The organism is Caulobacter sp. BE264 (genome assembly GCF_031457805.1).
Classification (GTDB): domain Bacteria; phylum Pseudomonadota; class Alphaproteobacteria; order Caulobacterales; family Caulobacteraceae; genus Caulobacter.
Genome location: NZ_JAVDXI010000001.1, coordinates 446396 through 558073 on the forward strand (window position 1 = coordinate 446396; position 111678 = coordinate 558073).

110 protein-coding genes, 1 tRNA gene and 1 pseudogene (2 of these 112 only partly in view) are annotated in these 111678 nt (G+C 66.4%); 66 read left to right on the plus strand and 46 right to left on the minus strand.

The window, feature by feature from the left end:
• The 3 genes in view from J2X45_RS02190 to J2X45_RS02200 are tightly spaced (at most 12 nt apart) and all read left to right on the plus strand, a layout consistent with a single transcriptional unit that may run on beyond the window.
• A protein-coding gene (locus J2X45_RS02190; protein WP_310210687.1) for a zinc-binding alcohol dehydrogenase family protein crosses the window boundary here: on the plus strand, window positions 1-316 show its 3' end. It extends 647 nt beyond the left edge of the window; 316 of the gene's 963 nt are visible here — the last part of the coding sequence; its start codon lies beyond the left edge, outside the window; its stop codon occupies window positions 314-316.
• 8 nt (window positions 317-324) lie between these two features.
• Window positions 325-1260, plus strand: coding sequence for a nitronate monooxygenase family protein (locus J2X45_RS02195; protein WP_310210693.1), 936 nt, complete (start codon window positions 325-327; stop codon window positions 1258-1260).
• A gap of 12 nt (window positions 1261-1272) precedes the next feature.
• Window positions 1273-2040: an SDR family oxidoreductase gene (locus tag J2X45_RS02200; RefSeq protein ID WP_310210696.1), complete on the plus strand. Its 768-nt coding sequence runs from the start codon at window positions 1273-1275 to the stop codon at window positions 2038-2040.
• Between the two features lie 39 nt (window positions 2041-2079).
• Here J2X45_RS02200 and J2X45_RS02205 read toward each other — a convergent pair whose 3' ends face one another.
• Together J2X45_RS02205 and J2X45_RS02210 are read right to left on the minus strand one after the other, a co-directional pair.
• Window positions 2080-2919, minus strand: coding sequence for an arginyltransferase (locus J2X45_RS02205; RefSeq protein ID WP_310210699.1), 840 nt, complete (start codon window positions 2917-2919; stop codon window positions 2080-2082).
• Between the two features lie 99 nt (window positions 2920-3018).
• Complete coding sequence (locus tag J2X45_RS02210) at window positions 3019-3915, minus strand: flagellar motor protein MotB (RefSeq protein WP_310210702.1); 897 nt, start codon at window positions 3913-3915, stop codon at window positions 3019-3021.
• A gap of 90 nt (window positions 3916-4005) precedes the next feature.
• Between J2X45_RS02210 and J2X45_RS02215 the strand changes: the two are divergent.
• Window positions 4006-4890, plus strand: a pseudogene (locus J2X45_RS02215) (NAD(P)-dependent oxidoreductase); the annotation flags it as partial.
• Here the strand turns inward: J2X45_RS02215 and bioD are convergent.
• On the minus strand, window positions 4887-5543 hold the full coding sequence (gene bioD / locus J2X45_RS02220) for a dethiobiotin synthase (protein ID WP_310210705.1): 657 nt from the start codon (window positions 5541-5543) through the stop codon (window positions 4887-4889). The pseudogene J2X45_RS02215 and the gene bioD sit on opposite strands and share 4 nt — an antisense overlap.
• Window positions 5540-6694 carry an 8-amino-7-oxononanoate synthase gene (gene bioF, locus J2X45_RS02225; protein WP_310210708.1) on the minus strand — a complete coding sequence of 385 codons (1155 nt, stop codon included), beginning with the start codon at window positions 6692-6694 and terminating at the stop codon, window positions 5540-5542. Before bioF ends, bioD begins: the two co-directional genes overlap by 4 nt.
• 70 nt (window positions 6695-6764) lie before the next feature.
• Here bioF and J2X45_RS02230 point away from each other — a divergent pair, with 70 nt between their 5' ends.
• Both J2X45_RS02230 and J2X45_RS02235 read left to right on the plus strand, forming a co-directional pair.
• Window positions 6765-8027, plus strand: coding sequence for an adenosylmethionine--8-amino-7-oxononanoate transaminase (locus tag J2X45_RS02230; protein ID WP_310210711.1), 1263 nt, complete (start codon window positions 6765-6767; stop codon window positions 8025-8027).
• Window positions 8024-8965: an EamA family transporter gene (locus tag J2X45_RS02235; RefSeq protein WP_310210714.1), complete on the plus strand. Its 942-nt coding sequence runs from the start codon at window positions 8024-8026 to the stop codon at window positions 8963-8965. Before J2X45_RS02230 ends, J2X45_RS02235 begins: the two co-directional genes overlap by 4 nt.
• Window positions 8966-9076: 111 nt before the next feature.
• Here J2X45_RS02235 and sodC read toward each other — a convergent pair whose 3' ends face one another.
• The gene (gene sodC / locus J2X45_RS02240) at window positions 9077-9601 is read right to left on the minus strand and encodes a superoxide dismutase[Cu-Zn] (RefSeq protein ID WP_310210717.1); all 525 of its coding nucleotides are present in this window, start codon (window positions 9599-9601) and stop codon (window positions 9077-9079) included.
• A 124-nt stretch (window positions 9602-9725) separates the two neighbouring features.
• On the opposite strand from sodC, the gene gyrA reads away from it, so the two are divergent.
• From gyrA to J2X45_RS02265, 5 genes are all read left to right on the plus strand, one after another.
• Window positions 9726-12482, plus strand: coding sequence for a DNA gyrase subunit A (gyrA, locus tag J2X45_RS02245; RefSeq protein ID WP_310210721.1), 2757 nt, complete (start codon window positions 9726-9728; stop codon window positions 12480-12482).
• A gap of 26 nt (window positions 12483-12508) precedes the next feature.
• Window positions 12509-13000: a pantetheine-phosphate adenylyltransferase gene (coaD, locus tag J2X45_RS02250; protein WP_096051070.1), complete on the plus strand. Its 492-nt coding sequence runs from the start codon at window positions 12509-12511 to the stop codon at window positions 12998-13000.
• 142 nt (window positions 13001-13142) lie between these two features.
• Window positions 13143-13976 carry a peptidylprolyl isomerase gene (locus J2X45_RS02255; RefSeq protein WP_310210728.1) on the plus strand — a complete coding sequence of 278 codons (834 nt, stop codon included), beginning with the start codon at window positions 13143-13145 and terminating at the stop codon, window positions 13974-13976.
• Complete coding sequence (locus J2X45_RS02260; protein ID WP_310210731.1) at window positions 13973-14821, plus strand: peptidylprolyl isomerase; 849 nt, start codon at window positions 13973-13975, stop codon at window positions 14819-14821. The genes J2X45_RS02255 and J2X45_RS02260 overlap by 4 nt, the downstream gene beginning before the upstream one ends.
• Window positions 14822-14912: 91 nt before the next feature.
• Complete coding sequence (locus J2X45_RS02265; RefSeq protein WP_268067454.1) at window positions 14913-15380, plus strand: peptidylprolyl isomerase; 468 nt, start codon at window positions 14913-14915, stop codon at window positions 15378-15380.
• Window positions 15381-15431: 51 nt separating this feature from the next.
• On the opposite strand, the gene J2X45_RS02270 is transcribed toward J2X45_RS02265, so the two are convergent.
• Window positions 15432-16409, minus strand: coding sequence for an endonuclease/exonuclease/phosphatase family protein (locus J2X45_RS02270; RefSeq protein ID WP_310210739.1), 978 nt, complete (start codon window positions 16407-16409; stop codon window positions 15432-15434).
• Between the two features lie 41 nt (window positions 16410-16450).
• Window positions 16451-17068: a hypothetical protein gene (locus J2X45_RS02275; protein WP_310210742.1), complete on the minus strand. Its 618-nt coding sequence runs from the start codon at window positions 17066-17068 to the stop codon at window positions 16451-16453.
• Between the two features lie 125 nt (window positions 17069-17193).
• Between J2X45_RS02275 and queA the strand changes: the two genes are divergently transcribed.
• Together queA and tgt are read left to right on the plus strand one after the other, a co-directional pair.
• Entirely contained in the window at window positions 17194-18294 is a 1101-nt protein-coding gene (gene queA, locus J2X45_RS02280) for a tRNA preQ1(34) S-adenosylmethionine ribosyltransferase-isomerase QueA (protein WP_310210745.1), read from the plus strand.
• Window positions 18294-19415: a tRNA guanosine(34) transglycosylase Tgt gene (gene tgt, locus J2X45_RS02285; protein WP_310210748.1), complete on the plus strand. Its 1122-nt coding sequence runs from the start codon at window positions 18294-18296 to the stop codon at window positions 19413-19415. Before queA ends, tgt begins: the two co-directional genes overlap by 1 nt.
• Here the strand turns inward: tgt and J2X45_RS02290 are convergent.
• Complete coding sequence (locus tag J2X45_RS02290) at window positions 19406-20095, minus strand: hypothetical protein (protein WP_310210751.1); 690 nt, start codon at window positions 20093-20095, stop codon at window positions 19406-19408. The genes tgt and J2X45_RS02290 overlap by 10 nt on opposite strands.
• Before the next feature lie 127 nt (window positions 20096-20222).
• On the opposite strand from J2X45_RS02290, the gene J2X45_RS02295 reads away from it, so the two are divergent.
• The 5 genes from J2X45_RS02295 to J2X45_RS02315 all read left to right on the plus strand — a co-directional run bounded on the left by J2X45_RS02295 (window position 20223) and on the right by J2X45_RS02315 (window position 23777).
• Window positions 20223-20297 (plus strand) — tRNA-Lys (locus J2X45_RS02295).
• A 242-nt stretch (window positions 20298-20539) separates the two neighbouring features.
• The gene (gene cysT, locus J2X45_RS02300; RefSeq protein ID WP_310210752.1) at window positions 20540-21421 is read left to right on the plus strand and encodes a sulfate ABC transporter permease subunit CysT; all 882 of its coding nucleotides are present in this window, start codon (window positions 20540-20542) and stop codon (window positions 21419-21421) included.
• Window positions 21421-22278: a sulfate ABC transporter permease subunit CysW gene (gene cysW, locus J2X45_RS02305; RefSeq protein WP_310210755.1), complete on the plus strand. Its 858-nt coding sequence runs from the start codon at window positions 21421-21423 to the stop codon at window positions 22276-22278. Before cysT ends, cysW begins: the two co-directional genes overlap by 1 nt.
• 16 nt (window positions 22279-22294) lie before the next feature.
• Window positions 22295-23314 (plus strand): sulfate/molybdate ABC transporter ATP-binding protein, encoded by a 1020-nt coding sequence (locus tag J2X45_RS02310; RefSeq protein WP_310210758.1) that lies wholly within the window; start codon window positions 22295-22297, stop codon window positions 23312-23314.
• Between the two features lie 106 nt (window positions 23315-23420).
• The gene (locus tag J2X45_RS02315; RefSeq protein WP_310210761.1) at window positions 23421-23777 is read left to right on the plus strand and encodes a PilZ domain-containing protein; all 357 of its coding nucleotides are present in this window, start codon (window positions 23421-23423) and stop codon (window positions 23775-23777) included.
• 12 nt (window positions 23778-23789) lie between these two features.
• Here the strand turns inward: J2X45_RS02315 and J2X45_RS02320 are convergent, their stop codons facing one another.
• From J2X45_RS02320 to J2X45_RS02330, 3 genes are read right to left on the minus strand one after another with little or no spacing between them, the layout of a single operon-like run.
• Window positions 23790-24770 (minus strand): transglutaminase family protein, encoded by a 981-nt coding sequence (locus tag J2X45_RS02320; RefSeq protein WP_310210763.1) that lies wholly within the window; start codon window positions 24768-24770, stop codon window positions 23790-23792.
• 11 nt (window positions 24771-24781) lie between these two features.
• Window positions 24782-25729, minus strand: a complete 948-nt coding sequence (locus tag J2X45_RS02325) for an alpha-E domain-containing protein (protein ID WP_310210766.1) — start codon at window positions 25727-25729, stop codon at window positions 24782-24784.
• Window positions 25726-27246 carry a circularly permuted type 2 ATP-grasp protein gene (locus J2X45_RS02330; protein WP_310210769.1) on the minus strand — a complete coding sequence of 507 codons (1521 nt, stop codon included), beginning with the start codon at window positions 27244-27246 and terminating at the stop codon, window positions 25726-25728. Before J2X45_RS02330 ends, J2X45_RS02325 begins: the two co-directional genes overlap by 4 nt.
• 254 nt (window positions 27247-27500) lie before the next feature.
• Between J2X45_RS02330 and J2X45_RS02335 the strand changes: the two genes are divergently transcribed.
• The 7 genes from J2X45_RS02335 (at window position 27501) to J2X45_RS02365 (ending at window position 39111) form a co-directional block, all read left to right on the plus strand.
• On the plus strand, window positions 27501-29285 hold the full coding sequence (locus J2X45_RS02335; protein WP_310210772.1) for an autotransporter assembly complex family protein: 1785 nt from the start codon (window positions 27501-27503) through the stop codon (window positions 29283-29285).
• Window positions 29286-29377: 92 nt separating this feature from the next.
• Window positions 29378-33466 (plus strand): translocation/assembly module TamB domain-containing protein, encoded by a 4089-nt coding sequence (locus J2X45_RS02340; protein ID WP_310212072.1) that lies wholly within the window; start codon window positions 29378-29380, stop codon window positions 33464-33466.
• A gap of 101 nt (window positions 33467-33567) precedes the next feature.
• Entirely contained in the window at window positions 33568-34812 is a 1245-nt protein-coding gene (locus J2X45_RS02345) for a hydrolase (protein ID WP_310210775.1), read from the plus strand.
• Window positions 34813-35817 carry an arginine N-succinyltransferase gene (locus tag J2X45_RS02350; protein ID WP_310210778.1) on the plus strand — a complete coding sequence of 335 codons (1005 nt, stop codon included), beginning with the start codon at window positions 34813-34815 and terminating at the stop codon, window positions 35815-35817.
• On the plus strand, window positions 35814-37271 hold the full coding sequence (gene astD, locus J2X45_RS02355; protein WP_310210781.1) for a succinylglutamate-semialdehyde dehydrogenase: 1458 nt from the start codon (window positions 35814-35816) through the stop codon (window positions 37269-37271). The genes J2X45_RS02350 and astD overlap by 4 nt, the downstream gene beginning before the upstream one ends.
• Window positions 37268-38608 (plus strand): N-succinylarginine dihydrolase, encoded by a 1341-nt coding sequence (astB, locus tag J2X45_RS02360; protein WP_310210783.1) that lies wholly within the window; start codon window positions 37268-37270, stop codon window positions 38606-38608. Before astD ends, astB begins: the two co-directional genes overlap by 4 nt.
• A complete protein-coding gene (locus J2X45_RS02365) occupies window positions 38605-39111 on the plus strand; it encodes a GNAT family N-acetyltransferase (protein WP_310210786.1) in 507 nt (168 codons plus the stop codon). The genes astB and J2X45_RS02365 overlap by 4 nt, the downstream gene beginning before the upstream one ends.
• On the opposite strand, the gene J2X45_RS02370 is transcribed toward J2X45_RS02365, so the two are convergent.
• Window positions 39108-40079 carry a LytTR family DNA-binding domain-containing protein gene (locus tag J2X45_RS02370; protein ID WP_310210789.1) on the minus strand — a complete coding sequence of 324 codons (972 nt, stop codon included), beginning with the start codon at window positions 40077-40079 and terminating at the stop codon, window positions 39108-39110. The two genes, J2X45_RS02365 and J2X45_RS02370, sit on opposite strands and share 4 nt — an antisense overlap.
• Here J2X45_RS02370 and J2X45_RS02375 point away from each other — a divergent pair.
• Window positions 40047-41267 carry an acyltransferase family protein gene (locus J2X45_RS02375; protein ID WP_310210792.1) on the plus strand — a complete coding sequence of 407 codons (1221 nt, stop codon included), beginning with the start codon at window positions 40047-40049 and terminating at the stop codon, window positions 41265-41267. The genes J2X45_RS02370 and J2X45_RS02375 overlap by 33 nt on opposite strands.
• Here J2X45_RS02375 and phhA read toward each other — a convergent pair.
• Window positions 41222-42106, minus strand: coding sequence for a phenylalanine 4-monooxygenase (gene phhA / locus J2X45_RS02380; protein WP_310210795.1), 885 nt, complete (start codon window positions 42104-42106; stop codon window positions 41222-41224). The two genes, J2X45_RS02375 and phhA, sit on opposite strands and share 46 nt — an antisense overlap.
• 135 nt (window positions 42107-42241) lie before the next feature.
• The gene (gene hspQ, locus J2X45_RS02385; RefSeq protein ID WP_010919487.1) at window positions 42242-42571 is read right to left on the minus strand and encodes a heat shock protein HspQ; all 330 of its coding nucleotides are present in this window, start codon (window positions 42569-42571) and stop codon (window positions 42242-42244) included.
• A gap of 161 nt (window positions 42572-42732) precedes the next feature.
• Here hspQ and J2X45_RS02390 point away from each other — a divergent pair, with 161 nt between their 5' ends.
• From J2X45_RS02390 to J2X45_RS02425, 8 genes are all read left to right on the plus strand, one after another.
• Window positions 42733-43839: a Ppx/GppA phosphatase family protein gene (locus J2X45_RS02390; protein WP_310210799.1), complete on the plus strand. Its 1107-nt coding sequence runs from the start codon at window positions 42733-42735 to the stop codon at window positions 43837-43839.
• A complete protein-coding gene (locus J2X45_RS02395) occupies window positions 43836-44546 on the plus strand; it encodes an RlmE family RNA methyltransferase (RefSeq protein ID WP_310210802.1) in 711 nt (236 codons plus the stop codon). The genes J2X45_RS02390 and J2X45_RS02395 overlap by 4 nt, the downstream gene beginning before the upstream one ends.
• Entirely contained in the window at window positions 44543-45586 is a 1044-nt protein-coding gene (locus tag J2X45_RS02400) for an NAD-binding protein (RefSeq protein ID WP_310210805.1), read from the plus strand. Before J2X45_RS02395 ends, J2X45_RS02400 begins: the two co-directional genes overlap by 4 nt.
• 92 nt (window positions 45587-45678) lie before the next feature.
• Window positions 45679-47142, plus strand: a complete 1464-nt coding sequence (guaB, locus tag J2X45_RS02405; protein ID WP_310210808.1) for an IMP dehydrogenase — start codon at window positions 45679-45681, stop codon at window positions 47140-47142.
• Between the two features lie 3 nt (window positions 47143-47145).
• Window positions 47146-47541, plus strand: coding sequence for an MAPEG family protein (locus J2X45_RS02410; protein WP_310210811.1), 396 nt, complete (start codon window positions 47146-47148; stop codon window positions 47539-47541).
• Window positions 47541-48818: an RsmB/NOP family class I SAM-dependent RNA methyltransferase gene (locus tag J2X45_RS02415; protein WP_310210814.1), complete on the plus strand. Its 1278-nt coding sequence runs from the start codon at window positions 47541-47543 to the stop codon at window positions 48816-48818. Before J2X45_RS02410 ends, J2X45_RS02415 begins: the two co-directional genes overlap by 1 nt.
• Before the next feature lie 31 nt (window positions 48819-48849).
• The gene (gene guaA / locus J2X45_RS02420) at window positions 48850-50409 is read left to right on the plus strand and encodes a glutamine-hydrolyzing GMP synthase (RefSeq protein ID WP_310210817.1); all 1560 of its coding nucleotides are present in this window, start codon (window positions 48850-48852) and stop codon (window positions 50407-50409) included.
• Between the two features lie 96 nt (window positions 50410-50505).
• Window positions 50506-51291: a DUF1080 domain-containing protein gene (locus tag J2X45_RS02425; RefSeq protein WP_310210820.1), complete on the plus strand. Its 786-nt coding sequence runs from the start codon at window positions 50506-50508 to the stop codon at window positions 51289-51291.
• Window positions 51292-51390: 99 nt separating this feature from the next.
• Here J2X45_RS02425 and J2X45_RS02430 read toward each other — a convergent pair whose 3' ends face one another.
• On the minus strand, window positions 51391-52398 hold the full coding sequence (locus tag J2X45_RS02430) for a LacI family DNA-binding transcriptional regulator (RefSeq protein ID WP_310210823.1): 1008 nt from the start codon (window positions 52396-52398) through the stop codon (window positions 51391-51393).
• Window positions 52399-52574: 176 nt separating this feature from the next.
• Here J2X45_RS02430 and J2X45_RS02435 point away from each other — a divergent pair, with 176 nt between their 5' ends.
• From J2X45_RS02435 to J2X45_RS02455, 5 genes are read left to right on the plus strand one after another with little or no spacing between them, the layout of a single operon-like run.
• Window positions 52575-53813 (plus strand): MFS transporter, encoded by a 1239-nt coding sequence (locus J2X45_RS02435; protein ID WP_310210825.1) that lies wholly within the window; start codon window positions 52575-52577, stop codon window positions 53811-53813.
• Entirely contained in the window at window positions 53814-54800 is a 987-nt protein-coding gene (locus J2X45_RS02440; RefSeq protein WP_310210827.1) for a sugar phosphate isomerase/epimerase, read from the plus strand.
• The gene (locus J2X45_RS02445) at window positions 54800-55930 is read left to right on the plus strand and encodes a Gfo/Idh/MocA family oxidoreductase (protein ID WP_310210830.1); all 1131 of its coding nucleotides are present in this window, start codon (window positions 54800-54802) and stop codon (window positions 55928-55930) included. Before J2X45_RS02440 ends, J2X45_RS02445 begins: the two co-directional genes overlap by 1 nt.
• The gene (locus J2X45_RS02450; protein ID WP_310210833.1) at window positions 55930-56985 is read left to right on the plus strand and encodes a sugar phosphate isomerase/epimerase; all 1056 of its coding nucleotides are present in this window, start codon (window positions 55930-55932) and stop codon (window positions 56983-56985) included. The genes J2X45_RS02445 and J2X45_RS02450 overlap by 1 nt, the downstream gene beginning before the upstream one ends.
• Before the next feature lie 27 nt (window positions 56986-57012).
• Complete coding sequence (locus tag J2X45_RS02455; protein WP_310210836.1) at window positions 57013-57375, plus strand: c-type cytochrome; 363 nt, start codon at window positions 57013-57015, stop codon at window positions 57373-57375.
• 3 nt (window positions 57376-57378) lie between these two features.
• Here the strand turns inward: J2X45_RS02455 and J2X45_RS02460 are convergent, their stop codons facing one another.
• Window positions 57379-58269 carry a DUF1080 domain-containing protein gene (locus tag J2X45_RS02460; RefSeq protein WP_310210839.1) on the minus strand — a complete coding sequence of 297 codons (891 nt, stop codon included), beginning with the start codon at window positions 58267-58269 and terminating at the stop codon, window positions 57379-57381.
• 103 nt (window positions 58270-58372) lie between these two features.
• Here J2X45_RS02460 and J2X45_RS02465 point away from each other — a divergent pair, with 103 nt between their 5' ends.
• Together J2X45_RS02465 and lacC are read left to right on the plus strand one after the other, a co-directional pair.
• Complete coding sequence (locus J2X45_RS02465) at window positions 58373-60112, plus strand: GMC family oxidoreductase (protein WP_310210841.1); 1740 nt, start codon at window positions 58373-58375, stop codon at window positions 60110-60112.
• Window positions 60112-60660: a lactose 3-dehydrogenase subunit gamma LacC gene (gene lacC / locus J2X45_RS02470; RefSeq protein WP_310210845.1), complete on the plus strand. Its 549-nt coding sequence runs from the start codon at window positions 60112-60114 to the stop codon at window positions 60658-60660. The genes J2X45_RS02465 and lacC overlap by 1 nt, the downstream gene beginning before the upstream one ends.
• A gap of 12 nt (window positions 60661-60672) precedes the next feature.
• Here lacC and J2X45_RS02475 read toward each other — a convergent pair whose 3' ends face one another.
• Genes J2X45_RS02475 through J2X45_RS02490 form a run of 4 tightly spaced genes read right to left on the minus strand, consistent with a single transcriptional unit; the run spans window position 60673 to window position 66637 of the window.
• Entirely contained in the window at window positions 60673-61812 is a 1140-nt protein-coding gene (locus tag J2X45_RS02475) for a hybrid sensor histidine kinase/response regulator (protein ID WP_310210849.1), read from the minus strand.
• Entirely contained in the window at window positions 61809-62384 is a 576-nt protein-coding gene (locus J2X45_RS02480) for a chemotaxis protein CheB (RefSeq protein WP_310210851.1), read from the minus strand. The genes J2X45_RS02475 and J2X45_RS02480 overlap by 4 nt, the downstream gene beginning before the upstream one ends.
• On the minus strand, window positions 62381-63205 hold the full coding sequence (locus tag J2X45_RS02485) for a protein-glutamate O-methyltransferase CheR (protein WP_310210854.1): 825 nt from the start codon (window positions 63203-63205) through the stop codon (window positions 62381-62383). The genes J2X45_RS02480 and J2X45_RS02485 overlap by 4 nt, the downstream gene beginning before the upstream one ends.
• A gap of 3 nt (window positions 63206-63208) precedes the next feature.
• Window positions 63209-66637, minus strand: a complete 3429-nt coding sequence (locus J2X45_RS02490) for a response regulator (RefSeq protein WP_404979991.1) — start codon at window positions 66635-66637, stop codon at window positions 63209-63211.
• A 314-nt stretch (window positions 66638-66951) separates the two neighbouring features.
• Here J2X45_RS02490 and J2X45_RS02495 point away from each other — a divergent pair, with 314 nt between their 5' ends.
• On the plus strand, window positions 66952-67404 hold the full coding sequence (locus J2X45_RS02495) for a DUF2147 domain-containing protein (RefSeq protein WP_310210861.1): 453 nt from the start codon (window positions 66952-66954) through the stop codon (window positions 67402-67404).
• 39 nt (window positions 67405-67443) lie between these two features.
• On the opposite strand, the gene J2X45_RS02500 is transcribed toward J2X45_RS02495, so the two are convergent.
• From J2X45_RS02500 to J2X45_RS02515, 4 genes are all read right to left on the minus strand, one after another.
• The gene (locus J2X45_RS02500) at window positions 67444-67773 is read right to left on the minus strand and encodes a hypothetical protein (RefSeq protein ID WP_310210864.1); all 330 of its coding nucleotides are present in this window, start codon (window positions 67771-67773) and stop codon (window positions 67444-67446) included.
• 2 nt (window positions 67774-67775) lie between these two features.
• Window positions 67776-69305, minus strand: coding sequence for a GMC family oxidoreductase (locus J2X45_RS02505; protein ID WP_310210867.1), 1530 nt, complete (start codon window positions 69303-69305; stop codon window positions 67776-67778).
• Between the two features lie 68 nt (window positions 69306-69373).
• Window positions 69374-70849, minus strand: coding sequence for a M56 family metallopeptidase (locus J2X45_RS02510; protein WP_310210870.1), 1476 nt, complete (start codon window positions 70847-70849; stop codon window positions 69374-69376).
• Entirely contained in the window at window positions 70839-71177 is a 339-nt protein-coding gene (locus J2X45_RS02515; RefSeq protein ID WP_310210873.1) for a BlaI/MecI/CopY family transcriptional regulator, read from the minus strand. Before J2X45_RS02515 ends, J2X45_RS02510 begins: the two co-directional genes overlap by 11 nt.
• Before the next feature lie 170 nt (window positions 71178-71347).
• Here J2X45_RS02515 and J2X45_RS02520 point away from each other — a divergent pair, with 170 nt between their 5' ends.
• The 14 genes from J2X45_RS02520 to der all read left to right on the plus strand — a co-directional run bounded on the left by J2X45_RS02520 (window position 71348) and on the right by der (window position 81235).
• Window positions 71348-71926 (plus strand): 2'-5' RNA ligase family protein, encoded by a 579-nt coding sequence (locus J2X45_RS02520; RefSeq protein ID WP_310210876.1) that lies wholly within the window; start codon window positions 71348-71350, stop codon window positions 71924-71926.
• A gap of 77 nt (window positions 71927-72003) precedes the next feature.
• Entirely contained in the window at window positions 72004-72351 is a 348-nt protein-coding gene (locus J2X45_RS02525) for an ArsC family reductase (protein WP_310210879.1), read from the plus strand.
• 106 nt (window positions 72352-72457) lie between these two features.
• The gene (locus J2X45_RS02530) at window positions 72458-73144 is read left to right on the plus strand and encodes an HAD family hydrolase (protein ID WP_310210883.1); all 687 of its coding nucleotides are present in this window, start codon (window positions 72458-72460) and stop codon (window positions 73142-73144) included.
• Window positions 73145-73179: 35 nt separating this feature from the next.
• Window positions 73180-73368: a hypothetical protein gene (locus J2X45_RS02535; protein WP_310210886.1), complete on the plus strand. Its 189-nt coding sequence runs from the start codon at window positions 73180-73182 to the stop codon at window positions 73366-73368.
• Between the two features lie 12 nt (window positions 73369-73380).
• Window positions 73381-73791, plus strand: a complete 411-nt coding sequence (locus tag J2X45_RS02540) for a hypothetical protein (protein WP_310210890.1) — start codon at window positions 73381-73383, stop codon at window positions 73789-73791.
• Complete coding sequence (locus tag J2X45_RS02545) at window positions 73791-74306, plus strand: RNA polymerase sigma factor (protein ID WP_310210893.1); 516 nt, start codon at window positions 73791-73793, stop codon at window positions 74304-74306. The genes J2X45_RS02540 and J2X45_RS02545 overlap by 1 nt, the downstream gene beginning before the upstream one ends.
• On the plus strand, window positions 74303-74611 hold the full coding sequence (locus J2X45_RS02550) for a hypothetical protein (protein ID WP_310210898.1): 309 nt from the start codon (window positions 74303-74305) through the stop codon (window positions 74609-74611). The genes J2X45_RS02545 and J2X45_RS02550 overlap by 4 nt, the downstream gene beginning before the upstream one ends.
• 103 nt (window positions 74612-74714) lie before the next feature.
• The gene (locus J2X45_RS02555) at window positions 74715-75107 is read left to right on the plus strand and encodes a DUF6249 domain-containing protein (RefSeq protein WP_310210902.1); all 393 of its coding nucleotides are present in this window, start codon (window positions 74715-74717) and stop codon (window positions 75105-75107) included.
• 22 nt (window positions 75108-75129) lie between these two features.
• A complete protein-coding gene (locus tag J2X45_RS02560) occupies window positions 75130-75714 on the plus strand; it encodes an RNA polymerase sigma factor (protein ID WP_310210905.1) in 585 nt (194 codons plus the stop codon).
• Window positions 75707-76087: a hypothetical protein gene (locus tag J2X45_RS02565; protein ID WP_310210908.1), complete on the plus strand. Its 381-nt coding sequence runs from the start codon at window positions 75707-75709 to the stop codon at window positions 76085-76087. The genes J2X45_RS02560 and J2X45_RS02565 overlap by 8 nt, the downstream gene beginning before the upstream one ends.
• Window positions 76088-76180: 93 nt before the next feature.
• Window positions 76181-77008: a 3-methyl-2-oxobutanoate hydroxymethyltransferase gene (panB, locus tag J2X45_RS02570; protein ID WP_310212074.1), complete on the plus strand. Its 828-nt coding sequence runs from the start codon at window positions 76181-76183 to the stop codon at window positions 77006-77008.
• A 152-nt stretch (window positions 77009-77160) separates the two neighbouring features.
• Window positions 77161-77913: a tetratricopeptide repeat protein gene (locus tag J2X45_RS02575; RefSeq protein ID WP_310210911.1), complete on the plus strand. Its 753-nt coding sequence runs from the start codon at window positions 77161-77163 to the stop codon at window positions 77911-77913.
• Window positions 77910-79340 carry a PQQ-binding-like beta-propeller repeat protein gene (locus J2X45_RS02580; RefSeq protein WP_310210914.1) on the plus strand — a complete coding sequence of 477 codons (1431 nt, stop codon included), beginning with the start codon at window positions 77910-77912 and terminating at the stop codon, window positions 79338-79340. Before J2X45_RS02575 ends, J2X45_RS02580 begins: the two co-directional genes overlap by 4 nt.
• A gap of 125 nt (window positions 79341-79465) precedes the next feature.
• Window positions 79466-81235 carry a ribosome biogenesis GTPase Der gene (gene der / locus J2X45_RS02585; protein WP_310210917.1) on the plus strand — a complete coding sequence of 590 codons (1770 nt, stop codon included), beginning with the start codon at window positions 79466-79468 and terminating at the stop codon, window positions 81233-81235.
• A 79-nt stretch (window positions 81236-81314) separates the two neighbouring features.
• Here the strand turns inward: der and J2X45_RS02590 are convergent, their stop codons facing one another.
• The 9 genes from J2X45_RS02590 to J2X45_RS02630 all read right to left on the minus strand — a co-directional run bounded on the left by J2X45_RS02590 (window position 81315) and on the right by J2X45_RS02630 (window position 90773).
• Window positions 81315-82820, minus strand: a complete 1506-nt coding sequence (locus J2X45_RS02590) for a methyl-accepting chemotaxis protein (RefSeq protein WP_310210920.1) — start codon at window positions 82818-82820, stop codon at window positions 81315-81317.
• Window positions 82821-83003: 183 nt separating this feature from the next.
• Entirely contained in the window at window positions 83004-83759 is a 756-nt protein-coding gene (locus J2X45_RS02595; protein ID WP_310210923.1) for an SDR family NAD(P)-dependent oxidoreductase, read from the minus strand.
• Window positions 83760-83807: 48 nt separating this feature from the next.
• Window positions 83808-84794 carry a bile acid:sodium symporter family protein gene (locus tag J2X45_RS02600; RefSeq protein WP_310210926.1) on the minus strand — a complete coding sequence of 329 codons (987 nt, stop codon included), beginning with the start codon at window positions 84792-84794 and terminating at the stop codon, window positions 83808-83810.
• Window positions 84795-84840: 46 nt separating this feature from the next.
• The gene (gene purF / locus J2X45_RS02605; protein WP_310210931.1) at window positions 84841-86343 is read right to left on the minus strand and encodes an amidophosphoribosyltransferase; all 1503 of its coding nucleotides are present in this window, start codon (window positions 86341-86343) and stop codon (window positions 84841-84843) included.
• Window positions 86340-86957, minus strand: coding sequence for a CvpA family protein (locus J2X45_RS02610; protein WP_310210934.1), 618 nt, complete (start codon window positions 86955-86957; stop codon window positions 86340-86342). Before J2X45_RS02610 ends, purF begins: the two co-directional genes overlap by 4 nt.
• Complete coding sequence (gene radA, locus J2X45_RS02615; RefSeq protein ID WP_310210937.1) at window positions 86954-88336, minus strand: DNA repair protein RadA; 1383 nt, start codon at window positions 88334-88336, stop codon at window positions 86954-86956. Before radA ends, J2X45_RS02610 begins: the two co-directional genes overlap by 4 nt.
• Before the next feature lie 70 nt (window positions 88337-88406).
• The gene (gene alr, locus J2X45_RS02620) at window positions 88407-89501 is read right to left on the minus strand and encodes an alanine racemase (protein WP_310210941.1); all 1095 of its coding nucleotides are present in this window, start codon (window positions 89499-89501) and stop codon (window positions 88407-88409) included.
• Window positions 89502-89540: 39 nt separating this feature from the next.
• A complete protein-coding gene (locus J2X45_RS02625; protein WP_310210944.1) occupies window positions 89541-90227 on the minus strand; it encodes a MarC family protein in 687 nt (228 codons plus the stop codon).
• 60 nt (window positions 90228-90287) lie between these two features.
• Window positions 90288-90773, minus strand: coding sequence for a PaaI family thioesterase (locus tag J2X45_RS02630; RefSeq protein ID WP_310210947.1), 486 nt, complete (start codon window positions 90771-90773; stop codon window positions 90288-90290).
• A 97-nt stretch (window positions 90774-90870) separates the two neighbouring features.
• On the opposite strand from J2X45_RS02630, the gene J2X45_RS02635 reads away from it, so the two are divergent.
• Entirely contained in the window at window positions 90871-91470 is a 600-nt protein-coding gene (locus tag J2X45_RS02635; RefSeq protein WP_310210950.1) for a helix-turn-helix domain-containing protein, read from the plus strand.
• Between the two features lie 7 nt (window positions 91471-91477).
• Here J2X45_RS02635 and J2X45_RS02640 read toward each other — a convergent pair whose 3' ends face one another.
• From J2X45_RS02640 to rpsF, 5 genes are all read right to left on the minus strand, one after another.
• On the minus strand, window positions 91478-93001 hold the full coding sequence (locus tag J2X45_RS02640) for a replicative DNA helicase (RefSeq protein WP_310210953.1): 1524 nt from the start codon (window positions 92999-93001) through the stop codon (window positions 91478-91480).
• Window positions 93002-93208: 207 nt separating this feature from the next.
• Complete coding sequence (locus tag J2X45_RS02645) at window positions 93209-95638, minus strand: TonB-dependent receptor (protein ID WP_310210955.1); 2430 nt, start codon at window positions 95636-95638, stop codon at window positions 93209-93211.
• Window positions 95639-95842: 204 nt separating this feature from the next.
• Window positions 95843-96424 carry a 50S ribosomal protein L9 gene (rplI, locus tag J2X45_RS02650; RefSeq protein WP_310210958.1) on the minus strand — a complete coding sequence of 194 codons (582 nt, stop codon included), beginning with the start codon at window positions 96422-96424 and terminating at the stop codon, window positions 95843-95845.
• Between the two features lie 13 nt (window positions 96425-96437).
• A complete protein-coding gene (gene rpsR, locus J2X45_RS02655; protein WP_004615089.1) occupies window positions 96438-96716 on the minus strand; it encodes a 30S ribosomal protein S18 in 279 nt (92 codons plus the stop codon).
• A gap of 14 nt (window positions 96717-96730) precedes the next feature.
• Window positions 96731-97111: a 30S ribosomal protein S6 gene (rpsF, locus tag J2X45_RS02660; protein WP_010919541.1), complete on the minus strand. Its 381-nt coding sequence runs from the start codon at window positions 97109-97111 to the stop codon at window positions 96731-96733.
• Between the two features lie 268 nt (window positions 97112-97379).
• Here rpsF and J2X45_RS02665 point away from each other — a divergent pair, with 268 nt between their 5' ends.
• Window positions 97380-98039, plus strand: coding sequence for a hypothetical protein (locus J2X45_RS02665; protein WP_310210962.1), 660 nt, complete (start codon window positions 97380-97382; stop codon window positions 98037-98039).
• On the opposite strand, the gene J2X45_RS02670 is transcribed toward J2X45_RS02665, so the two are convergent.
• From J2X45_RS02670 to J2X45_RS02680, 3 genes are all read right to left on the minus strand, one after another.
• Window positions 98014-98823, minus strand: a complete 810-nt coding sequence (locus tag J2X45_RS02670; protein ID WP_310210965.1) for a sterol desaturase family protein — start codon at window positions 98821-98823, stop codon at window positions 98014-98016. The two genes, J2X45_RS02665 and J2X45_RS02670, sit on opposite strands and share 26 nt — an antisense overlap.
• 72 nt (window positions 98824-98895) lie before the next feature.
• Window positions 98896-100008 carry an AraC family transcriptional regulator gene (locus tag J2X45_RS02675; RefSeq protein ID WP_310210969.1) on the minus strand — a complete coding sequence of 371 codons (1113 nt, stop codon included), beginning with the start codon at window positions 100006-100008 and terminating at the stop codon, window positions 98896-98898.
• 68 nt (window positions 100009-100076) lie between these two features.
• Window positions 100077-100619 carry a peroxiredoxin gene (locus J2X45_RS02680; RefSeq protein WP_310210972.1) on the minus strand — a complete coding sequence of 181 codons (543 nt, stop codon included), beginning with the start codon at window positions 100617-100619 and terminating at the stop codon, window positions 100077-100079.
• A gap of 169 nt (window positions 100620-100788) precedes the next feature.
• Here J2X45_RS02680 and fabD point away from each other — a divergent pair, with 169 nt between their 5' ends.
• From fabD to gmk, 8 genes are all read left to right on the plus strand, one after another.
• Window positions 100789-101733, plus strand: a complete 945-nt coding sequence (fabD, locus tag J2X45_RS02685; RefSeq protein WP_310210976.1) for an ACP S-malonyltransferase — start codon at window positions 100789-100791, stop codon at window positions 101731-101733.
• Window positions 101734-101751: 18 nt separating this feature from the next.
• Window positions 101752-102492, plus strand: a complete 741-nt coding sequence (gene fabG / locus J2X45_RS02690) for a 3-oxoacyl-[acyl-carrier-protein] reductase (protein ID WP_310210979.1) — start codon at window positions 101752-101754, stop codon at window positions 102490-102492.
• A 20-nt stretch (window positions 102493-102512) separates the two neighbouring features.
• Window positions 102513-103442: a class I SAM-dependent methyltransferase gene (locus tag J2X45_RS02695; RefSeq protein WP_310210982.1), complete on the plus strand. Its 930-nt coding sequence runs from the start codon at window positions 102513-102515 to the stop codon at window positions 103440-103442.
• Between the two features lie 163 nt (window positions 103443-103605).
• Complete coding sequence (locus tag J2X45_RS02700) at window positions 103606-103842, plus strand: acyl carrier protein (protein WP_004615098.1); 237 nt, start codon at window positions 103606-103608, stop codon at window positions 103840-103842.
• Window positions 103843-104008: 166 nt separating this feature from the next.
• A complete protein-coding gene (fabF, locus tag J2X45_RS02705; protein ID WP_310210985.1) occupies window positions 104009-105289 on the plus strand; it encodes a beta-ketoacyl-ACP synthase II in 1281 nt (426 codons plus the stop codon).
• Window positions 105286-106386: an endolytic transglycosylase MltG gene (gene mltG, locus J2X45_RS02710; protein ID WP_310210989.1), complete on the plus strand. Its 1101-nt coding sequence runs from the start codon at window positions 105286-105288 to the stop codon at window positions 106384-106386. Before fabF ends, mltG begins: the two co-directional genes overlap by 4 nt.
• Window positions 106387-106389: 3 nt before the next feature.
• Entirely contained in the window at window positions 106390-107271 is an 882-nt protein-coding gene (locus J2X45_RS02715; RefSeq protein ID WP_310210992.1) for a YicC/YloC family endoribonuclease, read from the plus strand.
• On the plus strand, window positions 107264-107905 hold the full coding sequence (gene gmk / locus J2X45_RS02720) for a guanylate kinase (protein WP_310210996.1): 642 nt from the start codon (window positions 107264-107266) through the stop codon (window positions 107903-107905). The genes J2X45_RS02715 and gmk overlap by 8 nt, the downstream gene beginning before the upstream one ends.
• 40 nt (window positions 107906-107945) lie before the next feature.
• On the opposite strand, the gene J2X45_RS02725 is transcribed toward gmk, so the two are convergent.
• The 5 genes from J2X45_RS02725 to pdxA form a co-directional block, all read right to left on the minus strand.
• Window positions 107946-108203 carry a GlsB/YeaQ/YmgE family stress response membrane protein gene (locus tag J2X45_RS02725; protein WP_310210999.1) on the minus strand — a complete coding sequence of 86 codons (258 nt, stop codon included), beginning with the start codon at window positions 108201-108203 and terminating at the stop codon, window positions 107946-107948.
• A 282-nt stretch (window positions 108204-108485) separates the two neighbouring features.
• Entirely contained in the window at window positions 108486-110138 is a 1653-nt protein-coding gene (locus J2X45_RS02730; protein ID WP_310211002.1) for an HWE histidine kinase domain-containing protein, read from the minus strand.
• A gap of 97 nt (window positions 110139-110235) precedes the next feature.
• Window positions 110236-110355 (minus strand): hypothetical protein, encoded by a 120-nt coding sequence (locus J2X45_RS02735; protein WP_310211005.1) that lies wholly within the window; start codon window positions 110353-110355, stop codon window positions 110236-110238.
• Between the two features lie 63 nt (window positions 110356-110418).
• Window positions 110419-111249 (minus strand): 16S rRNA (adenine(1518)-N(6)/adenine(1519)-N(6))-dimethyltransferase RsmA, encoded by an 831-nt coding sequence (gene rsmA, locus J2X45_RS02740; protein WP_310211008.1) that lies wholly within the window; start codon window positions 111247-111249, stop codon window positions 110419-110421.
• A 42-nt stretch (window positions 111250-111291) separates the two neighbouring features.
• Window positions 111292-111678 carry the end of a 4-hydroxythreonine-4-phosphate dehydrogenase PdxA gene (gene pdxA, locus J2X45_RS02745; protein ID WP_310211010.1) on the minus strand. 615 nt of this gene lie beyond the right edge of the window, so 387 of the gene's 1002 nt are visible here — the last part of the coding sequence; the start codon falls outside the window, past its right edge; the stop codon is at window positions 111292-111294.

Consider the following 111678-nt stretch of genomic DNA (forward strand, 5'->3'; position numbering starts at 1 on the left):
CGCGACGCTGCCAGGCAGCTTGGCGGCGCTCGGTTATCGCGGCCGCGTCTCGCTCGTTGGCAACGCCGGCCGTGAGCCGATGAAGGTCGATGTCGGCTCGCTGATGGGCGGCAATCGCAGCCTGACGGGCGTGTTCCTGGGCGCGGAGATCATGACCGACCGCGTCCACGACATGATCCAGGACCTGATCGAGAAGGCTGCGAAGGGCGAGCTTGAAGTGGTCATCGACCGCACGTTCCCGCTCTCCGAAGCCGCCGCCGCCCACGCCTATATCGAGAGCCGCCAAGCCGTCGGCCGCGTGCTGCTCATTCCCTGAGGCTGAACATGACCAACCGCGTGCTCGCCCATACCGGGGCGAAGTATCCGATCATCCAGGCCCCGATGGGGTGGATTGCTCGCTACCAACTGGCCAGCGCGGTCTCCCGCGCCGGCGGCCTTGGGATCATCGAGACCTCGTCCGGCGAGACCGAGAACTGCAAGGCCGAGATCACCAAGATGGCCCAGAGCGGCCTGCCGTTCGGGGTGAACCTGCCGATCATGTTCCTGCGCGACGACGCCATGCTGCGGTTCGTCTGCGACAGCGGGGTCAAGTTCGTCACGACCTCGGCCGGCAGCCCCGCCAAGTTCATCGGCCCGCTGAAGGACGCCGGCATCGTCGTCTATCACGCCGTGCCGACCGTCGACGCGGCGGTGAAGTGCGTGGAGGCCGGCGTCGATGGCCTCGTGGTCGAGGGCGCCGAGGGCGGCGGCTTCAAGAACCCCGAGGAAGTCTCGACCCTGGTCCTGCTACAGGCCATCCGCGAGAAGGTCGACGTTCCGCTGGTCGCCGCCGGCGGCATCTGCGACGGGCGCGGCATGGCCGCCGCTTTCGCCCTGGGGGCCGAGGCGGTGCAGATGGGCACCCGCTTCGTCAGCTCGGCCGAGAGCCCCGTGCACGCCAACTACAAGGCGGCGATCACGGGAGCCAAGGAGACCGGCACCTGGGTGCTGAACAAGAAGGCCAGCCCCTGCATCCGGGCCATCAAGTCTGACCTGACCAAGGAAATCTACGACGCGGGCGTCATGCCGCCCGACGTGCTGAAGAACATTCTCGGCGTCTATTTCGGTGGCGACATGGAGGCCGCGCCGGCCCTGGCCGGCCAGACTGTCGGTCTCATCAACGAGGTGAAGTCCGCCCAGGACATCATCGACGAGACGGTCGCCCAGTTTCACCAGATCACCGGGCGTCTCGGCGCCTTGGCCGCCAGCGGCGGCTTCTAGAGGACTAACACTATGCACAACCTGTTTTCGCTCGAGGGCCGGGTGGCCCTGGTCACCGGCGGCTCGCGTGGCATCGGCGCGATGATCGTCAAGGGTTTCCTGACCCATGGCGCCAAGCGCGTCTACATCACCGCCCGCAAGGCCGCCGCCTGCGACGCCGCCGCCGAAGAGCTGAGCCAGTACGGCGAATGCGTCTCGCTGCCAGGCGACATCTCGACCATGGAAGGGATCCAGGGCCTGGCCGCCCGGATCAAGGAACGCGAGCCCAAGCTCGACATCCTGGTCAACAACGCCGGCGCCGCTTGGGGCGCGGGCTTCGACGAGTTCCCTGAGAGCGGCTGGGACAAGACCGTCGACCTGAACATGAAGACGCCTTTCTTCCTGACCCAGGCTCTGATCGGCCAGCTGCGCGCCGCCGCCAAGGATCACGTCGCCAAGGTGATCAATATCGCCTCAATCGACGGCCAGTCGGTGACCAAGGACGAGACCTATCCCTATGGCGCCTCCAAGGCCGGGCTGCTGCACATGACCAAGCGCATGGCCCTGCGCCTGGCGCCCGAGAACATCGCCGTCAGCTGCATCGCGCCGGGCGCCTTCGCTTCGGACATGAACAAGGTGGCGCGCGACCATGCCGATGCGGTCGCCAAGATGATCCCGGCCGGCCGCATCGGCGAAGCTGAGGACATGGCGGGCGCGGCGATCTATCTGGCCTCGCGCGCGGGCGACTATGTCGTGGGCGGCGCAGTGACCGTCGACGGCGGAGTCAGCTTCGCGCGGTAACAGACTGTGCGCTCCTCGTTCGTCGCGGACGAGGAGCGTCTAGTCCAAAGCTTCGAGGTTTGCAGGCTCGGCGTCGCTGAGCGGAAGGTCGCAGGCGTCCTTGAGCGCGCCTGAACCGCGTGGCGGCCGTGCGCCACGCTCGCGAGCCGACATCAGAGACCAGCCGCCGGGCTTGAGGATTTCGAGGGGCGAGAACCGCGCTTTGTAGGCCATCTTCTCGCTGCCGGGGACCCAGTAGCCAAGATAGACATAGGGCAGGCCGTTCTGCCGCGCCTGGATGATGTGGTCCAGGATAATGAACGAGCCGAGGCTGCGGCGCGGCTGATCAGGTTCGTAGAAGCTGTAGACCAGCGACAAGCCGTCGGCGAGCACGTCGACTAGCACGCAGGCGACTAGGTCTCCCGGGCCACGGTCCAGCGACCTGCGGCGGTACTCGATCAAGTGCGTGCGGACCGCCGTGTCCTCGACCATGGCGACATAGTCGGGCCAGGTCATCTCGGCCATGCCGCCGTCGGCGTGGCGGGCCAGCAGATAGCGGCGCAGCAGTTCGAACTGCTCCAGCGTGGCCTCCGCCTCGACCAGATGGCGTTCCAGATCTTCGTTACGGCTGAGGATCTTCCGTTCGGAACGCGAGAGGACGTACTCCGCCGCTGGCGCGCGGGCGGATTGGCACGCCCGACATGTCTCGCAGGCGGGCCGGTAGGCGATGTTCTGGGAGCGACGGAAGCCGACCTGGGTCAGGCTGTCGTTGACGACGGGACCGTCGGACAGCGGGAGGTGGGCGAAGACCTTTCGCTCCTCGCGACCGGGCAGGTACGGGCAAGGCGTGGGCGCCGTCAGAAAGAACCGAAGCTGTCGCGTCGGAAAATGCTGCGTCACGTTTCGCCAGTCCCCTTCAGAGTATTGCTATCCTGAACGGGATTAGGCGGCATACCGTTTCGTTGCGCAAGCTTCACGGAAGCGGCGCGCGGCGAACGGTCACAGCCCGTCAGGCAGCACAGGTTTCTCTCGCAGCAGAACGATCGAAATCCGGCGGTTCCCCGCCAGGGTCGGGTCGTCGGCATAGAGCGGTTCGGAGTTGGCCTTGCCCGACACCTGATAGATGCGGTCGTCGTCGACACCGGCGCTGCGCAGGACCTGGCGCGACGCGTCGGCGCGCTGGGCTGACAGAGCCCAGTCGCCGTCCTGCTTCTTGCCAAAGGCGTTGGCGCTGGTGTGACCCGAAATGGTCACCCGGTTTGGCAGTTGCGTGATGACCTTGGCGACGGCGCGAAGCAGGACCCGGGCGCGGTCATTGGGCTCGCGCGAGTTTTCCTTGAACATCGAGCGACCTTCCTGGTCGACCAGCTGGATACGCAGGCCCTCTGGCGTCTGATCAATCAGGATCTGCTTCGAAAGCTCGGCCAGCTCGGGCATGTCCTGCAGCGACTGCCGCAGAGACTGTGCGGCGGAGGCGAAGCTGTCCTGCTCCTTCTTGGCCAGAGCGTCACGTAGCGCCTGTTCGCTGGCCGACTCCAGATTGGCCGTTTCGCTGCTCTGGGCTTCCTTGGTGACGTCCTGGGCCTCGGGCGCCATTTGCTGGACGACCGACAGCTTGCCGTCGGCCTTGGCGCCGTCGTCGCCTAGCGAGGTGCCGCCCAGGATGCCGCCGGAGCCGCTGGTCGTGGATGAGATCGAGGCCGGCGCGAAATAGTCGGCGATACCTTGCTTCTGCTCGGGGCTGGTCGTGTTGAGCAGCCACATCAGCAGGAAGAACGCCATCATCGCCGTCACGAAGTCGGCATAGGCCACCTTCCAGGCGCCGCCATGGTGACCATGGCCGCCGCCCTTCTTGACCTTCTTGATGATGATCGGCTGTTCGCTGTTGACCGCCATCGTGCTTAAGCCTGCTTAACCTTAAGTCCGCAACCTGCCCAAAGGTCGTTAAGATGGGGTTGCCGGAATGACCGTCGCGCGCGTAATCCGGGCCTTCTTTCCTGGAGCAGCGGCATGAAGACGGCGTTTATCGGCCTGGGCGTGATGGGCTTTCCGATGGCGGGTCACCTGAAGGCCGCCGGCCACGAGGTCGCCGTCTATAATCGCTCGCCGGAAAAGGCCCGCCGCTGGGCCGAAAAGCACGGCGGACCGGCGTTGGCGACGATCGCCGAAGCTGTCGCCGGCGCCGAAGTCGTGCTGCTGTGCGTCGGCAACGACAACGACGTCCGCGACGTCGTGGCGCAGGTTCTGCCGGCGATGGCCGACGGCGGGGTCATCGTCGACCACACGACCACGTCCGCTAAGGTGGCCCAGGAGATGGCCGCGCTGGCGGGCAAGAGCGGCCGGTCGTTCGTTGACGCGCCCGTCTCCGGTGGGCAAGCCGGTGCGGAGAATGGGCAGCTGACCATCATGGCCGGCGGTGACCAGGCCGCTTATGACCAAGTGCTGCCGGTGATCGAGGTCTATGCCAAGGCCGTGCGGCGCATGGGCGAGGCCGGCGCGGGCCAGCTGACCAAGATGTGCAATCAGATCGCCATCGCCGGTGTCGTCCAGGGCGTCGCCGAGGCGCTGCACTTCGCCAAGCGCGCGGGCCTGCCGACCGACGACGTGTTGGCCGCGATCTCGAAGGGGGCGGCTCAATCGTGGCAGATGGAAAACCGCTGGCCGACCATGGCGCAGGGGAAGTTCGATTTCGGGTTCGCCGTCGACTGGATGCGCAAGGATCTTGGCATCGCCCTGGACGAGGCGCGGGCCAATGGCGCCAAGCTCCCGGCTACGGCCCTGATCGATCAGTTCTACGCCGAGGTTCAGGCCATGGGCGGGAGTCGCTGGGACACCTCCAGCCTGGTCGCTCGACTCGAGAAGGACGTCTAGACGAGCGCGTCGACCAGCGCGCTCGCGGTCCAGCACGACGCGCGCGGCGCGCTCAGGAGCGGCGCGCGGTGTTCGAAGGCGCGTAGCAGGGCCATGCTCTGATCCAGCCCTGGGGCGTCCAGGCTTTCGCTTACCACAACCGCCGCCACGACCAGATTGCGAGCCCGAACAACCTCGAGCGCGGTGAGGAGGTGGCTAGCTGTCCCTAGGTAGCTGCCCGCCACCAGCAGGACCGGCAGACCCAGGGCGCTCATCAGGTCCAGATTGGTCGCTGTGTCCGTCATCGGCGACATCACGCCGCCCGCGCCCTCGATCAGGGCGAGGTCGACGTCGCGTCTGGACAGCCAGTCGCGGCAGTCGCTGACGAGGTCGTCCATTTTGAGGGTGTCGCCCTCCAGCCGTGCGGCGATGTTCGGCGCCAGGGGCGCTCGATAGCGACGCGGCGAGACCTCACGCCAGGCTTCCGGGCGACCCAGAGCGCGGGCTAGCCGGGCTGGGTCACTCTGGTCAGGCGCCTCTGGATCAAAGCCGCTGACCACGGGCTTGAAGGCGTCGACTCGCATACCCCGTGCGCGGGCTGCCTCTAGGAGAGCGCACGCGACGTGGGTCTTGCCGAGGTCGGTGCCCGTGCCGGCGACAAACAGCGCTTTCACGACGCGATCTCCCGCAATTTGGCGATGGCGTCGGCCAGACGGATGATGTCTTCATCCCTGTGAGCGGCGCTGAACGCGATGCGCAGGCGCGCCGTGCCGTCCGGGACGGTGGGCGGCCGGATCGCCACGACCAGGAAGCCCTGCTCTTGCAGGTCGGCGGAGGCGGCGAGGGCGCGGTCCGCCGATCCCAGTACGACCGGGACGATCGGGCTACAGGCCTCTGGCAGCCCTAGTCGGCGTGTAAACAGTCGCGCCTTGGCCAGGGGAACTTCAGTGATCGCCGGATCGGCCTCGATCAGGTCCAGCGCCGCGAGCGCCGCTGCGGCCGAGCCCGGGGGCAGGCCGGTGGCGTAGACCAGGGTGCGCGCGCGGGTCTTTAGGAGGTCGATCACCGCCTGGGAGCCGCACAGATAGCCGCCGTAGGATCCCAGCGCCTTCGACAACGTGCCCATCTGCAGCGGAATCTTGGCGTCCGGAAAGAGCGCGCCCGAGCCGCGTCCGTCGGCCAGCACGCCCACGCCGTGCGCGTCGTCGCTGAGCAGCCAGGCGTCGTGGCGCTGGCAGAGATCCGACAGAACGTCCAGCGGCGCGATGTCGCCGTCCATCGAGAAGACGCCGTCCGTGGCCACCAGCGCGTGGCGGGCCCCGGCGCGTTCGGCCTTGAGCAGGCGGTCGAGGTCCGCCGGATCGTTGTGCGCGAACTTGATGACCTTGGCGCCGGACAACTGCGCGCCCGCCCAGATGCAGGCGTGAGCTAGAGCGTCGACGAGCACGACATCGCCCGGACCGACGAGGGTCGGAATGACGCCGGTATTGGCGAGGTATCCAGAGCCGAAGACGCAAGCCGCTTCGGTCCGCTTCAGGCGCGCCAGCCGCTTCTCAAGGTCGGACAGCAGGGGGTGATCGCCGGTGACGAGGCGCGAGGCCGCCGCGCCGGCGCCGTAGTTCAGCGCCGCCTCGGCCGCCGCGGCGCGAACTGACGGGTGTTGAGAAAGGTTCAGATAGTCGTTGCAGGAAAACGAGATCAGTCGCTTGCCGTCGCGCTCGACCACCGCGCCGTCGTGGCGGCGGGTCGGGGACAGGCGTCGCCTGAGGCTCTTCGCGTCGAGAGCCGCCAGCTTCTGGCTGGCGAAGGCGTCGAGGCTGCGCATGTCATTTCCCTTTCCGACGATCGAGCGGGGGGATAGGCAAGGCGCCCCGAGTCCGCAAACGGAAAGCGACATGTCCGATCCCCGCTGGCTGACCGAAGGCGCGCCGCATGTCTGGCGGCCCTATTGCCAGATGAAGACCGCCGGGCCGCCGCTTCCGGTCGTCGCCACGCGCGGTTCGCGGCTGATCCTGGACAACGGTCAAGAGCTGGTCGACGGTCTGGCCTCGTGGTGGACGGCCTGTCACGGCTACAACCACCCGCACATCGCCGATGCGCTGCGCAAGCAGATCGAGGCGATGCCGCATGTGATGTTCGGCGGCTTGGCGCATGAGCCGGCCTATCGCTTGGCCAAGCGGTTGGCCGGCCTGCTTCCAGGCGACCTTGACCATGTGTTCTTCGCCGAAAGCGGCTCGGTCGCGGTCGAGATCGCGATGAAGATGGCGCTTCAGTACCAGCTGAATCGCGGCGTCAACGGGCGGACCCGGTTCCTGGCGTTCCGTGGCGGTTATCACGGGGACACGCTGGCCACGATGACGGTCTGTGACCCGGAGGAGGGGATGCACAGCCTGTTCGCGGGCGTGATGCCGGCTCAGGTGATCGCTGATCTTCCGTGCGACGCTGGGTCCGAGGCGGCGCTCGACACGCTGCTGGCGACGCGCGGACGCGAGATCGCCGCCATGCTGGTCGAGCCTCTGATCCAGGGCGCAGGCGGGATGCTGCCGCACCCGCCGGAGGTGCTGCGAACCCTTCGCCGGCTGGCCGACAAGCATGACGTGCTGCTGATCTTCGACGAGATCTTCACGGGCTTTGGCCGGACGGGATCCTTGTTCGCCATGCAGGCGGCGGGCGTCGAGCCGGACATCGTCACCCTGTCGAAGGCCTTGACCGGCGGAACCTTGCCGCTGTCGGCGGCGGTCGCCCGCCGTCATGTGTTTGAGGCCTTCTGGTCGGATGATCCGGGCGCGGCCCTGATGCACGGCCCCACCTATATGGCCAACCCGCTGGCCTGCGCCGCCGCCAACGCCTCGCTGGACCTCTTCGAGGACGGCGCCTGGGTTCGCGACGTAGCGCGCGTGTCGGCCGCGTTGGCCGACGGGCTGGAGCCCTGCCACGCCGGGCGCGGCGTGGTCGATGTCCGGACGTTGGGCGCGATTGGCGTCGTCGAGTTCGAGGGCGCGGTCGCGGTGTCCGATCTCTGCGCGCGTTTCGCCGAACACGGCGCGTGGATCCGCCCGATGGGCAAGGTGGTCTATCTCACGCCCGCCTTCACCACGCCGGACGCGGATTTGGCGCTGCTGACACGCGCGGTGCGACGGGTTGTCGGGGTCGATTGACCGCGCTGCCCGGGTCTGATCCAAGCGGGGCCATGTCCGGCAAGTCATCCCCGCTCTCGGTCCTGGAATATCTGGCGATCTTCGCGATCATCATGACCTGGGGGATCAACAACGCCGCCGCGAAGGTCGCCACCGCCTATCTCCCGCCGATGATGGTCGGTGGTTTGCGGTTCCTGGCGGCGCTGGTGTTTCTTTTCCCGTTTATTCGTCCGCCGTTCCCCGAGCCCAAGAAGCTGGCCGCGATCGTGCTGCTGACGGGCCCGATCCATTTTGGTCTGGTTTATGTGGGTTTCGGCATGGGCCAGTCGCTGAGCCCGCTGGTGGTGGCCAGCCAGCTCTGGATCCCGTTCACCGCCCTGGTCGCATGGAAGCTGTTAGGCGAGACCATGCGCTTGCCGGCGGTGCTGGGCCTCGTCGTCGCCTTTGTCGGCGTCGCGTGGATGACGCTCGATCCCCATACGTCGGGCGATCTGCCCGCGATCGTGTTGATCGTGCTGGCCAGCGCGTGCTGGGCGGTGGCCACGATCCTGGTGCGCATGACGCCGGGCGCCAAGCCTTTGAAGGTCCAGGCGATCACCGCGCTCTTCGCCGCGCCGAGCTTGATGGCCATGTCCTTTACGTTTGAGACGCGGGTGGTCGAGCGTGTGATGACCGCGCCCACCCTTGCTTGGGCGTGCGTGATCTTCGCTGGGGTCGTCTCAACGATCGGGGCCAGCGCGCTGCTGTTCTGGCTGGTGCAACGGCGAGAGGCGGGACGGGTGACGCCGTACTTCCTGCTGACGCCCCTGGTGTCCTGCACGATCGGGGTGCTGTTCCTCGGCGACAGGCTGACGCCGCAGCTGCTGATCGGCGGCGCGGCCACGATGGTGGGTGTCGCGCTCGTAGCGCTAACGGAGAAACGGGCGCGGGCCGAAGAGACTTTGGCGGAAACCGCCTAGAGCGTGATAGCCGAGAGTGTGAGCGGTTTCGGCGGCAATCACGCTCTAAATGTTTGAAGTAGACCCTTTCCGATGGCGGGGCGCCCGCCATCGGAAAGGGTCACGTCATGGCTACTTGATCACGCCGCAGGCCACGCGTGCGCCGGCGCCGCCAATCGGCTGGGTCTTGTGGTCGTCGGCGTTGGCGTGGACGACGATGGATGAGCCGTCAGCGTCCAGCAGGGCGGGACGGCCGCCGGCGCCCTTCAGCGACACCAGGGTCGAATAGATTTCAGCCGTCGCCGAGCCGTCCGCGCCGGCGAAGATATTGGGCAGGTCGCCGCTGTCATTGGCTTCTGGGTTCAGGAGGCCATGCACAGTTGTCGCGGCGGTGTGGACGTGCGCGCCCGCCGACTTGAAGTCCGGCGTTCCGCAGTCGCCCTTTTCATGGAAATGCGCCGCGTGCCAGCCGGGCGTCAGGCCCTTCAGTTCGAGTTTCAGGAGTACGCCATGCGGCGCTTCGGTGAGCGTGACTGAGCCTGCGTCCTTGCCGTCGCCTGCCTTGACGAGCGCGGTCGCGGTGGTCTGCGCCAGGGCCGGCGAGGCGGCGAGAATGGCGGCGAGGCCGAGCGCGGCGGCGGCGGGGAGGCGGGTCATGCGTTTTTCCTTCGGATTCAAGCGAAACGATGGGGAGAAGCCCCCCGAAAGGTGGCGTCATCCCTGTCCGAATGCTAACAGTTTTAGACAGTTCCGTGTTCGATTCTGACGGCGAAAAATCCCCTTGAACGACGATCACAACACCATCCCCGCTGGCGGTTCGCGCGGGGATATCGCCCCGATCAATATCGAGGACGAACTCCGCCGCTCGTACCTGGATTACGCGATGAGCGTGATCGTCAGCCGCGCCCTGCCGGACGCACGCGACGGTCTCAAGCCCGTTCACCGCCGCGTGTTGTTCTCGATGCACGAACAGGGGCAGACGCCGGAGCGGCCCTACGTCAAATCCGCCCGCGTGGTCGGTGACGTCATGGGTAAATATCACCCGCACGGCGACGCCTCGATCTATTTCACCTTGGTCCGCATGACCCAATCGTTCTCGATGGGTCTGGTTCTGATCGACGGCCAGGGGAACTTCGGCTCGGTCGACGGCGATATGCCGGCGGCCATGCGCTACACCGAGTGCCGTATGGCGCCGCCGGCCATGGCGTTGCTGGCCGACCTGGACAAGGACACCGTCGACTTCGTCGACAACTATGATGGCAAGGAGCAGGAGCCCACTGTCCTGCCGTCGCGCATCCCGAACCTGCTGGTCAACGGCGCCGGCGGCATCGCCGTCGGCATGGCGACCAACATTCCGCCGCACAATCTGGGCGAGGTCATCGACGCCTGTCTGCTGCTGATCGATCAGCCCGACGTGACGACCGATCAGCTGCTGGATCTGGTGCCGGGCCCCGACTTCCCGACCGGCGGTGAAATCATCGGCCGCGCTGGCCCGCGCCAGGCGCTGCTGACGGGGCGCGGCTCTGTGATCATGCGCGGCGTCGCCAGCGTGGAAGAGCTGCGCGCGGGCCGCGAGGCCATCATCATCACCGAGATCCCGTATCAGGTGAACAAGGCCAACCTGGTCGAGCACATCGCCGAACTGGTCCGCGAGAAGAAGATCGAGGGCGTCGCCGACATCCGCGACGAGAGCAACCGCGACGGCATGCGCATCGTGGTCGAGCTCAAGCGCGACGCTTCGGGCGAGGTGATCCTCAACCAGCTCTACCGCTTCACCGCGTTGCAAAGCTCGTTCGGCGTCAACATGCTGGCGCTCAATCGCGGTCGTCCCGAGCAGATGGGCCTGCACCAGCTGATCCAGCTGTTTGTCGAGTTCCGTGAGGAAGTTGTCGTCCGCCGGACGAAGTTTGAGCTGGGCAAGGCGCGCGATCGCGGCCACGTGCTGGTCGGCCTCACGATCGCCGTCGCCAATATCGACGAATTCATCCACATCATCCGCTCTTCGAAGGACCCGACCGAGGCCCGCGAGCGTCTCGTGGCCAAGTCCTGGCCGGCCGGCGATATGCTGCCGCTGGTGGAGCTGATCGCTGACCCGCGCACCATCCAGGAAGACGGCGGCTTCATCCGCCTCACTGACGAGCAGGCTCGCGCCATCCTGGCCCTGACTCTGTCGCGTCTGACGGGCCTGGGTCGCGACGAGATCGGCAACGAAGCCGCCGCTCTGGCCGACGCCATCCGGGGTTACCTCGATCTGCTCTCCGACCGAGCCAACATCATGGCCGTGGTCCGGGAGGAGTTGGTCGAGGTCCGTGAAAAGTTCGCCATTCCTCGCCGTTGCCAGATCGTCGACGGCGACGCCGACATGGAAGACGAGGATCTGATCGTCCGCGAGGACATGGTCATCACCGTGACCATGGGCGGCTATGTGAAGCGCACCCCGCTGGCCAACTACCGCACCCAGCACCGGGGCGGCAAAGGCAAGTCGGGTATGGCGACCAAGAACGAGGACGCCGTCACCCGCGTGTTCTCGGCCTCGACCCACGCGCCGCTGCTGTTCTTCACCTCGGGCGGCAAGGTCTACAAGATGAAGGTGTGGCGCCTGCCGCTGGGCGTCGCCAACTCGCGCGGCAAGGCGTTCGTCAACCTGCTGCCGATCGAACCGGGCGAGACGATCACGTCGATCCTGGCCCTGCCGGAGGACGAGGCCACCTGGGGCGGCCTGGACGTGATGTTCGCCACCCGCTCGGGCAGCGTTCGCCGCAATAAGCTCAGCGACTTCGTGGACGTGCGCCGTAACGGCAAGATCGCGATGAAGCTCGATGAGGGCGACGGCATTGTCGGCGTGGCGGTCTGCAACGCCGACCAGGACGTGCTGCTGACCACGGCGGCCGGTCGCTGCATCCGCTTCTCGGTCGACGAGGTGCGCGTGTTCGCCAGCCGTGATTCCACCGGCGTTCGTGGCGTGAAGCTGCTGGACGGCGACCAGGTCATCTCGATGGCTGTCCTGCGCAGCGTGGACGCCACGCCGGCCGAGCGCGCCGCCTATCTGAAGTACCAGCGCGCCTTGCTGCGCGCCCAAGGCGAAGAAGGCGACGAGGCTCCCGCCGCCGCGGACGACGGCGAAGAGGACGGTGAGACCACCGAGCTTTCGCAGGAGCGGATCATCGAGCTCGGTGCGGCGGAGGAAATCCTGCTGACCGTCTCGTCGGAAGGCTTCGGCAAGCGCACCAGCGCCTATGATTTCCGCCGCACGGGTCGCGGCGGCCAGGGTCTCGCCGCTCAGGATCTGAGCAAGCGCGGCGGCCGTCTGGTGGGCTCGTTCCCGGTGGATGAGAGCGATCAGATCCTCTTAGTCACCGACCAGGGGCAACTGATCCGGGTGCCGGTCTCGCAAATTCGTGTTGCAGCGCGGAATACTCAGGGCGTAACCATCTTCCGCACCGCGCAGGACGAGCACGTCGTCAGCGTCGAGCGCCTCGCCGATTCCGGCGGGGACGATGGTCAGGGCGAGGACAGCGGGGCGGACGAGACCCCGTAACCCTCGGAACCAGAATAGGGGGTTGCATGCGGGTCGGGCTTTATCCGGGAACCTTTGATCCGGTCACCAACGGTCACCTCGATATCATCGGGCGGGCCGTGAAGCTGGTCGACAAGCTGGTGATCGGGGTCGCGATCAATATCGGTAAAGGGCCGCTGTTCTCGCTTGAGGAGCGCGTCGAGATCCTGGAACGCGAGACCGCCCACCTGAAGAAGATCGCCGAGATCGAGGTGCGCCCCTTCAACAGTCTGCTGATGCATTTCGCCCGCGAGGTGAACGCCCAGATGATCGTGCGCGGCCTGCGGGCCGTGGCCGACTTCGAGTACGAGTTCCAGATGACGGCGATGAACCAGCAGCTGGACCGCGAGATCGAGACGGTCTTCCTGATGGCCGATCCGCGCCACCAGGCGATCGCCTCGCGCCTTGTGAAGGAGATCGCGACCCTGGGCGGCGATATCGGCAAGTTCGTGCCGCCGGGCGTGGCGCAGCAGCTGCTCGCCAAGGTCGGCAAGGCCTAGCTATTTCGCTGTTCGATAGGACGGCGAGGTCCCGGACTTCGCCGTTATCCGGCCGAATTCCTGCGCTTCAACTGCCGCCGCACTTGTCGGAAGGGCCGCGCCGTTCTACGCCCGGCTCCGACTGTTCTGTTCGGGGTACTCCATGAAGCTCGCCATGACCGCCGCCGCGCTGGCGCTGGCCGCCACCACGGTTTCCTTTGGCGCGGCTTCGGCCCAGGCCGCGTCCGACTGGCGCACGCCGGATCCCAACAACGTACTGGTGGTCGAGACCAACAAGGGCCGGATCATCGCCGAGCTCTATCCCGATGTGGCCCCGAACCACGTCGAACGTGTTCGCGCCCTGGCCAAGACCGGCTTCTATGATGGCCTGACCTTCTTCCGCGTCATCGCCGACTTCATGGCCCAGACCGGCGATCCGAAGAACACCGGCGAGGGCGGCTCGGACCTGCCTGACCTGACTGCCGAGTTCAATTTCCGTCGCGGGGCGGACATGCCGTTGGGCGCGGGCTTCAAGCTCGGCAGCACCGAGTCCGGTTGGGTCGGCGCTCTGCCCGTCACCAGCCAGCCGACAGCCCTGGCCGTGATGACGGCTGATCGCAAGGTGTCGACCTGGGGCAACTTCTGCCCTGGCGTCGTGGGCATGGCGCGGGCGGGGGATCCCAACAGCGCCAACAGCCAGTTCTACTTCATGCGCGCGGCGAACGCGGGCCTCGACAAGACCTACACCGCCTTTGGGCGCGTGCTGCAGGGCGTGGATGTGGTCAAGGCTATCAAGACCGGCGAGCCGGTTCCGGACCCGCAGGACAAGATGCTGAGCGTGAAGGTCCTGGCCGACATGCCTGCTGACAAGCGTCCCAGCATCCAGGTGATGGATACGCGCGGGGCAGCGTTCAAAGCTCTGGTCGCCAAGCGGCAGGCCGAGCTGGGCGCAAGCTTCACGAACTGCGACGTCGACGTCCCGGCCCAGGTGAAATGATGATCCTCTCGCGCGCGCTCCTGGTGGGGCTCTGCCTGGCGGCTTCGGCTTCCGTCGTTCACGCAGCGCCCAAGGCGCTGAAGATCACCGAGGCCGACTGGCGGACGCCGGCGCCCGAGACGGTCATGGTCATCGACACCAACAAGGGGAGGGTGCTGGTCGAGCTGGTCCCCGAGGTGGCGCCCAACCACGTGGCGCGCCTGCAGGATCTGACCCGGGCGGGCCTGTATGATGGCCGCACGTTCTTTCGGGTCATTGACCGCTTCATGGCCCAGACCGGCGACCCGACGAACACGGGGGAGGGCGGTTCTGATCGTCCGAACCTGAAGGCGGAGTTCACGTTCCGACGCGCCGCCGACACCGGCTTTGTGTCGATGGCCGCCCCGGCCGGGCTGGAGGTCGGCTACGTTAAGTCGCTGCCGGTCGTGAGCCAGAACTGGAGCTGGAGCGAGGTGACCAGCGACAAGAAAGTGGCCGCCTGGGCGACCTACTGTCCTGGCGTGATCGGCATGGCGCGAAGTGAGGACAACAACTCGGCCAACAGCCAGTTCTTCCTGATGCGCCAGCCCTATCCGTCGCTCGACAAGCGCTATACCGCCTTTGGCCGCGTGATCAGCGGGCTGGAGTCGGTCCGCGCGATCAAGACGGGGGAGCCGGTCCCCGCGCCCCAGGACCTGATGCAGAAGGTCCGCCTTCTTTCGGATATCCCCGAGAGCGAGCGGCCCAAGGTGCGGGTCATCGACCCCAAGGGACCGTGGTTCGCCGCCGAGACCAAGCGCCTACGCACCTTGAACGGCGCGGACTTTTCGGTCTGCGATATCGATCTGCCGGTCGAGATCCGCTGAGGTCAAACCGATTTCCGGCCGCAACTTGGTTCACAGGCGGCCGTGAACCGCGCTAGAAGCGCGGATAACACTCGCCATCCAAGGGAAGACCATGTCGGCCGACCTCGAAAACACCCTCATCCTGACGCTCGAGAGCGGTCCGGTCACGATCAAGCTGCGTCCGGACCTGGCGCCGGGCCACGTGGCCCGCATCAAGGAACTGGTGCGCGAAGGCTTCTACGACGGCGTCGTCTTCCACCGCGTGATCCCGGGCTTCATGGCCCAGGGCGGCGATCCGTCGGGCACTGGCCGCGGCGGTTCGGACAAGCCGGACCTGAAGGCTGAGTTCAACGACGAGCCGCACGTTCGTGGCGTCTGCTCGATGGCCCGCACCCCGAACCCGGACTCGGCCAACAGCCAGTTCTTCATCGTGTTCGACGACGCCACGTTCCTCGACAAGCAATACACCGTCTGGGGTCAGGTGACCGAGGGCATGGAACATGTCGACGCCCTGCCCAAGGGCGAGCCGCCGCGCGCGCCGGGCAAGATCGTCAGCGCCAAGATCGCCGCTGACGCCTGAGGCGCGAGCCAAGATCGTAAGACGGCCCTGGATCTTGTCCGGGGCCGTTTTTTATTGGCGGCGAAACGTCACGACGATCGGTCGATGGTCCGAGCCCAGCGCGGGGCCGCGTTCGACCCTGACAGCGCGCCATTGCTCTCCGGCGTAGACATGGTCGATCGGCAGGAAGGGCGCGGGCGCGGCCATGACCCGCGAGAACTTGCCCGCCGGCCAGGACGCCATCGCGCGTGTCCAACGCCGCAGGCCCAAGGCCTTATCCTGTCGCTTTAGCGTGAAGGACCAGGGCGTCGAATTGAAGTCGCCGGCCAGGATCATGCTCTTCCGATCAAAGTCCGACGCCAGCTTAACCACCTTGCGGCTTTGGGCCTGCTGAGGGCCGGCCGGCACGGGCCAAGTGTAGTGCACGCCCATGACCGTGAAGGGCCCCTTCGCATCGGCCAGCGTCGCCCAAGCCGCAGATAGGTAAGGGCCTTCGTAGGCCGCTCCCCCTCTGGCGATCATCTTTTTCCGGGAAAAGATCCACGCGTCACAGCGCGCACCCCGTTCGCACGAGGTGAACGGGTAGCTCGCGCGCAACGCTTTGACGATCAGTCGCGAGTCGCCGCCGCCCTCTTCCAGGATGACGACATCAGCGTCTTGCGCGGCTATCCAGGCCAGACTCTTCTCTGGCGTCTGGTTGCTGTGCCAGACGTTGAACTGGATGACCTTCAAGTCGCTGCTTGCGACCGTCGCGGGCTTGAAGCGCGCGGCGGCCCACAACTCGGGGCCCATCAGGATGGCGCAGGCCAGAAGGCCAACTCCACCCAGCGAGATCATCACCCATCGCTCGGCGCCACGGGCGGCGACGCCACCCAAGGCGATCGCGCCAACGGCCATCGCAAGCCAGAGCGGCGCAGCGTGCGTAAAGGCGTCAAGTCGATCGCTGAACGCGCCACCGAGGCAAGCCAGGGACATACCCGCGCCGACCAGGCCGAGCATCAGCGCGGTGCCGCGGAAAAGCAGGCTCAGGAGTTGAACGAGCAGACGCATGTACGGGCCATAGCACGCCCAAGCGACGGCGGAAGAGCGATCTAGTCCCCGGCGAAATATGTGAAGCGGATGTTGCGCAGCCGCGCGGCGCCCAGCTGCAGATCGCCTCGCAGCACGATCAAGTCCTCGTCCGTGGGATCGCTGGCTTTCGCCCGCTTCAAGGCCTCGAGGTCAAACGCGCCGGAGAACACCACATCGCCGAGACGCTTGTCCTTGGCGCGGAAGACGACCGCTTCGCCGTCGACGCGGTAGACCTCTGGCAGAAGGCGAAAACTCACCGTGTGATAGGTCTGGCCAAGTTCATTCTCGGCGGTAGGACTGGTGACGTCCTCAAACTCCAGGAAAATCGGCGCGTAGGTGGTGGGGCGCTTGCCCTGTTCCCAGGCCGTGAAATCCTCGAGCGTGCCGATATTGAGGGATGAAAGCTCCCAGGGGCCTGACTTTATCGGCGGGTCGCTGAAGTAGTAGCCGAACGCATCCAGCGTGGCGTCGTGTTGGAAGTTCGCAGCGCTGGCGTTGGGCGTCGCGGTGCTTGGCTTTGTCGAGGTGGCGGCGCTCGACTGGGCGGGAGCCTCAGGCGATGTCGGGCTCTGCGTCCGGTCGCCGCAAGCCCCCAGGATCAACAGCGGCGCAAGCGCCGGAATGAGTAGACGTTTCATGTCGTTTTCCCCCCAACAGCGCGTCCGTCGGAACCATGCGTCAAGGGTGTTCGCCTTGTCCACTTGCCTCGCGCGACGGGCTAAGTCTTGACCTTCGGCGGCGGTCGTGTGCTTGAAGCCGGCCCATGCGCCTTTCCGACTTCGATTTTGACCTTCCCGAGGACCGTATCGCCCTGCGACCTGCGGAGCCTCGCCACGCCGCGCGTTTCCTGGTGGTGCGCCCCGGCCAGCCTCTGGCCGATCATGTCGTCAGCGATCTTCCCGATTTTCTGCGGCCTGGGGACGCCCTGGTCTTCAACGACACGCGCGTGATCCCCGCCCGTTTGGCGGGCCTTCGCGAGGGACGCACCACGGGCGGGGCGGATGGAACGCCCGTCGCGGTCGAGGCGACTCTGCATCGTCGTCTGACGCCCAACCGCTGGAGCGCCTTCATGCGTCCCGGCAAGCGCCTGAAGGTGGGCGACCGGGTCGCTTTTGGAGCGCGCGAGGACCGGGCGTGTGATCTCGACCGGCTGGACGCGGTGATCGCCGAAAAGCACGAGGGTGGCGAAGTCGTGCTGGCGTTTGATCTCTCAGGCCCCGACCTCGATGTCGGTATCGCGAGGCATGGCGACATGCCGTTGCCGCCGTACATCGCCGCCAAGCGCGGCGAGGACGAGCGGGATCGCGCCGACTATCAGACTGTCTATGCGCGCGAGGACGGTTCGGTCGCAGCCCCGACGGCCGGGCTACACTTCACGCCCGAGCTGCTTGACCGTCTGAAGGCCAAGGGCGTCTCTCTGCATTTCGTTACGTTGCACGTGGGGGCGGGCACGTTCCTGCCGGTCAAGACCGACGACGTTTCCGATCACAAGATGCACGCCGAGTACGGACAGGTGACCGAAGCGATCGCCGACGCCCTCAACGCCGTGCGCGCGGCTGGGGGGCGCATCGTTTGCGTCGGCACCACCTCGTTGCGGCTGCTGGAGAGCGCGACGGGCGAGGACGGCGTCATTCGTCCCTTCGCCGACGAAACCGCGATCTTCATCACGCCTGGCTACCGGTTCCGCGCCGTCGACGTGCTGATGACGAACTTCCACCTGCCCAAGTCGACCCTGTTCATGTTGGTCAGCGCCTTCGCGGGTACGCCGACCATGCGTGCGGCCTACGAGCACGCGATCCAGACGGGCTACCGCTTCTATTCCTACGGCGACAGCAGTCTGCTGTTCAAAGACGAGACCTGCTGATGGCCGCGTTCCCCTTCGAGATTAAAGCCACCGACGGCAAGGCGCGGACGGGCGTTCTGAAGACCCCGCGCGGCGACATCCGCACGCCGGCCTTCATGCCCGTCGGCACCGCCGCAACGGTGAAGGCGATGACGGTCGACCAGGTCAAGGACACGGGCGCCGACATCATCCTCGGCAACACCTATCACCTGATGCTTCGCCCCTCGGCCGAGCGGGTGAAGCGTCTGGGCGGCCTTCACAAGTTCATGCGCTGGGACAAGCCGATCCTGACCGACAGCGGCGGCTTCCAGGTGATGAGCCTCTCAGGGATCAGCAAGCTGACTGAAGAGGCCGTGACCTTCTCCAGCCACGTCGACGGCTCCAAGCATGTGCTGACGCCCGAGCGCTCGATCGAGATCCAGGCCGACCTGCTGGGCAGCGACATCGTCATGCAACTGGACGAATGCGTGGCCTGGCCGGCCGAGGAGGCGAGGGCGCGCAAGGGCATGGAGCTTTCGGCGCGATGGGCCAGGCGCTCAAAGGACGCCTTCGGAGCCCGCGACACCCAAGCCCTTTTCGGCATCCAGCAGGGCTCGACCTTCGAGAATCTACGTCGTGAATCGTCCGAACGCCTGCGCGAGATCGGCTTTGACGGCTATGCGATCGGAGGTTTGGCGGTCGGCGAGGGACACCAGGCGATGTGCGAGGTCCTGGACTACGCGCCAGGCTTTCTGCCGGAAGACCGGCCGCGCTACCTGATGGGCGTCGGCAAGCCGATTGATCTGGTCGAGGCCGTGGCCCGAGGCGTCGACATGTTCGACTGCGTCCTGCCGACTCGCTCCGGTCGCCACGGCCAGGCCTGGACCTGGGATGGCCCCATCAACCTGAAGAACGCCAAATACGCCGAGGACGAGACACCGCTGGACCCGGGCAGCGATTGCCCAGCCAGCCGCGACTATTCAAAGGCCTATCTGCGCCACCTCTTCAAGGCCGAGGAGATCCTCGGTCAGGTGCTGCTGTCGTGGCACAATATCGCGTTCTTCCAGGCGCTGACCGCCGCCATGCGCGCGGCCATCGCGGAAGGGCGCTTCGACCAGTTCCGGCGCGATTTCGCCGCCCGACATCTCGCGGGTCAGCCGTAAGGGCCGTTAGGGACTCGCGGAGCCTCGTCCTTGACGATCGGGAAGCGCGGGCGCCGGGGACCGTAGGGATCCGGTGGCGGCGGCATTCCAGGGTCCAGCACGGGCGGCGCGGCGATCGGCTTATGTCGTGGCGTCGCCGGCGGATTGCAGCCGCGGGCCTCGCCCAAGCCCTTGAGATAGGCGCGACGCACATTCCCTGAGGCGATCGCGCTCTGGACGAGCCGATCGTGCCGTTCGGCGCCGGTCAGCTTCCGCACCCAGCCGCGCATGGGAATCAGGTCCTGGGCGGTGCTCGCGATCGCGCCCAGCGCCGCCTCGCCGGCGGCCTTGCGGCTGCGGTCCATCAGGTCTTCGTTCTCTTGAGGCGGGTTACGGTCGATATCCTCACCCAAGGCCGCGTCCAGAGGTTCGACAAGCGAGATCAACGTCCTGCAGTCCGCGCGGCCGGGGCGCTGATAGGGGTCGTCCATCGCCTCGAGCAGAACGCGAGGGATCTTGGTGCGAACGATGTTCACGTCGCGTAGCGGCGCGCTGACCGCGCCGCTGATTCCCTCCTTGTTGGCTTCGGACGTCGACTTGATGCGTCCGTCCTCGCTCGGAGGAGGCTGCTGCTGCCGCGCGGAGGCGTTCGCCGCCAGAGCCAGGCCGCAAAACACCGCTAAAAAGAAGGTTCGACGCATGGGTCACCGTAACGCGTACACAGCTTTACCGTCATCCCACGCAAAAACGGCGAAACCGTGCTTGCGACGCACGCGACCCCCGACTATGGTCCGCGCCGCTTCCCCCGGTCCCCGCCGGATCGTGAGCGGGCCGGTAGCTCAGTGGTAGAGCATTCGACTTTTAATCGAATGGTCCTGGGTTCGAATCCCAGCCGGCCTACCATTTCACGCTGCTACGAGTGGCGGTTCCTCGCATCGATGACAGGATTGCGCGAGCGCCACGACGCTGCGGTCTTGACGCGTAGTTTTTCTACCACCGTTGCGCGGCTTTTCTCGTTTGCCCCATCGACAAGGTAGAGATTTAAGCGGCTCACTTTCCGCGATGTCGGCGGCACTGTTGGTGCCCGGCGTTGCGCCTTCGCGGCGCCCCCTCGGCGAACCTGGACCCTGGACGACGATCAGACGATGACCGCCGACACCGCCGACACCGCCGAGCAGCGGCCGCCAGCGAAGGGCACGCGAAAGCCGCTCTTCCGCAAACGATCTGCAATCCCTGGCTTTGGCTTAACGATGGGCGTGACCTTGACGGTCTTGTCCCTGATCGTCCTGATCCCGTTGAGCGCGGTGGTTCTGAAAGCGGCCCAGCAATCGCCCGCCGAGTTCTGGGCCGTCGCGACCTCTGAACGGTCCATCGCCGCCTACAAGCTCAGCTTCGGCGCTGCGTTCGTCGCTGCGGCGATCAACGGCGTGTTCGGCGTTCTCACGGCCTGGGTGCTGGTGCGTTATGAGTTTCCGTTCAAGACGCTGGTGAACGCTCTGGTGGACCTGCCGTTCGCGTTGCCGACCGCTGTCGCCGGTATCGCCTTGGCGACGCTCTATGCGCCGACCGGATGGGTCGGGCAATTCCTGACGCCGCTCGGGATCAAGGCGGCTTACAATCCGGTCGGCGTCGTGATCGCCCTGACCTTTATCGGTCTGCCTTTCGTTGTGCGCACGATCGAGCCCGTTCTGCGCGACGCCGCCGCCGATGTGGAGGAGGCCGCCGCGAGCCTGGGCGCCAGCCGCGTCCAAACGATCGCTCGCGTGATCGCGCCGGCCCTTGCCCCCGCGTGGCTGACCGGCTTTGCGATGGCCTTCGCGCGTGGCGTTGGTGAGTACGGTTCCGTCATCTTCATCGCCGGCAACATGCCCTATCGCTCGGAGATCGCTCCGCTGCTGATCATCATCCAGCTGGAGCAGTTCGAATACGCGCGGGCGGCGACCATCGCGGTGGTGATGCTGACCGTCTCGTTCCTGATGCTTTTGGTCATCAACGTCATCCAGGCCTGGGCGCGGAGGTTCGACTGATGGGAGCCGCCAATCCGAGAGCGCGAGGCGCGACGGACGATCCGCTATGGGCCAAGATCCTGCTCATCGGAACGGTGTTGGCCTTCCTGGCCCTCGTCCTGATCCTGCCGTTGGTGGCGGTCTTCGCAGAAGCGCTGCGCAAGGGGCTGGACGCAGCGATCCTGGCGGTCAGCGAGCCCGATGCGCTGGCGGCGGTGAAGCTCACTCTGCTCACGGCCGCGATCGCCGTGCCGTTCAACGCTGTTTTTGGTCTCTGTGCGGCGTGGGCGATCGCCAAGCACGAGTTCCGAGGCAAGGCGTTGCTGATCACCCTGATCGACCTGCCATTTTCGGTTTCACCGGTCGTGGCGGGGTTGATCTACGTCCTGATCTTCGGATTGCAGGGATGGTTTGGCGAGTGGCTTGTCGACAACGACATCAAGATCATTTTCGCCGTACCGGGCATCCTTCTGGCGACGGTGTTCGTGACCTTTCCCTTCGTGGCGCGCGAGCTGATCCCGCTGATGCAGGAGCAGGGCGTTAGCGAGGAGGAGGCGGCTGTCTCGATGGGCGCCAGCGGGGTCTACACCTTCTGGCGGGTGACCGCGCCGAACGTGCGGTGGGGTCTGCTCTACGGCGTCTTGCTGTGTAACGCCCGCGCTATGGGTGAGTTTGGCGCGGTGTCAGTGGTTAGCGGCCATATTCGAGGCCTGACCAACACCATGCCGCTGCATGTCGAGATCCTCTACAACGAGTACGACTTCGTCGGCGCATTCGCCGTGGCGGCGCTGCTTTGCCTCCTGGCGGTGATGACTCTGGTGCTGAAGACGGCGCTCGAGATCGCCCAGCCGGGCGTGCGCGGCCGCAGCGGACACTGAACGGACAACGGACCCCATGACCATTTCCATCCGCTCCGTCGAAAAGCAGTTCGGGCGCTATCCCGCCCTGAACAAGGTGGACCTTGAGATCGCCGATGGCGAACTGCTGGCTTTGCTGGGGCCCTCAGGATCAGGGAAGACCACGCTCCTGCGCACCATCGCCGGCCTGGAGTTCCCGGATGCGGGGCAGGTGCTGTTCGATGGTCAAGATGTCACGCACGCCTCGGCGGCGGCGCGCCGTGTGGGCTTTGTCTTTCAGCAGTATGCGCTGTTCAAGCACATGACGGTCGCCAAGAATATCGCGTTCGGCCTGGACGTCCGGAAGGGCAAGGACAAGCCCTCAAAGGCCGAGATCGATCGACGGGTCGAGGATCTGCTGAAGCTGGTCGAGCTCGAGGGCCTGGGTGGCCGCTATCCGTCGCAGCTTTCAGGCGGTCAGCGTCAGCGCGTGGCCTTGTCGCGGGCTCTGGCCGTGGACCCCAGCGTCTTGCTGCTGGACGAGCCCTTCGGCGCGCTGGACGCAACGGTGCGCAAGTCGCTTCGGCGCGAGCTCCGTCGTGTTCACGACGCCACCGGGGTGACGACGATCTTCGTCACCCATGACCAGGAAGAGGCTCTGGAGTTGGCAGATCGTGTGGCGATCCTGAACCAGGGCCGCATCGAGCAGATCGGTACGCCGAGCCAGGTCCACGACGCGCCCGAGACGGCCTTCGTTTGTGGGTTTGTCGGGGAGGCGAACCGTTTCGATGGCCAGGTCTCGGGTGGTCGCTTCACCGCCGGCGCGTTGACCGCGCCAGGCGACGGCGTTCGCGACGGCGCCGCGACGGCTTTTGTGCGCCCTCATGATTTCGCCCTCGATGAAACCGGGTTTGAGGTCCGCGTCGAGCGAGCGCATGTCCAGGGTGCTCTTACCGCCGTCACCGCGACGATGTCCGACGGTCGGCGTATCGAGATCAGCGCCTCCCGTGCGGAAGCCGCGCGCTTCACCGGCGCCGTGAAGATCATCGCCCGTAAGGCTCACGTTTACGCCGCTTAAGCATAATTCCACTAAGTCGTCCTGATGGTCGGCGTGCAACGTTCGCGGGAAGGTCCGTGAAGGTTACGCTGTTTCCGAGAACGACTCGGCGGGGTTTGAGAAGCGGATGGTGATGGTCGAGGCCTCTGGCGCTGAGCGGCGCGCGCATCCCCGGATGCCAGCGGCGCGGAAAATCTACATCGTCGACGATCCCCGGTCGTGGAAGGGCTCGCTGCTGGATGTCGCGGAGAAGGGCGGGCGTCTTTCCATCGCAGGCATCACCCCGCCGCCCGACACCTTCGTCTTTGTCGATGCCGGCGGACGGCGGGTGCATCTGGCGAATGTGGTCTGGCGCTCGGGCTCCGAGGTTGGCGTTCAGTTCACGGCCACCCAACGGATCGGGCCGAGGGCGGGCGGCGCCGCCGGCGCGCTCGAGATCGCAAGACGGTTCTTGGCCAGCCTTCCCGCCGACGCTGCGGACTAGCCCTTATTCATCCTACTGTTGTTGTTGTTGCTGCTGCTGGTGCAGCTCCTCGCGCAGGGCCGTGTCGGGTCGGCGGCGCCCGCCCGCAAAGGCGGGGCGGGCCATTCGCAGGAACTCCGGCTCGGCCAGAGCGGCGCGCGCGCGACGCACCGAGACGCCGACGGCAAGCTGGCTTTCGGCGTCGCCCTTGTAGACTCCGCGCGAGGGCGTGACATCGGCATAGTCGCGACCCACGGCCACCGCCACGTGCCGTTCGCCGGCCATCATGTTGTTGGTGGGGTCGAAGCCGACCCAACGCAGGCTGGGCAGAAACACCTCGACCCAGGCGTGCGTGGCGTCGGGATCTGAACGGTCTCCCGCCTCGCGATCGGTGAACAGGTAGCCCGAGACGTATCGCGCCGGCACGCCCCAACCGCGACAGACGGCCAGCATGATGTGCGCAAAGTCCTGACAGACCCCGCGCCCGGCGCTCAGCGTCAGATCGATCGGGCTGTCGGCGTCGGTGACGCCGGGCTGGTACTCGAACGCGCTGTAGATCGTCTCCGAGAGTGTGCGAACGGCGGTCAGGGGATCACGACGTTTGAGCGCGTCGAGGTCGTGTTCGTTGATGAAGGTCTGCAGCGCCTCGGTCGTCCTCACGAAGCCATGTGGGCGCAGGAAGTCGAAGCATTCCCCGCGTACGAACTCGCTGCGAAGCCGGTCCCATTCGCCCATGTCCAGGTGGTTGGGGCGCTCGCCAGGCGATTCCGTCTCGACCGCCGAGCGGGCGATGATGGTCAGGTTGTCATGGGGCTGCGGCACGTCGAAGTGATAGACCGCATTGCCGAAGCTGTCGGCGTAGGAGAACACCTGCGCCGCAGGGTTCAGGTCCAGCTCGAAGCTGACCAGACGCTGCCGAGCTGTCTTCTGGGGCTGCATCCACAGCTCCATCAGGCTTTCCCGGACAGGACGCTCGTAATGGTACTGGGTGACGTGTCGAATTTCGAGCAGCACGATCCGGGATCCTAGGCGGGCAGACGCGTTTCAAGGGGATAGGCCACGAACGTCTCGTAGATGGCCTCGTGGATTCGAGCGCACTCGTTGACCACGGTGGTCAGCAGCGGGCCGGCGCCGACGGCTTCCAGCTCGTCGACATCAGCGAACTGCAGTCGCGCCTTAAGTCGGCCTGCCAGTCGCTCGGGGCCCGCGCGCTCGTTCGCCGAGACGCTGCGCGCCATGGCGCTGAGATGCTGTTCGATCTGCGCCGTCGCAAACCGGATCGATCGCGGGAAGTCCTCATCGAAAACCAGGAACTCCAGGATGTGGCGGGGTTCGATCTCGGCGGTGTAGACGCGAAGATAGGGCTCCAGCGCGCAGGCCATGCGCAGCACGCTGACCAGCGCCACGTGGTCTCCTAGGCGCCCGTGGGTGGGCGATTCTGCGAAGCAGACTTCCAGCAGACGGGACACCAGCTGAGCACGCTCCATGTAGATGCCCAGCATCATGAACCGCCAGCTCTCGCCGTGGCTCATGGTCGTATCCGCCGCGCCTTTGAACAGGTGCAGGTCGGCGATCACGTCGTGCAGGAAGATGTCGGAGCCGGCGGCGAAATCCTTGGCCGCGTTCGGGTCGGTGACCTTGAGGTACAGCAGGTTCAGGCGTTCCCAGGTCTCGGTCGTGATCTGATCGCGAACCTGGCGGGCGTTCTCGCGGGCCCGCGCCAGCGACGAGACGACCGAGTTGGGATCACTGCGATCCAGAACCAGCGCTTGGGCGGCCTCGAATGAGCCCACGCCAGCGCCGTCGCCGGGCTCGCCGACGGCGGCCAAGGCGATCCATACCGCTTGAGCGCCGGCGTCGGTCTGATCGAGCGTGGCGTTCAGCATCACGGTGGACAGGCGCGACAGATGCTCGGCCCGTTCGATATAGCGGCCCAGCCAGTAGAGGCTGTCGGCGACACGCGCGAGCATCATGGGCGGGCGCTCCCGTTGCCGGCGCCATTGGAGGGGCCGTCGTCGGCGAGAACCCAGGTGTCCTTCGAGCCGCCGCCCTGGCTGGAATTGACCACCAGCGAGCCGCGCTTGAGCGCGACGCGGGTCAGGGCGCCGGGGGTGACGATGGTCTTCTCGCCCGAGAGGATGAAGGGGCGCAGATCGACGTGGCGCGGCTCGATCCGGCCGTCCACCAGGCACGGCGCGGTCGAGAGCTGGATCGTCGGCTGGGCGATGTAGTTCTCGGGATCGGCCTTGATCGCTAGCGCGAAGTCGTCGCGCTCCTTCTGGCTGGCGTGGGGACCGACGAGCATGCCGTAGCCGCCCGAGGCGCCGACGGCCTTGACCACCAGCTTGTCGAGATTGGCTAGCACATGGCTGAGCTGCCGCGGCTCGCGGCACAGGAAGGTCTCGATGTTGGGCAGGATGGCGTCTTCACCGAGATAATACCGGATAATGTCGGGGACATAGGCGTAGACGGCCTTGTCGTCGGCGACCCCGGTGCCGGGCGCATTGCAGATCACGACATTGCCGGCGCGATAGGCGTTGAACAGGCCGGCGGCGCCCAGCGAGCTGTCGCGCCGGAAGGTCAGGGGGTCGATGAAGTCGTCGTCCACGCGACGATAGATCACGTCGATGCGGCGCAGTCCCGTGGTGGTGCGCATGTAGACCATGTTCTCGTGCACCACGAGGTCGCGCCCCTCGACCAAGGGCACGCCCATCAGGCGCGCCAGATAGGCGTGCTCGTAGTACGCGCTGTTATAGACGCCCGGCGTCAGCACCACGACCTGCGGGTCGGCGCGCCAGTCTGCGGCCATGCTCTTCATGGTCGACAGCAAGAGGTCGGGATAGCGCTCGACCGGGCGCACGCCTGCGGCGCGATAGGTTCCGGGGAAGGTTCGCTTGGCCGCGTCCCGGTTCGCCAGCATGTAGGACACGCCTGACGGGACGCGGAGGTTGTCCTCGAGCACGGCGAACTGGCCATCCTGGCAGCGGATCAGGTCGCTGCCGCAGACATTGGCGTAGGCCTTGTGCGGCACGTAGAGGTGCTGCATCTCGCGGCGGTACGACGGGGCGCCGAGGACGAGTTCGCGCGGGATCACGCCGTCCATCAGGATCTGCTGGTCGCCGTAGATGTCGGCCAGGAAAAGGTTCAGAGCCCTCAGTCTCTGGGTCAGTCCGGTTTCGATCCGCGCCCATTCGGCGGCGGGAATGATCCGGGGAAACAGGTCGGTCGGGATGATCCGTTCGGTCGTGTTCTCGGCGCCGTAGACCGTGAAGGTGATCCCCTGAAGAAGGAACGAGCGCTCCAAGGTGCGTTGCCGCGCCGCAAGCTCATCGGCGCCTAGCGTGGACATCCTGCCGTGCAGCGGGTCGTAGTGCTGGCGAACCTCACCCTCTGGCGTGAACATCTCGTCGTAGGCGACGCCCGGCAGGTAGGCGGCCTCCGTCATCGGCAGGGTCGGGGTGTCCGCTAGGGTCTGGGTCTTCGCCGCCACGCTTCTATCCGCTTGTCTTCGATCTTGGGCGCGGCCCCAAAGGAATGCGCCGTCTCGACTCTAGGGCCTTCACGCAGCCTCGCTTCCCGGATTCGGCGTCCGCCAAGCGATTGCGCACGACTGCCTATCATTTGGGCGCCATTCGGCTGCTTTGAGAAGCGCCGCTGACAACGATCTGCGGCATTTCCGAACGTGACACGCGACCGGGCCGCGACTACAGCAGGGAAGGGGGCGCTTCGCGCGGGGAACGTGATTTGGTGCTTGGGCGGACTTCCCTGGCTTTGGCGACGGTGACCTGGCTCGCGGCCTCGGTCGCGTGGGCCGACGAGCCGATGGCCCAGATTCAGGGCGTTGATGACCGGGCGCTTCGCGAAGCCATCCAGCGCGCGCTATCCGACTCCAAACAACCGCCGCGCAGTCGCTCGGAAGCCCGCCGTCGCGCGCGCCAAGCCGGCGAGGACGCGATCGCCGTTTTGCGCGCGGAAGGCTACTACGCCTACACCGTCGAGCCCGATGTGACAGAAGGCGATCCTCCGCGCGCCATTGTGAAGATCACACCTGGCCCGGCCTTTCTGCTGGCCGATCCGCGGATCGATTGGTCCGGCGCCCCGCCTGATGAGGGTGTGCGTCAGCGCGCCGCCGCAGCCATGCGGCTGACCGAGGGCGAACCTGGACGCTCCGCCGATGTCGTGGGCGCTGAGGGGCGCATCGTCGCCCAAGTCGCCAAGCTTGGTTACGCTGATGTCGCGGCGGAGCCGCGCGAGGTTGTGGTTGATCACGCCGACCATACGGTGCGCCCGACCTTCAAGATCGCGGCGGGCGACCTGGTGCGGCTGAATGGTGTGGAGGTCGTGACCAAGGGGCGCACCAACCCGGCTTGGGTCGGTCGTCTTGCGCCGTGGGTAGCCGGCGATGTGTATGATCCAGAGGACGTCGCGGAACTCGAGCGTCGGCTACGTGACACCGCCGTCTACGACTCGATTTCCGTGTCGCTCGCGGGCGCCGACAAGGCCACGGCCGAGGGCTATCGACCCGTGGTGGTCACGCTTTCCGACCGTCAGGCCCGCACGATCGAACTGGGCGCGGGTTACTCGACCAGCGAAGGCGCTGGCGTGGACGCGCGCTGGATCCGCTACAACCGCCATAAGCGCGCCGACACCACCACCTACGCGCTGCGCTTCGCCAAGCTGGAGCAGCGTCTGGGCGCGGAGCTTTCCCTCCCGCACTGGCGGCGACCGCAGCAGACCCTGAAGTTGAACAGCTCGGTCTTCCGCAATGACACCGACGCCTACAACGAGACGGGGGCCACGGTGGGGGTGGACCTCACCCGCCGGCGCCAGACCACGGCCTATCGCACCTTCGGGGTGTCATTCGATCTGTCGCAGACCAAGGAACAGGTGAACCGCAATGGCTCTATCGCCGGACGCAAGCTGAACCTTGCGACTTTGGCGGGCCTCATGGCCTACGCCTGGGACTTCTCGGACGACATTCTTGACCCCAAACGAGGCTGGCGACTGGAGGCCCGCGCAGAACCGACCTACGTGGCGGGCGACACTACTGTGCCCTATCTCAAGCTCGCAACCCAAGGGTCCGCGTATCTACCGTTCGGCAAGCAGGACAGCACCGTCCTGGCCGCTCGCGCGAAGCTGGGCGCGATTCTCGGCGGTGGTATTCTCGATGTCCCTGCGTCGCGGCGCTTCTTCTCGGGCGGCGGTGGTTCGGTGCGAGGTTATGCCTACCAGGCGATCGGCCCGCGCCTTTCGGATAACACCCCGCAGGGCGGCGTCTCGCTGATCGAAACGTCATTCGAAGTCCGACAAAAGATTACGGATCGCTGGAGCGGCGTCGCCTTCATCGACGCGGGCGCGATCGGCACGGACAAGACGCCGAGGCGCGAGGACTTCCGCGCGGGCGCGGGCTTTGGCGTTCGCTATGACCTCGGCTTTGGGCCGATCCGCGCCGATATCGCCACGCCGCTCGGGCGGCGCAAGGGCGACCCGAAGTTTCAGGTCTATCTCAGCATTGGGCAAAGCTTTTGAGCGACGATCAGGACAAGCCCGATCTCGCCGACACGGTTTCCCAGGCGAGCGAGGCGGCGGCGAAGGTCGCCAGGAAGGTCGGCTGGCGCGGCGTGGCTCTGATCGCGGTCGGCGTTCTGGCTGCGCTGTTGCTGGTCATGGCTGGGGGGCTGCGACTAGCGCCCATCACGCCGCAGGGACGCATGTTCCTGGAGGCGCGCGCCTCAGGGCTCAAGCTCGGCCGGATCGGCAAGCTGCATATCGAGGGGCTGTCTGGCGATATCTGGAAGGACTTCGGCGTTCGCCGTCTGACGATCACCGACGAGAAGGGGATCTGGCTTGAGGCTCACGACCTTGAGGTCTCTTGGCGCGCGACAGAGCTCTTCGGCCGCCGCTTTCACGCCGAGCAGATCACAGCGCGCGACGTTATCGTTTTGCGGCGACCGACGATGGGGCCGAAGGGAAAATCCAGCGCCGCGCCTGTCTCGGTGGATCTCGACGCCTTCAAGTTTCGTCTGTTGACGCGGCCCGCCTTCAGCGGCGCGGCGGGTGATTTTGATGTGAACGGCGCCTATGAGATGGCGCGGTTGGGCGGACAGAAGGGCAAGATCGCGGCCGCTTCGCGCCTGCACGTCGGCGATCGGCTCGATCTGGATTTCGATCTTGGACGATCGAAGTCGCTGCGCCTGCTGGCGGACGCGACCGAGGCCAATGGCGGCGCCATCGCCGGGGCTCTGGGCCTTCCGGCCGACAGGACCTTTGATCTCAAGGCCAAGGCGGAGGGCACGACAAGTCGAGCGGCGTTCGACATCGTGGCGCGGTCTGGGCGGGAGACCCCGCTTGAGGCGCGCGGCGCCTGGAACGAACAGGGCGGCGCGGCGCGCGGCCGTCTCGATCTCGAGGCCTCTAGGCTGACCGAGCGTCTGGCGCGCATGTTCGGCCCCAGCGCGGACTTCACTGTTGATGGGCGCAAGGCCACGGCTGATGGCCTCTCGGCTTTGAAGATCAGCGTCAACTCGCAGAACCTGATCCTGCGCGGCGAGGGCCTTGCCGAATTGAGCAAACGGCGCACGGGCCCTGATGGGATCGCGTTCAACGCTCGGGTGGGCGCCCTTAATCGGATCGTGACCATCCCCAAGATGGGCCGCGGCGAGGCGCAAGGCGTGTTCCGGCTGATTGATGGCGGTTTCGTTGTCGAAGGCCGGACGGATGTCAGCGATCTGGAGTTGCTGGGCTATCGCCTCAAGCGCGCCACTGGCCCCGCGAAGGTCAGCTGGTCCAAAGGCGATCTGGCTATCGAGGCGCAGGCGACCACGTCCGGAGGCGGCGGCACGGGTTTGCTTGCGGTTCTGGGATCCAGTCCCAAGGCGACCTTCGAAGGCGGTCGGGTCAAGGGCGGGCGGTTCCTGATCAAGGCGGCGCGGATCGACGCCCCGAACCTGATCGTCACCGGCAAAGGTGGACGGGGGCTGCTGGGCGGCCTGTCGTTCGATGGCGAGATGAAGGTCGCAAGCCTCTCGCCCGTCCGTCCGGGCGCGAAAGGCGCGGTCAACGCCAAATGGTCAGCGTCCAGCTTCGCCGGCAGACCCTGGAGCTTCACGGTCGACGGGAAGACCGCCAACTTCGGAACAGGCTATGCCGAGATCGATCGCCTGCTTGGCGTGACGCCGCGCCTGTCTGGCAAGGCCAGCTGGAACGCCGGTGTCCTGACCGTGGCCGAGGCCAAGCTGGACGGGGCGAACGCCGCGCTGACCACCTCGGGCAAGCTTGGACAGGGGCTGTCTCTGGACTTCGGCTTGGATTGGACGGCGACAGGGCCGTTCCGCGCAGGCCCCGTCGAGGTCGCTGGCAAGGCGATTGGCGACGGGCGCGTCGGCGGAACCCTGCGGGCGCCGCGCGCCGAGCTCAACGCCCTCTTCGACTCGATCGATCTGCCTAGGTTGCTGCTTTCAAAGGCGCGGTTGACGCTGACGTTTGCGCGCGACGCCAAGGGCGCGGATGGCGCGGCCGCCTTGCAGGCCGATAGTCAATACGGCCCGGCCCGGGGACGAGCGGCCTTCCGCTTCTCCCCGGGCGGGATTGAGCTAAGTGATGTTGACGTCGATGCGGGCGGGGCCAAGGCGCAGGGCGCGCTCTCGCTGCGCGACGGACTTCCAGCGACAGCGGACCTGAGGGTGGCCGTCAGTCAAGGCGCCTTCCTTCCACAGGGAACGGTGAAGGGCGCGGCGCGCCTGGTTGATGCGCCGGGCGGCGGTTCGCCAAGCGCCACCTTGGATCTTGTCGCCGAAGATGTGGTCAACGGATCCTGGAAGGTGCGATCAGCACGCATCAAGGCTGATGGACCGCTCTCCCGCCTGCCGCTGTCGATCGACGCTCGGGGGGAAGCGCCCGGCGGGCTGTGGCGTCTCAACGGCGCAGGCGATCTGGCGCAAGCGGGGAAGATCTATGACTTGACGCTGAACGCGTCGGGACGCGTGGGGCGAACCGAACTGAAGACCCGCGAGGCCGCGCGTATTCGTTTCGGCGACGGACCCACCCAAGCCCGCCTTCGATTGGCCGTCGACAAGGGGCGGGCCGATATCGATGCGGATCTTGGCGGCGCCACAGCGATGCTGAAGGCTGAGCTTGCCGGCGTCAGCCTGACCGCCTTCGATCCCGATCTGGATGGCGACATCGACGGGGCTTTCAACCTGCAAGGTCAGGGCGATGTCCTCACCGGCGATTTTGCGATGCGGCTTTCACATGCGCGCGAGCGGGGCGCCAAGATTGATCAGTCGCTGGACGCCAAGATTCAGGGTCGCCTTAGCGACAGCCAGCTCACCATCATCGCCGACAGCGACAACCGCCAGGGTTTGAAGGCCGAAGCCAACCTCGTGCTTCCGGTCGAGGCGTCGGCCAAGCCGCTGCGACTGGTCGTCAACAGGCGCAGGGGCGTCCAGGGGCGCTTCTCCGCCCAGGGGGAAATCAAGCCGCTTTGGGACCTGCTGCTCGGTCCTGAGCGGTCTCTGTCAGGCCGTATCAACCTGCAGGCCAGCCTGGGCGGCACGCTCGGCGACCCGCGCCTGATCGGTCAGGCGACGCTCGACGGCGGCGGTTTCGACGACGGTCAATCTGGGCTGCGGTTGCGCAACGTGACCTTGAGGTCCGCCCTGGCGGATAACGCAATCGACGTCAGCCAGGCGATCGGCGAGGACGGGCAGGGCGGGTCGATCTCGGGCGCCGGCCGCATCAGTCTGGCGCGCGGCGGCGAGGGGAACTTCAAACTCGACATGAAGAGCTTCCGGCTGATCGACAACGATCTGGCCTCGGCGGTGGCGACCGGTCAGGCCAGCGTAAACCGCTCGGCGGACGGCAAGATCAAACTAACCGGCGCGGTGACGCTCGATCGCGCGGACGTGTCGGCTCAGACCAAGACCCCGGCGGGCGTGGTGGCCATGGATGTCGTAGAACGCAATCGCCCCGGAGACCTGGACCAGGGGCTGCAGCGACGCGCCACGACGGGCGGCATGATCCTGGATCTCGACCTCAAGGCGCCGCGCCGCATCTTCGTGCGCGGCCGTGGTCTCGATGTGGAACTGTCCCTCGACGCCCATGTTGGCGGCACGTCGCTGGCCCCGCAGCTGAGCGGCGTGGCGCGGATGGTGCGCGGCGAGTATGACTTCGCAGGCAAGCGGTTCGAGTTTGACGACGATGGCGTCGTCTATCTCTCCACCCAGCTGGACCAGGTGCGGCTGGACCTGTCCGCAACCCGGGAGGATACGGCGCTGACGGCGGTGGTGCGCATTCTGGGCACGGCGGCCAAGCCCGAGATCACCCTGACCTCGAAACCCGAATTGCCCAGCGATGAGGTTCTCAGCCAGGTGCTGTTCGGCGCTTCGGCCGCCCAGCTTTCGCCGATCGAGGCGGCGCAACTGGCTTCGGCGCTTGCTGCGCTGGCCGGCGGCGGCGGGTTTGACGTGATCGGAAACCTCCGCAGCTTCGCACGCCTGGACCGGCTGGCCTTCGCCGAGAGCGCGACCGGCATGACCGTGGCCGGCGGCAAGTACGTCACCGACGATGTCTATGTTGAAATCATCGGCGGCGGCCGCGATGGCCCTGCAGCTCAGGTCGAGTGGCGGATTCGCCGGACGCTGTCCCTGGTCTCCCGCATTGGCGGCCAGAACGATGCAAAGCTTTCCGTTCGCTGGCGAAAGGACTATTGAGTACGCAAGGCTGTTGCGCGGGCCCCCGGTTACCTCGTCTGAGGTGAGCACGATTTGCCCGCGGCCCTTGGTTATCTTGACTGAGGGAGGAACGAGCTTTCATGCATCTAACGTCAGAAGATCGCGGCGTTCTGGACAGGATCGCGCAAGAGGGCGGCCGGATCGTCGATCGCGCGGTCGACTGGTGCGCGGTGAACTCCGGAAGCCGGAATCTCGCTGGCCTTGAACGGCAAAGGCAGATTCTGCTCGACGCCGCCGCAAGCCTGCCCGCCGCCCCCGTGGAGATCCCGTTGGCTCCGTCGCGGGAGATTGACGCGAACGGCCGCGAGGCGGAGTTCCAGCATCCGCCGTCCGTCGCGGTGATCGTCCGGCCCGAGGCGCCGGTGCAGGTCATCCTCACCGGGCACTACGACACCGTATATCCGCAAAGCAGTCCGTTCCAGGTCGTGCGGACTCGTCCGGACGGCGCGCTGCACGGTCCGGGGATCGCGGACATGAAGGGCGGCATCTCGGTCATGCTGGCGGCGCTGGAAGCCTTCGAGGCGCATCCTCTGGCCGGCAATATCGGGTATCGCGTCCTGTTGTCGCCGGACGAGGAGATTGGTTCGATCGCTTCGGGGCCTGTTCTGTCCGAGTTCGCCGGTTTGGGACATGTGGGTCTCACCTACGAGCCGGCGCTCGCTGACGGCGCACTGGCCGCTGCGCGCAAGGGCTCGGGCAATTTCCATATCGTCATCCACGGGCGCGCCGCGCACGCCGGGCGAGACTTCGCCGCCGGCCGAAATGCCGTGCTCGGCGCGGCTCGCGTCGCCGAGAAGCTGCATGCTTTGAACGGCTTGCGCGACGGTCTTACGGTGAATGTGGCGCGGATCGACGGCGGCGCGCCCCTGAACATGGTGCCTGACGTGGCCGTGGTCCGCTTCAACGTTCGCTTCCCGGAGGCAGAAGCGGCCGCCTGGTGCCAGGCCGAAGTGGCGCGGATCGTGAGCGAGGTCGATCCTGACCTCCACGCCCATCTACACGGCCTGATCACGCGCGGCGCCAAGCCGTTCAACGCCGCCCAGCAGAAGCTGTTCAGTGCGGTGAAGGCGGCCGGCGCGCTGCTGGGGCAGGACATCACCTGGAAGCCGTCCGGGGGCGTGTGCGAAGGCAACAACCTCTTCGCGTCTGGCCTGCCTAACGTCGATACGCTGGGCGTGCGCGGCGGCGACATCCATAGCGAGGCCGAGCATGCTTGGCCCGAAAGCTTTGTCGAGCGCGCCCAGCTCTCGGCGACCATCCTGATGAAGTTGGCCAGCGGGGAGATCGACGCCAGAGCGATTCGCGCGGCCATGGAGAATGCGTGAATGCTCGTCGTCCGTCCCGCCGGTTCCGCCGATTTCGAAGCCTTGATGGAGCTGGCCGTCCTGTCGGGGCGAGGCTTCACCAGTCTGCCCGAAGACGAGCCTACGCTTCGCGCGCGCCTGGCGCTGTCAGAGGCCAGCTTCCAGGCCGGCGTCGCGCCGCCCGAGGCCTGGTACACCCTGATGCTGGAGGACCTGGAGTCCGGGAGCATCGAGGGCGTTGCGGGTGTGAAGGCCGGCGTTGGCTTGAAGAGACCGTTCTTCTCCTTCCGCGTGGTGACGCTGGCTCAATCCTCGCCGACGCTCGAAATGCGCTTCGACCACAAGGCGCTGGTGCTGGTGAACGAATGCGCTGGCTGGTCCGAGGTCGGCTCGCTGTTTCTCCGTCCCGAGAAGCGCAAGGGCGGGGCAGGGAGGCTGCTGGCCCAGTCGCGCTACATGCTGATCGGCATCGAGCCGCAGCGTTTCGCCGAGATGGTCCTGGCCGAGTTGCGCGGCTGGTTTGACGAGGACGGTCGTTGCCCGTTCTGGGAGCACGTCTCGCACAAGTTTTTCCGTCTCGACTTCGACCAGGCCGACCTGATGAGCGCCTCGACCGATGGCCAGTTCATCCTCGACCTGGCGCCGCGCCATCCGATCTACACAGAGCTCCTGCCCGAGGAGGCGCGCGACGTGATCGGCCGCGTGCACCGCGACGGCGAGGCCGCCCGTGCGATGCTGGAGCGCGAGGGCTTCCGCTACCAGGGTCTCGTCGATCTGTTCGACGCAGGTCCGACCGTGGCTTGTCCGCGTGACGACATTCGCACCGTGCGCGACTCGCGGCGTCTGCGGATCAAGGCGGGCGAAGACGCCTTTGGCGAAGAGGCCCTGATCTCGACCGGCGAAGTGGCTCGGTTCCGCGCCATTCGTGCGCCGGTGTTGATCGACGGCGAAACGGCGATTCTGGGGCGTGACGCGATGGACGCCCTGGGTGTTGGCGAAGGCGAAGTTGTGCGGGTGAAGGCATGAGCGGCGAACTGTTCATCGATGGGAAGTGGCGTTCCGGCCAGGGCGCGGCGCTTGAATCGACCGACCCGGCGACGGGCGAGGTGGTGTGGCGCGGCGCGACCGCCACGGGCGCCGATGTCACCGACGCGGTCGCTGCGGCCCGCAAGGCGTTCCCGGCCTGGTCCGATCGTCCACGTGATGAGCGGATCGCTATCCTTCGCCGCTACAAGGACATCCTGGTCGAACGGACGGCCGCCTATGCCGAGGCCTTGAGCCGCGAGACCGGCAAGGCGCTGTGGGAGACCAAGGCCGAACTCGCTTCCATGGCCGGCAAGGTCGACCTGTCGATCCGCGCCTATGACGAACGCACCGGCGTCACCGAGAACGCGATGCCGTTCGGTCGCGCGGTTCTGCGTCACCGCGCCCATGGCGTCATGGCCGTGCTCGGTCCGTTCAACTTCCCCGGCCATCTGCCCAACGGCCACATCGTACCCGCCTTGCTGGCCGGCGATACGGTGGTGTTCAAGCCGTCGGAAGAAACGCCGCTGGCGGGCGAGTTGCTGGTCGAGGCTCTGGAAGCCGCAGGCGTGCCGGCCGGTGTCGTCAATCTCGTCCAAGGCGGGCGCGAAACCGGCCAGGCGCTCATCGCCCAGGAAATCGACGGTCTACTATTCACGGGCTCGGCGGCAGCCGGCGCCTACTTCCGCCGCTACTTCGCTGACCGACCGGATGTGATCATGGCGCTGGAACTCGGCGGCAACAATCCGCTGGTGGTCTGGAACGCCGACGATGCGCCGGAGGCTGTTGCGGCTCTGGTCGTGCAATCGGCGTTCATCACCACCGGTCAGCGCTGCTCGTGTGCGCGCCGGCTGATCGTGTCGGACGACGCCTCTGGTCGGGCGGTCATCGAGGCGACGGCGGCGCTAGTCGATCGCCTGACGATCGGCGCCTGGAACAGCCCCAGCGAGCCGTTCATGGGTCCGCTGATCTCGGCCCGCGCCGCGCGCGCCGCGCGGGATGTCGCGGCGGCCATGCCCGGGGACGCAATCCTTCCGCTGGACGGTGTGGCGGGTCTCGGCGAGGCCTTCCTCAAGCCCGGGATCATCGATGTCACGGGCGTCGCAACGCCTGACGAGGAGCTGTTCGCGCCGCTGTTGCAGGTTCGCCGGGTCGCCAGTTTCGACGAGGCGATGACCGCCGCAAACGCCACGCGCTATGGCCTTTCGGCTGGGCTTATCTCCAATGATTCAAAACTTTGGGACAAGTTCCTCAACCGCATTCGCGCCGGCGTGGTCAACTGGAACCGGCCGACCACCGGGGCGGCGGGCTCGATGCCGTTCGGCGGTCTGGGCGCTTCAGGCAACCATCGGCCCAGCGCCTACTACGCGGCCGACTACTGCGCCTATCCGGTGGCCAGTTTTGAGGCATCGGAAGTGGTCGATACTTTCGGGGATATCAAGGGTTTGAGGGCATGACCTTAGCCTTTGAAGCCAACTGTGACGGCCTTGTCGGGCCGACCCACTCGTATGTCGGTCTATCGCCCGGCAACCTCGCCAGCACCCGCAACGCCGGCGAGGTGTCTAATCCGCGGGGCGCGGCGCTGGAGGGGCTCTCCAAGATGCGGCGGCTCGCTGATCTGGGGCTGCCCCAGTTCGTGCTGCCGCCGCATGAGCGGCCGGCCATAGACCTTCTGAAACAGCTAGGCTTTTCGGGTTCTGAGGAGCACGTTCTCGCCTCGGCATGGAAGGATGCGCCGGCTCTGGCGGCAGCCGCTTGCTCGGCCTCGCCGATGTGGGCCGCTAACGCCGCTACGGTCACCCCGAGCGCCGACGCCGCCGATGGACGGGTTCATTTCACCCCCGCCAACCTGCTGACCAATCTGCATCGCAGTCTGGAAGGTCCGCAGACCGCGCGGTCGTTGCGGCGGCTGTTTCCCGACGAAGCCCGGTTCGTCGTTCACGATCCGCTCCCCGCTCAACCGCACTTCGCCGACGAGGGCGCGGCCAACCACGTGCGGCTCTGCGCCGACCACGGCGCGCCGGGCGTGAATCTGTTCGTCTGGGGGCGCGAGGCCTGGAGCCATTGGGATGGCCGCTTCCCCGCGCGCCAGACCCGTGAGGCCTTCGAGGCGATCCAGCGCCGGCACGGCGCGGCGCGGGCGGTGTTCCCGCAGCAAGGCAAGGCCGCGATCGAAGGCGGCGCGTTCCACAATGACGTCGTCTGCGTGGGAACCCGCGAATGTCTGTTCTTCCATGAGCGGGCCTTCGAGGATCGCGCCGTGATAGAGCGTGAGGTGCGGGCGGCGGCGGCGGGATTGCTCGAGCCGGTCTTTGTCGAGGTGAGCGAGGCCGATCTGCCGATGGCCGACCTCGTCGCCAGCTATCTGTTCAACTCCCAGCTTCTGGTCGTCCCAGGCGAGGATCGGCTGGTGCTGCTGGCTCCGATCGAGACGCGCGACAACCAGCGCGCACATGCCGTGGCCGAAGGGCTCGCGGCGTCGAATGGGCCCATCGGGCGTGTCGAGTACGTCGACGTCCGCCAGAGCATGCGCAACGGTGGCGGTCCCGCCTGCCTGCGTCTTCGCATCGTCCTGACCGAGGCCGAGCTGGCGGCCACGAATCCGGCGCAACGCTTCACGCCCGCGCTGCAGGATGCACTGGCCGACTGGATCGCTCGCCGTTACCGCGACCGCCTCTCGCCGGCGGATCTGGCCGATCCGAAGCTCCTGATCGAGAGCCGCGAGGCGCTTGACGAGCTGACCCAGATTCTGGGACTGGGCGACGACTTCTATCCCTTCCAGAGGATGGCATGAGCATCACCGTTCGGCGCGCCACAACAGCCGATCGCGACGCCATCGTGGCCGTTCATCGCGCTGCGGCCGTGACACCCGGCGCCTTGGCCCGCACGCCCGAGGAAGTCACGCTGGCTTTCGCTGAGGCGGCGATCGCTGCGGATATCTGTCTCGTCGCTGTCAATGAGGACGGCACCGTCTGCGGCGAGATCCATGCGAAGCGCGAGACGATCGCGTTGTTCGCCCATGTGCTGGGCGGCATAACGGTCGCCGTCCTTCCTGACCATCAGGGGCGCGGGGTTGGCTCAAAGCTGTTTGAGACGCTGATCGCCTGGGCGCGATCGGCGGAGCCTGAGATCGTGCGGATCGAACTGGCGGCCGGCGCGGGCAACCCGGGCGCGGTTCGTCTTTACGAGCGTCTGGGCTTTCAACAAGAGGGACGCCAGGTCGCGCGTGGTCGGTTGCCCGACGGCCGTTTCGAGGATGATATCCTGATGGGCCTGCTGCTTCGACCTGTCGGCTAGGCAGGATCGCGCAGCGCCGCCAAGGCCTCGGGGAAGCGCCGCGACAACGGCGCTTCCTGCGCGCCGAGCTCCACCGTGTAGTCGCCCGAGCCCTCGGGCCTCAGTCCCGTGACCTGCGCTCTGTTCACCAGCCAGGACTTGTGCGTACGCACAAAGCCCTCCGCGCCCAGCGCGTTGTGTATAGCCGCCAGCGACGACCGCATCAGCGGGCGTCGGTCGTCGGACAGGACGAACTCGACGTAGTTTCCCGCCGACTTGACGGCGATGATCTTGTCCATCGAGACGCGGATCAGGCGCGCACCGTCCTGAATGTCGAAGGTGGGCGTGCGCGCTGGCTCCGTCGCATCGGGCTTCTGACCGCTCCGCTGCAGCGCCAGCCAGAAGGCGCCGGACGCCAGCAGATAGGCCAGAAAGTCCTTGCGGAACTCGTAGGGGAACTCGGTCGAGAGCGGGCCATAGTCGTAGGCTTCGTTGAGAAGCGCGGCATGCGCCCATTCGCGCAGGACCAGGAACCCTGAGACGTGCAGGACCGAATAGACCAGCAGCGCTAGGACGTGCGCCGGCCATGAGATCCACCAGCGGGGGCGGACGCGGTGGGTCCAGATCGCCATGGCCGCGGGGATGGTGAAGATCACCGTGGTGACAAGGGCGCTGCTGCCTTCCCAGATGATCGGGCGCAGCGGACCCAGGTCTGGCGAGTCGTGCTGGATCGTCAGGACGTTGACGATGCAAATGCAGCCAATCAGGCAGACACCCACCAGCCAGGCGCGAAACAACCACCGGCGCTCTTCGCCGGTGGTCCCCAAAAACCCGCCGCTGGTCCCAGGCGGTGCTCCGGACGTCCCAGCCAGCGTCCGCTGATCCCCCGAGACTTGGCCGGCGTCGGCGCCGCGCGGCAGGTCCTTGGCATCGCTCTTCAAGTCGGACGCCCCTTCATGACCCCTATTACAAGCCCTGATCGGCGCCATGACCTGGACTGGATCCGGGTCGGCGCATTCTTCCTGCTTATCCTCTACCACACCGGAATGTTCTATGTGCCTTGGGACTGGCACGTGAAGACGCCGCATCCGGTCGAGGCGCTCGAGCCGATTATGCAGCTGACCAATCCTTGGCGCCTGACCCTGCTGTTCCTGGTCTCGGGCGCAGCGACGCGGTTCATGGCTGACAGGACTTCGGTGGGTCGACTGACGACGTCGCGGATCGCACGACTGCTGCCCCCGCTGCTGTTCGCGATGTTCGTGATCGTGCCGCCGCAGAGCTACTACGAGATCGTCGAAGCCGTCGCCGCGCGCCCTGGCGCCGGACTGGTCGCGGACCCGTACGGCGCGTTCTGGCTGAAATATGTCACGGCATCCGGGAATTGGTGCGACGGCGATGACTGCCTAGTCACGCCGACCTGGAACCACATGTGGTTCGTGGCCTACCTGCTGGTCTATTCGCTGGTCTTGGCCGTGATGCTGCTGTTGCTTCCGCGCCTGGGCGCACGGCTACAGGGCGGTTTGGAGCGAAGCCTGGGGGGCGTAGGCTTACTGGTCTGGCCGATCATGTTTCTGGCGGCGATGCGGATCGTGCTGCTGCCGCGTTTCGAGATCACGCACGATCTGGTTCAGGACTGGTACAACCACGCGGTCTCGTTCGCGGCGTTTCTGCTCGGCTTCGGGCTGGCCAAGTCCGAAGTCCTCAAGACTCGACTGATCAAGGTTCGCTGGACGGCGCTGGCGCTCGCGCTCGCCAGTTGGGCGGGCTGGGCGACTTATGCCTGGGTATACCGTGCGGACGACGCGAACCCGCCGGAGGCCCTGCGGATCGTCATGCGCTGCGTTTACGCCACCGATCAATGGTGCGCGATCGCCGCCATCCTGGGCTTTGGGGCCAAGCACCTGTCGAACAAGGGCGGGCGGGTGCTGCGCTATCTGACGCTCGGCGTGTTCCCCTTCTACATCGTGCATCAGACCCTGATCGTCGTCATGGCGCACAATCTCGCGAAGCTGGGCCTGCCGCAGACTCTGGAAGGCGCGATCCTGGTGGCTGCGACCTTCGCCGGGTGCTTTGCGACCTACGAGATCGTCCGGCGCATCCCGGGCCTCAGGGCCCTGTTTGGACTTAAGGCTCAGCCCGCCGCAGCGCCGGCCAGCCGCCCGCCCGCCCTGGCGTAGGCCTGGGTTCCGTGGGTCAGCACGGCGTCGCCGGGAACGATCTCGGCGACGCCGATGTCGGTGGCCTTGGCCATCCGCTCATAGATCGCGCCGAAGTCGCGGAGGGTCACTTCCTGCAGGGTCTGGATCGAGTCGATCACGAAGTAGACCTGCTGGAAGTCGTCGATCCGGTAGAGCGTGCGCATCACCCGCTCAAGGTCGAACCCGATGCGGTTGGGGGAGGGGTCGTCGAGGGCGAAGATCGACTCCGTCCGGGACGACACGATCCCCGCGCCATAGATCCGAAGGCCAGCCGGAGTGTTCATCAGGCCAAACTCCACCGTGTACCAGTAGAGGCGGGCCAGATTGGCCAGGCGCCCGAGGCCGAGGGCGCGGCGACCGCCTTCGCCATAGGCCTGCATGTAGTCGGCGAAGACGGGGTCCGTGAGCATCGGCACGTGGCCGAAGACGTCATGGAAGATGTCCGGCTCTTGCAGATAGTCCAGCTCATGCGGCTTGCGAATGAACTGGCCGGCGGGAAAGCGGCGATTGGCGAGGTGGTCGAAGAACACGTCGTCAGGCACCAGGCCCGGCACGGCCACCACGGTCCAGCCGGTCAGGCGCTTGAGCTCCTCGTTGATGCGGGCGAAGTCCGGAATACCCGAGCGGTGCAGGTCCAGCGCGTCCAGCCCGCGCAGGAACGCATCGCACGCGCGGCCGCGCAGCATGTCGGTTTGCCGCTCGTACAGGGTGATCCAGACGTCGTGCTCGGCCTGGGTGTAGGTTTCCCAGCCTTGATCGATCGTCCAGTCAGGACGCGCGCCAGGGGGCGGTCCGTTGCTCAGGCCATCTCCGCTCATGCGACGACGCTACGCCCCGGATTTGGCAATTGCTGTTCGGAATTTTCGCCAAATGGCAGGTTCGGCGGAGAAACGTTGTTCTCAAAAGGGGAAGTTCGCAAGGCGATGCCGCCCGCGCCGGCAATCCCGAGGGGCTTAGTGCGAAATTCGCGGCCGCAGCTTGTAGAGCCCGTGATCGAACGACTCGAAGATCACCGCCGTCTGCGGGTGGCCGATCGGTTCGCCGCTGTCGTCGGGCAGCAGGTTCTGTTCGGACACATAGGCGACGTAGCTATTGTCCTCGTTCTCAGCCAACAGATGGTAGAACGGCTGGTCTTTCGTCGGCCGGATGTCTTCCGGAATCGACTGCCACCATTCCTCGGTGTTGGCGAAAACCGGATCGACGTCGAACACCACCCCGCGGAAGGGGAAGATCCGGTGCCTGACGACCTGTCCGATCGCGAATTTGGCGAGACGAGAATTCATGCCGCACAGAATAACAGCCGCACCTGACTGATTCCTGAACGTAAATGTCGGAACGCGGATGGCAAGGCGGCGCCTTCCGGCGGGCGAGTCGCATGCTATGGTCGACTCGAAGTGAGGCGTCGCAGCTGTTCGCGACGCCTGCGAGACAGGTGGTTAGGACCATGTCGGAGGCGCCGCGCGCGCCCGGCGCGCCGAGTGGGCGGCGCCGGCGGTCGCCGGAGGAGACGTCGTGCTATGCGGCGCTCGATCTGGGGACCAACAACTGCCGCCTTCTGGTGGCTACGCCCAGCCCGCGCGGATTCCGCGTGGTCGAGGCCTATTCCCGCATCGTGCGTCTGGGCGAGGGGCTGTCTCAGAGCGGGCAGCTCTCGGACGCGGCCATGGAGCGGTCTCTGGCCGCGTTGAAGGTTTGCGCCGAGAAGATCCGCCGTCGCAAGGCCATCCGCGTAAAGGCGGTGGCGACGCAGGCGTGCCGGGGCGCGACCAACGGTCCCGACTTTGTGCGAAGGGTCCACGAGGAAACCGGCCTTAAGCTGCAGATCATCAGTCCGCGCGAGGAGGCGCAGCTGTCGGTGGCCGGCTGCATGAGCCTGTTCGATCGTCAGCAGGACGCGGCGTTGGTCGTCGATGTCGGCGGCGGCTCCACGGAGCTGTCCTGGGTCGACCTAAAGGGGGGCGGGCTGGACGCCAAGCCTCGGCAGTTCGCCGCCTGGAAGCTGCCGATCAAGGCCTGGCTGTCGATTCCGGTGGGCGTTGTAACTCTCGCCGAGCGGTTTCCGGAGGGGCAGCAGGCCAATCCCGCTTGGTTCCGCGCCATGGTCGACGATGTGAAGGCGCGGATCGAGACGTTCCCGCACGCCGAGCCGATGCGGAAGGTGTTCGCGGAAGGCCGAGCGCATCTGGTCGGGACGTCCGGGGCGATCACCAGTCTTGCGGGCTTGCATCTGGGCCTCCCGCGCTACGACCGCAATGTCGTCGATGGCCTTTGGATGAACCGGACCGATTGCGATGCGGCGGCCGATCGCCTGCTGGGATTGACCTCCGCCGAGCGAGCGGCCGAGCCGTGCATTGGGGCGGACCGCGCCGATCTGGTGCTGGCGGGCGCGGCGATCCTCCAGGCCGTGCAGGAGCTATGGCCATGTTCGCGCGTGCGTGTGGCCGATCGAGGGCTTAGAGAGGGGCTGTTGTTGTCCCTGATGTCCGATCAGCAGCGGCGCCCTCGTCGGCGTCGTCGCGGCGGCGCCTCCAGGAAGTCTGAAGCCGCATGAGTGACGAAGAGCCGCCCCGCAAGCGCATGGTCAAACCGCCGGCCGGCGGCAATGAAGGCGGACGCGGCAAACCCGCGCGCCTGAAGACCGCCTATGGCCGCACCCCCAGCCAGCAGGCCTGGCTGGAGCGGCAGATCAATGATCCGTTCTCGGCCAAGGCTCGGGCGCTGGGCTATCGCAGCCGCGCGGCGTTCAAGATCAGCGAGATCGACGACAAGTTCCATTTCTTCCGGAAGGGCGCGAAGGTCATCGACCTGGGCTGCGCGCCAGGCGGCTGGCTGCAGATCGCCGTCGAGCGCGGCGTGACCACCCTGGCGGGGATCGACCTACTGCCCGTCGACCCCGTGGCGCCGGCTCACCTGCTCGAAATGGACTTCACCGCCGACGGCGCGCCCGAAAAGCTTCTGGAGCTGCTGGGCGGCGAGCCTGACCTCGTCATGTCCGACATGGCGCCCAACACGGTGGGGCACCGCGAAACCGATCACCTGCGGATCGTGGGCCTGATCGAGATCGCCGCCGAGTTCGCCATCGATGTCTTGAAGCCTGGCGGCGCGTTCGTGGCCAAGGCGTTCCAGGGCGGCGAGACGGCCGAGATCATCGGCAGGCTGAAACGCCATTTCGACAAGGTCCAGCACTTCAAACCGAAGGCCAGCCGGCAGGACAGCTCCGAGGTGTTCCTGGTCGCGACAGGGTTCAAAGGACGGTGAGGCGAGGGGAGCGCGTGGTCGGCGAGCTGATCGCGCGGCCCTTCCGCAACCTGGCTTTCGCGATCGCCTTCGTGCTCGCCGTCGCGGCCGTAGCGATCCTGGGCTACATGCGCGCCGGCTGGTCGTTCGGCGATGCGCTCTACATGGTCACCCTGACCATCTTTACGGTGGGCTATGGCGAGGTTCGCCCGGTCAACACCGACTACTTGCACGCAGTCACCATGGGCACAATGGTGTTCGGGTGCACCGGCGTCATCGTCGTCACCGGCGCGCTGGTGCAGGCGCTGACCCAGTCTCAGTTGGAACACTTCTTTGGAAAGCGCGTGGAACGGGACATCGACAAGCTCGACGGGCACATCGTCATCTGCGGCTTCGGGCGTATCGGACTCATGCTCGCGAGTGAGCTTGCGGCCGCCGGAGAGTGCTTCGTCGTGGTCGAGCGGGACGAAGCACGTTGCCAGGAGGCGCGAGAGCTTGGCTATCTCTGCCGGCACGCCGACGCCACCGATGAAGACGTGTTGCGCGCGATGCATGTCGAGCGCGCCAAGGTGCTGGCCACTGTGCTGCCCGATGACGCCGCGAACGTGTTCATCACCCTGTCTGCCCGCAGCCTCAACCCGCAGATCGAGATCATCGCGCGAGGCGAGCGGCCCACGACCGAGCGCAAGCTGGTGCAGGCCGGCGCCGACAAGGTGGTGATGCCGGCCCATATCGGCGCCGAGCGCATCGCCGAGATGATCCTCTATCCGCGCCTGGCCAGCTTCCTGAAGGAGGCGCGGGCGCCGGCCGCTCATCAGAGCGAGGCCTTGGCGCAGTTGGGACTGGATCTTGGCCTCGTCACCGCGCCAGCCTCCTTCGCCGCCCGACGGGTCACGGTCGCCGAGTTCGAGCGACGCGGCGGCGTCCTGGTCGTGCGTATCGAGCGCGCCAGCGGCGAACTGATCGAAAAGCCCAAGGGTGACGAGGTGATCAGCGCCGGCGACGGCGTTGCGGTGCTGTCCAAGCTGGGCCGGCTGGGCCTGGACGCCGTCGCCGACTGACGCCGGGGAAGATTCCTCTCCAAATCGGCGAAGTGGCGGGTCGACAACGGTCGGGCTCGCGGCTATATCCGCGCCGCAAAATGGAGACTCCGATGGAGATTCGCGAAGGGCTCACCTTCGACGACGTTTTGCTCGAACCCGCAGCGTCCGACGTCATGCCCACCCAGGTGACGACCGAGACCCGGTTCACGCGTGAAATCAGTCTGAACATTCCGCTCGTGTCCGCTGCGATGGACACGGTGACCGAAAGCCGCCTGGCCATCGCCATGGCCCAGGCCGGCGGCATGGGCATCCTGCACCGCAACCTCACCAACGAGGAGCAGGCCGATCAGGTCCGCGAGGTCAAGCGCTACGAAAGTGGCATGGTCATCAATCCGCTGACCATTCATCCCGACACGACCCTGGCCGAAATTCGCGAGATCAAGGCGCGTCGCAAGATCTCGGGCTTCCCGGTGGTCGAACGCGGCGCGGGCAAGCTGGTCGGCATTCTCACGAACCGCGACATGCGCTTCGAAGGCGACGCCAACGTCCCGGCCTCGCAGCTGATGACCCGCGAGGGCCTGATCACCGTCTCGGAAGGCGTGGATCACCGCGAGGCGCGCGAGCTGCTGCGCAAACACAAGATCGAACGCCTCATCGTCGTTGACGACGCCTACCGCGCCGTCGGCCTGATCACGGTCAAGGACATCGAAAAGGCCCAGGCTCACCCGCTGGCCGCCAAGGACGACAAAGGCCGCCTGCTGGTCGGCGCGGCCTCGACCGTCGGCGACGCGGGCTTCGAGCGTTCGATGGCGCTGGTGGACGCGGGCGTTGACGTGGTCGTCATCGACACGGCGCACGGCCACTCCAGCCAGGTCGCCGCCGCCGTGACCCGTCTGAAGCGCGAAGCCAACCGCGTCCAGATCGTCGCCGGCAACATCGCCACCTACGACGCCGCCCGCGCCCTGATCGACGCTGGCGCCGACGCCGTGAAGGTTGGTATCGGCCCGGGTTCGATCTGCACCACTCGCATCGTCGCGGGCGTGGGCGTGCCGCAACTGACCGCGATCATGGAAGCGGTTCGCGCCGCCAAGGACAGCAACACGCCGGTCATCGCCGACGGCGGCATCAAGTACTCGGGCGACCTGGCCAAGGCCATCGCCGCCGGGGCCTCGACCGCCATGATGGGCTCGATGTTCGCCGGCACCGAAGAGGCGCCAGGCGAGGTGTTCCTGTACCAGGGCCGCTCGTACAAGAGCTATCGCGGCATGGGCTCGGTGGGCGCCATGGCCCGCGGTTCGGCCGACCGCTACTTCCAGAAGGAAGTCACCGACAACTTCAAGCTGGTGCCGGAAGGCATCGAGGGCCAGACGCCCTTCAAGGGTCCGATCTCGCCGGTGCTGCACCAGCTGGTCGGCGGCCTGCGCGCGGCGATGGGCTATCTCGGCGCGCCGACGATCCCCGAACTGCAGCAGCGTGCCCGCTTTGTCCGCATCACGGGCGCGGGTTTGCGGGAAAGCCATGTCCATGACGTGATGATCACCCGCGAGGCGCCCAACTACCCGAGCGCGGTCTAGCCGATGCGGATGGCCTTCGAGCTGCAGATGATCGCCGTGGCGGTCATCATTGGAATTCTCAACCTGCTCTGGGCGTCGGCCGCCGCCCAGCCGCAGCGCGGCTTGAAGTGGAACGTCGGTCCCCGCGATGAGAAGATCGAGCTGACCGGCATGGCCGGTCGGCTCACGCGGGCCTTCGCCAATTTCCGCGAGACGTTCCCATTCTTCGTGGCCTTGGTGATCATCGACTATCTGGGCGGCCGCCTGGGTGACCTAACGGTCTATGGCGCGGCGCTGTATGTCGCCGCGCGCGCGGCCTATGTGCCGCTCTACGCCTTCGGCGTGCCCTTTGTCCGCAGCCTGGTCTGGCTGGCGTCGATGGTCGGGATCCTGATGCTGCTCGCGGCCCTGGTGGTCTGATGCGAGACGGAGGACGGGTTTCAGCGGCGATCGAGGTTCTCACCGAGATCGAGACGCGACATTTTCCAGTGAAGATGGCGCTGAAGCGCTGGGGCGAGACCGCGCGCTATGCGGGGTCCAAGGACCGCGCCTTCGTGTCGGGTCTGGTGCTGGACGCCCTTCGCCGCAAGCGCTCGCTGGGTTGGCTGATGGGCGACGCCAGCGCCCGAGGCGTGATGCTGGGCGTGCTGGCTTTCCTTTGGAAGTGGCCGGTCGAGCGGATCGCCGAGGCCGCCGCTGAGGAGCACGGCTTCGGCGCCCTGACGGATGTCGAGCGCCAGCGTCTGGCGGAACCTGTATCCCTGGAAGGCGCGCCGGCGCCCGTGGCGGGTGACTATCCGGACTGGCTGGAGCCGCACCTGGCGCGCGCCCTGGGCGCTGAGCAGGCCGCAGAGATGCGCGCGCTCTCGGAGCGCGCCCCGGTCGACCTGCGGGTCAACACGCTGAAGACCGATGTCGAACGTTGCGCCAAGGCCCTGGCCTTGATCGACGCCGCGCCGGCCGGCGTGCTGCCGACGGCTTTCCGCATCCCAGCGCCAGCGGCTGCCGATCGAACGCCCTCTGTCGAAGCCGTCCCGGCGTTCTCAAAGGGTTGGTTCGAGGTGCAGGACCTGGGGTCGCAGATCGCCGCCGCTGTGGCCGGCGAGGTGAAGGGCAAGCAGGTTCTCGACTTCTGCGCCGGCGGCGGCGGCAAGACGCTCGCGCTCGCTGCCGCCATGGGCAACAGCGGCCAGATCTTCGCCCATGACAGCGACGCCCGCCGTCTGGCGGACACCATCCGTCGCGGGCAGCGGGCCGGGGTTCGCAACCTGCAGATCCGCTCGCCGATCGAGGCCACGCCCCTGAAGGGTCTGGAAGGCAAGATCGACGTCGTCTTCGTCGACGCCCCCTGCACGGGCGCGGGCACCTGGCGCCGTCACCCCGACGCCAAGTGGCGTCTGTCACCTGACCAGTTGGCCAAGCGCCAGATCGAGCAGGACAGCGTGCTGGAAGACGCCGCGACCTTCGTGAAGGCCGGCGGTCGCATGATCTATGTGACCTGCTCGCTGCTGACCGAGGAGAACGAGGACCGCGTCGCCAGCTTCCTGGAGCGCCACCCCGAGTTCACCGTCAAGCCAATCGCCCTGGCCGGCGTCACCCATGTGACCCCCGAAGGCTATTTGCGTCTGACGCCCTATCGCGCAGGCACCGACGGCTTCTTTGCCGCAGTGCTTCAACGCGCCTCCTATACGCCCTGACCTTGAACGCCCGACCGCTGGAGACTTGCCGATGAACCCCGAAACGAACCACCAGCGCGTCCTGATCGTCGACTTTGGCAGCCAGGTCACCCAGCTGATCGCGCGCCGGGTGCGTGAGGCGGGCGTCTATTGCGAGATCCATCCGTTCGACAAGGCCGAGGCGCTGGTCGACGACTACCAGCCCAGCGCCATCATCCTGTCGGGCGGTCCGGCCAGCGTGCTGGAAGAGGACAGCCCCCGCATTGGCCGCAAGCTGTTCGATCTTGGCCTGCCGATGCTGGCCATCTGCTACGGCCAGCAACTGCTGTGCGACGTGCTGGGCGGCAAGGTCGAGGGCGGCCACGCCGGCGAGTTCGGCCGCGCTGAACTGACCATCGGCAAGCAAAGCCCGCTGTTCGCCGGCCTGGCCGGCGTCGGTGAGGTCGAGACGGTGTGGATGAGCCACGGCGACCGGGTCGTCGCCATTCCGGACGGGTTTGAGGTGATCGCCACCTCGACCGGCGCGCCGTTCGCCGCCATCGCCAACGACGACAAGAAGATCTACGCCGTCCAGTTCCACCCCGAGGTGTATCACACCGTTAACGGGACCCAGATCTACAAGAACTTCCTGGCCCTGGCCGGCCTGAAGGGCGACTGGACCATGGCGGCCTTCCGCCAGGAGATGGTCCAGAAGATCCGCGACCAAGTCGGCTCGGGCAAGGTGATCTGCGGCTTGTCGGGCGGCGTCGACAGCTCGGTGGCCGCCGTGCTGATCCACGAGGCGATCGGCGACCAGCTGACCTGCGTGTTCGTCGACACGGGCCTGCTTCGCAAGAACGAGGCCGACCAGGTCGTGACCCTGTTCCGCGACCACTACAACATCCCGCTGGTGCATGTGGACGCCGGGGACCTGTTCCTAGGCGAGCTGGCGGGCGTCAGCGATCCCGAGACCAAGCGCAAGACCATCGGTCGCCTGTTCATCGACGTCTTCGACAAGGAAGCCGCCAAGATCGACGGCGCGGAGTTCCTGGCCCAGGGCACGCTCTATCCGGACGTGGTCGAGAGCGTCTCGGCGCGCGGCGGCCCCTCGGCGGTGATCAAGAGCCACCATAATGTCGGCGGCCTGCCGGACTACATGAAGCTCAAGCTGGTCGAGCCGCTGCGCGAACTCTTCAAGGACGAGGTCCGCGCTCTGGGCGTCGAGCTGGGCCTGGCCCCGGCCTTCGTCGGCCGCCATCCGTTCCCCGGCCCGGGCCTGGCCATACGCATCCCCGGCGAGATTACGCCCGAGAAGGTCAAGGTCCTGCAGGACGCCGACGCCATCTATCTGGAAGAGATCCGTAACGCCGGCCTCTACGATCAGATCTGGCAGGCTTTCGCCGTGCTGCTGCCGGTCAAGACCGTCGGCGTGATGGGCGATGCGCGCACCTACGAGAACGTGCTGGCCCTGCGCGCGGTGACCTCGACCGACGGCATGACCGCCGACTTCTTCGAATTCCCCTGGGCCGTGCTCGGCAAGACCGCCACGCGGATCATCAACGAGGTGCGCGGCGTCAACCGCGTCGTCTATGACGTGACCAGCAAGCCGCCGGGCACGATCGAGTGGGAATAGTGAGGCGGCGCGCCGCCGCTTGCGGCGTGGGGCGCGCTGGTCAATCCTGCGCGCAGGTCGACCGTAGAGCGTCGGCGTGCGGGGAGCGTGATGCGGATGGTCGGCAAGCAGGTCTGGGCGTTCGTGGGAGCCGGCCTCGGAGTCTGGATATCGGCCTCCGACGCGGCGGCCCAGACGCGTCCTGAGGACACCGAGGTCTGGAAGCCTCTTGTGCCGGTCGTTGCTCCGGGAACCGTTTCCGGCGCAGCCCCGTCCGACGCGATCATCCTGTTCGACGGCCGCGACCTGGATCAGTGGGTCACGGCGGCCGACAAGTCTCCGGCCGGCTGGATCGTCGCCGACGGGGTCATCACCGTCGACAAGGCGCGGGGCAATATCGAGACCAAGCGGACGTTCCGCGATTATCAACTGCATCTGGAATGGCGCATTCCCGCCGACATTGCGGGGTCTGGCCAGGCGCGGGGCAACAGCGGCGTGTTCCTGGCGTCCACCGGCTCACGCGATCAGGGTTACGAGGTGCAGATCCTCGACAGCTATCAGAGCAGCACCTACGTCAACGGCCAAGCCGGCGCCGTCTACAAGCAGCATCCGCCGCTAGCCAACGCCAACCGCAAGCCGGGTGAGTGGCAGACCTACGACATCATCTGGCGCGCGCCGGTGTTCGGCCCCGATGGCGTGCTGACCCGGGCCGCCTCGGTGACGGTGCTGCACAACGGCGTGCTGGTGCAGGACAATGCGGTCCTAGCGGGCGAGACCGTCTATATCGGCAAGCCCGGCTACAAGGCCCATGGTCCGTCGCCGATCAAGCTGCAGGCGCACGGCGATCCCAGCGCGCCGATCAGCTTCCGCAATATCTGGGTGCGAGAGCTGGCGCCGCGCTAGAGCATTTTTCGAGCGAAGTGGTTCCGGTTCGCGTGAAGAAAAATGCGCCAAAAGACACAAGATTAGAGCTCCCGGCCTGACGAAGTCAGGTCGTGAGCTCTAGCCCAGCGGCGCTGCGGTGCTGTCCCTGACCACCAGCTGGTGGGGCAGGGTGATGTTCTGAAGCGCGGTGGATCGTCCGGCGAGAATGTCGAGCAACAGCCGAACCACCTCGTGGCCGATCTGCTCCTTGGGCTGACGCACCGTGGTCAGCTTTGGGTGCAGGTATTCAGCGAAACGGATGTCGTCGAAGCCGACCAGCGAGATGTCGCGCGGGCAATCAAGGCTGCGTTGACGGATCGCCTCCATCGCGCCCATGGCCATCTCGTCGCTGAAGCAGAAGATCGCCGTCGGGCGGCCCGGTTCGTCCAGCAACTCTGCAGCCTGGCGGGCGCCGGACTCGATCGAGAAGTCGCCGATGGCCATCCGCAGCGCGCTGGTGCGTCCGTGGCGCTGGGCGGCGGAGAGCACGCCCGCGAGCCGGTCGCTGCTGATTGGGCTGGCGAGCGGACCTGTTACGACCCCGATGCGGACATGGCCCAGCCCATAGAGGTGATCCATCACCTCGGCCGCAGCGCGCTCGTTGTCGATATGGGCGCTGGAGACGGCCAGACCCGGCCGGAACTCGCAACCGTTGACGATCGGCGTGCGCGGGCCCTTGGCGGCGAGCATTTCCGCCAGGACGTCCGGAAGGCGATGGCCCAGGAAGATCAGGCCGTCAGCCTCCTTGCGCCGGAACATCAGGGCGTACTGCTCCTCGCGCGCCTCCTCATGGCGCGTGTCGCCCAAGAGCACCGAGTACCCGGCCGCCAGCGCGGCTTCCTCGACGCCGCGGATCACCTGAGAGAAGAACGGGTTGGAGATGTCCGGCACCGTGACCAGGATCTTCTCGGTCCGCAGCGTGCGCAGGCTCTTGGCCGCGAAGTTCGGCTCGTAGCCAAGGCGATGGACGGCCTCCATGACCTTCTGGCGTGTGGGCTCGAGCACCAGTTCGGGCGCGCTGAAGACCCGCGAGACGGTCGCGGTCGAGACCCCGGCTTCCCGGGCGACATCTTGAATGGTGGCCATTGGGCCGACACTGGCGGCTCGCTGAAAGCTTGGCAAGCGTCGCGGAGCGCTTGTCGCCGCCTCGTGGCGGTTGCCGGGTTGACGGACCCCTGTTATCGATGAATTCGATTACATTGGAGCGGCGCAGGTCCGGATGGACGAAAGTCGGCCGCCCATCGGTCGGGGAGGACGAGGGCATGACGACGAGTTTCCGTCTGTTCGTGATGATGGTGCTGCAATTGGCGATCTGGGGCGCCTGGGCGCCAAAGATCTTTCCCTACATGGGCATGCTGGGCTTCGCGCCCTGGCAGCAGTCGTTGGTCGGCAGCGCCTGGGGTGTGGCCGCCCTGGTGGGCATCTTCTTTTCGAACCAGTTCGCGGATCGCAACTTCTCCGCCGAGCGGTTTCTGGCCGTCAGCCACCTGATCGGCGGCTTGGCGCTGCTGGGCACGGCCTTCTCGACGGAATTCTGGCCGTTCTTTGCGTGTTACCTCGTCTTCAGCCTCGTCTATGTGCCGACGCTGTCGGTCACCAACTCGATCGCCTTCGCCAACCTGCGCGATCCGGCGGCCGGTTTCGGCGGTGTTCGGATGGGCGGGACTGTCGGCTGGGTGCTGGTCAGCTGGCCGTTCGTATTTCTGCTGGGCGCCCAGGCGACGGTCGAGCAGGTCCGCTGGATCTTCCTGGTGGCCGCGATCGTTTCGTTTGTCTTCGCCGGTTACGCCCTGACGTTGCCGCACACGCCCCCGCGCAAGGCTGATGACGGGGTCGACAAGCTGGCCTGGCGTCGCGCGGTCAAGCTGCTGGGCGTCCCGTTCGTGCTGGTGCTGTTCATCGTCACCTTCATCGATTCCGTCATTCACAACGGTTACTTCGTGATGGCCGACGCCTTCCTGACCAATCGGGTCGGGATCGCCGGCAATCTCAGCATGGTCGTGTTGAGCCTAGGCCAGGTGGCCGAGATCATCACCATGCTGGTGCTGGGGCGGGTGCTGGCCAAGCTGGGCTGGAAGGCCACCATGATCGTCGGCGTGCTGGGCCATGCGGCGCGTTTTGCGGTGTTCGCCTATTTCGCCGACAGCGTGCCGGTGATCGTGGCGGTGCAGCTGCTGCACGGCGTCTGCTACGCCTTCTTCTTCGCCACGGTGTACATCTTCGTGGACGCCGTCTTCCCCAAGGACGTCCGCTCCAGCGCGCAGGGCCTGTTCAACCTGCTGATCCTGGGCGTTGGCAATGTCGCGGCCAGCTTCATCTTCCCGGCATTGATCGGCCACCTGACCGTCGACGGGACGGTGGACTACACGACCCTGTTCCTCGTGCCGACCGCCATGGCGCTGGCGGCGGTCTGCCTGCTGGCGTTGTTCTTCCGGCCGCCGACGCGGGGACCTGTTCCGGCAAGCGACTCCGCGTCCTCCGCCAGCCCGGCCCAAGCCTAGATGTCAGGAAAGGTGATCCCCATGCGCATGACCGCCTTCGATAATCAGAGCCAGGGCCTTTCCCGTCGCGGCCTGCTGGCCGCCGGCGCCGCCGCGCTGGGCGCAGGCTTCGCCGGGACGGTGACCGCGAGCGAGGTTCCGTTCTTCCAGCGCCGCAAGCAGCCGGTGGGCATCCAACTCTACAGCCTGGGTCCGGATCTGGCCAAAGAGCTCGACGCGCAGCTGGCGACCGTCGCGAAGATCGGCTTCCGGACGGTCGAGCTGGCTGGCTATTTGGGCCGCACGCCCGCCGAACTGCGCGCGAGCTTTGACCGGCATGGCCTTGTCTGCCCCAGCGCGCACATCTCGCCGAAGGGCCCCAACGGCTTCAGCGGCGATCTCGTCAAGCTGGCGGACGAACTGCACGTGATCGGCGTGAAGTCGGCGATCATGCCGATCTTCTACATCCCCGAGCGGATGGGCGCCGCCGACCTGCGTCAGGCGGGCGTGCAGATGACCGCCGACGAATGGAAATGGAACGCCGATTTCCTGAACGAGAAGGCCGCCATCCTGAAGAAGGCGGGCATTCTCGCCGGCTATCACAACCACAATTTCGAGTTCGCGCCGCTGAAGGACGCCAAGGGCGGCGAGACCACCGGCATGGACATCCTGCTGAAAGGGACCGATCCGTCGCTGGTGACCTTCGAGCTCGACGCCGGCTGGGTGACGGCGGCGGGCCAGGACCCGTTCGCGCTGCTGAAGGCCTATCCGGGGCGCTTCACCCAGATGCACGTCAAGGACGTCAAGCCGACCACCAAGCCCAACTTCGAGCTGCGCCAGGATCCGACCGAGGTGGGCTCGGGCATGATCGACTGGAAGCGGCTGCTGCCGGCGGCCTATGACGCCGGGATCCGGGGCTTCTACTACGAGCAGGAGCCGCCGTTCGCTTACACGCGTCTGGAGTCGGCCAAGATCAGCTTCGACTACCTCGCCAAGGTGGTCGCCTGATGACCCTCCGGATGGCCATGGTCGGCGGCGGTCCTGGCTCGTTCATCGGGCCGGTGCACCGGATGGCCGCAGAGCTGGACGGGCGCATCCGGCTGGTGGCGGGCGTGTTCAGCCGCGATCCCGCCAAGAGCGCCCAGGCGGCGGCCGCCTGGGGCGTGGCGCCCGACCGGGTCTATCCGGACCACCACACGATGTTCGCGGCCGAGCGGGCGCGCCCCGACGGTGTTCAACTCGTCTCGGTGGTGACGCCGAACCACCTGCATTTCGACGTCTCCGCGTCGGCGCTGAAGGCCGGGCTGCACGTGATCAGCGACAAGCCCGCGACGCTGAACCTCGCCGAGGCGCAAAGCCTGGCCGAGATCGTCGCCGCCTCGGGCAAGCAGTACGGCCTGACCTATACCTATACCGGCTATCCGATGGTCCGCGAGGCTCGCGAGATCGTGGCGCGCGGCGATCTGGGCGCGGTGCGCAAGGTCGTTGTCGAGTACTCGCAAGGCTGGCTATCGACGCCGCTTGAGCGCGACGGCGACAACAAGCAGGCCAGCTGGCGGGCTGATCCCAAGCAGTCGGGCGTCGGCGGCTGCATCGGCGACATCGGCGTCCACGCATTCAACATCGCCGAGTTCATCACGGGACGGCGCGTGGCGCGGCTGTGCGCTGACGTCGCCACCGTGGTTCCGGGGCGCGGCCTGGACGACGACTGCAACGTACTACTGCGGTTTGAGGATGGATCGCGGGGCGTGCTGATCGCCTCGCAGATCTCGGCCGGCGCGCGCAATGGCCTGACGATCAGCGTCTATGGGGAGAAGGGCGGTCTGACCTGGTCGCACGAGGACCCCAATATTCTGACGCTGGATTGGCTTGAGGGGCCCAGCCACGTGCTGCACGCCGGCTCCGGCTATCTCGGCTCTGCGGCGCGGGCGGTGACGCGCCTGCCGACCGGGCATCCCGAAGGCTTCATCGAGGCCTTCGCTACGATCTACAGGGATTTCGCCGACGCGATCGAGGGCCGCGCCGGCGGCCTCGTGCCGGATATCAGCGAGGGCGTGCGCGGCATGGCCTTTGTCGAGCGCGCCGTTGCGGCCAGCCGCGACGATGCGGGCTGGGTGTCGCTGCAGGGAGAAGGCTGATGAAGACGCTCAAGGGACCCGCCATCTTCCTGGCCCAGTTCATCGGCGACACGCCGCCGTTCGACAAGCTCGAGACCATGGCGGCCTGGGTTTCGAGCCTTGGCTATGCCGGGGTGCAGATGCCCACGGGCGGCGCGGACTCGTTCTTCGATCTCGCGCTGGCCGCCGAGAGCCAGACCTATTGCGACGACATTGCCGGGCTGCTCGCCGAGTACGGCCTGGAGATCACCGAGCTGTCGACGCACCTGCAGGGGCAGCTGGTCGCCGTTCACCCGGCCTATGACGAACTGTTCGACGGCTTTGCGCCGCCGGAGCTGCGCGGCAGACCCCAGGAACGTCAGGCCTGGGCGGTCGAGCAGGTGAAGGCCGCCGCCGTCGCCAGTCGGCGCCTCGGCCTGAAGGCCCACGCGACCTTTTCAGGCTCACTGGCTTGGCCCTATCTCTATCCCTGGCCGCAGCGGCCGGCGGGGCTGATCGAGGAGGCGTTCGCCGAGCTGGGGCGTCGCTGGAAGCCCATCCTGGATGTCTTCGAAGATAACGGCGTTGACGCGGCTTATGAAATCCATCCGGGCGAGGACCTGCACGACGGAGCGACGTTCGAGCGCTTCCTCGACGAGGTCGATGGCCACCCTCGGGCCAATATCCTCTATGATCCCAGTCACTTCGTCCTGCAGCAGCTGGACTATCTGGCCTACATCGACCGCTACCACGAGCGCATCAAGGCGTTCCACGTCAAGGACGCCGAGTTCCGGCCTTCGGCGCGATCGGGCGTCTATGGCGGCTATCAGGGATGGGTCGATCGGCCGGGGCGGTTCCGCTCGCTGGGCGATGGTCAGGTCGACTTCAAGGCGATCTTCTCAAAGCTGGCGCAGTACGATTATGACGGTTGGGCGGTTCTGGAATGGGAGTGCGCGCTCAAGCATCCCGAGCAGGGCGCGGCCGAGGGCGCGACGTTCATCCGGGATCATATCATTCGGGTGACGGACAAGGCGTTCGACGATTTCGCCAGCGCCGGTTCGGACGCTGGACGTAACCGAAGACTTCTTGGTCTATAGTCGAAGCGTGTGTTCTGACGGAGTTGCTTGATGAAGGTTCGGCTTACCCTCGCGGCGATGCTCGCCGGTCTGGCGTCCAGCGCGGTCGCGGCGCCGTCGGGACAACAGCTGTTCGAGCAACGCTGTGGCATGTGTCATGCGGTGCAGGCTGCTCCGGGCAAACTGGGACCACCCTTGGGGGGCGTGGTGGGTCGAAAGGCCGCGAGCGTGCCGGGTTACGCGTACAGCGCGGCCATGAAGGGCTCGGGCGTTATCTGGACCCCTGACAAGCTGGACGCCTATGTGAAGGCTCCGGCCAAGACCATGCCCGGCACCAAGATGCTGCTCGGCGCGCCCAACGACGCAGAGCGCGCGGCGGTGATCGCCTATCTGGCCAGCGTGAAGAAGTAGACCTTAGCGCGGCGTGAGTTCCTGGATCTCGATGTCCTTGAACTCGATCGGCGCGCCCTCGCTTTGCAGAGAGATGTAGCCGCCGGTCACCGACTGAGCGCCCCGCGCCAGGATGTAGGGTTTGGCTCCGCCGGCGACGGTGTCGTCCGGATCGAGCGCGGCGCCGGCGTAGCGATGCACGACGACGCCGTTGATCTTCTGGGTGATCTCGCCGCTGGGCAGGACCTCAAGCTCGGCCTGAACCCAGGCGCCGTTGGCGATGGTCGGCGCGTTCGCCGGCGGCGTGCAGTGTTCCTTGACCTTGGCCCCGTCGATCGTGATCGTGATCCCCGGCGTGCAGACCGCACCGGTCGGCCGCGGTTTGTCGTCTTCCTTGCCCAGAAGCTGGAACTCGATCGAAACCGGGAAGGGCTGTTCGACCGTCATGCTCTCGGCGGTCTGGCTGTGGAACATGATCCCGCTGTTGCTGCGCGCCCAGCCAGGGGTGTCGAGCGGCAGGCCTTCGGTGAGAAAGCGGTAGGTCAGCCGGAGGCGATAGGCGCTGAAAGGGGCCTTGTAGAACAGGTGCCCGAACTGGTTGTCGAACTTGTCGTACCCCGCATAGGAAACTCGGATCACGCCCTGATCAGCCACAAAGGTCTGGCGGTAGTTTTCGCCGACCGGATGCCTGGCGATCTTCGCGGTCCAGCCGTTCAGTGTCTTGCCGTCGAAAAGCGAGCGCCACGGTCCGGCTCGGACCTCTTCAGCTTGTGATACGCCGGCGACGCAGAGTGCGAGCGCCGACGCGAGCCCCAGACGCGTCCACAGACGAGAAGACTTCATCCAGACCATGGCGCGTTTCCCCTGTCGCGTCAGCTCAGTCAGAACGCCGAGCTTTGTTGCAATGTAACCCATTTCATGGAAGCCTCCAGGCAAGAATGAAGGGTTCGCCCGGGTGTAGGTCGTGTTGCGTAAGCATCTCGACGCGGACCCGCGAGCGGCCGCGAAGGGAGCGAACATGGCCAACCTGAACGGCCGCGCGCGTCGGAAGAATACGTACGACGCCATCGTGGTGGGCAGCGGCATTACGGGCGGCATCGCGGCCAAGGAACTGACCGAGAAGGGCCTGAAGGTCCTGGTGCTGGAACGGGGCCGAATGGTCCGTCACCTCGAGGACTATCCGACCGCCACGCTTGATCCGTGGCAGACCAAGTATCCGCAGGGCCAGCTGCCGCAGGCGGAGCTCGCCGCGCACTACAAGGTGCAGCGGCGCACCGGCTATACGATGACGGAGACCACCCAGCACTTCTTCGTGCGGGATGACGAGCATCCCTACACAGAGGAGAACCGCTTCGACTGGATCCGTGGCTATCACGTGGGCGGTCGATCGCTGACCTGGGGTCGTCAGAGCTATCGCCACAGCCCGATCGACTTCGAGGCCAATGCGCGTGAAGGAATCGCGGTTGACTGGCCCATCCGTTACGAGGACCTCGCGCCCTGGTACGAGCACGTTGAGCGCTTCATCGGCGTCTCCGGTCAGGCCGAGGGATTGCCCCACTTCCCAGACGGCCATTACCAGCCGCCGATGGAGCTGAACTGCGTCGAGAAGGCGTTCAAGGCGCGTTCCGAGGCTCGCTTTCCCGAACGACGGGTCACCATCGGACGAACGGCGCACCTGACCGATCCGACTGAAGAGCAGCTTTCGCTGGGGCGCACCAAGTGCCAGTACCGCAACCTGTGTATCCGGGGGTGTCCGTTCGGCGGCTACTACAGCTCCAACTCTGGCGGGCTGATCGCGGCCGAACGCACCGGCAATCTGGTGATCCGACCAAACTCGATCGTCACCGAGCTTGTCTATGACGAGCGTAAGGGGCGGGCCAGCGGCGTACGGATCCTCGACGCCGAAACGCTGAAGGATGAGGAATTCCACGCCGACGTGATCTTCCTGTGCGCGTCAGCGCTGAACTCGGCCTGGATCATGATGAACTCGACGAGTTCGCGGTTCCCGAACGGTTTCGGCAACGCCAGCGATCAGCTTGGTCGCAACGTCATGGACCACCACCTGGGCGTTGGGGCGTCGGGTGAAGCGCCGGAGTTCGCTGAGACGTATTTCTCGGGGCGTCGACCGAACGGCATCTATGTGCCGCGCTTCCGCAATCTGGGCGACGACGCCACCAAGCGCTCGGACTACGTTCGCGGCTTCGGCTATCAGGGCGGCGCAGGGCGCGCGACCTGGGAACGAGATCGCGGCAAGGGAGGGCGTGGCTTCGGCGCGGCTCGAAAGGCTGAACTCAGCCAGCCAGGTCCTTGGACGATGGGCTTGGGCGGCTTTGGCGAAATGCTGCCCTACGCCGACAACCGCGTCACGCTGAACCGCGATGTGAAGGACAAGTTCGGTCTGCCGACCCTGACCATGAACGTCACCATGCGTGACAACGAGATGGCGATGCGCCGTGACATGCAGTCAGCGGCGGCCGAAATGCTCGAGGCTGCGGGCTTCAAGAACGTGCGCGGTCACGATAACGGCTTCGCGCCGGGTCTGGGCATTCACGAGATGGGCACGGCGCGCATGGGACGCGATCCCAAGACCTCTGTGCTGAACGCCCACAATCAGGTTCACGAGTGCAAGAACGTCTACGTCACGGACGGTGCGGCCATGACCTCCGCGTCGTGCGTGAATCCGTCCCTGACCTACATGGCCCTGACGGCCCGGGCCGCCGATCACGCGGTGCGCGCTCGCAAGCGGGGAGAGCTGTGATGCTGAATCGACGCGACACCCTTCGCGGCCTGGCTTTGACGGTCGGCGCCGCTGCCACCGGGTGGGCCGGAAGCGCTGCGGCGACCACCGCCCTGAGCTGGGCGCCGACGGCCCTCACGCCGGATCAGGCGCAGATTCTCGACGTGGTCGCCGAGCTGATCATTCCCGCGACCGACACCCCCGGCGCGCGCGAGGCCGGCGTGCCACAGTTCATTGATCGCGCCATGGCCAACTATTGCGAGACGTGGCAGGTCGAGCAGCTGAAGGGCGGCTTCGCCCGCATGGACGCCGACGCCAAGGCCGCGCACGGCAAGCTCTTCGTGGCCCTGGCGCCCGAGCAGCAGGTCGCGATCCTCAGCGTCTATGATCGCGAGACCGCCAACGCGACCAGCGGTCATTTCTTCCCGCTGCTCGAGGATTTCGTGACGGTGGGCTATTTCACCTCGGAGCCAGGCGCGACCAGGGCGCTGAAATACGATCCCGTCCCCGGCGCCTACAATGGTTGCGTGCCGTTGGCGGAGATCGGCCGGGCCTGGGCGACCCGCTAGACTCCGAGCCGGTCAGGCCAGAATGGGCAGCCGGACGGTGAAGGTGCTGCCCTGACCTTCGCCGTCGCTGTCGACGGTGATGGCGCCGCCGTGCAGCGCCACGAGTTGTCGAACAAGGGCGAGGCCGATCCCGAGCCCCCCTTGTGACTTGCCCAGGTGATCCTCGACCTGAGCGAAGATCTCGAAGATCTTCGGCTGCATCTCCTCGGGTATGCCGATGCCTGTGTCCGAAACCTTGATCGTCACCGTGCGCCCGTCGACGGCTGCGGCGAGCGTGACCACGCCACCTGGCGGTGTGTACTTGGCGGCGTTGTTGAGCAGGTTTGCCACGATCTGGGCCAGGCGGGTGTGATCGGCCTCGAGCCAAACCGGAACCTCCGGCGTCTCGACCACAAACTGATGTCGCGCAGCGTCTATTGTGTGCTGACTGGCCTCGATCGCCGATTGCAGCACGTCGCCCAGTTCGATCCGCTGCTTCTTGAGCGAGATCTTGCCCTGGCTCACGCGAGAGACGTCCAGCAGGTCGTCGACCAGATGGCTTAGGTGATCCAGCATCCGCTCCATACGTCCCCGGATATCCTGGGCGCGTTCGGGCGGTATGTCCTTGTTCAGCAGATGCAGGCCGCCGCTAAGGGCAGCGACGGGGTTGCGCAACTCGTGCGCCAGGACCGCCAGGAAGCTGTCCTTGTGCCTGTCGGCCCGACGCAGCGCTTGTGCGGCGGCTTCCAGTTCGTCGCGCTGAGCCTCGATCTGGCGGCGCTGCTGGTGCAGGTCGAAAAACACATTGGCCTTGCTGCGGAGCACGTCGGTCTCAATGGGCTTCTGGATGAAGTCCACCGCGCCGGCCTCATACCCCCGAAAGCGGCGCTGGCTATCCGCAGCCCCGGCGGTGACGAAGATGATCGGAATGTGTCGCGCCCGCTCGCTGCCGCGCATGAACTCGGCCAGTTCGAAGCCGTTCATGCCCGGCATCTGGACGTCCAGGAGCGCGAGCGCGACGTCGTGGGTCAGTAGAAGCTCTAGCGCTTCCTCGCCGCTTCGCGCCTTCAGGCACGTTAGGCCTTCGCGTTGGAGCAAGGCTTCGAGAGCCTGCAGGTTCTCCTCAAGGTCATCGACCAGAAGGAAGTTGATCGGCTTGTCCGCGTTGGTCATGCGGTCCCCAAACTCGTCAGGTAGGTCGTGATGGCGTTGATGCTCATGACATGCGCTGACGGGCAGGCCTGGAGCGCGGCGTCTGGCATGGCGGTGGCGTAGGCCTCGGCGCGATCCTGGACGATCGCCACACCGCCTGCGGCCTGTACCGTGCGAAGCCCTGTCGCGCCGTCATGATTGGCGCCGGTCAGGATCACGCCCACCAGGTCCGCGCCAAAAGCGTCAGCGGCGGTCTCAAACAGCACGTCGATCGAGGGGCGCGAGTAGTTCACGTGCTCGTCGGTGGAGAGCGCCAGGCTGTGATCGGCTTCGACCAGCAGGTGATAGTCCGATGGCGCGAAATAGACGACGCCGCCCTCGATAGGCTCCTTGTCCTCGGCCTCCTTGACGGTGATCCGGCACTTGGACTGCAGGAGCGGCACCAGCATGTTGTCGCGATCCGCAGGGATGTGGACCACGACAAGCACCGGAAGCGCAAAGCTGGCGGGCAGGGCGGGCAGGATCGCCAGCAAAGCCTGCACCGCGCCGGCCGACGCCCCGATCAGTATCGCGTGGGGGCGTTCGCCAGTCATGGGTCGCGCCTCTGATAGATCTTGTCCTCGGCCACGAAGTCGGCGAACGCGGGAGCATGGGTCGAGAAGCGCAGGCTCTCCTTGGAGCCCAGGCCCAGAAACCCCTTTCGCGTCAGCGAGTCGCGGAACAGACCGATGGCGCGGTCCTGCAGGGGGCGGTCGAAATAGATCATCACGTTCCGACACGAGATCAGGTGCATCTCGGCGAACACCGCGTCGGTCACAAGGCTGTGGTCCGAAAACACCACCCGACTGCGGAGGCTCTTGTCGAACACCGCCCGGCCGTAGGCGGCGGTGTAGTGTTCGGACAATGAGGATTTGCCGCCTGACCTTTGGTGGTTCTCGGTGAACTTGCGGATGCGGTCTACGGCATAGACACCGGCTTCGGCGGCCGCGAGCGCTTCGGGGTTGATATCCGTCGCGTAGAAGATTGTCCGGTCGTAGAGCCCTTCCTCCTTGAAGAGAATGGCCAGCGAGTAGACCTCTTCGCCGTTGCTGCAGCCGGCGATCCAGACCTTCAGCGAGGGGTAGGTGCTCAGATGCGGCAGCACCTTCTCGCGTAGGGCCTTAAAGTAGGAAGGATCGCGGAACATCTCGCTCACCTGGACGGTGAGGAAGTCGAGCAGGCGCGGCAGCATCGAGGGATCGTGCAGCACACGATCCTGCAACGCCGAAATCGTCGGAACGCCCAGCTGGGCGCGGGCCTGTGTCAGGCGACGCTTGATCGAAGCGCGGGCGTAGTGCCGAAAGTCATAGTGATAGCGCTGGAAGAGCGCTTCCAGCAGGAGTTGGACCTCGATGTCCTCAATGGCGTCGGACACGGGCTACCTCGGCATCCAGACGCGAACCAGCGACAGCAGTTTGTCGACGTCGATGGGCTTGGCCATGTAGTCGCTGGCCCCGGCGGCGATGCACCGCTCCTGATCGTCGGGCATGGCCTTGGCGGTCAACATGAGGATCGGGAGCTTGGACCAGCGCGCGTCGAGGCGGATCTGGCGCGCGGCCGTCAGCCCGTCCATCACCGGCATCATCACGTCCATCAGGACGAGGTCGATCGCCCGCGCTGGATCCTCAGCCGAGCGGTTGAGCGCGTCGATCGCCTCCTGGCCGTTGCGAGCGATCTCGACGACGGCGCCGCGAGGCTCCAGCACGTTGGTCAGCGAGTAGACGTTGCGGATATCGTCCTCGACGATCAGCACGCGACGGCCCTCCAGAACGGCGTCGCGATGGCGCGCCTTCTGGATCATCTTCTGCTGCTCGGCGGGAAGCTCCGACACCACCTGGTGGAGGAACAGCGAGACCTCGTCCAGCAGCCGTTCGGGCGACTTCGCCCCCTTGATGATGATCGAGCTGGAGTAGCGGCGCAGGCGCTGTTCATCATCGGCCGACAGGTCATGCCCCGTGTAGACGATAACGGGCGGGAAGGCGTGACTGTCGTCCTGGCTCAGGGTCTCCAGCAGCGAGAAGCCAGAAGCGTCAGGCAGGGAAAGGTCCAGCACCATGCAGTCGAAGGTCTGCTCGCGAAGCAACTCAAGACACTCGGCGGCGGTGCCGACGCCCACGGTTTCGACGTCGCCAGACGACAGCAGTTTGCCAACCGCCTCGCGCTGGATGGAGTCGTCTTCGACGATCAGCACGCGCCGGACGGTGCTGGACAGTTTGGCCTCCAGCGACTTCAGCACTTCGGCGAGGGCTTCGCGCTTCACGGGCTTGATCAGATAGCCGATCGCGCCCAGCGAAAGCGCTGTCTGGCTATGATCGGCTGCCGAGACGACGTGGATCGGTATGTGGCGCGTGGCGTCATCGCGCTTCAGGCGGTCCAGCACCATCAGGCCCGACTCGTCGGGTAGGCCGACGTCCAGCACAACAGCGCTGGGCTTAAAGCGGCGGGCAAGCTTCAGGGCTTCTTCGGCGGTTCCGGCGACCAGGCACTGGAAGCCCAACTCACGCGACAGATCGCGGACGATGCCGGCGAACTTGTCGTCGTCCTCGATGACCAGCAGGACCCGGCGACCGCCCGTCAGTTGGTCACGATCGTCATCGACCGCCGCTCGAACGACTGGCGCGCGGGCGACCTTGGGGCGGGGCAGCGGCGAGACGGGCTTTGCAGCGAGCGGTTGGTCCCGGGGCGCCACGCGCGCAGGGTCGTAGGCCAGCGGGATCGTGACGGTGAACGCGCTGCCTTCGCCGGGCTGGCTTCGCAGCGTAATCGCGCCGCCGAGAAGACGCGCCAGTTCGCGAGAAATCGAAAGGCCCAGGCCCGTGCCGCCATACCTGCGGCTGATGGTCCCGTCAGCCTGGCGGAACGCCTCGAAAATCGCGTCCTGCTGTTCGCGCGAGACGCCGATCCCTGTGTCGATGACCGTGAAGGCGATGTCGCGGGCGCCCGCCAGGCCAATCTCTACGCTGACGCCGCCCTTTTCAGTGAACTTGAAGGCGTTCGACAGCAGGTTCTTGAGCACCTGCTCCAGGCGCTGGCGATCTGTCTCGATGCTGGCCGGACAATCGCCGGCGATGTCGATATCGAAGTCGAGGCCCCGCTGTGACGCCACGGGCTGAAAGAGCTGGCGCAGATCGTCCGTCAGGCGCTGCAGCGGCAAGGGCTCGGGGCGCACCTCCACATGGCCCGCCTCAATCTTCGACAGGTCGAGGATGTCATTGATCAGGGTCAGCAGGTCGTTGCCGGACGATGCGATGGTCTGGGCGAACTTAACCTGTTCAGGGGTCAGGTTGCCGTGCGGATTGTCGCTGAGCAGCTTCGACAGAATGAGCAGGGAATTGAGCGGCGTGCGCAGCTCGTGGGACATGTTGGCCAGGAAATCAGACTTGTACTGACTGGCTTGTTCCAGTTCGCGTGCTTTCAGAGTCACGGCCGCACTGGTGCGCTCAAGCTCGTCGCGCTGGGTCTCCAGGGTCTGGGCCTGCTCCTCGAGTTGGCTGTTGGTCTGCTCCAGCTCCGCCTGTTGCTGTTCAAGGCGGATCTGCGATTCCTTGAGGGCGCGCCCCTGTTCTTCGAGCTCTTCGTTGGAGACGCGCAGCTCTTCGCTCTGGACCTGAAGCTCCTCGGCCTGGCGTTGGGTTTCCTCGAGCGCGTTCTGCAGTTCCGAGCGATAGCGCGCTGAGCGCAGGGTGATGCCGATCGAAGGCGCCGCCTGGCGCAGGAGTTCCAGGACCTGGTCGTCCACCGGATGCAGGAAGCCCAACTCGATGACCGCATTGACCACATCATCGGCGTGCGTCGGCACAACAACGAGGTGGCGCGGCTTGTCGTGGCCCAAGCCCGAGCCGATGGTCATGTAGCCTTCGGGCACGTCACGGATAATGACCGCATCGCCCTCGGCGGCGACCTTCCCGAGCAGGCCTTCCTTCAGGTTGAAGCGTGTCGGCGTGTCGGAATCCGCCGCCACGCCCAGGCTCGCGGTGCGGTGGAACCGCCCGTTCTCGCCCTTGAAGACCACGCCGGCCTGGAAGCCGACGTAGCGCGCCAGATAGGTCAGGATGCTGTCGGAAAGCGCCTCGACCGTCTTGTCGCCCATCATCGCTTCGGAAAGGCCGACCTGACCGGCCTGCAGCCATTCTTCTCGCGCCTGAGCGCGATTGGCGCGGCGGATCAGATAGAACACCACCAGGGTCAGGACGGCGCCAAGAAGGCTCGACAGTACGCCGCTCAGCAGCGCCGTTCGGTAGGCGATCTCCATTTCCGAAAGGCGAAGGTCGCGCTGGCGATCCTCCTCATTCCGCATGGCCTCGATCTGACGTCGGATGGCGTCCATTTCGATCTTGCCGCGATCGGTGTCGACGACCGCCAGGGCTTGCGCCTGGCTGCCATCACGGCGCAGCCGGACGGTCTCCTCAAGCTCCTCGAACTTCGCGTTGATCTGGCGTTCCAGCGTCTTGATGCTCGATTGCTGGGTGGGGTTGTCGCGCGTGAGGTCGCGCACGGTCTCAATGCGGGAGGCGCTCTCGGACGCTGCGATTTCGTAGGGCTTCAGGTAGTCGCTCTTGCCGGTCAGCAGAAAGCCGCGCTGGCCTGTCTCGGCGTCCTGAGTCATCGACATCAGTTCGTTGAGCGCCATCATGACGTCGTGCGTGTGCCATATCCTCTGGCTGTTGCCGCGAAGCATTTCGACGTTGCGATAGGCGATGATCCCGCTGGTCACGAAGAAGGCCAGCACGACGGCTAACCCCAAAGCTGTCCATAGCTCGGCCCGCGAAACCGAATGCGTAGCGGAACGCTGTTTGTTGAGCGACATTCTAAGACCAAGCAGGCAAGGAGACTGGGAGGAGACGTGCGGGTCTGTTGCTGTTCGCAGGCAAAGAGAAATCCCGACGTGCGGGACTGGAGCCTTTGATCGCTAAATGGTGCAGCAAAATAGACACAACGCCCCCTACGCGCCACGACGCGTGGCCCAGCAACGCCCTTCAGAGGTGAAGGTTCCGCGTTCGTGTCGACTTTCTGGCGCAGCGGCTGCGCCGCGATAGCGCCGCAATTCTCCCGGCTTCTCCTCGATCTTCCCAGCAGCTAGCTTCACACAGAGCAGGATCGGTGACTCCAGGAAGGACCGCGATGATCGGGAAGTTGAGCTTGGCGTTGATCGCCGCCGCCGCCGTGGGCGTGGCGTCACCCGTGCTGGCTGCAGATTCGACGGCGCGGTCCGGCGACCTGTTCGGCGTATGGCGCAACCCCAAGGGCAGCGTTCACATTGAGATCAAGTCTTGCGGACCGGAGACCTGCGGCTACGTGGTCTGGGCGAACGCCGAAGCTCAGGCCGACGTCAAGAAGGGCAGCAACCAGGGCCTCGTAGGCATGCAGTTGCTGCGCGACTTCTCCTCGTCGGGCGCCAACGAGTGGAAGGGCAAGGTCTTTGTCCCCGACCTCAATATGACGTTCTCGGGTCAGGTGCGGCTTTTGGACCGTTCGTCGTTGCGCGCCAAAGGCTGCCTGTTGCCCAACTTCCTCTGCAAGTCCCAGGTCTGGACCCGCGTGGAAACCGCCGGCGTCACCGGACGCACGCTCTAGGCTCACCGGGGGCGGTCCGGCGGGGCTGAGCCGCTGAGATCAGGCTTCCAGGGAGAGCAGGGCGAAGAGAGCGCCTTCGGTGTTAGACAGCCGCCAACCGCGATAGTCGAACACCGCGCCGGCGCGGAAATCCGCCGTCGCTAGGGCCCGCAGCCGGGGCAGGGCTTCTGGCCCTCGTCCTTTGGGAAACAGCTGTGCCGCGAGGGTCTTCGCGCTCACGCCTGGATGGCTTTTGCGCCAAGCCTCTCCAATGCGGCGGACGGCCTCGGCGTCGAGGCCAGTCATGGGGGCGGCCGGAGCGGATCTGGCGAAAGATGGTGCGGCGGCCAGGGCGACCAGCGCGGCCAGGAGATCGCGACGCGTGCTCATGATCAGGCGGCCTTCTTTTCGGATTTAAGGTGATCGGCCAGTCGCATGGTCAAGGCCAGGATGGTGAGGGTGGGATTGACGATCCCTGAGGTCGGGAAAACCGAGCTGCCCGCGACATAGAGGTTGTCCGCCTCGTGCAGTCGACCGTTGGCGTCGACCACGCCCTTCGTGGGATCATCGTGCATCCTCGTGGTCCCCATGTGGTGGCGCGAGGCGTTCGACGACGCCAGCAGTTCATCGCGCCGGAGCGACCAGCACAACCGGCCCTCGCCGGAGGCGCCTAAGGCATTGGCGAGCCCGTCGATCGTCTTTTCCAGGTCTGCATAGTCTTTGCGCCCATGCGCCCAGTCGAGGCGGACGCGGGGCATGCCCAGGACGTCCTTCTGGTCGGGGTCCAGGGTGATGCGACTGTCGGGATTTGGAAAATGCTCGGTCATGGCGAAGAAGCCGAGCAGGTTGCCCTGGGCCTGGCCCTTATCGAGTTGGACGCTGGACTTGCCGATCGTCTGGGTGTCCGCGGCCACCTTGGCGTCCGCGTTCGAAAAGTTTGCGCGGAAAAGCGTCGCGGTGAAGTTGCCCGTCTTCATCCGCTTCTGGGCGGTCAGCCCCGCGCCGATGACGCAATGCGGCCCATAGCGTTGCGCGGGCGCATAGAGATCGAGCGGCTCGGTGCGGGACGCGGCGAAGGCCGAGCCTTCACGTTGGGCGTCGCTGTCGTTGGAGTAGGTGAGGTGACCCTGGAAGAAGCGCCCCACGAGATCATGGCGGTTGCCTAGATTGTCCGACGCCAGCAGCAGCCGGACGTTCTCGATCCCGCCTGTGGCGAGGACATAGCGCGCGGCCTTGGCCGTGTGTCGCTTGCCGCTCAGGCAGGCGATGTCGAGGCCGGTGATCGTGCTCCGGTCGCGGCGGATGCGGATCACGTTGGCGTAGAGATAGACGTCGATGTTCGGCGCCTCGGCGAACTGGGTGCGGAAGCGATCGAAGGCGGGGCGGTCCGCACGGCCCGAAATGCGCGCGTGGACGCGGGGCGCCGGAAAGAAGCCGGCTTCGGGGTCCAACGCCAGCGGCTGGAGGTTAGGCTCTGTGGCTTTGGGGCGCTCCAAAGGAAAACGATCGATCTCCAGCAGGTCGCACGCACGGTCGTAGTATGGCTGCATCGCCTCGCGGCTGATCGGCCAGCCGCTGTAGGGTATCCAGGCCCGTTCGGCGAAGTCCGCCGGGTCCAGCGGTCCGCATCTGCCGCCCCAGACGTGGCCGGAACCACCCAGAGCGCGTACACGCGACTGGACCGGATAGTCGTGGAGGGGGCGATCCTTGTTACCGTCGGCCTTCTGAACGCAGGCGCCGGCGTAGAGCGCCTGGGTTTCGGGCTCCATCTCGCGGCCGCCGCTTTCCAGCACGACCACTTTCAAGGGGCCTCCGGCCAGTTCCTTGGCCAGGGTGATACCGGCCAGACCGCCGCCGATGATCACAAGATCGGCTTCCAGGAGACTGGCGTCAGGCAAGGCTCGGGCGTCGATGATCGCCATCGTTGAAAACTCGCTGATTGTCGGGAGGGAAAAGGGGCGCGCGCGGCGTGGGCCGCGCGCCTCACGATCTAGTCGCGAGCGCCCTGGCTCTTCAGGTAGTTGACCACGGCGACATGGCCGTTCTTACGGGCCATGCCCAGCGGCGAGCGCATCTCACCCGGATTGGCCACGACCGCACGGTTCACGTCGGCGCCACGCTCGACGAGGTACTTCACCACCGCGAGGTCGCCCCGGCGGGCGGCGCCGATCAGCGGGGTTTCGTCGCCGGGAACGAAGGACTCGACGTTGGCGCCGCGCTCTACAAGGGCCTGCACGATGTCGAGCCGGCCGGCCAGGGAGGCCTGGATCAGCGGGTTGCCGTCGCCGCGGACGGCAAGGTTGGGATCGGCGCCGGCGGTCAGCAGGGCGCGGACCACGTCCGCCTGTCCGCTACGCGCGGCCTCGATCAGCGGCGAGCCGTCACCGCGGGCGATGTAGTTAGGGTTGGCGCCCAGAGCGATGAGCTCGCGCACGCTGCGCAGATCCTTCCGGTCGACCGCGTCATACAGCGGGCGTCCCAGATGTCGGGCCACGGCGCGACGGGCGTCTTCAGGCGTTTGCTGCACGGTCCGGGCGGGTTGGGTGGCCCAGGCCGCAGCGGCGGTCGAGAGACCAAGGACGGCGACGGCGACGGCTCCCGCAAGGTGACGACGGCGGTCGGCGGTGTGCTGGGTGAGCATGGTGAAGCGCTCCTTCAATTGTTTGTTAGCCGAGGCTGGCCAGTGGCAGCCCAGCGGCGGCGCGCAGGCGGCCAGCTGGGTCTTCAGCATGGCCTCGCCATAGGCGCGGCGGGTCTTGGGGTGGCGGGCCAGAACGGCGGCATCGCAGGCGATCTCTTGGTCGATACGAAGGGCTGCCGCGCCCAGGTGGACGAAGGGATTGAACCAGAAGAGGCACTGCAGGGCGGTGACGGCCGCATTGATCTGCGCGTCCCCGACGGCGAGGTGATTGCGTTCGTGCACCAGGATCAGCGCCTGCTCCTCAGCGGTGTACTGCCGGTCGAAGTCCGCCGGCAGGACGACGCAGGGCGTAAGAGCTCCAATGACAGCCGGACCCACGCCGGGCCGGTCGGAGCGCATCAGGCGATCATCGCCGGTCAGGGTCAGCGCGCCCAGTGAACGGACAAAGCGACGCTGCCGCTCGACTTGCAGGATTACGCCGCCGAACGCCACGACCAGCCAGAGTCCCAGCGCGATTTCGCCGAGGGGGATCAGGGGGGCGGACGGGGTCTGTGTCGACGCCGTTGACTCGACCGGCCGAGGCTGCGCCGATGCTGGGGTCGCAATCGCGGGCATAGGGGCGGCGAGGGGCGGCGCGGGCAGCACGATCGTGCGGGCCGGGATCAGCAGGGCCAGGATCGAGAGCGGCGCGATCAGCCACAGCGCATAGGCGTTCCGGGCGCCGAAGGCTTTGCGGATTGGTCGACGCAAGACCAGCACCAGCAGCACGGCCGCCGCCAGGGCGATATTGGCCTTGCCGAGGAAGAGCAGGATATCAGCGACCATCGTCGATCTTCTCCAGCAGGCGGCGAAGCTCGGCGACGTCTTCCGGGTTCAGCTTCTCGCGCTTGGAGAAGTGGCTCACCAGCGGGGCGAGGCGGCCGTCGAACAGGCGATCCAGAAGCCCCTGGCTCTCGGAGTCGACATAGTCCTCGCGACCGATCAGCGGACGATAGAGGAAGCGGCGGCCGTCCTTGTCGGCGGCGATGGCGCCCTTTTTCAGCAGGCGGTTCAGCAAGGTTTTCACCGTGCCTTCGGCCCAGCCGTGCTCCTTGGCCAGAATGGCCAGAACCTCCTCGGCCGGCTTGGGGCTGTCGGCCCAAAGCACCTTCATGACTTCGCTCTCGGCGCCGCTGATGCGTTGTGATGTCGTTTCCATGGGTTATACGATTACGCACGTAAACGATCTCGTCAAGCGATTGATTACGCGCGTAAACGAAATGTAATGAACCGTTGGAGCCGCGCGCGAACCGGCTTAGGCGTTCGCCGTCAAAGGAGTGGCGCATGCCAGACACGCTTCAGCTTGGCCTGCCGGGCTTTGATCCGCCGACGCCGACCGACCGGTTGATGTTCCTGCTGTATCCGGACCCATCGACGGCGGAGCGCATCGCGCAGGAAGCTGCGCGCCTGAAAGCGGCTCTGAGGCTGGGCGGCGCGCTGATTCAGACCAACCGCCTGCACATTACCCTGCACCATCTGGGTGACTATGTCGGCTTGCCCAATGACATCGTCAGCAAGGGCGTCCTGGCGGGTCAAGCTGTGGCCAGCGCCCCGTTCGAGGTCGTCTTCGACCGCGCGCTCAGCTTCGCCAATCGCCCCGGCAACAACCCGTTCACGCTGCAGGGCGGGGAGGGGGTGAGCGCCCTGATCAGCTTCCAGAAGACGCTGGGTGAGAAGATGGCTGGCGCTGCGCTTCGTCCTGACCGAAACTTCACGCCGCACGTCACCCTGCTCTACGACGGCCAGATCGTCCCCGAGCAAGCGATCACGCCGATCGCCTGGACGGTCGATCGCTTCGCGCTGGTTCAGAGCAAGCTCGGCCAGACCCAGCACATTGTCCTTCGGGAATGGCCCCTGAGCTGACGGAACAGCCTGTTGCGCTGAACGGGTTCGGTGGCAGGAAGAACGCAACGCTCGATTCGACGCGCAGGAAGTCCGCGATGACGATCACGATGTACGGCATCAAGAACTGCGACACCGTCGCCAAGGCCCGTAAATGGCTGGACGACAACGGTCAGCCGTACGTTTTCCATGACTACAAGGCCGCAGGCATCGACCAGCCGCGTCTGGAGGCCTGGGTCGTGGAGCTGGGTTGGGAAATCGTGCTCAACCGCGCGGGAACGACGTTCCGCAAGCTGCCCGAGGCGGATCGGCAGGATCTCGACGCGGACAAGGCGATCGCGCTGATGCTGGCCCAGCCCTCGATGATCAAGCGCCCGATCCTCGATCTTGGCGAGCGTCGGGTGGTGGGGTTCAAGCCCGACCTCTACGCGGCCGCCTTTCGCTGAGCCAAGCGCCTCGGCGCGGCGCCGTCGCCTTCTGAGCGAAGTTTAAGACGACATCCAAGGCCGGATCGGTCTATCAGTCAGAGCTTAGCTCGCCGGACGCGGGCTCTTGGAGGGCATTTCGCGCGTGGGGAAGAACGCCGTCTCGCGATACGAGCTGGTCATCTTCGACTTTGACGGCACGCTGGCCGATAGCGCCGCGTGGATGATGCGCGCCGTCAATCCGATGGCGCGCCGTTACGGCTTCAAGACCGTCACCGACGACGAGATCGAGATGCTGCGGGGTCGCAGCACACGCGAGGTGATCCGCTATCTTGGCGTATCGCCCTGGAAGCTCCCGCTGATAGCGCGCGCCGGCAAGAAACTGATGGCCGCCGACGCCCATACGATTCCGCTGTTTCCCGAAACCGAGAAGATGCTCCGGGCGCTGCACGCGGCCGGGGTGAAGATCGCCGTCGTCAGCTCCAACAGTGAGACTGTGATCCGCCGGGTGCTGGGCGAGGAGCTCGGCAACCTTGTCAGCCTGTACGCCTGTGGCGCATCGCTGTTTGGGAAGGCGCGCAAGTTCAAGCAGGTCACCCGTCAGGGCGTCGCGCGGGACAAGATCATTTGCATCGGCGACGAGACCCGCGACATCGAGGCGGCGCGGGCGGTCGGCCTCGATTGCGGCGCCGTCGGCTGGGGCTACGCAAAGCCCTCGATCCTGGCGCAACATGGACCCACCGTGTCGTTCAACTCGATGTCCGAAATTATTTCGTATGTCGGCGCATCCAAGGCGGCGGTCGGCGGCGACTAACCCTCGAAGGCGCGAATGATCGCGCCCAAGAGGGAATGACTTCCATGGCCGACCTGTTCCAAGCGTTCTGGTGGCTTCTGTTTCCGTTGGCGTTCGGCGCGATGGGCGCCTTCCGTATGTGGCTGGACTGGCGCGCGCGTCTTGAGCTGACCAAGACCCTGCGGGCGTTCGCAGAAAAGGGGCTCGAGCCGCCGGCTGCGCTCCTGGCCCAGTTGAACCGATAGGGAGCGAAGACGATGTTTGATCTGTTCAATCGGTATTGGTGGCTGCTCTTTCCGATCGGCTTCTTCATCTACAGCGCATTCCAGAGCTGGCTGTCCTATCGCTCGAACCGTGAAACGCTGGACCTGATCAAGGCCTATGCCGCTTCGGGACGTGAGCCGCCGCCGGAGCTACTGAACCGCCTGAGCAAGCGCCAGAACTTCGACGCCGATGATCACGCCGAGCGAGCCCGAGGCGAAGGCCGATACGACGGCTGGTACCAAGTGGTCCTGTTCGGCATGCTTTGCGCGGGCTTCTCCTATGCGGCGTTTGCGGACATCTACGGCGCGGGCGAGGCGTTCACGATCGTTGCCTTTGTGATGGCCGCCTTGAGCGCGGCCTCCCTGGTCCAGGTGTTGTTCGTCGGCAAGCGGCGGCGCGACTGATGGACGCCGCGCTCGTCAGACAGGCGCGCGCGGGCTCGGAGGTCGCCTTCGCCAGGCTGGTGGCGACTCATGAAAAGCCGCTGCGAGGCTTTCTGCGAAAGAGCGGCTGGATCGACGCCGACGACATCGCCCAGGAGGCTTTCGTGGCGGCCTGGAGTCATCTGCCCAAGCTCCGCGACGATGCGGGCTTTCGCACCTGGCTCTATGGCGTCGCCTGGAAGAAGGCGTTGTCGCACCGGCGGGGCGCGCAGCGCGCCGCCGCCCGGGATGAGGCCTGGCGTGGCGAGCAAGACTTGGAGGCCGCGACGGACGTGGCCGCCGAGGATCGCCTGGCGCTGGAGGCGGCGCTTGCGACCTTGCCGGAAGACCAGCGCGCTTGCGTTACCCTGTGTCTGGGCCAGGCTTGGTCGCACGCAGAGGTTTCCGACGCATTGGGCATTCCTTTGGGCACCGTGAAGTCGCATGTTACCCGTGGTCGCGAACGGCTGCTGGCGGTTCTGGGAGGATCTCGATGACCCCTGATGATCAGCTCTCGCTTTTCCTGGCGGAGCGGCCTGCGGCAAGCCGCGCGGATCTGTTCACCGCGGTGGTGATGCAGAAGGTCGAGCGCCGCGTCTTGTTCCAGCGTATCGCGGTCGCCGGCGGCGGCTCGGCTGTGGTCGGCTTGATCGCCTGGGCCTGCGCGCCGGCGCTGAACGTGCTGGTTGGCGCTCTAGCGCCTGGTCTGGCCCCCGCTGCGGCCGTCTTGGGCTTGGTCGCCGTCACGCTGGTCGTCAGCAGCTCAGCGGTCCGACAGCGCCTGGGTTGGGCCGCTGGCTAGAGGCTTACGAAAGTTTCATGGCGAACGGCGCCTCCAAACGGATGTGTGAGCGCCTCTTATCAGTGAAGGCGGCGCGGGGGCGTCGTCCACCGAACTGGAGGATTTGAGAATGGGTCCCGAAATTATCGTCCCGGTCGCGCTCTTCGCCATGATCTGCGCGGTCGTCTGCGTGCCGCTGTATCTCAAGAGCAAGGAGCGCATGGAAATGCAGGCGACGCTCCGTCTCGCCATCGAGAAGGGACAGCCGGTCCCGCCCGAGGTGATCGAGGCCATGACCCGCAACGTTAAGATGCCGCCGACCCGGCTGCGCGATCTGCGAACCGGCGTCATCTGGTTGGCGGTCGGCGTCGGCGTGGGTCTGGCGACCTATTTTGGCGACTTCATCAATGGCGACGGCGATTTCGACGGCTTCGGCATCGCCTGCATCCCCGCTGTGATCGGCGTGGCGTTCATCGTCTTGAGCTTCTTCAATCCGAACAAGGAACAGCGGGTCTAGGGCCCGAGGCCTTGGGAGGGGCTTGACTTCAATGGGCATGGAACGCCCGCCAACGGGACACGATGTCGAGCTCGCCGCACAGGCGGCGGGCGGCGATCGGATGGCCTATGGGGAACTGGTGCGGCGGCATGGCTCGGCCGTCCGGGGGCTGCTGCGACGCATGGGCGCCGACTCCGCCACCGCCGACGACTTGGCGCAGGACGCGTTCATGGCGGGCTTCGAACAGGTCGCCGAGTTTCGAGGTGATGGGACCTTCGGGGCCTGGATCAAGAAGATCGCCGCACGGCTCTATCTGAAGCGCGTCAAGCGCGAGGCCCGCCTCATTTTCTCGGACAATGTCGAGCCGCTCGAAGAGATATCCGTGAAGGATGCGTCCGGCGACGCCGCCAGCCGTATCGATCTCGACGAGGCGCTCAAGAGTCTGTCACGGGGTGAGCGCTTGTGCGTTTCGCTCTGCTATGGGGCCGATTGGTCCCATGGCGAAGCGGCGGAGGCCTTGAACATCCCGATCGGCACGGTGAAATCCCATGTCAAACGTGGTTTGGACAAACTTCGGGCGAAACTCGCCCGACCGGATGAGGGCGCGAGGAGGGAAGCTCATGGCTGAACCCGATTTCGAAGCGCAATTGACCCGCATGTTCGCTCAGGCGCCGTCGTTTCCGGACACGGCGCTGTTCAATGCGGAAGTCATGGCCAAGTTGGATCGAGGCTGGGCGATGCGGCGGATGTTCATCGCCGTCGCCGGAACGGGCGCTGGCCTGATCGGCGCGTTCCAGATCTTCGGCAGCCGGTTCACCAACGAACTGGCGCAGCTCTCCCGCGAGGGCAGCCACGGTCTGGAGACCGAGATCAATGGCGGATGGGCGAAGCTCACCTCGCTGCTGAGCACGCCGTCCAGCGCCGAAGCGGTCTGGCTGGCCGCAGGGCTGGCGGTGGTCGCCCTGGCCTTCGCTGTCACACGCGTGGTCGAGGATTTCTAAGGGGTTTTCGCCGCATTATCGCTGTTCATGTTGCGGTGCGGCGCGATCTCGCCCACAAACGGCGCCCAAAGAGCGTCTTAGGGAGGGTTCGCCCTGTCCGCCCATCGTGAAGAGACGGTTCGCCGTCTGGCCGCCCCCGACATCGCCGCCCGCAAGGGCGGCGTGCCCATTGTCTGCCTGACCGCCTACACCGCCCCGGTCGCGGCGGCGCTGGACGAGGCTTGCGACGTCCTGTTGGTCGGTGACTCGGTCGGCATGGTCGTCCATGGTCTGCCCAACACCGTCGGCGTCACCATGGAGATGATGATCCTGCACGGTCAGGCTGTGATGCGGGGCTCCCGCAAGGCCATGGTCGTCGTGGACATGCCGTTCGGCTCTTATGAGGCCTCGCATGAGGAGGCTTACGCGAACGCCGTCCGGATCATGAAGGATACGGGCGCCCAGGCGGTGAAGGTCGAGAGCGGCCCGACCGTCCCCGACACTATCGCTTACCTCACCCGGCGCGGCGTGCCGGTCATGGGCCATGTGGGCCTGCGCCCGCAGGCGGTGCTGCTGGAAGGCGGCTTCAAGGCCAAGGGCAAGGACGACGCAGGACGCGCCAAGGTGCTGGAGGAAGCCAGGTTGACGGCTGAAGCCGGCGCCTTCGCCATCGTCGTCGAGGGAGTTGCTGAGAGCCTTGCTCGAGAGGTGACCGAGTCGGTGTCTGTCCCGACGATCGGCATCGGCGCCTCGGCCGGTTGTGATGGTCAGGTGCTGGTCGTCGACGACATGCTGGGCCTGTTCGACTGGACGCCGAAGTTCGTGCGCCGCTACGCCGACCTGAAGAACCAGATCGAACGCGCCGCCGCTCAATACGCCAGCGACGTCCGCGATCGCAGCTTCCCGGGGCCGTCGGAAACCTACTACGCCAAGAAGCCATAAAACGGCGCGTTGCGACCGCGCGCGGCACGCTATAGGTTCGCCGCCTCAGCGGACGGCCCTTCGTCCGCCACATTCTGTCCTAAACCCGACGGGGTTCCTCGCATCAGCGGGGAGCGCCCAAGGGCCAGCGCCTGTTTTCGGAGCCTCGTTTCGTGGTCGATGTTTTTGACGAAGTCGAAGAACAGCTTCGGGCGGAGCGTTATCGCACGCTAGCCATGAAGTCGCTGCCCTGGGTGGCGGCGGCGACGGCGGTGGTGGTGATCGGCGTCGGCGGGTACTGGGGATGGACCAGCTACCAGACAGGTCAGACCGACAAGGCCTCGCAGGCCTATCAGGCCGCGCTTCAGACCGCGCAGACCCAGGGCCCCGCCAAGGCGTTTGAAGGGTTCAAGGGCGTCGCCGACACCAATGCCAAGGGCTACAAGTCCCTGGCGTTGATGCAGATGGGCGCGATCCGGCTTGAAGAGAACAAGACCAAGGAAGCCGTCGCCTACTTCGATGAGGCCGCCAAGGTCGCGCCCGGTCCGATGATCGGCGATCTCGCCCGCCTCAAATCCGCCTTCGCCCTGATGGACACCGCTTCCTACAAGGACATCGAGACGAGGTTGACGCCTTTGGCGGGGGAAAAGAGCCCATACCGCGTGTACGCCAAGGAGGCGCTGGCCTTCGCCAAGCTGCAGGCTGGCGACCTGGCTGGGGCGCGGTCGGAGTTCGTGATTCTGGCCAACTCGCTCGACGCCAACACGTCGGAGGCGGTGCGCCAACGCGCTCAGGCCGCCATGCAGCTCATCGACTCCGGCTCGGCTAAGGATCTGGCCGCCGCCGTCAAGGCTGCGGCGGCGTTGCCGTCCGCGCCTCCGATGATGCAACTGCCGCCCGCCGCCGCCCCGAACGCCGCCCAATGAGCCTCAAGATGATCTCCAAGCGTTCCGTCGCGCTGGTCGCGCTGATGTCGGCGGCCGTGACGGTCAGCGGCTGCTCGACCGTGTCCAAGCTCAATCCCTTCGACAAGAGCGAGAAGAACAAGAGCACCGCCAGCCAGGGCCAGCGGATCTCGATCATCGCGTTCGACCAGAAGGTCGAGGCTAACGAGTCGCTGAAGGGCGCGGACTTCTTCCTGCCGGATCCTGCGGCGCAGGCCGAGTGGCGCCTGCCCGGCGGCAATCCGGAGCAATCGATCGAGCACGTCGACGCCGGTAAGGCTTTCCAGGTGGCCTGGAAGAAGGGCTTCGGCAAGAAGGGCGGCGCCAAGTTCCACGTCACCGCGCCGCCGGTGGCGTCCGGTGATCGCATCTTCGTCATGGACGGCGAGGCCGATGTGGTCGCGATGGATGCGCGGTCCGGCGACATCGTTTGGCGCAAGGACCTTCGTCCGGCGGCCGGCCCGACGATCAAGGGCGGCTTCCTGGGCCTCATCCCCAAGAAGAACGACCGTCTTGGCTTTGGCGGCGGGGTCGCCCTGGGTCCTGACAACAAGCTCTATGTCGCCTCGGGCTTCCGCTTTGTCGCCCAGATCGATGCGGCGACCGGAACAGTGGGGTGGACCCAGCCGACCTCGACCCCGATCCACGCCGCCCCGACCGTGGTCGATGGCCGCGTCTTCGTGGTGTCGACCGACAACGAACTCCTGACCTTCGCGTCTGAGACCGGCGTACCAGGCTGGACCTATCAGGCGCTGAGCGAGCCCGCGCGGATCCTGGCGGCGTCTACGCCGGCCGTTAGCGGCGACACTGTGGTTTCGGGTTTCGCTTCGGGTGAACTGGTCGCCCTGCGGGCGGCTAACGGCAACGACCTGTGGAACGAAGCCCTCAGCCGCGCCAGCCGCACCAACGCCCTGTCGGAGATCCGCGACATCCCGGGCCGTCCGGTGATCTACAAGGGTGACGTCTTCGCCGTCAGCCATTCGGGCGTGTTCGCCGCCACCGACCTACGCTCGGGCCAGGCGCGCTGGAGCTTGCCGGTCACCGCTATCACCACCCCCTGGGTCGCCGGTGACGTCGTCTATGTCGTCGACAAGGCGGGCCAGGTCATCTGCGTGTCGCGCGAGAACGGCGCCGTCTACTGGATCCAGGATCTCAACGACTCGGCCAATCTCTCGAAGAAGCAGAAGAAGAAGCGGGCCAAGAAGCCGCGTCTGTGGTCGACCCCGATCCTGGCCAATGGCCGCCTGATCACGGTGTCGAGCGAAGGCGAGGCCGTCGCCCTGAACGCCAAGACCGGCGCGAAGGAAAAGACGCTGAAGATCGGTTCTCCGGTTCTGCTGAATCCGATCGCGGTGGGCGACATGATCTATCTGGTCACCGACGACGCTGAGCTCGTCGCCATTCGCTAACCTCCTGGTCCCCGCTGGGACCAGAGGCCTAAATCCTTGAAGCCCGGGTCGGCGAAAGCCGGCCCGGGCCTTCGCTTTTTCGGCTCCCTTTTGCGATGGGGGCGAAAATCGACTACTGGACGCCTATGCCTTTGAAACTCGCCATCGTCGGCCGGCCCAATGTGGGCAAGTCCACGCTGTTCAACCGCCTCGCCGGCAAGAAGTTGGCGATCGTCGACGACCAGCCGGGCGTCACGCGTGATCGCCGCTACGCTTCCGGCAGCCTGGGGGATCTCGAGCTCGAGCTGATCGACACCGCCGGCTTCGAGGACGTCGACGACTCCAGCCTCGAAGCGCGGATGCGCGCCCAGACCGAAGCCGCGATCGAGGAGGCCGACGTCTCGCTGTTCGTGTTCGACAGCCGCGAGGGCGTGACGGCGCTGGACGAGGTGTTCGCCGCCATCCTGCGCAAGCGCGACAAGCCCGTCATCGTCGCGGCCAACAAGGCCGAGGGCAAGGCGGGCGAAGCCGGCGCGGGCGAGGCGTTCCGCCTGGGCCTTGGCGAGCCGATCCCGATCTCGGGCGAGCATGGCGAGGGCATGGCCGAGCTCTACGCCGCCTTGGTGGCCTTCGAGCCTCAAGACGAGTCTGGCGATGACGACGATGACGACGACAGCAAGCCGATCCGCATCGCGATCATCGGCCGCCCGAACGCCGGCAAGTCGACCCTTGTGAACCGCCTGCTGGGCGAGGACCGCTTGCTCACGGGGCCCGAAGCCGGCATCACCCGAGACTCCATCTCGGTCGACTGGGAGTGGGACGGTCGCAAGATCCGCTTGGTCGACACGGCCGGCCTTCGCCGCAAGGCCAAGGTCCAGGACAAGCTGGAAAAGCTGTCGACCGCCGACACCATCCGCGCCATCACCTTCGCCGAGGTGGTGCTGCTGGTGATGGACGCCACCCATCCGTTCGAGATCCAGGACCTGCAGATCGCCGACCTTGCCGAACGGGAAGGGCGGGCCGTGGTGTTCGTCTTGGCCAAGTGGGACCTGATCGAGGATCAGGCCGCCCACCTTGCAGCTTTCCGCGAGCATGCGGAGCGCATGTTGCCGCAGCTACGCGGCGCCCCGGTCGTGGCGCTGTCGGGCGAAACCGGCAAGGGCATCGGCCATCTGATGCCAGCGGTCATCAAGACCCACAAGGACTGGTCGACCAAGGTCAAGACGCGCGACCTGAACGACTGGTTGCAGATGGCGATGCAGCGGCACCCGCCGCCGGCCGTCAGCGGCCGACGTGTGAAGCCGAAGTACATGGCCCAGACCAAGGCTCGTCCGCCGACGTTCGTGCTGTTCTCCAGCCGCGCCGACCAGATGCCGGATCACTACCGTCGCTATTTGGTCAACAGCCTGCGCGAGAGCTTCGACCTCCCGGGCGTGCCGCTGCGGATCACCATCAAGTCGGGTGCGAACCCCTACGCGGATGGCGAAGCCAAGGGCCATAGCGGTCGCGGCAAGCGCGAATTTGAGCGCCGTGAGCGGGAAGAAGAGCGCATCCGGGCCTCGCGCAACACAGTCAAGAAGTCCAAGCGTCTAGCCGCCGAGGCCGCCGCGAAGGCGGCTGAAGCCGCGGGCCTGCCTGATCCGGGCAAGGCTGCGGTGAAGTCGGTGAAGAAGAAGGGGCCCGCCGTGGCCAAGGCCGCGCTGAGCGACGCTACAATCGCGTCGGAGCCCGGCAAGGCGGCGGTGAAGTCGGTGAAGGCCAAGGGGCCCCGCGCCCAGAAGAAGGTTTCGACCACGCCGAGCTACAAGGTCGGCGCCAAGGCGGCGGGCGGCAAGGCGGCTGGGCCAAAACGTCCCACGGCGGGGGCGCGTACGGTTCGTGGCAACACGGGACCTGGGCGTCCCAAGGGGCGCTGATCCTAGAGCAAGCGTGGCCGCCGCTTGCGAGCGGCGGCCACGTTGAACCCGCCAAGACGGGTCCGTCCCCCCACGGGACTTAGAATTCTTCCCAATCGCTGGACGGCGCGACCGCGACAGCAGCCGAGCCGGGGCGCGCATAGGTCTGGACGTTAGCGCGCGGTGCGGCGACGGGCGGGGCCGCGCGAGGTGCAGGCGCTTCTGGCCGATGCGCCGCGTAGGTGGCGCCTGTCTGGAAGCGTGAGACCTGCCGCGCCAAGTCCTGGGCCTCGCCGCGTAGCTGGGCGGCCGAAGTCGTGGCCTGTTCCACCATCGCGGCGTTCTGCTGCGTGACCTGATCCATTTGGTTCACGGCGGCGTTGACCTGGTTGAGACCTGTCGCTTGCTCCTGCGAGGATTCGGCGATCTCTCGGATGAGGGTGTCGATCTCGCCGACCTTGGTCACGATGTCAGTCAGCGCCTGACCGGTGTCGCCCACCAGGCGGACCCCGCGTTCAACCTGGGCGGTGCTGCTGGCGATGAGTTGCTTGATTTCCTTGGCGGCCTCGGCGGACCGCTGCGCCAGGCCCCGAACCTCCTGGGCCACGACCGCGAAGCCGCGACCAGCGTCGCCCGCTCGGGCGGCCTCTACGCCGGCGTTCAGAGCCAGCAGGTTGGTCTGGAAGGCGATCTCGTCGATCACACCGATGATCTGAGTAATCTGGCCCGAGGATTTCTCGATCTCCCCCATGGCCGCGACGGCCTCGCGGACGACTTCGCCGGACCGGTCGGCCTCGCGGCTCGCCGAGGAGGCGGCGGCCGAGGCCTGTTTGGCGCCGTCGGCGCTGCGCTTGACCGTCGCGGTGATCTCGTCGAGCGCCGCGGCGGTCTCCTCCAGGCTGGCGGCCTGTTGTTCTGTTCGCTTCGAAAGGTCGTTTGAAGCGCTGGCGATCTCGGCCGCGCCGCTCTCCATGCCGCCAGCGGCCTCGGCGATCGCGCCCATGGCCTGTGTGAGGCTGTCGACCGCCGCATTGAAGTCGGCCTTGAGACGGGCGTACCGCTCATCGAAATGCGCGTCGATCCGAGCCGTGAGGTCGCCTTGCGCCAGGCGCTGAAGGCTGGCGGCGAGCGCGGAGACGACCTCGTCCTGCTCCCGGCGGATAGCGTCTCGCTCACGCTCGCTTTCCAGCCGTTCGGTCTCGATCTCAGTAATGTCCGCAGCGAACTTGATGATCTTGGTCAGCTTGCCGTGGCGGTCGAACACAGGATTGTACGAGGCTTGGATCCAGATCTCACGGCCGCCCTTGCCAACGCGCTTGAACTTCCCGGCGAGGAACTCGCCGGCGTTCAGGCGGCGCCAGAAATCGCGGTAGTCGGCGCTGGCGGCGTAGTCGGAGTCGACGAACAGGCTATGGGCGCGACCCTGGATCTCGCCCAACCCATAGCCCACCGTGCGCAGGAAGTTATCGTTCGCCGTGATGATCGAGCCGTCGAGGTTGAACTCGATCACGGCCTGCGAACGCTGGATAGCGGCGAAGACGCCTTCCAGCTCGCAAATGCGGCTGGCCTGGTCGCTCGCTTCGCGGCCGATGGAGAACAGAGCCATTCGAGGTCTCGGTGGTTGCTTCTTGGAGCGTAACCACTCGACGCGCATGGCTAATGAGCCACTAATGCGTCCGTTATGCGCGCATTATCCCGGAACGCGGTTCTCCGATCGCCATCCAGGGTGGAAGTTCGGCGAGGCGGGACAACCTTTGCGGACATGCGAACGCGCGTCGCCGAATCGATGTCAGGCGTCGATCGACGGCGATTCCTGGCCGCGTTCCTTGAAGCGAATGACGCCCTTGGGAGCCTCGCGATCGGTGCGAAGCAGGTCGACGATGAACGGCGCGATCGTCTCCGGGGCCGGGACGGTCGCCGGATTCTCGCCGGGGAAGGCGGCCGACCGCATCTTGGTGCGCATGGCGCCTGGATCGACGCAGAAGGCGCGCACCGGGGTGTTCTCCATCTCGTCCGCATAGACGTCGACGATCGCCTCCAGCGCCGCCTTGGTGGCGGCGTAAGCGCCCCAGAAAGCGGGCCGAGTCTTGGCGACGCTGCTGGAGAAGAACAGGGCGCGACCGGCGTCCGAGGCGCGCAGCAACGGGTCCATGGCGCGGATCAGGCGCCAGTTAGCGGTCAGATTGGTCGACACAATCATGTCCCAGCCCTTGGGCTCCAGGTGGCTGACCGGCGTCAAGGGGCCTAGGACGCCGGCCGCGCCGACCAGGATATCAAGCTTCCCCCAGCGCTGGTGTATGGCCGCGCCCAGGTGGTCCAGACCGTCTGGCTCGCGCAGGTCCAGCGGCACGAGCGTCGCGCGCTCGCCGGTCGCCTGCAGGATCGCGTCGTCCAGCGCCTCCAGAGCGCCTTGCGTCCGCCCCAAAGCAATCACATGCGCGCCGGCCTTGGCCAGGCCCAGAGCCACGGCTTCGCCGATGCCGCGCGTGGCGCCGGTGACAAGAGCGATGCGGCCGGCCAGCGGCTTGGAGGAGTCGGAAGTCATGGGCGCGTTCTAGAGCAGGGAAGTCGAAACGAAAACCGCCGGAAGCCCTTAAGCCTCCGCGATGGCCGGCGGCCGCTTGGCGTAGTGCTGAGCGATCACCGAGCAGGCCATCAACTGGATCTGGTGGAAGATCATCAGCGGCAGCACGATGACTCCCGCCGTCGGACCGGGGAACAGGATCCCCGCCATGGGCACGCCGGTCGCCATGCTCTTCTTGGAGCCGCAGAACATGATCGTGATCTCGTCTTCCTTCGAGAAGCCGAGCGCGCGCGCCCCATAGGTCGTGGCGGCCAGCACGATCGCCAGCAGCACGCAGCAGGCGATCAACAGGATGGCCATCTCGACGGCCGAGACCTTGCTCCAGATACCGCCGACGACAGCCTCGCTGAAGGCGGCGTAGACGACCAGCAGGATCGAGCCGCGATCGACATAGCCGACCAGCTGCTTGTGCTTCTCGACCCATTTGGCGACCAGCGGGCGCGCCAGTTGGCCCAGGATGAAGGGCAGGAGCAGTTGGACGATGATGTCCTGGATCGACTTCCAGCCGCCGGCCGCGCCGCCTTGGGTGTGCATCAGGACACTGACCAGCACCGGCGTGATGAAGATGCCAAACAGGTTCGAGGCCGACGCCGCGCAGACCGCAGCGGCGACATTGCCTCGCGCGATCGAGGTGAAGGCGATCGATGACTGCACCGTCGAGGGCAGGCAGCACAGGAACAGCATGCCGGCCGCCAGGGTCGACGACAGGACGCCCAGCTTGCTGGCCACGAGGCCCAGCACTGGGAACATCCCGAAGGTGAAGGCCAGGATCGTCAGGTGCAGGCGCCAGTGGGTGACGCCGGCCACAACCGCCTCGCGCGACAGCTTCGCGCCGTGCAGGAAGAACAGCAGGGCGATCGCCAGCTTGACGATGACTGAAAGCCCTTCGGCCGCCACGCCGCGCACGGGCAGCACTGAGGCCAGAACGACCATGCCGAACAGGGCGATGACGTAGGGCTCGATCTTCAGCTTATCGAGCAGGCTCTTGAAACCCATGGACAAAATCCTCGTCCCGCCCAGTCGTGGCGGGACGAGGGATATGTCACGCGCTGACCAGCAGCGAAAGCTGCTTGTCGTTGGTTTCGTTACGTCCTTCGGCGATCTCGCGATCCGTCAGGCGGGTCGGATAGTCGCCGGTGAAGTAGTGATCAGTGAACTGCGGCGTCGCCGGATCGCGGGGACCGGCTTCCAGAGCGTCGTAGAGCCCGTCCACGGACAGGAAGCCCAGGGAGTCGACTTCGAGGAACTTGGCCATCTCCTCCAGCGACTTGTTGGCCGCCAGCAGCTGCTCGCGCTCGGGCATGTCGATGCCATAGAAGTCGGGCCACTTGATCGGCGGGCTGGCCGAACGGAGGTGAACCTCCTTGGCGCCGGCCTCGCGGACCATGCGGACGATCTTCAGCGAGGTGGTGCCGCGGACAATCGAGTCGTCGATCAGCACCACGCGCTTGCCGGCCAGGATCGCGCGGTTGGGGCTGTGCTTCATCCGAACGCCCAACTCGCGGACGCCCTGGGTGGGCTGGATGAAGGTGCGGCCGACATAGTGGTTGCGGATGATGCCCATTTCGAAGGGCAGGCCGCTCTCCTGCGCGTAACCGAGCGCGGCCGGCACGCCGCTGTCGGGCACCGGCACCACGACGTCGGCGTCGACGCCGGTTTCCTTGGCCAGGTTCATGCCCATGCGCTTGCGCACGCCATAGACCGAGCGGCCGTTCACGACGCTGTCGGGACGCGCGAAGTAGACGTATTCGAACACGCACGGGCGCGCCGGTTTGGTCTGGAAGGGCTTGGTGGAGGTGATGCCGGTCTCCTCGATCACCACCATCTCGCCGTGCTCGATGTCGCGCACGAAGCGGGCGCCGATCATGTCGAGGGCGCAGGTCTCCGAGGCCAGGACCGGCTTGCCGTCCAGGTCGCCCAGCACCAGCGGGCGGATGCCCAGCGGGTCGCGCATGCCGATCATCTTCTTGTTGGTGATCGCCACCAGGGCGTAGCCGCCCTCGATCTGGCTGACCGCGTCGACGAAACGGTCGACGATCTTGGCCTTCCGCGAGCGGGCGATCAGATGAAGGATCACCTCGCTGTCCGAGGTCGATTGGAAGATCGCGCCTTCCTGCACCAGGCGCTCGCGCAGGGTCAGGAAATTGGTCAGGTTGCCGTTGTGGGCGATCGCGACGCCGCCGGTTTCCAGATCGGCGAACATCGGTTGGACGTTGCGGATGCCCGCGCCGCCGGCCGTCGAATAGCGGGTGTGGCCGATAGCCAAGGCGCCCGGCAGGCGTTGGACGAGATCGGCGCCAGTGAACGCGTCGCCGACATGGCCCATGTGACGCTCGGTGTGGAAGCGGGCCCCGTCGAAGGCGGCGATGCCGCAGGCCTCCTGGCCGCGGTGCTGCAGAGCGTGCAGGCCCAGCGCTGCGATGGCGGCGGCGTCGCGCACGCCGAACACGCCGAAGACCCCGCATTCCAGGCGGAGGGTGTCATCCTCCGGGTCGCGCCAGAGCGTGGATGAGTAGCGGTCGGTCGACTGGCCCAGGAAGGTCATCGCGATTTCTCCACCAGGTCGTCGAGGTTACGACGCTGGTTTTCATCATAGCCTTTTCCCGACGATTCCTCGCCGGACGTATTGTCGCCGCCGTCCTTGACGGCGTCCTTGATCGCGGGCGCGATCTTGCCGGCCAGGGCCTTGCCCTTCGGGGCGAAGACCTTGAGCACGGTCCCGCTCACTTCCGACAGCGGATAGAAAATCGAGTCCTCGACCCAGCGCGGCATGCGGTCCGGCGGCGTCGCCAGATGCAGCAGCAGATTGAAGACGCCCAGGATCACCAGCGCCCGGATCAGGCCGAAGCTGGCGCCGACCGCCTGGTCGAGGATCCCGGCCGAGGTGTCGTGCAGGCTGGCGGTGATCCGCCCGCCGATCAGGCGGACGATCAGGAAAACGATGACGAACACCACCAGCACCGCTGTGGCGGTCGCCGCCCAGTCGGGGTCCATCAACTCGCGGAACAACGGACCGGTGATGCGCAGCCCAAACAGGGCGATGGCGGCGGCGACGATGAAGGATAACGCCGAGGTCAGCTCCCGCGAGGCGCCGCGCACCCAACCGGTGACGCCGGAAACCAGCAGCAGAAGGCCCGCGATGATGTCGAACGGCGTCACGTCAGGCTGGTCCAGATCTCATCGCCGATCCGGCGGACGGCGTCCGTCAGGCGCGCCACGCCGGCCACGGGCAGGGCGCCGCCGCCCTCCGGCAGGCCGGCCAGCGGGCCGAGCGCGCGGCCAAACCCCAGTTTCGCGGCTTCCTTCAAACGGGTCTCCATCCGACTGACCGGGCGGACTTCGCCCGACAGACTGAGTTCGCCGAACACGACGCAGTCCTGGGGCAGGGCGACGTCCAAGGCGGAGGAGGCCAGGGCCGCCGCCGCCGCGAGATCCGCCGCCGGTTCGGTAATGCGCAGGCCGCCGGCGACGTTCAGATAGACGTCCTTGTCGCCAAAACCAAGGCCGCATCGGGCCTCGAGTACGGCCAGCACCATGGCCAGGCGCCCGGAGTCCCAGCCAACAACGGCGCGACGGGGTGTTCCGTAGGCCGATGGGGCGACCAAGGCTTGGAATTCGACCAGCACCGGCCGCGAGCCTTCGATGCCCGCGAACACCGCCGCGCCGGCCGCGCGCTCGCCGCCTTCATTGAGGAAAAGGGCCGAGGGGTTCTTGACCTCGCGCAGACCCACATCGCCCATCTCGAACACGCCGATCTCGTCGGTGGCGCCGAAACGGTTCTTGGCCCCGCGCAGGATCCGGAACGGATAGCCGCGCTCGCCCTCGAACGAGAGCACGGCGTCCACGAGGTGCTCGACGACGCGCGGACCGGCGATCTGGCCGTCCTTGGTGACGTGACCGACCAGCAGGATCGCCACGCCCTTTTTCTTGGCCAGGCGGACCAGTTCGGTGGCGCAGGCGCGGACCTGGGTGACGGTGCCCGGGCCCGCCTCATGGGCGTCGCTCCACAGGGTCTGGATCGAGTCGATCACCACAAGATCGAAGCTGTCACGCTTCAAGCCATCGAGGATGTCTCGCAGGGCGGTCTCGGCGGCCAGGCTGACATTGGCTTTGGCCAGGCCCATGCGTTCGGCGCGGCCGCGGATCTGCTCGACGGCTTCTTCGCCCGAGATGTAGGCGCAGGACACGCCGCGCGCGGCGGCGCTGGCGCAGACCTGCAGTAGAAGGGTGGACTTGCCCACGCCCGGGTCGCCGCCGATCAGCAGGGCGGAACCGGGGACGACGCCGCCGCCGCACACGCGGTCGAATTCGTCGACGCCCGTCAGGATTCGGGGAGGGGGCGCTGTCTCGCTTTCCAGGCCCGTGAACTGCAGGCCGCGCACACGGCTCGCCTTGGTTGTCGACAGAGCGCCGGGCGGCCTGGCGCCGACTTCCTCGACCAGGGTGTTCCAGCTCTGGCAGGCGGGGCACTGGCCCGACCACTTGGTCTGGACCGCGCCACAGGACTGGCAGGCGTAAACGGCGCCGTCGCGGGCCATGAGGTCTCCTGATTCTCGGATACGGGGAGACTACAGGTTGGGGGCGCGCTGCGCCAAAGACGGACGTGGCCTAAAGGGGCGTCCCGACATAGCGGCGGGCGCTGCGCATCGAGAGTCTGGTCAGGCGCTCATAGGCGGAGGTCCCGGCGGCCTCTGCGGCGTCGTCCACCGGCAGATTGCGGCCAAACAGCTCGACCATCGCGCCGGGACGGGCCGCGTCGCAGTCGGTGACGTCCACCGCGATGAGATCCATCGACACCCGGCCAAGCATCGGCCGCCGAGCGCCGTCGAACCAGACCTCGCCTCGGGGGAAGGCGGCGCGGGGGACGCCGTCTGCGTAGCCGGCCGCTATGATGGCGACGCGGGTATTGTCGGCGGCGGTCCAACCTGCGCCATAGCCGATGGTCTCGCCGCGCGGGACGACGCGGACCTGCAGGATCGGCGCTTCGATCGTCGCCACCGCCCGGATCTCAGGGTGAGGCTTGGCCTCCGGGCCGCCGCCGTAGAGGCTGATCCCGGGGCGAGCCTGATCGAAGCGGTAGGCCTCGCCCAGAAACAGTCCGCCGGAGTTGGCGAGGCTGCGTTTGACGCCTGGCAACAGCGCTGTGGCCTCCTGGAAGCGCTCAAGTTGCCTACCGTTTTGCGGATGTGCAGGCTCGTCGGCGCAGGCCAGGTGACTGACGACGAGTTCCAGGTCCAGGCGCTTCAGGCGGTCGATGGAGCCCACCAGAACCTTCAGTTCTTCTGGGCGCAGGCCCAAGCGGTTCATGCCCGTGTCGATGTGCAGGGCTGCGCGCAGACGTCCCGAGCGCGCCTGAACGTTCCAGGCTTCGACCTGCGGAAGGCTGTTGAGGACGGGGATCAACTTAGCGCCCTCAAGCGTGTCGCCTGAGCCCGGCGTCGCGCCGTCCAGCACATAGATCGTGGCTTCGCGGTCGCCCAGCGACTGGCGCAGGGACACCCCTTCGGCCAGTCGCGCGACATAGAAACTGCGCGCGCCCTCGGTCCAGAGGCGGTCGGCGACCGGACCAGCGCCGAGGCCATAGGCGTCCGCCTTCACCGCCGGCGCCACCTCGGCGTCGCCGGCCCGCGCGCGCAAGGCCGCATAGTTGTGCGCCAGGGCGTCAAGGTCGATCGTGATGCGGGTGTCGTGGGCGTCGGTCACGGCTTGGGCCTAGCCGACACGGCTCTCGGGTTCAACGAATTAACCCGGGTGCGCGAGCAGGAACTTGGCCACGAGGTTCTCCACGCCCGAGGCGATGATCTGCACGCCGATGCAGAGCAGCAGGAACGCCACCAGCCGTGAGAGCACCCGCGCCCCAGATGGTCCCAGCAGGCGCATCACCTGACCCGAGGCGCTGTAGCAAAGCCAGACCAGCACTGCGACCAGCGCGGCCGCGAGGCCGGCGCCGATGAAGAATGGGGCCACGGCGTCGCCTTCGGTGGGGCGCTGGGAGGATAGGGCGATCGCCACAGAGATCGAGCCGGGACCGGTCGTGAACGGCATGGTCAGCGGGAAGAAAGCCACGTCATGGTGGCTTTGGGCCGGCTCGGTCTGGTTGGCCTTGCGATCTTCGTTCTCTTCGGGGTCCATCAACAAGCCCCAGGCGCGGATCGCCACCACAAGGCCGCCAGCGACCCGCAGCGCGCCGATGCTAACGCCAAAGAAGTTGAGTATGTAGCCGCCCAGAAGCAGCGAGCCCAACAGCACCAAGAACGCATAGAAGCCGATGGCTCGGGCCAGCTTCAGCCGTTCCGGGCGCGTGCGGTTGCCCATCGCCTGATCGAAGATCAGCGCCGCCCCGACCGGGTTGACGATCGAGAACAGCGCCGGGAACGCCAGCAGAAACGCGCCGATCAGGCTGGAGGTTGGCAGGGGGCTGAAGTCCATGTGACTCGTCCAGCGTGGGGCGGGCGGGACGGGGACGGTGCCGCGCTAGCCTCGGTAAAGTCAAACCTCTCCAGGCGGGGCGACGCCCAGGGCGTCGACAGCGCCTTGTTCAGTGGGCCACTGATCGAAGGACATCACGATCTGCTGAGCCGCAGCGTCGGCGATCAAAACACCGTCCGGCCGGCGAAAGTCGGCGCGGGTGGTGATCAGTTGGCGGGTTTGGGCCACGACGCGAGCCTCGACCACGAGCGCCTCGTTGCGCGACACCTTCAGGAAGTTCATCTGCAGGTTCACCGTTCGAAAGAGACGGTCGTGAGGGACGACCGTCATGGTCGCGAACGCCAGGACCTGGTCGGCCAAGGCGGCGAGATAGCCGCCGAAGAGAGAGCCGTCCGCCGTCGCGAGATCCGGGTCGGGTCGCCAGGACTTGCGAACCCAGCCGGCGCCCCAATCGTCGATGAGCCCCAGCTTCAAGGTGCGCACGATGGGGGGCGGGACCGCCGTTCCCGCCTTCAGGGAGTCCAGTCGCTCGGTCGCCCAGGTCATCGCATGGCCTTTCCGTTGTTGGTGCGGCCAGCATAGGTTGGGCGGACGGCCCGGCTTACTCGACTTCGCGCGAGGCGGGCCGCTGAGCGGAGGGGGCATGAAGCCTGTTGAAAAGGTTCGGAAATCGCCTCGGCAGAGCCGAGCCCAAGAGTCCGTCGATTGTATTCTTGAGGCTGCGGCTCGGATTTTGGAGGCCGAGGGGGAGGCCGGATTCACCACCAACGCCGTTGCGCAGTGCGCCGGCGTCAGCATCGGAACGCTCTACCGCTATTTCCCGGACAAGCGCGCTGTTCTGGTGGCGTTGGCCGAACGCGAGACCGAGACCCATCGCCAAGCGGTGATCGCGGCGGCGGTTGGGGAAAACCCCGCTGCGCGCGACCGGGCGCTGATCCGGGCCTTTGTCGGGGCCTTCGCGCGACGGGATAAGGCGCGCCGGATCGCGATGAAGGCCATGCTGGCCGAGGCCGATCACGCAGAACTCGCATCGCGTTTCGCCGACGCGGAGGTGGGGATCACCGACGCGCGAGGACGGCCGCTGACACGCGTCCAGGCCTTCGTTCTGGCGCGGGCGGTCCAAGGCGCGCTGCGGGCGGCGGTGCTGGAGGGCGCTGATTTTCTGCAGAGCCGCGAGTTCGAGGACGAACTCGTCCGCCTTGGCCGCAGCTATCTGGGGTTCGGGGTCGCCACGGCGCGATAGGCCGATCCTATTCGTCGGACGGGATGTTCCGCGCCTGGGCGAAGTAGTGGTCGCGCGCCAGGTTGCCAAAGCGGGTGGTGTCGCTGTTGAACGACAGTCGCACGGTGCCGATGGGGCCGTGACGTTGCTTGGCGATGATCACTTCGGCCAGGCCCTGAAGCCGGTCCATCTCTTCCTGCCAGGTCAGGTGCTCGGGCGTGCCTTCGCGCGGTTCGGCGCGGCCCACATAGTAGGCCTCGCGATATACGAACCAGACCATGTCGGCGTCCTGTTCGATCGAACCGGATTCGCGAAGGTCGGAGAGTTGGGGGCGCTTGTCGTCACGCTGTTCGACCTGACGTGACAGCTGCGACAGGGCGATGACCGGAACACTGAGCTCCTTGGCCAGCGCCTTGAGGCCCATGGTGATCTGCGAGACTTCCTGCACCCGGTTGGCGTTGGCGCCGAGGTCGGAGCCGGTGACCAGCTGCAGGTAGTCGACCACGATGAGATCAAGGCCCACCTGACGCTTCAGGCGGCGGGCCCGGGCGGTCAGCTTGGCGATCGAGATGCCACCGGTGGCGTCGATATAGAGCGGGGCGTTCTGCAGTTCCATGGCCGCGTCGCGCACGCGCCCGAACTCGCTGGCGTCGATTTCGCCCTTGCGCAGGCGGTCGCCCGACACGCCCGAGGCGTCGGCCAGCATACGCAGGGCCAGCTGCTCGGCGCTCATTTCCAGCGAGTAGAAGGCCACCACGCCGCCCTGGACGGTCTTCTTCGTGCCGTCGGGCTGGATCTCGTAGGCGTACTTCTTGGCGATGTTGAAGGCGATGTTGGTCGCCAGGGCCGTCTTACCCATCGACGGGCGGCCGGCCAGGATGATCAAGTCCGACGGGTGCAGGCCGCCGATCTTCTGGTCGAGGTCCATCAGGTCGGTCGAAACGCCCGACATGCCGCCGTCGCGGCTGTAGGCTTCGGCGGTCATCTCGACTGCGCCGCGCAGGGCGTCGCCGAACGAGACGAAACCGGAGGACGCCGCGCCGCTCTCGGCCAGGCTGTAGAGGCTCTGTTCGGCGGCCTCGATCTGGTCGCGGGCGTTGCGCTTCTCGTCGTTGCCGCCCTGGGCCGCGGTGGCGATGTCGCCGCCGATGCGGATCAGTTCGCGGCGCAGCGACAGGTCGAAGATCACACGCGCGTAGTCGCCGACATTGGCCGCCGGCGGGGCGCGGTCGACGAGGTCGGCCAGATAGCGCAAGCCGCCCAGCTCTTCGAACGCGGGATCCTTCTTGAACTCGTCGGCCAGCAGGATCGGCTCGGCCAGCTGGCCCTTGCGGACGTGAGTCTCGATCGCCTGGAACAGGCGCTGGTGGAAGGGTTCGTAGAAGCAGCGGGCCTGCAGGTTGTCGCTCAGGCGCTCATAGGCGGCGTTATCGTAGAGCAGGATGCCCAGCAGCGCCTGTTCGGCCTCCATGTTGTGCGGCGCCACGTTGATCGTGGGCTCGGGAAGGCCGGGGAGAACAAGGTCGAGCGCAGGAACGAGAGACATCGGCATAAGTTAACGCGACGCGCCTTGAGACGCGCGGGCCAGTTGCATGGCGTCCCAAGATGAACGGGGATGTTCTGTGTATGTTTTGATGCGTCCGGAGCGCAAGGGCGCGCGCCCGTAGGGGCGTCCGCTTCTGACGTCAGGCGCAAAGGAAAGGGCGCGAAGATCGCTCTTCGCGCCCCCCTTTAGTCAGGTCGAAAGACCCAAGGACGCCTACCAGCTGACGCTGATGCGGCCGTAGAAGAAGCGACCGTTGAAGCCGAACGGCGAGAAGCCGGTGAAGGCCGTGGCGTTCGTCGTATTCACGTTCGCCGGCGTGCGGTTCGGATACTCGTCGAACAGGTTGTTGGCGCCGATCGCCAGATTGAGCCGCTCGTTGATCGCATAGCGGCCTTCCAGGTCGACGACCGCCTTGGCGCCCGTCCGCACGTCGAACGCGCCCGTGGGATCGTTGTTCGGCGACAGGACCGAGCCATAGAAGGTGGTCTTTAGGGTCGCGCCCCAGGCCTCGCGGCTCCAGTCGCCGGCCAGGGTGATCTTCCGCTTGGGCGTGCCTTCCTCGAAGGTCAGCACGTTGGCGCGGGCGAACAGGGACGGCGGCACGGGCAGCGACGAGATGGTGTTGGTCGTCGGCAGCTTGGTGACGTCGGTCTTGTTGAAGTTGGCGGCCGCCGTCAAATCGAAGCGGCCGGCCTGATCATCGTCGATCCGGTAGCGCGCCACCACGTCGACGCCCTTGGTCTCGGTGTCGACGCCATTCAGGAAGAACCGCGCTGCTGTCACGTTGAACGGAGCCAGAAGGTTGTAGATCGCCACGGCGGTGGCCGAACCGGTGGCCGAGCCCTGGATGTTCTCCGAGAGCACGATGCGGTTGTCGATCTTGATCTGGTAGGCGTCGACGGTCAGCTCGAACGGACCGCGGTGGAAGACGACGCCGGCCGACAGGTTGTCTGACTTCTCGGCTTCCAGCGGCTTGGCGCCCAGGACCTTCGCCACCGCGCTGGTGGCCGGGAAGGTGCCGACTTCCACCGGCGTGGAGACGCCGTTGACGATGATGAAGTTCGTCGAGGTGGTCGTGAAGAACTGCTGCTGCAGCGCCGGGGCGCGGAAGCCGGTCGAGGCCGCGCCACGGATGGCGAAACCGTCGGACAGTTCATAGCGCGCGGCCACCTTGCCGGTCGTCGTCGAGCCGAAGTCCGAATAGTCCTCGTAGCGGATCGCGGCCGAGGCGGTGAAGCGCTCGGTCAGGCGGGACTCGAGGTCCAGATAGAGTCCGATGTTGTCGCGGTCCCGCGACAGCACGTTCGAGGGCTGGAAGCCGGGGAAGCCCTGCGCGCCTGCGGCGGCCGTGGTGATCGGGCCGCGATTGTAGGATGTCGGCTCGCCCGCGCGGATCGAATAGCCCTCCCAGCGCGCCTCAGCGCCGAAGGCGATGTTCAGCGGCTCGTAGGCGCCGATGTCGACGCCGCGCGACACGTCCAGCCCGACCACGGTCTGGTCGTAGGTCATGCCGCCGGACTTGAAGCTGGTCTGGCTGGCCGCGCCGTAGGAGGCGTTGGCCGAGCTTTCTGTGCGGTAGTCGATCTTGTTCTTGCCGTAGACGACATTGAGGTCGACCTTGAAGCCCGCCAGATCGCCCTTCAGGCCGAAAGCGGCCGTCGAGTCCTCGATGTCAGTGGCGATGATCGGCAGATAGCCGTTCGGATAGATCGAGGCGACCGGCGTCTGGCGGGCGTCGCCGACGATGCGCGGGAACGCGGCGCTGCCGCCCTCGCGCGTCTGATAGCCCGCCCAGCCATAGGCTTCCCAGCCCGAACCCACCGGCAGGCCAGCGTTCAAATAGACGGTCTTGTCCTTCACCTCGGCGTCGCCGTAGCGCGAGGTCACGCGGGCGGGCGTGACGCGGACGTCGATGTCGCCACGGCTGGTGGGATTGCGATCGCGATACTCGGCCGAGACGGTCAGGAAGCCGTCGGCGCCCAGCGGCAAGCCCTGCCAGGCCTGGACGGTCACGGTCTCACCGTCGCGTTCACGCCGTCCGTCGGTGTTGCGGGCGGTTTGGACCAGCGTGTTGTAGCCGCCGTAAGTGATCGTCGCGCCGCCGCCCGAGCGGGCTTCGCGCAGGCGCAGGTTGATGACGCCGGCGATGGCGTCCGAGCCGTACTGCGCCGAGGCGCCGTCGCGCAGGACTTCAACGCGGTCCAGGGCGATGGTCGGGATGGCGTTCAAGTCGACGGCGGCCGAGCCGCGGCCGATCGAGCCGTTCACATTGACCAGGGCCGAAGAGTGCCGACGCGCGCCGTTGACGAGCACCAGCGTCTGGTCCGGGGCAAGGCCGCGCAGGGTGGCCGGACGAATGTGGTCGGTGCCGTCCGTGATGGCCGGACGCGGGAAGTTGATCGAGGGCGCCAGGGTCGACAGCGACTGCGCCAGTTCGGTGGTGCCGGTGCGGGTCAGCGCCTTTTCGCTGACGACGTCGACGGGAGCCACAGTGTCGAGTCGCGAACGACCCGCCGTACGGGTGCCGGTGACGACAAGTTCTTCGACAGACGTCTGGTCGGCGTCCTTAGCGGTTTGGGCGTTGGCCATGGTCGCGACACTGGCCAGCGAGGCCGCGGCGAGTAGCAAGGTCTTGTAGCGCATCGATTACCCCTCTCGTGATCAGGCGCGTCACGGCATGGCCGTCCGCGCTGGCGAGGTCTCATCGCCCCGCATCGAGAAGATGGGTCGTTCATAAAATCGACACAAGGCGCCCAAGCCTGAAGCATTCTCATATCGGGCGCAGAAAAAAACGGCGCGGATTGCTCCGCGCCGTTCTCAATTCGGAAGATCCGAACCCCGGAGGGATCAGCCTTCGTAGTCGCCTTCTTGCGAACCGGCGCCGCCTTCCAGGAGGTCCTGGGCGGCTTCGGCTTCGGCGGCGCGTTCTTCTTCGAACTGCGAGGCGATGACGTTTTCGCCGCGCGCTTGGCGCTCGGCTTCGTCTTGGCTGCGCGCGATGTTGAGGGTGACCGTGATGGTCACTTCAGCGTGCAGCTTCACCTTCACTTCGTGAACGCCGAGCGTCTTGATCGGCTTGTCCAGGACGACCATCGAGCGGTCGACCTTGCCGCCTTCGGCGCGGATGGCGTCAGCCACGTCGCGACCGGCGACCGAACCGTACAGCTGGCCGCTTTCGCCGGCTTGACGGATCAGGACGTATTGCGTGCCGTCCAGCGCTTCGCCGTTCTTGGCGGCCGCTTCGCGGTTCTTGACGTTGCGGGCTTCGATCTCAGCGCGCTGAGCTTCGAAGTGGGCCAGGTTCGCCTTCGTGGCGCGCAGGGCCTTGCCGCGGGGCAGCAGGTAGTTCCGGGCGAAGCCGTCCTTGACGGTGACTTCGTCGCCGAGGACGCCGGTGCCTTCAACGCGTTCGAGCAGAATGACTTTCATCGTGGCGTCTCCCTTACTTCACGACGTAGGGGAGCAGAGCCAGGAAGCGGGCGCGCTTGATGGCCTTGGCCAGTTCGCGTTGCTTCTTGGCCGACACCGCGGTGATGCGCGACGGAACGATCTTGCCGCGTTCCGAGACGTAACGCTGCAGCAGCTTCACGTCCTTGTAGTCGATCTTCGGCGCGTTAGCGCCCGAGAACGGGCAAACCTTGCGGCGACGGAAAAACGGGCGGCGGGCGCCGCCGGCGGCGGCGGCCGGAGCGCCGGCTTCAGGAGCAGTCGTATCGGTCATGATCTATCTCTCCCTTACGCCTGAGCCTGAGCGCCGAAGTCTTCGCGCGGACGTTCCGGGCGATCGCCGCGGTCACGACGGGCGAGAACCGGCGACAGTTCCAGGTCCAGCTCTTCGACGCGGATCGTCATGAAGCGCAGAACGTCTTCATTGATCAGCAGCTGGCGCTCCATTTCCTTAACGGCCGGCGCCGGGGCGTCGATCGCGAGCAGGGAATAGTGACCCTTGCGGTTCTTCTTGATGCGGTAGGTGAGGTTACGCAGGCCCCAGTACTCGATCTTGGCGATGTGACCGCCATTCTCTTCGATGAGGGCTTTGAGTTGCTCGTTCAGAGCTTCGGCCTGTTGCGGCGAGATGTCCTGCCGCGCGATGACCACGTGTTCGTAGAACGCCATGTTTTCCTTCTTCCGTTGTGGAAGGCGGCGCGGACGACGACGGAAGTCCGTCGACCACGATGGATCCTGCAAGCCGAGCGAGGCGAACCCCGGTCCCCGTTGGGTGCGTGCAAGACCGCCTTCCGTGAGAGCGCGCGCTATTACAGGACGCAGGCCAGAAACGCAAGTCGGCGCTGGGTTTGCTGGCAAAACAGGCGTTCACGCGAACTATCTTACAAATGGCCGCGAAGGCTTCCAAGCTCAAGGCCAAGTATGCTAGCTGGCGTGCATGGGGATTGGTGCTCGTCTTTGGATCGTGCTCGCGGCGGTGTCAGCCGCCGGTGTCGCGCACGCCGAGATCATTCAGAAGCCCGCCATGTCGGTTTCGGCCAAAGACGGCCGCTTCGCAGGCTACTATGCGGCCTTGCCGCTGGATCTCTCCACCGACAAGGAGAAGGTCGCCCTGACGGTCAAGTCGTCGGGCATGCCTGAAAACCCGACCTACGATTTCGACCTGAACCTGACCCAGAAGCCGGACGATGAGCGGGTGGGGCAGCGTTCGCTGGCGCTGGGCGCCTCGTGGAACGAAAGCGAGGCCCGGCTCCGCTCGTCGATGTCGCGGCTTTTCGGCTTCGGCTTGCTGCCCCGCGCCAACTATATCCGCGTATCCATGGACATGGACGCCAGCCAGCCCGTGGCTGCGCCCGGCTTGGCCCCGGTGGCCCGGGCGAACATCCGCTCTTCGCTCACCCTGGACGGCAAGCCGGTCGGCTCGATCGCCATTGGCGGGGGCACCATGGGCGACGAAGGCGTCGATCTCAGCCTCACCCGCCCGTTCGACCTGCCGGCCGAGTTCACCGTCAGCCTGCGCGGCGTCAGCAATGAGCGGGAGGCCTGGCGGCTCCAGGACGCCCGCGCCATGGTCAAACTGGTGAAGGCGAGCTGGTAGCCGCCAGCGCCTTGTCCTTGCGGGCCGTCACAGCCGCGAAGCGTTGCAGATACTCCGGGTGCTCGGTGCCCATCAGCTTGTCCCACCAGGTGAAATAGAGACCGTAGTTCCAGCCCGCCTGGGCGTGGTGCAGGTCGTGGTGGGTCACGGTTGTCAGCCACGGGATCAGCGGCCGCCCGTCCTTGCGGGCGGGGAACAGCTCATAGCCGGAGTGACCGATCGTGTTGCGGACGATCTGGTGCAGCATGAAGAGGCCCAGCACCGGCCACGGTGTCGGGACCAGGATCATCCATAGCGGGACGAACAGCCCGTTGATCGCCGCCTCGCCCAGGTCGAAGCTGTAGGCGGTGAAAGGCGAAGGATTGTTCGATCGGTGGTGACGCCGGTGGAAGGTCCGGAACAGTCGCCGATCGTGGATCAGCCGATGCGTCCAGTAGAACCAGGCGTCATGGGCGATGATGATCAGGGCAAGGCAGGCCCAGAACCAGACAGGGCCCCAGCGCTTGGCGATGTCAGGGCCCGGCAGCAGTCCCGCGCGGAACAGGGCGAAGGTCAAAAGGCCTATCGTCGAGAAGATGGCGATCGAGCGGATCGAGACCGCGAACTCAGTCATCAGCTGGCGCGCGGGCGGGCGGCTGTCGCGAATCTTGCGGCCGGCCAAGGGCGCGGCCAGCACCACCCAAAGCATCAGCCAGACCCCGACCGAGAATATGGCGTAACGGGTGACGTCCACCTGCATGCCGACAAGCCAGTTGCGGGCATAGGGAAGAAGAGTGTCGAGCATGGGCGCTCCGAGGGTTGCTTGGCCCGGACAAGAAAGGTCGACGGCGGGTCTTGCGTCTCCCCGCCCTCGAATTCAGGCGGACTTGCCAGCTTTCGGCGCGCGTTCGCTGATTTCGACCAGCCGAAGATGGGGGAGGGCGGGCGTCGCTTCCTGCCGCCAGGCGGTGGGGGTCACGCCCGTGGCCGCCCGGAAGGCGCGGTTGAAGGGCCCCAGTGAGGCGAAGCCCAGCTCGTAGGCGATGGTCGACACGGACTTGAGGGCCTGTTCGGGATCGGCCAGCGCGATCTTCGCCGCCTCGATCCGCCGGCCGTTGATGTAGTCGGCGAAGTTGCGGTGCCCCAGCGTGCCGTTGATCAGCTTGCGCAGCCGGTGTTCGGGCGCGCCGACCAGGGCGGCCAGGGTTCCGATCGACAGGTCCTCGCCGCGCCAGACCTCGTTGTCGTTCATCGCCTTGTCGAGGCGGGCCAGGACCAGACGGTCGGCGGGGGTGAGGTCGAGGGCTTCGGCGGCCTTCGGGGAGGGCGCTTCGCCCGCCGTCGGCAAGGCCTGGACCAGCACCGGCTCGGCCCGCAGCAGCGCCAGCGCCGATCCGATCCCCAAGGCGGCAAGGCCTAACGCCTGGACCAAGCTCGGCAGGACAGGACCTCGACCGAAACCGAAGTCGCAGAGCGTCTGCACGAACATGTAGCCCGTGGCCGCCGCCGCGATCGGCGCGCGAAGGTGGCGACGACGCTCGACGAGGTCGATCCGCCAACCTCGCCAGGCCATCAGCAGGATGTGGCCGTGAATCGCGACCGAGACTGCGGCGAAGCTCCACCAGACGGCCCCGCGCGCTGGCGAAGGCGGCAGGAACGCGCCGGACGCCCACTGCAGGATCACGAACGCCGGCACGACGAAGCGCCACGCCGGGATCTTCGGCTCGTCTTCGAACAGGACCGAACAGAACAGCCAGAAAACGGCGGCGGTCCAGGCCGACAGCGCCCAGGTCAGAATGCTGAAATGGCGCCCCTCGGCGTAGAAGAAGTGGCTGTCGATCACGTGGGAGATCGCGCAGGCCATCAGCAGGACGCCCAGCCATCGAACCGGGGTCATTTTCCGGCTGGCGGCGAGCGAAACGCCCGTGGCGGCGAAGGCGCCGACGGCGAGGCCGCGCACGGCCAGTTCGATTTGCACGAGATCGGTCATGACCGATCATGACCGCCAGCGCGCGCGAGCTTCAACCCGCGCGGCTGGTCGGAATCCAAAAACGCTCGTTACTTCTTGGCGGCCTTATAGGCCTTCACCGCGCCCATGGTCTGGGTCACGTGGCCCATGAAGTTGCCGTCGGTGTGGCTGAGCAGGATCTTGCCGTTCGGCGCGATCACATAAGAGGTGCGGTTCGACCAGTCGGGCTTTACCGCCAGGGCCACGTCGTAGGCCTTGATCAGCGCCTTGTCGGCGGCGGCGACGGCGAACTTGTCGCGGCAGTGCTCCTTGGAGAAGTCCTTGAGGCGGTCGACATTGCCGGCCGTCATGCCGATCACCGTGGCGCCCAGCTTTTCAAATTCCGGAGTCGCCTCAGCGAACTCGCGCGCCTCGGCGGTGCAGCCGGCGGTGTAGGCGGCCGGGAAGAAGTAAAGCACCACCGGGCCCTTCTTCAGCGCCTTTGCCAGGTTGAAATCGAAGTCCTTGCCGGCCAGGGCGCCCTTGGCGCTGAAGTCCGGGGCCTTGTCGCCGGCCTTCAGGGCGGCCAGGGCGGGAGAGGCGACGGCGACGGCCAAGGCGGCTGCGGCGACGCCGGCGAGAACGGATTTCATGGCGCGACTCCAAAGTCTGTGGGCGCCTCTGGTACGGACGCACCGGCACTTTGGACGTGGTCGCGGTGATTGCAAGCCTTGCTGGCCACACGGCGTCGCACTTGCCCGCCCGCCGGCTTTACCCTAACCCTCCCGGCCTTGAATCTCTTTAGAAACGGAGCGGGCTTCGATGAGCATCGCCTTCATTTTCCCGGGTCAGGGCAGCCAGTCGATCGGCATGGGCGCGGATCTCGCCGAGGCCTTCGCTGCGGCGCGCGAAGTGTTCCAGGAAGTCGATGATGCCCTGGGGCAGAAGCTGTTCGCCCTGATGAAGGAAGGTCCCGAAGGCGACCTCACCCTGACGGAGAACGCTCAGCCCGCCCTGATGGCTGTCAGCCTGGCGGTCACCCGTACGCTGGAAAAGGAATTCGGCGTCGGCATCGACAAGGCCGCCTTCGTCGCCGGTCACTCGCTGGGCGAGTACTCGGCCCTGGCCGCCGCCGGCGCCATCAGCCTGTCCGACACCGCGCGCCTCCTGAAGCTGCGCGGCCAGGCCATGCAGCGCGCCGTGCCGGTGGGTGAGGGCGCGATGGCCTCGCTGATCGGGCCGAAGACGGACCTGGCCCTGGCCGAAGCCGCCGCCGCCGCCGGCTCGGAGGTCGGCGTCTGCGTCGTCGCCAACGACAACAACAACGGCAATGTCGTGATCTCGGGCGCCAAGGCCGCCGTCGACAAGGCCATAGAGAAAGCCAAGGAGCTGGGTGCGCGGGCCATTCCGCTGAACGTCTCGGCGCCGTTCCACTGCCCGCTGATGCAGCCGGCCGCCGACGAGATGGCGACCGCCCTAGCTGCGGCGACCATCGTCGCCCCGCGCGCGCCGCTGGTCGCCAACGTCACCGCATCGCCGATCCACGACCCCGACATGATCCGCAAGCTGCTGGTCGAGCAGGTCACCGGTCGCGTCCGCTGGCGCGAGAGCATGACCTGGATGGCGACCGAAGGCGGCGCCACCCGCTTCGCCGAAGCCGGCGCGGGCAAGGTTCTGTCGGGTATGGCCAAGCGCATCGCTCCGGACGCCGAAGCCGTCCCCCTCAACACGCCGGCGGACCTCGAAGCGTTCGCCAAGTCGCTCTAAGCCCAAGGAAGTCCGATCATGTTTGATCTCACCGGCAAGACCGCGCTCGTCACCGGCGCCACGGGCGGCATCGGCGGCGCCATCGCCCGCGCTCTGCACGCTCAGGGCGCGCATGTCGTCCTCTCGGGCACGCGGGAATCGGCTCTGGCCGAGCTGAAGGCGGAGCTCGGCGAACGCGCTTCGACCGTCGTGGCCAACCTCTCCGACGCCGAACAGGTCGATGGCCTGGTCGCCAAGGCCGAGGAAGCCGCCGGCGCGCCGCTGGACATCGTGATCGCCAACGCCGGCGTCACCCGCGACGGCCTGATCGTCCGCATGAAGGACGAGGACTGGGACACCGTGATCAAGGTGAACCTGGAGGGCTATTTCCGCCTGGCCCGCGCCGCCGCCAAGGGCATGATGAAGCGTCGCGCCGGCCGCATCATCGGCATCACCTCGGTGGTCGGCGTCACCGGCAACCCCGGCCAGACCAACTACGCCGCCTCGAAGGCCGGCATGATCGGCTTCTCCAAGGCTCTGGCACAGGAACTGGCCAGCCGCGGCGTGACCGTCAACTGCGTGGCGCCGGGCTTCATCGCCAGCCCGATGACCGACGCGCTGAACGAGCAGCAAAAGGCCGGCATCCTGTCGACGATCCCTGCCGGCAAGCTGGGCGAGGGCGCCGACATCGCCGCCGCCTGCGTCTATCTCGCCAGCAACGAGGGCGGCTACGTCACGGGTCAGACCTTGCACGTCAACGGCGGCATGGCGATGATCTAGGGACCTTTGTTCCAGCCGCTTTGGCGAAGCTTCGAGGAGGTGTCGTCATGGTGGCTGGACTGTCTTGGTTTGGGCGGCTGGGCGCGTCCCAGGCGGCCGACATGGCGCTCGTCCAGGCGGCGGAACGCGAAGCCGCCGCCCGCGCTGAGGCGGACGCGCTAGCCGCGCGTCTTGAAAAGCTGGAAGCCCAGGTCGCCCTGACCGAACGCTATTTCACCGAGGCGTTCTGGACCGCGCTTGATGCGGCTTATGAGCCGATCCTGAAGCATCGACCGCTGACCTGTATCGTCTGCGGCCACACAGCCACCCGTGACGGTTTCGAGATTCGGGAAGACCGCTGCTACTTCGGCGGCGGGCGCCTGGAGCGCTACGCCTGTCCTGGCTGCGACTGCGTGTTCGGGCCGCAGAAGTATCTGGACCTCGACGAAGCGTTCGTCGGAAAGGACTATCAGGTCCTCTATTCGCGCTATGCGGAGGGCGACTCCACCGCCAACGAACTGCGCGCCTTCCGGTCGCTGAACGCTGATCCCGCCGGACGTTACCTCGACTGGGGCGCCGGCGGCGGATGGAATCGCACCCTGGAGACGCTGAAGGGCGAGGGCTGGAATATCGTCGCCCATGAGCCCAACGCCGCCGCCGCGATCGCCGAGAGCGGCGCGCAGGTCTGGGACGGTGTGACGGGAGGCTTCGACGGCATTTTCTCTAACAACGTCATCGAGCATTTTCGCGACCCCGTCGCCCAGTTCCAGGCCTTCCACGCTTTGTTGAAGCCAGGCGCGAAGATGGCGCACGCTTCGCCGTGCTATGACTACTGCTTCGCCTTCACCCGCTTTCATTCCGTTTTTCTGTTGGGCAGATCGCCGAATATTTTGGCGGAACGGACTGGTTTCAGGGTTGTCGACAGCGAACGGGATGGTGAATACATCAACCACGTGTTTCAACGGATCTGAACTCACAGGCCGTTGAAGCCGCACGCCGCAAGAGCGCTTCGCGGGAGACCGGCGCCGCTGGTCACCCGAAAAAGAACGTGATAGGCGGTGGCCCGACGAGCCGTGGTGATCTCCCTGGGAGGGGGCTGCGGCTTCTGAATTTGATCAAGAGGGACTGAACAGAATGTCCGACATTCTCGAGCGCGTGCGTAAGATCGTCATCGAACACCTGGATGCCGATCCCGAGAAGGTCACCGAGAAGGCTTCCTTCATCGACGACCTGGGCGCCGACAGCCTCGACAACGTTGAGCTGGTGATGGCGTTCGAAGAAGAGTTCGACATCGAAATCCCGGACGACGCCGCCGAGCACATCCAGACGGTCGGCGACGCCGTGAAGTTCATCACGGAAAAGACCGCCTAAGGTCTTCGGGTTCGCCTTGTTTGCGAACCGGAGTATTTCCGCCGCGCCGCACGGGCTCTTGCCATCGTGCGCGCGGCGGTTTTCGTTTGAGGCCAAGATTCGCGGTGGCGCGGAGCGGGGGTCTTTCCCACATCCAGCGTCCCGCATCGAAGGTTGGGAGTGAGCCATGCGTAGAGTTGTCGTCACGGGTATCGGCCTGCTGACCCCGCTCGGCCAGGGTGTCGATATCACCTGGAAGAACATCCTCGCCGGCAAGTCCGGCGCGAACCGCATCACTGCGTTCGATCCCACCGACTATTCGTGCCAGGTCGCCTGTGAGGTTCCCCGCGTTGACGGGCGCGGTGGCGGCGGTCCGGATGTCGAAGGCTCGTTCGATCCTGACCAGACCATGAGCCCGCGCGATCAGAAGCGCGTCGATGACTTCATCCTGTACGGCGTCGCCGCCGCCGACGAGGCGATCAAGGATTCGGGCTGGGTTCCGCAAACCGACGAGGACAAGTGGCGCACGGGCGTCATCCTGGGCTCGGGCATCGGCGGCCTGTCGACCATCGCCGACACGGCGCTGGAGTTGGAGGCCAAGGGCCCCCGCCGCGTCAGCCCGTTCTTCATCTCCTCGGCCCTGATCAACCTGATCTCGGGCCAGGTCTCGATCAAGTACGGGTTCAAGGGCCCGAACCACGCCGTCGTCACCGCCTGCGCCACGGGCGCCCACGCGATCGGCGACGCTGCGCGCCTGATCAAGTACGGCGACGCCGACGTGATGATCGCCGGCGGCGCGGAAGCGGCCGTCTGCAAGGTCGGCATCGCCGGCTTCCAGGCCTGTCGCGCCGTGGCGACGGCCTTCAATGACACGCCGGAAAAGGCTTCGCGTCCCTACGACAAGGATCGCGACGGCTTCGTCATGGGCGAGGGCGCGGGCGTGCTGGTGCTGGAAGAGTACCAACATGCCAAGGCGCGCGGCGCCAAGATCTACGCCGAGGTCGCGGGATACGGCCTGTCGGGCGACGCCTACCACATCACCGCGCCGTCGGAGGATGGCGAAGGCGGCGGCCGGGCGTTGGCGGCGGCTGTTCGGGACGCGGGCCTCAAGCCCTCGGACATCGACTATGTCAACGCCCATGGCACCTCGACCATGGCCGATGGCCTCGAGGCCAAGGCTGTCGAGCGCTTCCTCGGGGACCACGCCAAGAACGTCGTCATGTCCTCGACCAAGTCGATGACTGGCCACCTCCTGGGCGCCGCCGGCGCCATCGAGGCGGCGTTCTCGATCCTGGCGATTCGCGATCAGATCGCGCCGCCGACCATCAATCTCGACAACCCGGACGTGGACGTCGCCATGAACCTGGCGCCGCACAAGGCGGTGCCGATGAAGATCGACGTCGCCGTGTCCAACAGCTTCGGCTTCGGCGGCACCAACGCCTCCGTCGTGTTCAAGAAGGTCTCGTGAGCAAAAAGTCGCCGCCCCGCGCCCGGGCTCCCAAGGGAGCGGGCTCCCGCCGTGAGACGGCCACCGCCGGCCGTCGCATGATGAGGGCCCTGCTCGGGGCCGTCGCCACGCTGGTCGTGGTGGGCATGGTCGCCCTCCTGGGCGCGCTCTGGGTCTATAATGGCCCGGGCCCAGCGGCAAAGGACGGCGATAAGACGAGCGTGGTCCTGCGCAAGGGCGCGAGTTTGCCTGAGATTGCGTCAAGCCTCGAGCGCGGCGGCGTGATCCGATCTGCGTCAATTTTCATGACGGCGGCGAAGGTCACCGGCGCCGCGCGGACGCTGAAAGCCGGCGAGTACGAATTCAACAGCCGGGCCTCGATGGCCCAGGTTTTGGACGCCGTCCGCCGCGGCCGGATTGTCCGCCATTGGATCACCATCCCCGAGGGCCTGACCTCGGACATGGTCATGGATATCCTTAACAAGTCGACGGTTCTGACCGGCAACGCCGCGACGCCGCCCGAGGGCGCCATCCTGCCCGAGACCTACGAGGTCCAGCGCGGCGAGGACCGCGCCGCTGTTCTGCAGCGGATGATGGATGATCGCGATGAGGTCCTGAACGCCCTTTGGGCCGATCGTGCGCCGAACCTGCCTTTCCAGACCAAGGAAGAGGCCGTCACCCTGGCCTCGATCGTCGAGAAGGAGACAGGTCTGGCGGAGGAGCGGCCGCGCGTGGCCGCCGTGTTCGTCAACCGCCTGCGCACCGGCATGCGACTGGGCTCGGACCCGACGATCATCTACGGCATTTCCCGTGGGCGTCCGCTGGGACGCGGGATCTTCCTGTCCGAACTGCGTCGCCTGACGCCCTACAACACCTATCTGATCGACGGCCTGCCGCCGACGCCGATCGCCAATCCCGGCCGCGCGGCCCTGGCGGCGGTGATGAATCCGCCCAAGACCGGCGACCTGTACTTCGTGGCCGACGGCACCGGCGGCCATGTGTTCGCCTCCACGCTGGAGGAGCACAACGCCAATGTCGCCAAGTGGCGTCAGATCGAGCGTGAACGCGCTGGGCAGGCTCCGTCCAAGCCGGCGGCCGCGCCGCTGGCGGGGGGCTGAGGCGTGCCGCTTTCCGGCATGACCGGCTTTGCGCGCGTCGAGGGCGCGCAGGGCGCCTGGTCGTGGGCTGTGGAAGCCCGCAGCGTCAATGGGCGGAACCTCGAGACCCGCTTTCGCGGCCCGCCTGGTTTTGAAAGCCTGGAACGCGCCGCCCGCGACGGCGCTCAGGCTCGCTTCCAGCGCGGCCAGCTGACCGTCAACGTGCAGGCCAAGCGCGCGGAAACGACCGGCGAAACCCAGGTCAACATCCAGACGCTTGAGCGCTACCTGACCGCCGGCGGCCCCTATGTGGCCACAGGCATGGTCGCCAAGCCGACTCTCGATGGCCTGCTGTCGCTGAAGGGGGTGATCGAGGCCCGCGAAGACGTCGACGACGCCGACGCGCGCGCAGCGGTCGAAGCCGCCATGGCGTTTTCCATCGCCCAGGCGTTGGACGCCCTGAAGGCGGCGCGACTGGAGGAAGGCGCGGCCTTGGACCCAGTGCTGGGGGGGCTCGTCACTCGCATCGCGCAACTGACCGCGCAGGCCGAGACCGAGGCCGCCGGTCAGCCTCGCGTGATCAAGGAGCGCTTCGCGCGACGCATGGCGGAGCTCGTGGGCGAGGCGGCCAGCGAGGAGCGCATCGTCCAGGAGGCCGCCGCCCAGGCTGTGAAGGCTGACGTGCGCGAGGAGCTCGACCGTCTCGCCAGCCACGTGGTCGCCGCCCGGGGCTTGCTGTCGGGCGAGGGCGCGTCGGGCCGGCGGCTAGACTTCCTCTCCCAGGAATTCATGCGAGAATCCAATACCCTCTGCTCGAAGTCGGCCCTGACCAGCCTGACCGCGATCGGTCTGGAGCTGAAGGCCGTGATCGAGCAGTTCCGCGAACAGGTTCAGAACGTTGAATAAGTCCCATCATCCGCACCGCGGTCTTCTGCTGATGGTCGTGGCGCCGTCGGGCGTCGGCAAAACTTCGCTGACCCGTCGCCTCGTGTCTGATCACGGCGACCTGCACCTGTCGATCAGCGCCACCACGCGCGAGCCGCGCCCGGGCGAGCACGACGGGCGAGACTATCATTTCGTCTCGCGCGAAAAGTTCCAGGGCATGCTGGCCGAGGACGCCTTCCTGGAATGGGCCGAGGTCTACGGAAACTTCTACGGCAGCCCCAAGGCGCCGATCATGGACGCGCTGAGCCGCGGCGAGAGCGTCCTGTTCGATATCGACTTCCAGGGCGCGATGAAGGTGCACAAGCAGGCCGGCGCCGACAGCGTGCTGGTCTATATCCTGCCGCCGTCGCTCGCCGAGATGAGCCGCCGTCTGCACACGCGCAGCCAGGACAGCGAGGAAGTCATCCACCGTCGCCTGTCGCGCGCCAAGGACGAGGTCGCGGCCTGGGAGCAGTTCGACTACGTCATTCTCAATGACGACTTTGATCGCGCCTACGCCGATCTGGCCCACATCTATCACGCAGAACGCCTGAAGAGGGCCCGTAACCCGTGGATCGGCAATCTGGTCGGGGATCTCTTGAAGGAAGACATCTAAGGCAGGCGGCGGGCCTTAACCCGCCGCCTGCGCCGCCCGCTTAGACCGCGCGACGGCCGAAGATCAGGTGATAGAGCGCCAGGATCACCACGGCGCCGACGGTGGCGACCAGCAGGCTGTACAGGTTGAAGCCCGAGACGCCCGCATTGCCGAACTGATTGAACAGCCAGCCGCCGACGAACGCGCCGACGATACCCAGGACGATATCCAGCAGCACGCCGCTGCCGGTGCGGTTGACGAGCTTGCTGGCGATGAAGCCGGCGATCAGGCCCAGAAGCAGCCAGGCGAGAATAGACATCGTAGGAACTCCGTGAGCGGCCGCCCTGCGCGGCCTTGCCCATTCAAGAGCCCAGCGGCGCCGTTAGTTCCCGCCGCGAAGGCGGTCTTGAACATAAGCGATCAGTTTTTCGGCCGGCGGACGGCCGAGGGCGATGAACAGGCCCGAGCCCAGCGCCGCGCCAATCAGGAATTCCAGGGTCATCGCAACTCACTCCTACGCCCCTAGGAGCTATTGCAGACGCTCCATGGCCAAGCCAAGGCGACATCGGGGCGCTGCGACGATCGGTCTGCCGCTGACGCGTCAGGAGAAGGGGCGGGGCGGGGTCTGGATCGTGAAGACGCAGGTCAGGCCCTCGGGGGCGTAGTCGAACTGCGCCGACCCCGACAGGTCGCCACGCAGGCTGGACGCGATCAGGCGAGAGCCGAAGCCGCTACGGGTGGGCTTCTGGGTCGGCGGACCGCCGCGTTCGCGCCAAGTGAGCGTAAGCCGGGTGCGGCCTTCGCTCGTCCAGGAAACCTCGACCTTGCCCGCCTCGGTCGAGAGCGCGCCGTACTTCGACGCGTTGGTCGCCAACTCGTGGAAAATCATGGCCAGCGCCACCGCCGCGTTCGGCGCCAGCGGCGTTGTTGGGCCGTCGACCGAGATCTGGCTGGCGTAGGGTTGAAGCGCCTCGACGACGAGTTCGCCGAGGTCGGCGCCCTCCCAGCTGCGGCGGGTCAGGAGGTCGTGCGCGCCCGCCAGGGCCAGCAGGCGCTCATTGAACTGCGCCAGGCCTTCTTTGCCGCCTTCCTTAAGGCTGTGCCGCGCCAGCGACTGGACGACGACCAGGGTGTTCTTAACCCGGTGGTTCAGCTCGTTGATCATCAACTGCTGACGTTCGGCGGCCTTATGGGCTTCGTCGTCGCGATGCTGCAGGATCTGCGCCGCCGCGCGCAGGGATCCGCGGACTTCGGCGATCTCTTGCAGGTGCGAGGGCGCCGGGGCCAGGGGCGCTCCGGCGGCCAGCGCTTCAGCCTCGGCGACCAGGCCGCGCACGTCGCGCGAGATCGGACGGGCGAAAGCCAGAGCCGCCATCACGCCGAGCGCGATCATCAGGGCCGAGCCCAGCATCGCTGGCCCCAACGAGCCGAGGATCGTCCGGTTCAGTTCCTCACGCGGGACGCCGACGATGAACGTCCACCCATAGGTCGGCGAGCGGCTGAAGGCGGACAGGGTTTCCACGCCGTCCAGGGTATGGGTGTTGACCACGCCGTCCTGGGCGCGCGCCATCGCCGCGCGCATGTCGGGGCTGGCGTGACGCCCGATCATCTTATCCTGGTCTCGGGACCGGGCCAGCAGGGCGGCGTTGCGGTCGACGATGCTGGCGGTCCAAGTGTCGGGCAGCCCCTGACCCGTCACCAGAGCCTGGAAGACGGCGGGATGCTGCATGTAGCCGAGCACAAAGATCCGGCCCTTTACCAGGACAGGCACATTCACGCCGATGATCGGCGTGTTGTTGGGTCGCGGGATCAGGTTGCTGACGTTCGACTTCCCGGTCGTCATCTCGCGCCAGGTTTCGTCGGTGATCGGCGCATAGGGCGTTCGGGCGCCCGGCGGCATCCGGGTGTTGATCCATTGCCGGTCCTGGCTCATCAAAACCACCCAGCCGTCGCGGCTCTCGACCGCTTCGCGCGCCTGCTTCTCGAACGTGGCGAGGTCGCCCTGCGACAGAGCGGGAGAGACCGCCAGGCCCTGCAGAACGCTCTGACCTTGGCCAATTTGCCGGTCGGTCGCCAAGGACAGCGCGCGTGTCGTGGTCACCAACTGGGTGGCGAAGCGCCGTTGTCCCTCGGTGTATTGCATCGCCACCAGGGCGGTCATCAGCAGGATGGCTGGGGCGGCCAGCGTCAGGGCCATGAACAACAGCCGCCGCGTGACCGTGGAAGGCGCCCTTGTCGCGCTGTTGGTGGTCACGTCCGCCCCGCTCAAAAAACTGCGCGAAGCTGGCGGGCCAGGGGGGCTGCGTCAATAGCAGACCGTCGTTCGCCGGGCTTCGGGCTTCGGCCGGACTTTATCCCGCCGTGACGACGGGCGCCCGCGCCGTCATCGAGGCGGGCCGGTGGCCCTCAACCATCACCGAAAGCGCGGCCAGCGACAGCAGGGTGCAGATCAGGATCAGGCGGACGGCCACGGCGCTCTCCTCGGCTTGCCGCAAGCATCAAGCAGCGCCGTGGATGAACCGGAGCTGAAGGCGCTAGCCCGCAGGCGTGCCCAACGTCGCCCTTGCGAGATCGAGGAACCCTGCAAGGTCGATCACCTCTGCGCGCGCATCCGGACTCACGCCCGCGCGCTCGCAGAGCTCTGCGCCGCCCAGGGCCTTCAGGCTGGAGCGGAGCATCTTGCGCCGCTGGCCGAAAGCGGCGGCGGTCACGCGCTCCAAAGCCGCCACCACGTCGCCCGGCGGCGGCTCGACCTTGGGAACGAGTCGCACGACGGCTGAGGCCACCTTGGGTGGGGGCGTGAAGGCCTTGGCGGGCAGATCCATGACGGTCCTGGCCTCGCAGAGCGTCTGGGCGATGACGGCGAGGCGGCCGTAGGCGTCATCATCCGGCTGGGCGACAATGCGGTCGGCCACTTCCTTCTGGAACATCAGGGTCATCGACAGCGGGCGAAACGGGCCGGTCAGCCAGTTGATCAGCAACTGGGTGCCGACGTTGTAGGGCAGGTTGGAGACGACATGCGCAGGGCCGCCCGCCGCTTGGGCGGCGTCGACCTTCAGGGCGTCGCCTTCGACAAGCTCCAGGCGCCCGTCAGCGACCTCGGCGACCTCGGCCAGGAGGGGCAGGAAGCGGCTGTCCTTTTCGATCGCCACCACGCGCGCGCCAGTTTCCAGCAGGGCGCGGGTCAGGCCGCCAGGGCCCGGACCGACCTCGACGACGGTGTCGTCTTGGCCGATCTGGGCCAGGCGGGCGATCTTGCGGGTCACGTTCAGGTCCAGCAGGAAGTGCTGCCCAAAGCTCTTGCGCGCCATCAGGTCATGACGTTCCAGGGCTTCGCGCAGAGGCGGCAGGTCAGCCAGGCTCATCTCTTGTCTCCCACCTGCTTCTCCGACAGGGAACAGGTGTTTCTACGCGCCGCGACGGGCGGCGATGTCGGCCGCGAGTTTGATGGCGGCGATCAGGCTATCGGGGCGGGCGATCCCGCGTCCAGCGATGTCGAAACCGGTGCCGTGATCAGGCGAGGTTCGCACAATGGGCAGGCCCAGCGTGACGTTCACGCCGCCCCAGAAGTCCAGCATCTTCACCGGGATCAGCGCCTGGTCGTGATACATGCAGAGCACGCCGTCGTAGCGCGCACGCGCCTCGGGATGGAACAGGGTGTCGGCCGGGGAGGGGCCTGACGCGTCGACACCAAGGTCCCGCAGCGCCCGCACCGCAGGTTCGATGACGTCGATTTCCTCACGTCCCAAAGCGCCGCCTTCGCCCGCATGTGGGTTGAGAGCCGCCACCGCCAG

Bases quoted from the DNA above. Each gene is read 5' to 3' on its own strand.
- tgt (WP_310210748.1), top strand. From the start codon at position 18,294: ATGGCCGCGTTCCCCTTCGAGATTAAAGCCACCGACGGCAAGGCGCGG.
- J2X45_RS02370 (WP_310210789.1), bottom strand. From the start codon at position 40,079: ATGGCGCCGATCAGGGCTTGTAATAGGGGTCATGAAGGGGCGTCCGAC.
- J2X45_RS02625 (WP_310210944.1), bottom strand. From the start codon at position 90,227: ATGGACTTCAGCCCCCTGCCAACCTCCAGCCTGATCGGCGCGTTTCTG.
- J2X45_RS02665 (WP_310210962.1), top strand. From the start codon at position 97,380: ATGGGGATTGGTGCTCGTCTTTGGATCGTGCTCGCGGCGGTGTCAGCC.
- purF (WP_310210931.1), bottom strand. From the start codon at position 86,343: ATGACCTTCCTGGGCCAGTCGACCGACCGCTACTCATCCACGCTCTGG.
- queA (WP_310210745.1), top strand. From the start codon at position 17,194: ATGCGCCTTTCCGACTTCGATTTTGACCTTCCCGAGGACCGTATCGCC.
- J2X45_RS02255 (WP_310210728.1), top strand. From the start codon at position 13,143: ATGAAGCTCGCCATGACCGCCGCCGCGCTGGCGCTGGCCGCCACCACG.
- rsmA (WP_310211008.1), bottom strand. From the start codon at position 111,249: ATGAGCCTGGCTGACCTGCCGCCTCTGCGCGAAGCCCTGGAACGTCAT.
- J2X45_RS02435 (WP_310210825.1), top strand. From the start codon at position 52,575: ATGACGACGAGTTTCCGTCTGTTCGTGATGATGGTGCTGCAATTGGCG.
- rpsR (WP_004615089.1), bottom strand. From the start codon at position 96,716: ATGACCGATACGACTGCTCCTGAAGCCGGCGCTCCGGCCGCCGCCGCC.
- J2X45_RS02275 (WP_310210742.1), bottom strand. From the start codon at position 17,068: ATGAAACGTCTACTCATTCCGGCGCTTGCGCCGCTGTTGATCCTGGGG.
- J2X45_RS02520 (WP_310210876.1), top strand. From the start codon at position 71,348: ATGCCAGACACGCTTCAGCTTGGCCTGCCGGGCTTTGATCCGCCGACG.
- J2X45_RS02635 (WP_310210950.1), top strand. From the start codon at position 90,871: ATGAAGCCTGTTGAAAAGGTTCGGAAATCGCCTCGGCAGAGCCGAGCC.
- rpsF (WP_010919541.1), bottom strand. From the start codon at position 97,111: ATGGCGTTCTACGAACACGTGGTCATCGCGCGGCAGGACATCTCGCCG.
- J2X45_RS02260 (WP_310210731.1), top strand. From the start codon at position 13,973: ATGATGATCCTCTCGCGCGCGCTCCTGGTGGGGCTCTGCCTGGCGGCT.
- J2X45_RS02375 (WP_310210792.1), top strand. From the start codon at position 40,047: ATGACCCCTATTACAAGCCCTGATCGGCGCCATGACCTGGACTGGATC.
- J2X45_RS02700 (WP_004615098.1), top strand. From the start codon at position 103,606: ATGTCCGACATTCTCGAGCGCGTGCGTAAGATCGTCATCGAACACCTG.
- J2X45_RS02480 (WP_310210851.1), bottom strand. From the start codon at position 62,384: ATGACTGGCGAACGCCCCCACGCGATACTGATCGGGGCGTCGGCCGGC.
- J2X45_RS02505 (WP_310210867.1), bottom strand. From the start codon at position 69,305: ATGGCGATCATCGACGCCCGAGCCTTGCCTGACGCCAGTCTCCTGGAA.
- J2X45_RS02410 (WP_310210811.1), top strand. From the start codon at position 47,146: ATGCGGATGGCCTTCGAGCTGCAGATGATCGCCGTGGCGGTCATCATT.
- J2X45_RS02595 (WP_310210923.1), bottom strand. From the start codon at position 83,759: ATGACTTCCGACTCCTCCAAGCCGCTGGCCGGCCGCATCGCTCTTGTC.
- J2X45_RS02495 (WP_310210861.1), top strand. From the start codon at position 66,952: ATGATCGGGAAGTTGAGCTTGGCGTTGATCGCCGCCGCCGCCGTGGGC.
- fabD (WP_310210976.1), top strand. From the start codon at position 100,789: ATGAGCATCGCCTTCATTTTCCCGGGTCAGGGCAGCCAGTCGATCGGC.
- astD (WP_310210781.1), top strand. From the start codon at position 35,814: ATGAGCGGCGAACTGTTCATCGATGGGAAGTGGCGTTCCGGCCAGGGC.
- bioF (WP_310210708.1), bottom strand. From the start codon at position 6,694: ATGCGCAGCCTCGACGCCTTCGCCAGCCAGAAGCTGGCGGCTCTCGAC.
- J2X45_RS02500 (WP_310210864.1), bottom strand. From the start codon at position 67,773: ATGAGCACGCGTCGCGATCTCCTGGCCGCGCTGGTCGCCCTGGCCGCC.
- J2X45_RS02425 (WP_310210820.1), top strand. From the start codon at position 50,506: ATGGTCGGCAAGCAGGTCTGGGCGTTCGTGGGAGCCGGCCTCGGAGTC.
- J2X45_RS02490 (WP_404979991.1), bottom strand. From the start codon at position 66,637: ATGTCGCTCAACAAACAGCGTTCCGCTACGCATTCGGTTTCGCGGGCC.
- J2X45_RS02550 (WP_310210898.1), top strand. From the start codon at position 74,303: ATGACCCCTGATGATCAGCTCTCGCTTTTCCTGGCGGAGCGGCCTGCG.
- coaD (WP_096051070.1), top strand. From the start codon at position 12,509: ATGCGGGTCGGGCTTTATCCGGGAACCTTTGATCCGGTCACCAACGGT.
- J2X45_RS02390 (WP_310210799.1), top strand. From the start codon at position 42,733: ATGTCGGAGGCGCCGCGCGCGCCCGGCGCGCCGAGTGGGCGGCGCCGG.
- J2X45_RS02515 (WP_310210873.1), bottom strand. From the start codon at position 71,177: ATGAAGGTGCTTTGGGCCGACAGCCCCAAGCCGGCCGAGGAGGTTCTG.
- fabF (WP_310210985.1), top strand. From the start codon at position 104,009: ATGCGTAGAGTTGTCGTCACGGGTATCGGCCTGCTGACCCCGCTCGGC.
- J2X45_RS02540 (WP_310210890.1), top strand. From the start codon at position 73,381: ATGTTTGATCTGTTCAATCGGTATTGGTGGCTGCTCTTTCCGATCGGC.
- der (WP_310210917.1), top strand. From the start codon at position 79,466: ATGCCTTTGAAACTCGCCATCGTCGGCCGGCCCAATGTGGGCAAGTCC.
- rplI (WP_310210958.1), bottom strand. From the start codon at position 96,424: ATGAAAGTCATTCTGCTCGAACGCGTTGAAGGCACCGGCGTCCTCGGC.
- J2X45_RS02350 (WP_310210778.1), top strand. From the start codon at position 34,813: ATGCTCGTCGTCCGTCCCGCCGGTTCCGCCGATTTCGAAGCCTTGATG.
- astB (WP_310210783.1), top strand. From the start codon at position 37,268: ATGACCTTAGCCTTTGAAGCCAACTGTGACGGCCTTGTCGGGCCGACC.
- J2X45_RS02680 (WP_310210972.1), bottom strand. From the start codon at position 100,619: ATGAAATCCGTTCTCGCCGGCGTCGCCGCAGCCGCCTTGGCCGTCGCC.
- J2X45_RS02290 (WP_310210751.1), bottom strand. From the start codon at position 20,095: ATGCGTCGAACCTTCTTTTTAGCGGTGTTTTGCGGCCTGGCTCTGGCG.
- J2X45_RS02445 (WP_310210830.1), top strand. From the start codon at position 54,800: ATGACCCTCCGGATGGCCATGGTCGGCGGCGGTCCTGGCTCGTTCATC.
- J2X45_RS02265 (WP_268067454.1), top strand. From the start codon at position 14,913: ATGTCGGCCGACCTCGAAAACACCCTCATCCTGACGCTCGAGAGCGGT.
- J2X45_RS02200 (WP_310210696.1), top strand. From the start codon at position 1,273: ATGCACAACCTGTTTTCGCTCGAGGGCCGGGTGGCCCTGGTCACCGGC.
- J2X45_RS02460 (WP_310210839.1), bottom strand. From the start codon at position 58,269: ATGGGTTACATTGCAACAAAGCTCGGCGTTCTGACTGAGCTGACGCGA.
- J2X45_RS02580 (WP_310210914.1), top strand. From the start codon at position 77,910: ATGAGCCTCAAGATGATCTCCAAGCGTTCCGTCGCGCTGGTCGCGCTG.
- lacC (WP_310210845.1), top strand. From the start codon at position 60,112: ATGCTGAATCGACGCGACACCCTTCGCGGCCTGGCTTTGACGGTCGGC.
- radA (WP_310210937.1), bottom strand. From the start codon at position 88,336: ATGGCCCGCGACGGCGCCGTTTACGCCTGCCAGTCCTGTGGCGCGGTC.
- J2X45_RS02675 (WP_310210969.1), bottom strand. From the start codon at position 100,008: ATGACCGATCTCGTGCAAATCGAACTGGCCGTGCGCGGCCTCGCCGTC.
- J2X45_RS02440 (WP_310210827.1), top strand. From the start codon at position 53,814: ATGTCAGGAAAGGTGATCCCCATGCGCATGACCGCCTTCGATAATCAG.
- J2X45_RS02325 (WP_310210766.1), bottom strand. From the start codon at position 25,729: ATGATGCTCGCGCGTGTCGCCGACAGCCTCTACTGGCTGGGCCGCTAT.
- J2X45_RS02590 (WP_310210920.1), bottom strand. From the start codon at position 82,820: ATGGCTCTGTTCTCCATCGGCCGCGAAGCGAGCGACCAGGCCAGCCGC.
- J2X45_RS02270 (WP_310210739.1), bottom strand. From the start codon at position 16,409: ATGCGTCTGCTCGTTCAACTCCTGAGCCTGCTTTTCCGCGGCACCGCG.
- J2X45_RS02545 (WP_310210893.1), top strand. From the start codon at position 73,791: ATGGACGCCGCGCTCGTCAGACAGGCGCGCGCGGGCTCGGAGGTCGCC.
- J2X45_RS02450 (WP_310210833.1), top strand. From the start codon at position 55,930: ATGAAGACGCTCAAGGGACCCGCCATCTTCCTGGCCCAGTTCATCGGC.
- J2X45_RS02315 (WP_310210761.1), top strand. From the start codon at position 23,421: ATGGTGATGGTCGAGGCCTCTGGCGCTGAGCGGCGCGCGCATCCCCGG.
- J2X45_RS02535 (WP_310210886.1), top strand. From the start codon at position 73,180: ATGACTTCCATGGCCGACCTGTTCCAAGCGTTCTGGTGGCTTCTGTTT.
- J2X45_RS02195 (WP_310210693.1), top strand. From the start codon at position 325: ATGACCAACCGCGTGCTCGCCCATACCGGGGCGAAGTATCCGATCATC.
- J2X45_RS02465 (WP_310210841.1), top strand. From the start codon at position 58,373: ATGGCCAACCTGAACGGCCGCGCGCGTCGGAAGAATACGTACGACGCC.
- J2X45_RS02310 (WP_310210758.1), top strand. From the start codon at position 22,295: ATGACCATTTCCATCCGCTCCGTCGAAAAGCAGTTCGGGCGCTATCCC.
- sodC (WP_310210717.1), bottom strand. From the start codon at position 9,601: ATGACCCGCCTCCCCGCCGCCGCCGCGCTCGGCCTCGCCGCCATTCTC.
- hspQ (WP_010919487.1), bottom strand. From the start codon at position 42,571: ATGAATTCTCGTCTCGCCAAATTCGCGATCGGACAGGTCGTCAGGCAC.
- J2X45_RS02645 (WP_310210955.1), bottom strand. From the start codon at position 95,638: ATGCGCTACAAGACCTTGCTACTCGCCGCGGCCTCGCTGGCCAGTGTC.
- J2X45_RS02565 (WP_310210908.1), top strand. From the start codon at position 75,707: ATGGCTGAACCCGATTTCGAAGCGCAATTGACCCGCATGTTCGCTCAG.
- J2X45_RS02525 (WP_310210879.1), top strand. From the start codon at position 72,004: ATGACGATCACGATGTACGGCATCAAGAACTGCGACACCGTCGCCAAG.
- cysT (WP_310210752.1), top strand. From the start codon at position 20,540: ATGACCGCCGACACCGCCGACACCGCCGAGCAGCGGCCGCCAGCGAAG.
- J2X45_RS02395 (WP_310210802.1), top strand. From the start codon at position 43,836: ATGAGTGACGAAGAGCCGCCCCGCAAGCGCATGGTCAAACCGCCGGCC.
- J2X45_RS02210 (WP_310210702.1), bottom strand. From the start codon at position 3,915: ATGGCGGTCAACAGCGAACAGCCGATCATCATCAAGAAGGTCAAGAAG.
- J2X45_RS02725 (WP_310210999.1), bottom strand. From the start codon at position 108,203: ATGTCTATTCTCGCCTGGCTGCTTCTGGGCCTGATCGCCGGCTTCATC.
- J2X45_RS02230 (WP_310210711.1), top strand. From the start codon at position 6,765: ATGTCCGATCCCCGCTGGCTGACCGAAGGCGCGCCGCATGTCTGGCGG.
- phhA (WP_310210795.1), bottom strand. From the start codon at position 42,106: ATGAGCGGAGATGGCCTGAGCAACGGACCGCCCCCTGGCGCGCGTCCT.
- J2X45_RS02630 (WP_310210947.1), bottom strand. From the start codon at position 90,773: ATGACCTGGGCGACCGAGCGACTGGACTCCCTGAAGGCGGGAACGGCG.
- J2X45_RS02640 (WP_310210953.1), bottom strand. From the start codon at position 93,001: ATGCCGATGTCTCTCGTTCCTGCGCTCGACCTTGTTCTCCCCGGCCTT.
- J2X45_RS02475 (WP_310210849.1), bottom strand. From the start codon at position 61,812: ATGACCAACGCGGACAAGCCGATCAACTTCCTTCTGGTCGATGACCTT.
- fabG (WP_310210979.1), top strand. From the start codon at position 101,752: ATGTTTGATCTCACCGGCAAGACCGCGCTCGTCACCGGCGCCACGGGC.
- J2X45_RS02365 (WP_310210786.1), top strand. From the start codon at position 38,605: ATGAGCATCACCGTTCGGCGCGCCACAACAGCCGATCGCGACGCCATC.
- J2X45_RS02510 (WP_310210870.1), bottom strand. From the start codon at position 70,849: ATGGTCGCTGATATCCTGCTCTTCCTCGGCAAGGCCAATATCGCCCTG.
- guaB (WP_310210808.1), top strand. From the start codon at position 45,679: ATGGAGATTCGCGAAGGGCTCACCTTCGACGACGTTTTGCTCGAACCC.
- J2X45_RS02345 (WP_310210775.1), top strand. From the start codon at position 33,568: ATGCATCTAACGTCAGAAGATCGCGGCGTTCTGGACAGGATCGCGCAA.
- J2X45_RS02600 (WP_310210926.1), bottom strand. From the start codon at position 84,794: ATGGGTTTCAAGAGCCTGCTCGATAAGCTGAAGATCGAGCCCTACGTC.
- guaA (WP_310210817.1), top strand. From the start codon at position 48,850: ATGAACCCCGAAACGAACCACCAGCGCGTCCTGATCGTCGACTTTGGC.
- J2X45_RS02415 (WP_310210814.1), top strand. From the start codon at position 47,541: ATGCGAGACGGAGGACGGGTTTCAGCGGCGATCGAGGTTCTCACCGAG.
- J2X45_RS02670 (WP_310210965.1), bottom strand. From the start codon at position 98,823: ATGCTCGACACTCTTCTTCCCTATGCCCGCAACTGGCTTGTCGGCATG.
- cysW (WP_310210755.1), top strand. From the start codon at position 21,421: ATGGGAGCCGCCAATCCGAGAGCGCGAGGCGCGACGGACGATCCGCTA.
- J2X45_RS02430 (WP_310210823.1), bottom strand. From the start codon at position 52,398: ATGGCCACCATTCAAGATGTCGCCCGGGAAGCCGGGGTCTCGACCGCG.